A 115,343-nucleotide genomic window follows, 5' to 3' on the forward strand; every position below is an offset into this window, starting at 1 on the left:
GGTAAATTGATTATTTTATTCAACAATAATATTCGGAATAAATTGATTTCGTATAACTATAATATATGGTTTTTTTTCCAATTACAGTTTCACCATCTATCTCTTTTCTTTACTTCATCTCCGTTTTTTTTGAACGTCCATCTTGTTCCGTAAAAGTTGTTGATTCTTTGCTTGAGTCGGGTTTTCATCACCATGGTGATGCCCGGCCCCTTGTTGTTTCAACAGCATACCTCTAGGAATCAGAGCAAACATTCGGCTTGATTCGTCTTGTAAGTATTTTTCAAGAGCTATGTGTTGACTTCGTGTTGGCTAGGGGCATACAAAAAACATCGCCAGGGTGTAAAAACCGCATGGCAATGTAGACAAACCTCACAGACTGTTAAGTGCTTCGCAATTATTCCTCGTTCCCAGTAGAGATCGCATTCCCCTCATACGAAATCCAATCACTCCAACTCCCCGCATACAGCTTCACATCCGTGAAGCCCGCTTCGAGCAACGCCATCACGTTCGGCGTAGCGGTGACACCCGATCCGCAGTAGACAATGACTTCACCGAGGGTCGCGAGGTCGGCAAAGCGCTCGCGCTGGGTGGTTGCAGGCTTCCACTTGCCGTCGGCGTCGCGGCTTTCGCCGAAGGGGCGGTTGATCGCGCCGGGGATGTGCCCGGCCTTGCGGTCGATCGGCTCGACCTCGCCGCGGTAGCGTGCGCTGTCGCGCGAGTCGATCAGCGTGACGGCTGCGGCAGCAGCGTGGTCGGCGTCCGAAGACGCAGAGGCCGCGCTAGTGCTGGCAGCCTCAGCGGCCCCCGCCGCCTTCGCGGCGACGACCTCGCGCACGCGGTCGACGCCGACGAGCAGCTCCGGCCGCGGCGACGGCAAGAACGTTGCCGGCGCGACGCTCGGCGTCTCCGCCGACACGGCGCAGCCCGCGCGCTGCCAGCCCGCGAAGCCGCCGTCGAGCACGCGCACGGCGTCGTGGCCCGCGTACCGCAGCAGCCACCACAGCCGCGACGCCATCGCGCCGCCCTGGTCGTCGTACGCGACGACCGTCGAGCCTGCGCCGATGCCGGCCCGGCCGAGCGCCGCGGCCAGCGCGTCCAGCGCGGGCAGCGGATGCCGCCCGCCGTGCTCCCCGACCGGAGCGGACAGGTCCCGCTCCAGATCCAGATACACGGCGCCCGGAATGTGCGCCTCTTCATAAGCCGCGCGGCCCGCATCGGGCTGCCCGAGCACGAACCGGCAGTCCGCGACGACGAGCCCCGGCTCGCCAAGCCTCGCCGCCAGCTCCTCCGCCGCGATCACGTACTTGCTCATACCCGCTCCCCCTCCGCTTCCTTTTTCCGCTCCGCGGAATTCGCATCGCTCTGTACTGCCGTCCCTGAAGCCCTTTCCCGCTCCACGCTATATCGATTAGTCGGCACGGCCAACCCCAGATGCCCGCGCAGCGTGTCATGCTCGTATTCCTCGCGGAACAGCCCGCGCTGCTGCAGGATCGGCACCACGTGGTCGACGAAGTCGTCGATCCCCTCCGGCAGCACATGACCGAGGATGATGAACCCGTCCACTGCCTCCGCCCGGAAGAACTGCTCGAGCACGTCCGCGATCCGCTCCGGCGTCCCGACGAGCGGCCCCTTCGGCGTCGCGTTACGGAGCGCCGCCTGCCGGAGCGTCAAGCCCTCCTCGCGCGCCTGGCGCTTGATGTTGTCCGTGACGCTCTTGTAGTTCTCGCTGCCGAGATCCCCCAGCTCGGGAAACGGCGCATCCAGCGGATACTGCGTGAAGTCGTGATGGTTGAACCACCGGCCCAGGTAGCGAAGCGCGTGCTCGATGCTGATGAGCCCCGCGATCCGCTCGTACTTGGCCTCGGCCTCCTCCTGCGTCGCGCCGACGACCGGCGCGATGCCGGGCAGGATGAGCAGCTCATCCCGCCGCCGTCCATACCGAGCGAGCCGCCCCTTCACGTCGTCGTAGAACCGCTTGGACGCCTCGACCGTCTGCACCCCGCCCATGCCGGTGAACACCGCGTCCGCGCCTTCGGCCGCAAGCTCCTTGCCCGCCTCCGAGGACCCCGCCTGGAACACCACCGGATACCCCTGCGGCGAACGCCGGATGTTGAGCGGCCCCTGGACCGCGAAGTGCTTGCCCTGATGGTCGAGCCGGTGCATCTTGTCCGGATCGAAGAAGACGCCGCTCTCCTTGTCCCGCGAGAACGCGTCCTCCTCCCACGAATCCCACAGCCCCCGCACCACCTTCAGATGCTCGGACGCTCGCTCGTACCGCTCGCCATGCGCCGGATGGCGCTCTCGGCTATGGTTGAGCGCGGCGCCGTCCAGCGCCGACGTCACCAGATTCCACCCTGCGCGGCCGCCGCTCAGGTGGTCGAGCGAGGCGAACTGCCGCGCCACCGTGAACGGCTCGCTGTACGTCGCCGACACCGTTCCCACCAGCCCGATGCGCGACGAGTAGGCAGACAGCACCGACAGCGTCGTCACCGGCTCGAACCGGTCGAGATACTGCGGCATGCTCACCTCATTGATGAAGAGACCGTCCGCGATGAAGACGAAGTCGAGCTTGCCGGCCTCCGACTTCTCCACCATATGGCGGTAATGCGCGAGGTTCGTCGCCCCGTCCGCCGGCGTGCCGGGATACAGCCAGGAAGCCATCTGCTCCCCCGTGGCGAGCAGCGCAGCCCCGATGCGCATTTTCCGCCCCGTCTGTCCCGCCTGTTCCGCCTGCCCCGTCCGTCCTGCCTGTGCCGTCTTGTCCGTCGTATCCGTCATGCCCTTCACCTCTCGTCGCTCATCGCGAGCGTAATCTGTCTATGCCGGCGTATTCCCCGCCCGTCAGTCCGTCAGTCCGTTAATCCGCAGTCCGTTAGTCCGTTGATCCGTCTCTCCATCAGTCTGTCCGTCTGCCCCTTACTCGCCCGCCCGCTCGTACGCGATATAGGCGTTCACCCGATGCGCCATCGCCGATCCCGCCTTGAGCGCGCCTGCCACTACGATCGTCTCCGCGAGCTCCGCGAGCGACGCGCCCTCCGACTTGGCGAGCTTCGTATAATACTCGATGCTGTAGGCGCAGCCCTCGATATGCGCGATCGCGACCGCGACGAGCGCCTTGTCCTTCGCGCCGAGGCTTCTGGGCGTCAGCACTTCCCGGCCGAAAGACACGAATGCCGTATACAGCTCCTCGTTGACCGCCTCCAGTGCCTCCAGCTTCGTCAGATTCTCGCGCGCGTACAGGTCGTCCGCAGGCGATTCCTCGTACGCATTCAGCGCGTTGATGCCGTGGTACAGCGCCGATCCGCCCTTCACCAGCGCGCTCACGCCGATTGCCTCTACAACTTCCTCCTTGGTCGCCTGCAGCTTGCGGCCCGCCGCGACATGCAGGTCGATGCAGTACGGGCAGCCCGTCGCATGCGCCGACGCGATCGCGATGATCTCCTTCAGCTTGGCGCCGAGCGCGCCTTCCTGCATGGCGACCTTGTTGAACTCGCCGAACGCCTTGAACGCCTCGGGGGCGTGCGGTACGAATTTCGGAGCGTATTTGGGAAAATAAGACCTCGCATAAAGGCTGTCCTGTTCAGCGGATACGGTCATGGGGGTGCCTCCTTCAATGTGGGCGAAAGGTTCTTCGCATTATTTCCGTGTATATTGGTGCGATTAATCGGTAATTAGTGCTATAATAACACGCATATAAGCGCTTGAATAATTGAATTATCGAATGCTTCCGTTTCCTTTTATCGAATCGAGAATCTCACATACGGCCATCCCGGGAGGAACGACCATGGACATTCGCGGCATATCCACCTTTCAGACGATCGTGCGGACGGGGAGCTTCCAGAAGGCGGCGCAGGAGCTGCAGTACGCCCAATCCACCATCACCAAGCAGATCCAGAACCTCGAGGACAGCCTCGGCGTCAAGCTGCTCGAGCGCGGCAAGAAGCTGCGGCTCACGCAGGCGGGCGAGCTGTTCATCGCCAAGAGCGACCGGCTGCTGCGCGACTACTACGAGCTCCAGCAGACGATGACCGATCTGAACGACGGGGAAAAGGGGAGCGTCAACGTCGGCATCATGGAGCCCGCCGCCAGCTACCGCATCCCGGCGCTGCTGAAGCGGTTCGCCGAGGCCTACCCGAGCGTGGACGTCCATCTGCGCATCCACAACAGCCACATGTTCAACCAGCTCGTCAGCGACGGCTCCGTCGACTTCGCCATCTGCGCGACGCCGGACAGCGGGCTCGGCACGACGTTCGAGCCGCTGTACGTCGAGGACATCGTCCTGCTGCTGCCGTCCGCGCATTCGCTCGCGAAGCGCCGGCGCATCCAGCTCAGCGACCTGCGCGGCGAGCAGATCCTGCTCACCAACGCGACTTGCCCGTTCCGCCGCAAGCTCGAGACGGCGCTGCACGAGCGCGGCGGCACGCCGTACCGCAAGATCGAGATCGGCAACATGGCCGCGCTCAAGTATTACGTCCAGGTCGACTACGGCATCGCCGCCGTGCCGCGCATCACTGTGACGCCCCCGCCCGAGGGCACGATCGTCCGCGCCATCGAGGACTTCGACACCGGCCTCACGACCGGCCTCCTCATGAAGAAGGACACCCGCCTGCTCAGCGCCGCCGCGCGCAAGCTGTCCGCCTTCCTGGCGGCCGAGCTCGGCCGGCTGGGCGAACGCGCCGATGCGGCAGTCGCAGCCAAGGCCTCGCTAGCCTAGGCGCCGCGGGTGTCCCCTTCTGCGCTGATCAGCCCTTCGGCTCCCGGCCGCCGCTCCGCCGCCGCGCCTTCCACACCCGGCTGGCCACGGCGTACAGCACGCCGAGCGCCGTCAGTCCGAGCAGGCCGCCGGACAGCGGCCGCGTCGCGAAGATGGCGAAGTCGCCGTTGGACATGATGAGCGACTGGCGGAACGTGCCCTCCAGAATCTTGCCGAGGACGAAGGCGAGCACCATCGGCGCCGGGTCGAAGCCGGCTTTTCGCATCAGATACCCCAGCACTCCGAAGAACAGCACGACGCCCATATTGAAGCTGTCGTTGCCGAGACTGTACACGCCGATCAGCGTCAGCACGACCGCGAACGCCATCAGGATGCTGCTCCGCACCCGCAGCAGCTGGATGAACAAGCCGACGAACGGCAGGTTCAGCAGCAGCAGGAGCGCGTTGCCGATGTACATCGACGAGACGACGCCCCAGAACAAGTCGGGATGCTCGCCGATCAGCTGAGGTCCCGGCGTGATGCCGTTCAGCAGCAGCGTGCCGAAGATCAGCGCCATGACCGCGTCCGACGGGATACCCAGCGTCAGCAGCGGGATGAACGCCGCGCCCGCAGCCGCGTTGTTCGCCGACTCCGGCCCGGCGACGCCCTCGATGGCGCCCTTGCCGAAGCGCTCCGGCGTCTTCGATACCTTCTTCTCCACGCCGTACGAGGCGACCGTGGCGATGATCGATCCCCCGCCCGGCAGGATGCCGACGAAGAACCCGATGACCGAGCCCCGCAGGATCGCCCACTTCGCCTGCGCGAAGTCCTTGACCGTCGGCCATACGCGTCCGACCTTGGTCTGCTTCAGCGTCCCCTTGGACAGATGCTCGAGGTTGTACAAGATCTCGCCGACGCCGAACACGCCCATGGCCATCGCCGCGAAGTCGATGCCGCCGAGCAGATGGTTCGAGCCGAACGTCAGGCGGATCGAGCCGGTGATCGGATCCTGCCCGATCGTCGCGAGCAGCAGGCCGAACGCGGCGCATACCGCGCTTTTCAGGAACGACTTGGTCCCCAGATACGCGACCAATAGAATGCCGAGCGACGTCAGCACCGCATACTCCGGCGCGCCGAACTTCACCGCGAACCCCGCCAGGCCCGGCGCGAGGAAGCTCAGCCCGATGACGGCCAGCGTGCCCGCGACGAAGGAGCCGATCGCCGCGATGCCGAGCGCGATGCCCGCCCGGCCCTGCTTGGTCATCTGATAGCCGTCGAACGTCGTGACGACCGACGCGGCCTCGCCGGGCAGGTCGAGCAGCGTCGAGGTGATGGAGCCGCCGTACATCGCGCCGTAGTAGATGCCCGCCATCATGATGATCGAGCTCTCGGGCGGCAGCGTGAAGGCGAACGGCAGCAGCAGCGAGATCGTGGCGGTCGGGCCGAGGCCGGGGAGCACGCCGACGATATTGCCGACGAGCACGCCGATGAGGCAGTACATGAGATTGTGCCAGGACAGCGCGACTTCGAAGCCTGAGGCCATCGCATTTAACGTATCCATGGGCTACCTCGCGTTGAACAGCAGGATATCATCTGGAAACGGAACGTCGAGACCCCAACCGAAAATGATATAGATGAGCGCGGTGAGCCCTACGGATACGGGCACCGCGACGCGCCAGCGCTCCTTGCCGAGCAGCTTGGTCCAGAAGAGCAGCAGCGCAAGGCACGGCAGCGACAGCCCGAAGCGCTCGAACAGCAGGATAAACGCGGCGAGCCCGAGCACGGCGTAGAGCGGATAGCGGGAATTGCGCGTGAAGCCCTCTTCCTCGGCGCCCTCCGTCCGCTCCCAGGCCGCCTCGAGCGCGGCGTCGTCGGTGCCGGGAACGGGATGGATATGCTCCTGAAGCTGGTGTATCGTCCCGGAGGCGGGCTTCTTGCGCAGCGCCAGCGCGAGCAGCGCCAGCGAGACCAGCGAGATGAGGACCGACAGGCAGGTCGGCCATAGACCGGGCCCGGGATTCTGCCAGCTGCCTAACGTCATCCGCGCGGACAGTACCAGAAAGTAGACGCCGATGCCGAGCGAGACGGCGCCGGGCCATAGGGCGGCTGCGTTGATTCTAGGCGTATTCATCGGATTCGCACCCCTTAGCAGGCAGGAAGGCCGAGCGCTCGCGGTTGGTCCGCTTGGCGCTCGGCATCGTTGCCGTTATGAATGGTTGGAGCAATTAGAGATTAGGACTTCTTGAGGTTCTCCTGGTAGTAGCCGAGCGCGTCGTCGTAGGCTTTGCGGAATTCGGCGGCCGGCGTGAAGATCGGCTCGATAAAGATATTGTCGAAGCTCTTCTTGACGTCCGCGTCGGCGGTCGCTTGCTTGAGGGCGTCCTCGAGCTTGGCGATCACGTCGGCCGGCGTGCCCTTCGGCACGAACAGTCCGCCTGGAGGCGGCGCGAACGTGAGACCGCTGAGGTTCTGCTCGTCGGACGTCTGGACGTCCGGCAGAATGGCGGAGCGCTTCTTGGTGACGATGGCGAGCGGGCGGAACTTGTTGTCCTTCACGTACGACAGAATCTCGGAGTCGACGTTGACGATCGCGTCGACGTTGCCCCCGAGCAGCGCGTTGACCGCATCGACGCCGCCGTTGAACGGCACAAGCTGGAACTTAAGATCCTGCGTCTTGGCGAACTGCTCGAGGCCGATGAAGGAAGGCGACGACGGGCCGGTCGTGCCGATCTTGATCGTGTTCGGCTTGGCCTTGATCGCGTCGACCAGCTCCTGCAGCGTCTTGTAGGCGCTGGAGGCCGATACGGCAAGCGCGTACGGGTTGTCCATGAAGCCGCCTACCGCGTCGAAGTCGGCGGTCGTGTAGCCGACGTCGGACGACAGCGGCGTGATGATGCCCGGACCGACCGTCACGAAGCCGACGGTGTAGCCGTCCGGCTCGGACTTCAGCACTTCGTTCATCGAGAGCGCCCCGGCGCCGCCCGGTTTGTCGATGACTTCGACCTTCTGTCCCAGCACGGACTCGAGCTTCGGCTGGAGCGCCCGGACCGCCAGGTCCGACGCGCCGCCCGCGGAGAACGGTACGTAGATCTGGATCGTCTTGGTCGGGTAGTCGGCGCCGCCGGACGATGCGCTCGGACTTGCGCTCGCGCTGGCCGGCGCCGAAGCGCTGCCCGACGGCGCCGCGCCGCTCGAAGCGCCGCCTGCCGCGTTGTTATTGTTGCTGCCGCAGGCGCCCAGCACCGTCGTCAACAAGAGAGCCGTACCCAGGGCGGCGAATCGGAATTTCTTTCTCATCTAGGTCCCCTCCAATTATCCATGTAAGTTACTCGGATTAATCAGATTATAGGACGCAACCTTCGTTGAAGTAAAGATGAAATAAAGAATAGCAAATATCGAAAAAAGTGAATCGAAGCAGGGATCGGAAACTTGATAGGATGGACTTCCCGCCTCTAGCCGCCATAAAAAACACCCCTTAGCGTTCATCGGTTTAACCGCAGAGGGTTAATCCAATGTCCATGCTAAAGGGTGCATTTAGGGAGCAAGGGACAAAATTCCCTACTCCCATTTAGGTGCGGTCAAACTAACTTTAAAGACGCGAGTACGCGGTAAATCAGTTCGGCGCTTTCCGCGCGGGTCGTATTCTTCTTGGCCTGGATCGGAAAAGCGTCGGACTGTTTCATAATCCCTTGTTGCAGCATCGCGTCGACGGCCTCCGTCGACCAGCTGCTGTACCCGGCCGCCGCGCTGAATTGCTGTGCCGAGCCTGTCGCGTTGCCGCGATAGCCGCCATAGATAAGCGCTTGATACAAGATGGAGACCATTTCTTGCTGGCTGATCATTTGGCTCGGTTTAAACGTTCCGTCCGTATACCCTTTGAACAAGCCCGCCTGAACGGCCGCGGCTACGGAATCGGAATACCAGGCATCCGCTTTAACGTCTTTAAAGCCGGAGGCGCCGGCGTTTGGCACGATTCCCAACGCTTTTACCAGCAAAGACGCGGCTTCGGCGCGAGTGACCGGTCCTTCGGGCTTGAAGGTGCCGTCGGCATATCCGTTGATGACTCTTCTGCCGGCTAATGACCGGATCGACTTCTGCGCGAATGGGCTGGTTTCGACATCGTTGAAGCTCTTTGGATTCGAGACGATGGCGTAAACCGAGTTGCCCTTTTGGTAGATCGTTGCTTTTAATTTGTTCCCGTCCCTCGCAAAGGTCGCGGGCACCGGGAGCACTTTGCCGCTGGCGGAATCGATCATGACGGCGGACAGGTCCTCTACGGATTGAACGAGGGAATCGATCGTCAATGTATGCCCGATATACTGATCGAAATTCGCAACGACGTTCGATGCTTGGCCGGGTGTATCTTTGCGGATCTTGTAATCGAATAACGTTCCGATCGGCTTAAGCCCGTTATTGGATAACGCCTGATAGGCAGGAGCGGCAGAAGCCGCCACCGATTCGATCTGGAACGAATATCGGACGTTTTTATCGTAATTGAAAGAACTTAGCGTATGAAGCGGAATGATCAGCCCTGCTTGTTCGCCTGCGATTTCCATGGAAGAGGATTTGTCCTTGGTAAGAAGTATGCCGATCTGTTCTCCGTTCAACTGCAGATTGATTTTGTCTGTTTTATCTTTTACGGCAATCTGCAATGTATTCGAGCTGCCGGTCCAGTTCGCTACCGTTTTGAATAAATCTTCATTTTCGATCGTTATATTGTTCAGCGTCGTCCCATCCGTCTCTGTCACGATCTGCGATTTGTAGAGGAGGGCCTGATCGCTAGCGCCTGCCGGCGGTTTAACTCCGCCACCAATGCCGCCGCCGATACCACCGCCGATACCACCACCAATGCCGCCACCGCCGCCGCCATTGCTACCGCTACCGCTATTTTCGGCTGCGTATTCCTTCCATACAAGGAAGCTTTCCGCCTTGCCGGGGGCCGTTATGCCGACGAAAATCACTCGAAAGCTCTCGTCCAACTTGATAGCCGACACGGTGGCGCTTGATTGCCCGTTCGCTGCGGAGGCTTGTCCGTACAGCCTTCCTGCCAGATCGTAAACCTTGACGATGTCGCCGGATTGCAAGCCGGACACCGTCACCGAATCCGCCGCGCCCTTGCCGTTTGTGACGGCAATCTGCTCCGGCGTCGGAGCGATCGTCATCCGATCCGGAATCTCCGTCAGCGCGAAGCCCGGCGCGCCGTCGCCGTCGGGATCCTGCAATTGAACGGCCATGATGATGGCATGCTCGGGAATGGCTGTATTCGGCGGAATGTTAAACGCATAGCTTGACTTGCCTGAAGCATTCACGTATCCGATCGGATCACCGATAACGTTGTCTTCCCCGGCGAAATAAACCGCATACCGATCGCCGGCAAGTTCTCCGGTCGCTTGATCGAAGGTCAACGGTCCGCCAATCTCGTCGGCCGAGGTGTCGGTGTCTGACAGCAAGGCATTCGTCGGATAATAGGTATCGCTGTCCCAAAGCCGAATGACGATTTCAGCGCTTGCCAGCGCCTGATTTTCACCGTATTCGGGCCTATACATGGGCGTTATACCGATTTTCTTGACGGCAGAAGGAATGGATCTGTTTAACCGATGAACAAAACTCCCGTCCGTTTGGCGATCGTATGAATAAGAATAATCGTCGTAAGCACTTGGGACAGGTTGATTCGCCGAATCGTAATAACGAATGCGATATTGCGTTACGCCGCCCGCAAGGTTGCCCGGATAGAAGCTAAGATCGCCTTCTATCTTATTCGGATCATCGTTTTCGTCCAGAAAGTACGCGCCGGAGGGTTTAAAGCCTTCGTTAATTTGCTGCTTCATTCCTTCGAAACTATCAAACTTCATCAGCGTAAATTGGGGATTCGTTTGCGCTCCGTTCCCCGTAAAAAGTAAAATGGCACCGTCTTCTTTGATATAACCGTATGTCACCGGGAAAGGAAATGCGTATGTCGGATTAAACGTGTCCCGGTCGTAAAAGCCGTTCGAGGCAAGGACGCGGCTGTCGCGAGCGAAGAGCAGGCGGGCGTTGTAATAAACGTTTTTGTAGCTCCCGTATACCGACTTGAAGTTATCCGCGGATAACCGCGTGGCGGCATAATAGACATAGTCGCCGTCTTGGATCACTTCTTTGGGGGCGGACGAATAGGCATCGGAATCCATCACGCTCTGCAAGGTGGAGGCGTCCAGCTTGTACAGCTTCCCGCCGGAGGAGCCTGTCTCGCCTGCCAGGATATGCGAGGCATCCGGCGTCATGACGATACTTGGCGTACTATAAGTTCTAGAATCAATGCGGTAAACCGAATCGTAGACTCCGATTTTCCCCCAACTGCCGGAGGTAACGAAGTAGGCCTTCCCCGGACCTGCCGCGACGTCGCTTGTTAACGCACCGAGCTCCAGTTCGGTAATAGGCGCCATAAAGTCAGTCTCGTCATGCGTATCGATCTTGGCGATGTGCGTACTCCCGCCCAGCGACACATAGAGGATCCCGTCGCGTACATCGACGTCCGTCGGTCTCGAACCTACATATCGATCCTGGAGCACTTGGAACGTCTCGGTATCGATCTGGAGCAGCCGGTTGGCTTCGGTCGAGATCGCATACAAATAACGCTCGTCTTCGCCCATGGCAAAAGCGGTCAAATCGCGGTCTAACGTGATTCGGTTGGCTTCTTGTTCATATTGAACCGCCGGCCGGGCGTTGGACAGGTCAAACGCTTGTTTGCGAATGGATTTCGAATCGGTTTGAAAAGAATATACACGGCCCTGGGCATCTACTCGTACGAGCGCGTTGTATTCCAACGAATCATAGGTCGCGACCCTTATGCCGTCATCCTTGCGCATGATTCCCGACGTCCCGTATAGATAGCCTGCGCGTTCGGCTTGAATGGTGCCTATCGAACGCGTGGTGGATCGGATCCGTCTGGTAGCGGCGTCGATCTCAACCGCATCGTAATAGATCGTGCCGTCGATGACAAACAAAGAGCTTCCGTACCCGCCGTCCGGCTCAAGGGACCAGAGCTTGCTCCCGTCCATCCCGTAGGCATTAATCTGATATCTGGAAATGCCGGTCTCGGCTGCAAAGAGGATGTGCGACGAATGGTCGATCTCTAATTTGGGTTGGTAAACGATCGTATCGATCGTGGTATCCACGCCCGTCGTCAGGTCCTTACGGTGGATGTCGCACCACTGGTCGCCGTCGGCATAGAACAAAACGTCGCCGTCTACGGCAACCTGTGCGGGTTTTTCGAACGTGTTGATATTGCCGACGACGCTTTGCGTGTCCAGGTCCACGACCGCGATCATCGTCGCGCCGCTTAAGGCGACGTATAACTTGTTGCCTGCTTGATCGATGCCGTATGGGGAAGAACCTACGGCTAATCGCTTCTCGATTTGAAAATTGTCCAGACGGATAAATAACAACTCATTGGTTGGCCCCGCCGTCGCATACAGATAACCTCTTTGATCGTCAATCAGCATATCCTGAACGTAGGACCCTACGCTAAGAGATTCGTCGGACAAGGCCGACGTCTCCGCCGATGCGACCGGCGGGATGTGAGCCAAAGAACCTAGAACAAACAAGCAAATCATGGAAACCAGCAAACGCTTCAGTACAAGCTTTCTCAATGGGTACACCTTCGTAACACGCTCCCGGCATAGGCACTTTTTTATCTGTATTGTAACTTATATCCAGTGGAGCTAAAAGATATATTTTGAGGATAACAGAGGCATGAACTCGAAAATAAAAAGCGCCCCGAGTCCTGCTCGGAGCGCCCTATATAAGCTATTATGCCAATGACTTCGCATCCTGCTCCGCCAGCTTCGCGACGGCGCGAAGCGCAGCCTCGATCTCCCGCTCGACGGCCTGCGCGACGGCATCGGTGTGCGGGTCGTACTCGGCCGCGAGATCGGCGTCCGCGTAGCCGTCCACCGCCAGGATCGCGCCCGCGCGGGCACCGCGCAAGCTTGCGATAACGTACAGCGCGGCGATTTCCATCTCGACGCCGATGGCGCCCGCCTTTTTGTACGTCTTATGCGGCACTTCCAGCGCGCCCTCGAAAAAGACGTCGACCGTCACGGTGATGCCCTTGCCTACGACGCCGCCGAGCGCGAGCGCCGACTCGTACAGCGCCTCGACGATGCGGCTGTCGGCGACGGCCGGGAACCCGTCCGGCACGATCGACCGGGTCAGCCCGTCGGTCCGCAGGGCCGCCGTGCTGACGATCAGGCTGCCGGCCGGCGTCCGGTCCGAGTAGGAGCCGGCGGTGCCGACGCGGATCAGCGTCTTGACGCCCGCGCGGATCAGCTCCTCGAAGCAGATGGCCGCGCCCGCCGAGCCGACGCCATGGCTGACCACCGCGAGGCGCACGCCTTGGTAGTCGCCGACGAACGTGCGGTACTCCCGGGCGAAGGCCAGCTCTCGCGCGCCTTCCAGCTTACGCGAGATCACCTCGGCCCGGCGCGGGTCGCCGCAGACGATCGCATACTCGGGAATGTCTTCGGATTGAATTTGCAAGATCGGCAGGTACATCGTTAATCGAACTCCTTCTTCGTCCATTCGTCTTCGGGAATCGGCAGCGCCATGCCGGAAAACCGCTCTTCCGCGAACGGATCGGCCTCGTTGTGGAACCCGTTGCGCTCCCAGAAGCCCGGCCGGTCCTCGCGCATGAACTCGATGCGGCGAATCCACTTCGCGCTCTTCCAGAAGTAACGATGCGGAACGAGCGTGCGCAGCGGCCAGCCGTGCTTGTCGGAGAGCGGCTCTCCCGCATAGCGGTAAGCGAGCATGACGTCGTCCCGCAGCAGATCCTCGAGCGGCACGTTGGTCTCGTAGTCCGGATCGGCATGGAACATGACGTACTTCGCTTCAGGCTTCACGCCGAGCAGCGGCAGCAAGTCCTTGAACAGCACGCCCTCCCACTCGGTGTCGAACTTCGACCACCGCGTCACGCAGTGAATATCCCGCACGATCTTGGTCGCGGGCAGCCGCAGGATCTCGTCGAACGTGAAGGAGCGCTCCGCTTCCACCTCGCCGCACACCGCGAGCCGCCAAGCGTTCAGATCGTAGACCGGCACATCGCCTTCGTGCAGGATCGGAAACTTCTCCGTGACCGTCTGCCCCGGGGGCACCCGATCGCGCAGCGCCGGATCGACGTTGGCCAAGGCAGGAGCCTTCGCTTTTTTGAGACGGTCCGCTTTGTTGTGCATCTTCGTTGTCAGCCTCCTCTGGCGTCCGGCTTTATCTGGAGCTGGAGCCGGCGTTTTGAGCGTCTTTGAGGAACCCTTTGTCCCGGAAAAAGAACATAGCGATAATCGTCACGACATAAGGAACCATCTGCGTAAAATGAGACGGCCACGACACGCCCTGCAGCCGGATGCTGAACGCGTCCATGAAGCCGAACAGCGCGCTGGCGCCGAGCACGCCGAGCGGCCCGGATTGGCCGAGCATCGTCGCGACGAGCGCGATGAAGCCGCGGCCCGACGTCATCCCTTCGGTGAACATCGTGACTTGCCCGAGCGACAGCTGCGCGCCGGCGAGGGCGCACAGCACGCCGCAGGCGATCATCGCGCCGTATTGGTAGCGGCGAACGTGGATGCCGATCGTCCGGGCGGCGAGCGGGTTGCTGCCCGCGGCGAGGAACCGGAACCCGTTCACCGTGCGATAGAAATAGTACCACAGCAATCCCGCCAGCAGGAACGACAAGTAGACAAGCGGAGAATGCCCGGAGAAAATGTCGCCGACGACCGGAATGTCCTTGATGAGCGGAATGTCCCATTTCGGCAAGCCGACCATTTCCTTATCGTAGTATGCGCCCTTTACATGGAAGATCGTCCGCAAGCTGAACGTCGTCACGCCGAGCGCCAAGAAGTTTATCGCGATGCCGACGACGATCACGTTGGCCTGCAGATGGATGCTGAGGAACGCGAAGAGCAGCGAGAACGCGCATACGCATACGATCGCGAACAGGATGGCCAGCATCGTATTCCCGAAGTAATGGTTGCCGACGATGGCCGTGAACGCGCCGATCAGCATCAGACCTTCGAGTCCGACGTTAAACAGGCCGACGCGCGCGCACAGCGCGCCGCCCAGGGCCGCGAGCAGGATCGGCGTCAGGATGCGAAGCGCCGAATTGAACAAGGCCAGATCAAACAGCTGATCCATCGACGATCGCCCCCTTTTTACGCCGCGCGAAGCTCCAGCTAAATTTAACGGTTATGAACAAGATGAGCACGGCTTGGATCACCGAACCGATCTCAAGCGGCACGTCGGTATTGAGCTCCACGCCCATGCCGCCCGTCTGAAGCGCCGCGAGGAAAAAGGCGCCGACGGCCGCGCCGATCGGATTCCCGTTCGCGAGCAGCGCCGCCATGATGCCCGTCCAGGCATAGTCCGCCGAAGCGAACGAGCCGTCGATGTAGCGATACTGCGAGCCAAGTACCTCGGCCGCGCCCGCAAGCCCGGCGAGTCCGCCGCTCGCGAACATCGTCGTCAGCATGAGCGACGTCCGCCGGACCCCGCCGTAAACGGCGAACAGCGGGTTGCCGCCCAGCATGCGCGCCTCGTAGCCTTTGACCGACTTGGCCAAATAGATGTACAGGATGACGACGGCCGCCAGCGCGAGGACGAATCCGGCGTGCACCGTCATGCCCTTGAACAGCTTCGGCAGCCAGATCGCGTGTTCGAGCATCTGCGTCTGGGCCATCGCGCCCGCGCCCGTCTTGTCTTTGAACGGATAGGTGACCAGATAGCCCGCGAACAATGAGGCGATGTAATTGAGCAGCATCGTCGTGATGAGCAGATTCACCCGGAAGCGGACGTCGAAGTAACCGGCCATCGCCGACCATAGCCCGCCCGCGACAATGCCGCCAAGCATCGCTACGATGCACACGAACCAGCCCGGTCCCGGCACGTGCAAGCCGATGAGCGCCGCGCTCAAGCCGCCGAACGCCATCTGCCCCTCCGCGCCGAGGTTGAAGAAGCCTGAACGGAAAGCGACCGCCGCTCCCATGGCGACGAGAAGGAGCGGCGTCGCGCGCGCGAGCGTGCTCGTGAAAAAGTAAAAGCTGCCGAATGCGCCCTTCCACATTTCCGCATACGTCTCCGCGATCGAGCCGCCGGCCACGAGAATGGCGATCGAGCCCGCGAGCAAGCCGATCACGATGGCGATCAGCGGTCCGCGAAGCGGAAGCAGCCACGTTCCGATTTTACTCATTTCGTATCCCTCCTCCCGCCATCAGCAGGCTGAGCTTGTCCTCGCTCGCCTCGTCGACATGCAGCTCTCCCGCGATGGTTCCTTCGTACATGACGACGATCCGGTCCGACAGCTTCAGTATCTCCGACAGCTCCGACGAGACGAGCAGGATCGCCCCGCCCTCGGCCCGCTTGCGCAGCAGCTCCTCGTGGATCGTCTCCATCGCCCCGATGTCGACGCCGCGCGTCGGCTCAGCCGCGATTAAGAAGGGCGTGTTCTGCGCGAGCTCGCGGGCGACGATCAGCTTCTGCAGGTTGCCGCCGGATAAGTTTTGCGTCTGGTTATCGAGCGAGCCGGCCTTGATCGCATAGCGCTTGACCCAGTCCGATACGAGCGCCTTCGTCCCTCTGCCGCGCAGCATCCCATAACGCCCCAGCCGATTCTGGTGGCCCATGATGCCCGTCTCGGCGACGGTCGCGGCTTTGTTGGCACCCCATATGTACCGGTCCTCGGGAATATGCGCCAGCCCGGCGTCCCGCAGCGCCCGCGCGCTGCTGCCCGTCACGTCCTTGCCGAGCAGCGAGATCGTGCCCGCATCCGGCTTCGCGAGGCCCGCGATCGACTGGATCAGCTCGGATTGACCGTTGCCGGAGATGCCCGCCACGCCGACGATCTCGCCTTCGCGCACGGTCAGGTTAATGCCGTCCAGCAGCGGTCTGGGTCCGTGTCCGGCGAGGGAGACGTCTCTGAGCTCGAGCACGCTCGCCTTGGGATTCGCGGATTTCTTCGTGGAAGGCGCAAGCTCGCGGCCGACCATGAGCCTGGACAGCTCCTCCACGCCCGTCTCGGAGGCGTTCAGCGTGCCCGTCACTTCGCCGTCGCGCAGCACGGTGATCCGGTCGGCGACGCTCATCACTTCGTTCAGTTTATGCGTAATCAAAATAAAGCTCTTGCCCATGCCCGCCAGCTTCTTGATCGCTTCGAGCAGTTCGGTGACCTCCAGCGGGGTCAGCACGCCGGTCGGCTCGTCGAGGATGATGATCTCCGCGCCTTGATGGAGAACCTTCAGGATCTCCACCCGCTGCTGCACGCCGAGCGGGCAGTCGCCGACCCTCGCTCGCGGATCTACGCGGATGCCGTATGTATCGGTGAGCGCCTCCACCTGCGCAACCGCGGTCTTGCGGTCGAACCGGACGGCGCCGGGCTCGCGGCCGATCACGATGTTCTCCGCCACGGTGAAGTCCGGGAACAGCATGAAGTGCTGGTGCACCATGCCGATGCCGCTGGCGATCGCATCCTTCGGATCGGCGAAGCGCACTTCGCGCCCGTTCAGCCTGATTACGCCTGAAGTCGCCTGCTCCATGCCGTACAAAATGCGCATGAGCGTCGTTTTGCCCGCGCCGTTTTCCCCGACGATGGCATGCACTTCCCCGGCCTTCAGGTTATAGTCGATTCCCCTGTTCGCGACGACGCTGCCGTAGCTCTTCGCGATTCGTTCCATCTCGAGCAGCATGCGACCCCTCCTGTCTGCGGTCCTTATAAGCATAGGAAACCGGCTGCTCGGGGCAGCCGGTTATCGATGGTTATTGGTTAAAGCGGCATTTATGGTTGCAAAGGATTTTTGACGACGGTCGTGCCTGCAATGATATCATCGGAAATCTTCTTGAGCTTGTCAACATTTTCTTGGCCGATCGCATCGCTCAGCGGGGACTTGCTGTCTTTGTTGACGTAAGTCAGGCCGACGCCGCCTTCCTTGAGGCCGTAGTCGCGGACGCCGTACGAGAAGTTGCCTTCGACGAAGTCTTTGACCGTCTCGTAGGCTACTGCGTCCGTGCCTTTGAGCTGCGCCAGGATGACTTGTTTGCCGTCGGTGTTGTCCGTATCTTGACCGGACGTGTAGAAGCCCTTGTCGCCTGCGGCTTCGAAGACGCCGAGGTCGCCTGCGGCCGACATGCCGGCGATGAAGTCCGCGCCTTGGGCGTTTTGCTGCAGAGCCAGTTCCTTCGCCTTCGCAGGGTCGGTATATCCGCCTACGAAGCCGACCAGGATCTTAATGTTCGGGTTGATGGATTTGGCGCCTTGCTCGAATCCGCTCGTGTACTTGGAGAGGAGCGGGATGTCCATGGCGACGACGTTGCCGACCGTGCCGGACTTGGAGACGAGAGCGGCCGCGGCGCCGAGCAGGTACGACGCTTCGTACTCGCGGAACGCGATGGAACGAACGTTAGGCAGGTCGACGACCGTATCGATGACGGCGAATGCCTTGTCCGGGTATTCCGGCGCGATCTTTTTCAGGGCGTCTTCGACTTGGTAAGTCGCGGTGATGATCAGGTCGTAGTCGCCTGCCGCCGCCGTACGGATGTTTTGCTCGATGGAGGCCGGATCCGTGGACTCGATCGTATTGACTTCCACGCCAAAATCCTTGCCGGCCTTCTTCAAGCCTTCGTCCATCAGCACGAAAAACGCGTTGACGCCGATCGGCTCGGGCGTGATGAGCGCGACTTTTTTCGGCTTGCCTTCGGAAGCCGCCGGCGCGGACGCGCTTCCGCTTGCCGGCGCGCTGCTGCTGGCGCTGCCGCCTGCGTTGTTGCCGTTGTTGTTCTTATTCGATCCGCACGCCGCGAGCACGCCCGCGATCAGTACGAACATCAGAACGAGCGATAATGTTTTCTTCATCTGTTTCTCTCCCCCGGAATAGGTGCTATATAAGTAGACTCTATGATATCCTAGAAGATCACTGGGTTTTTGTCAAATGTATTTTTGGCGGTTTCGACAAATTTCGCTGTCATTCTTGATTTGAGATGGTATCCAACAGATTCTGCAAACACGCGATACCCCGCACTTGCCGGGCCAATGCTTGATCGATGTATCGAAGAGATTGCAGCGCGATATCCTTAGCCTGCGCCACATTGTGCTTATCGAGCTCCGATAATACTTCGCGGACGGTATCCAAGGAATACACGGCTCGCTGTACGGTTCGGATGACGAGCACTTTTCGGATATCCGAAGCGCTATAAATACGGAATCCGCTCCCTTGCTGCCGCTCGGGCCCGATTAACCCTTCCTTCTCCCAATGCCGGATCGCGGATGCCGATACGTTCGCTTCCTTCGCGACCTCGCCGATCGTATACGAGTTTTTATCGCGGCGTCGCGGCAGATCGCCCAGCTCTCTCAGATCCAGCATGTCGACCGTTCTTTGCACGGTTTCCTTCTCCGCATGCAAGTTAACCTGTGCCTTGTTGATGAGCCATAAGGCATCAAGCGCCTCCCCGCGAATGATGCGCGGCATGACCTCCCGGATCAGCTCCATGCCAAAACCCTCATACATCGCGCGTATGCATTGGAAATAAGCCTCGTGTTCCTTGGTATACATGCGATAGCCATTGGCCGCTCTCTCGACCTCGGGAACAAGGCCCCACGCTTCATAATGCCGCAAAGCGCTCGTACTTATATTTAGCTTTTTTGCGATCTCAATTCCTTTCATCCCGGCCTCCCGATGTAAACCTACAATCGTCAATTAAAGTACATGACGGGTTTACGCCCTTCGCTTATTTTAACACATCATAAATTTCAGTCGCACCTTAGCATTTGCATGAATTTGATACGCTTGACGGGTAAGCTAAATTTACGTAAAAGGGGTGTCCGTCCATCTTTAACATCAAACCGATTTTACCTTGTCCGTCCATTAAGGAGCAGGTGTCCTTTTATGAAAGCTTGGGCTTCAACACCGTTCAGACTTACACGCGGCCCAATCCTTATGCCGTTGTCCGTTACGGCTCGCTCGAGCTGCATTTCTATGGAACCAAACGAATATTGCCGAATGAGAACCCCCAGATGTGCTATATCGAAGTCGACGATGTAGATGGGGTCTACGAACAATTCGCGTCCGGCTTGAAACGACGCCTCGGTAAAATCCCTCGTTCGGGCATCCCCCGAATATCGAAAATAAAACAGCTGGCGGAAGATCGAAGATTTATGGTGACGGATGTAGGCGGGAATACGTTCTACATCGGGATGCGGAATGCCGATCCTGCATTCTTTAGAACCATCGAGAGCGCGGCGTATGCCCAAAATTTCGAGACGCTCTACGATCTCCTATATTCGAAGGAGGACTACCATGCGGCGTTTAAAATGTGGGAAAAATTCTTTCCTGCAGCGGATTTGGATTCGATAGAGGCAGGAGACTTGGATCTGGCGAAAATATGGCTGGTCGCTCTGGACATTCACTTGCAACGAGACCAAGCAGTGAATCCAAGCTTGAACGAGAAACTGCAAACTTTACTTGACGTTTACAGCGCGGCCGACAGCCCGGATTGGGACAAGATCTCGCACCAGTACCGCGAGATGATGGACGGTGAATGAGTGACGGCGGCGGTCGCTAGATTCGAATAGCGGCAAGCAGCCCCGGCGCGAACCCGGTGCATATGCGTCATTTTCCCGAACAGCCGTTACCCGCGTCGCCCGCGCTCATAGATTATAGCGATATCCTCAGATCCATGGGACAAGGAGAGCGATCGAACGTGGGAGCAGGCTCGTTAGACGCGAATGCGCAGAAGGGGGTCACCGTCGTTACCTGCACCAACCGCCGCGATTATCTGGATAACCTGTTCCGGAATTACGGCAGGCAGAAGCATGCGGCTAAAGAACTGATCGTGATCGTCAATCACGACCAAATCCCGCTCGCGCCCTATCGCCGGCTGGCCGGCAAGCACCGGAACGTAAGAATCTATCGCATGCCGGAGCGCCGCTCGCTCGGCGCCTGCCTCAACTTCGCCGTCGGCAAGGCGCGATACCGCTGCGTCGCCAAGTTCGACGACGACGATTATTACGCGCCTTATTATCTGAACGACAGCCTGCAGTCGCTGCGGCGGACGAAGGCGGACGTCGTCGGGAAACGCGCGCATTATATGTACCTGCGAGGGGCGAAGAAGCTGATTCTCCGATTCGCCCGCGACGAGCACCGGCCCGCGGACAGGCTGCCGGGCGCGACGCTCGTATTCAAGAAGCGGGTGTTCGAGCGCGTCCGCTTCCCCGACCGCAGCGTGGGCGAGGACGACCTGTTCTGCGCGCGCAGCAGCCGGAAGGGCTACAGGGTGTACTCGGGCGGAAGGTTCAACTTCGCGGCCGTCCGAAGGAAGAACTCGGCGAGCCACACGTGGATCATCGGCGACAAGGAATTGCTCGCGCACCACCGGACGATCCCGGGCGTGACCGACTACAAGCGCTTCGTGCGGAGAAAGCCGAGGGGGAACCGCTAATGGCGCCCGCGGCGGACGGCAGCGGGACGGGCTCGTTCGCGGTGTCCGTCGTGGCCTGCACCAAGCGGCGGGCGTACATGGATGCGCTGCTGCGCAACTACGGCAGACAGCGCTATGGGGACAAGGAGCTGATCGTGATCCTGAACGGCATGGACTTGCGGATCGTGGAATACGTCAAGGCGGCCGCGCGCTACAAGAACGTAAAGGTGGTTAGCCTGCCGGCGCATCTGTCGCTCGGCCACTGCCTGAACGTCGGCGTACGCCTAGCGCGGCACCCGCTGATCGCCAAGTTCGACGACGACGATTATTACGGGCCCGGGTACCTGACCGAGAGCGTGCGGGTGCTGCGCGGGACCGGCGCCGACATCGTCGGCAAGCGCGCGCACTATATGTACCTGGCCGGCCGGAAGCTGCTCCTGCACCGCTACTACGACAGGGCGAACCGGTATGTCGATCAGGTGCAGGGCGCGACCCTGCTCGCGCGTCGGCAGGTGTTCGACCGCGTGGGGTTCCGCGACCTGAACCGCGGGGAGTGCGTGAAGCTCTGCGCCGACGCGCGGGCGAGCGGCTGCCGGATCTACGCCGGCAGCCCGCACGACTTCATCGCCATGCGCAGGCCCCGGTCGCGGGACCATACCTGGGTCGTCAGCGACCGGGAGCTGATGACCCGGCATGCCCGCGTGCTGCGGGTGAAGGACATTCGAGCGTTCGTCTGCCGAAGCTAACAGAGCAGACTTGGCCGGAATGGCAGTAACCGTGGATCGCTACTTGAACCGGTAAGCGCGCGGCTCCTCGAACCAGAAGCTGCCGTCCTGGGAAAAGTCCTGATAAGGGCTCGGGGAAACCTGGTCGACCAGCCGCAGGTCTTCCTCCGACAACCGGACGTCCAAGGCCTTCAGGTTGTCCGCCAGCTGATCGGCATTGCGGATGCCTACGACGGGAAAAACGTCCGGACGTCGCAGCAGCCACGCCAGCGCGAACTGGCCGAGCTTCGTTCCCTTGGACTCGGCTTGCCTCGCCAGGCGCTCGACCTTCTCCAACTTGGCCCGATTGGCCGGCGATTCCGGATCCATCCGTTCGCCGCGGGAGTCGGCGGGCAGCGGCCTACCCGCTCTGTACTTGCCCGACAGCCAGCCCCCGTCCAGCGGAGAGTAGCACAGCGTGGCGAGCCCATGGCGCTCCGAGGCCGGCAGAATCTCCTGCTCGATGTAGCGGTTGAAGACGCTGTAGGACGGTTGGTTGGTGACGAAGCGCTCCAGGTTCATGCGGTCGCTGACCCAGAGCGACTCGACGATGCGCCAAGCTTCGAAGTTCGAGCAGCCGATATAGCGCACCTTCCCTTGCCTGACCAGATCGTCCAGCGCCCGCAGCGTCTCGTCGAGCGGCGTGTGCGGATCCGGCCGATGGATCTGGTACAGGTCGATATAGTCGGTGCCCAGCCGCTTCAGGCTTGCTTCCACCTGCCGCATGATGCGGTGCCGGCTCGCGCCCTCGCCGTTCGGTCCCTCCGCGGTACGCACCTTGAACTTCGTCGCCACGACGACCCGATCGCGCCGGCCCCGGATCGCCTTGCCGATGATCTCTTCGCTGGTTCCCTTCCCGTAGGTGTCCGCGGTGTCGAGGAAGTTGATGCCGGCATCGAGCACCCGGTCGATGATTCCGAGCGACGTCCGCTCGTCCAAGTCCCAATCTCCGTAAGTCATCGTCCCCAGGCACAGTCGCGACACCTGCAGGCCCGTCCTTCCCAAGTATGCGTATTCCATGCGGTTTCCCTCCGATTGGTTCATACGTAGATGACGCTACCGCCCATTATACCCGATTCCGCGATGCGCATCTTCCGACGCCTCCGCGCTTCCTTCATCTATACGAAATCCACCTATCGGCCGACATCGGATCATAGTATAATTCGCATGGAATCAAAGATGAAGACACGGCCATGGGGGGTTCAGATGAGAATATACACGCAAACGGAGCGGCGCGCGATCCACAAGCGGACGCTCGCGATCGTCGTGATCGCGCAGCTGTTCGGCGGCGCGGGGCTCGCTTCGGGCATTACGGTCGGCGCCCTCCTGACGCAGGACATGACGGGCTCGGACGGCCTGGCCGGTCTGTCGACGACGCTGTTCACGCTAGGTTCGGCGATATCGGCCTTCGCGGTCGGACGCTTGACCCAGCGGCTCGGCCGGCGCGCGGGCCTGACGGCCGGCTTCCTGACGGGCGCGGCAGGCGCGCTGGGCGTTGTCGCGGCGGCCGCTTGGGACAATCTGCCGCTGCTGCTCTTGGCGATGCTGGTCTACGGCGCAGGGACCTCCACCAATCTGCAGGCGCGCTACGCCGGCACGGACCTCGCCGAGCCGCATCAGCGAGCCCGGGCCGTCAGCATCGCGATGGTCACGACCACGTTCGGCGCCGTAGCCGGACCGAACCTGGTCTCGCCCATGGGCAGACTCGCGGCCGATTGGGGGATCCCGCCGCTCGCCGGGCCGTTCATGCTGGCCTCGGCGGCATTCGCCCTGGCGGGCCTTGTATTCGCCATCCTGCTGCGGCCGGATCCGTTCCTCGTCGCCAGGGCGAGCGCAGACGACGCGCCTGCCGCGAGCGCCGTCGGAGGCGCCGGCGCCGATACGCCGGAGCGGTCGGGCAGCCGCGGCATCGTCGTCGGCGCGTCGGTCATGCTGATCACCCAGATCGTCATGACCGCCGTTATGACGATGACACCGCTGCATATGAAGCATCACGGCCACAGTCTGGACATGGTGGGCCTCACGATCGGCGCGCATATCGCCGCCATGTTCCTCCCCTCGCTCGTGACCGGCGTGCTCGTCGACAAGGTCGGGCGGATCGCGATGTCCTGCGTAGCGGCGGGGACGCTGCTCTGCGCGGGCCTCGTCACCGCGTTCGCGCCGGGCGACTCGTCGGCCTGGATGATCTTCGGCCTGGTGCTGCTGGGCCTCGGCTGGAACTTCGGCCTCATCAGCGGCACGGCCGTCATCGTCGACGCGACGAACCTCCGCACGCGCGCCAAGACGCAGGGCTCCGTCGACGTGCTGATCTCGCTCGCGGGCGCCGCCGGCGGCGCCTTGTCCGGCGCGGTCGTCGCTTTCTCGAGCTTCGGCGCGCTCTCGCTCGCGGGCGGCGCGCTCGCCTTGCTGCTGCTCCCCGTGATGCTCTGGTATCGCCGGGGCGGCTCCCGCCCGTCGACAGGCTCGTTCGAGGCGTAGCGGCACTTCGCAGGAATAAGACTCCCCGCTATGGAATAGATCGGGTAGAGTATAATAGAATCGCCGCAACAGAAGGAGGTTAGCCGCATGAAGTCCATTACCGTGCAGAGTCTCGCGGATCAATTCAAGCTGGAGGTACTCGCGGGCGCCGGGCGCCTGGACCGGGTCATCTCCCGTTCGCGGGCGCACCGCCCGGGTCTCGAGTTCGTCGGCTACTTCGAGTTCTTCCCGATGGAACGCGTGCAGGTGCTCGGCCGCAAGGAGATCACGTATCTGCTGCAGCTGAGCGTCGAGGAACGGCTGCTCCATATCGGCAACATCGTCAAATATCACCCGCCCTGCTTCATCGTGACCGCGGGCCAGCAGGAGCTCCCCTACCTGACGAAGTTCTGCGACGAAGAAGGCATCCCGCTGCTGCGGACCGGAGATCCGACGACGGAGTTCATCGCGAAGCTGGACGGCTACCTGGTGAAGGCGCTCGCGCCCGAGCAGTCGATCCACGGCGTCTGCGTGAACGTATCGGGCATCGGCGTGCTCCTGCGGGGCAAGTCCGGCATCGGCAAGAGCGAGACGGCGCATACGCTCATCCGCAGAGGCCACCGGTTCGTGGCGGACGATATCGTCGTGCTCAGGAAGCTCGGCCCCGCGCTGCTGCTCGGGTCGCACAACGAGACGACGCGCGAGTTCCTCGCGCTGCGCAGCGTCGGCCTGATCAACGTCGTCCGCCAGTATGGCCGCAGGGCGTTCCAGGACGAGACGCGCATCGTGCTCGACATCGAGCTGACGACATGGCGCGACGGCGAGCTGAGCAACGCGCTGGAGCTCGAGCCCAAGTTCTCCGAATACATGGGCGTGCAGATTCCGTACTTGGAGATCCAGCTGCAGCCCGGGCGCGACGTCGCCGGCCTCATCGAGGCCGCGGCGAACAACTGGTATCTCAAGCAGCTCGGCTATAGCGCGGTCGAAGAGTTCATGCAGCGCATCCAGAGCAGCATGCAGTGAGCATCTTGCGGTCCGCGGACCGCAGCCGTTTCAATTTAGGAACATTCGCGCGCGCTCAAGGCACCGTGAAGTGCGGACGTTCCTGCTCAGTAACGCTCAAGCGCTCCTCTAGCACACCGCGAGTCTCTAGAAGCCTTCCCCCAATCCAACACGGATTGGCGGGAAGGCTTCTTCGTCGTCGGATCCTCGCCCGGCTCCTCGTATCGATAGATTGAATGCGCCGATTTGATTTTTCTATTACGCAAAAGCGCGATCTACCCTTATATTAACTATTAATCCGACTACACAGACTGGAATTATCAATTTTAAACTCGAGGGGGATTCGAATATGGGAAAGAACAGACAACTTAAGCTGGGCGCGGTACTGCATGGCGTAGGATCGAGCATGTCGGCCTGGAGGCATCCCGACGTCCCGTCGGACGCGAGCATCAGCTGGCCCTTCTATCTGGAGCAGGCGCAGCAGGCCGAGCAGGGTAAGTTCGACTTTATCTTCATCGCGGACGGCCTCACCATCAACGAGCGGTCGATCCCGCACTTCCTGAACCGCTTCGAGCCGCTGACGCTGCTGTCCGCGCTCGGCGCGGTGACCTCGCGCATCGGGCTCGTCGGTACGCTGTCCACCTCTTATAGCGAGCCCTTCACCGTCGCGCGCCAGTTCGCCTCGCTGGATCATATTACGGGCGGACGCGCAGGCTGGAACGTGGTCACCTCGCCTGGCGAAGCGACCGCGGCGAACTTCAACAAAGGCGCGCATCCCGACCATGCCAAGCGTTACCGCCTCGCCGCAGAGTACCTCGAGGTCGCCAAGGGGCTATGGGATTCGTGGGAGGACGACGCCTTCGTCCGCGACAAGGAGAACGGCGTCTTCTTCGATCCGGAAAAGATGCACCGGCTGAACCACAAGGGCGAGTTCTTCTCCGTCGAAGGACCGCTCAACATCGCCCGCTCCAAGCAGGGCAGGCCGATCGTCTTCCAGGCGGGCTCGTCCGAAGCGGGACGCGATCTGGCCGCGAGGACGGCGGACGCGGTCTTCACGGGACACGAGACGATCGAGGAAGCCCAGGCGTTCTATGCCGACGTGAAGCGCAGAGCCGCCGAGTACGGACGCTCGCCGGACGAGATTCTGATCTTCCCCGGCATCGGGCCGATCGTCGGCGCCACGGACGAGGATGCCGAACGCAGATATGAGGAGGTCGCCTCCCTCGCTTCGGTCGAGGACGCGCTGCTGTATCTCGGCCGCTTTTTCGACCACCACGACTTCTCCGCGTATCCGCTCGACGAGCCGTTCCCCGACATCGGGGATCTCGGGACCAACAGCTTCCGCAGCATCACGGACCGGATCAAGCAGAAGGCCCAGGAAAACGGCTGGACGCTCCGCCAGGTCGCGCTCCGCACGATGACGCCCAAGGGGCCGTTCGTCGGCACGCCGGATAAGGTCGCGGATCGTCTCGTTCAATGGTTCGAGGGCGGCGCCGCGGACGGCTTCATCGTCGGCGAGGGCGTGCCCGGCGGATTCGCCGACTTCGTCAGGCTGGTCGTGCCGCTGCTGCAGGAGAGAGGCTTGTACCGGCAGGACTACGAGCAAGACACGCTGCGGGGCAACCTGGGCCTGCCGTTCCCGGTCAACCGCTATGCCGCGCCGGTCGCGGTCCGTTCTTAAATAAACCTTGTGAATATGGGAGGAACATTCAGATGTACAGCAATCATCGCTCGTTCAAATGGACTTCTGCGCTGCTCGCGGTCACGCTCACGCTGGCGCTGGCGCTTGCCGCCTGCGGCAACAACAATAATAACGGCGGCCAGGCCGCTTCCGGCGATGCGAGTCCAAGCGCCGGTTCGCCTGCGGCCTCGCAAGTGGACGGTTCGCCGTCCGCCGCCGCGCAAGGCGGCGAACTGACCTATGCGCTCGCCACTTCGCCAGACACGCTCGATCCCCAGCGCAGCGGCCTCGCGGTCGCCGTGCGCGTCATCCGCACCCTTTACGACAACCTCGTCGTGAAGCTGCCCGACAACACGGTCAAGCCGTGGCTCGCCACCGAGTGGACCGAGTCCGAAGACGGCCTGAGCTATACGTTCAAGCTGCGCCAGGACGTCAAGTTCCAGGACGGCACGCCGTTCAACGCGGAAGCCGTGAAGTTCAACTACGACCGCATCCTCGACCCGAACACGAAGGCCGCCAACGCGAGCGCGCTGCTGAAGCCCTACAAGTCGGCGGAAGTCATCGACGAGTATACGGTCAAGCTGAACCTGGAGACGCCGTCGCGCGCCTTCCTCGGCAACTTGAGCCAGGCGCTTCTCGGCCTCGTCTCCCCGACGGCCGCCAAGAAGTACGGCGATCAGTTCGGCAAAAATCCGGTCGGCACCGGCCCGTTCAAGTTCGTTAAGTGGGAAGAGAACGCCGAGATCACGGTCGAGCGCAATCCCGATTACAACTGGGCACCCGAGATCGTCGACAATAAAGGCGCGCCATATCTCGACCGCTTGACCTTCAAGATCGCGCCGGAGGAAGCGACCCGAATCGGCAGCGTCCAGAGCGGCCAAGTGCTCGCAGCCGAGACCGTGCCTCCGCAGAACATCGTCTCATTCAAGAGCAATCCGGATTTCCAGGTGCTGCAGGCCAACACGATCGGGCTTCCATATACACTGTTCATCAATCAGGAACACGCGCCATGGGGCGAGACCAAGGCCCGCCAGGCGCTGCAATACGGCATCGACGTCGGCGCCATCGTCAAGACGCTGTATCTCGGCACTTACGACCAAGCCTGGTCCGCGCTGACGCCGGGCGTGCTCGGTTACGACGCGTCGCTTGAGAATTCCGTCCAGCCCGACGCAGACAAAGCGAACGCGCTGCTTGACGAGATCGGCTGGAAAAAAGGCGCCGACGGCATCCGCGAGAAGGACGGCAAGAAGCTCACGCTGCGCTACGTCGACGGCTCGCCGAATCGCGAGAAGCGCAACGATATCGCCGCCATTATCCAGCAGCAGCTAAAGAAGATCGGGATCGACACCGAAGTCGTCATCACCAAGGACATCCTCACCGAGGTGTACACCAACTCCAACTACGACCTTTACGGCAACAGCCAGGTCAATGGAGATCCGAACGCGCTGTCGGCCTTCTATCACACGGCGCCGAAGGGCGCGCTCGGCAACCTCTCCAAAGTCTCCGATCCGGAGCTCGATCAGTGGCTCGAGCAGGGCGCGCTGGAAAAGGACGACGCAAAACGCGCCGAGCTGTACAAAAAAGTGCAGCAGCGCATCAAGGATGAGGCGATCATCCTCCCGATCTATGTATTCCCGTATACGGTGGCGGCGTCCAAGTCCGTCCAGGGCTTGAAGTTCGATCTGCTGGGCTACCCGCTGTTCAACGACGTGAGCCTGGCCAAGTAAAGGTAGGGGAGGGGTAACAAGCGATGCTTAAAGCCGTGACCGGACGCATACTCTCCTCCCTCCTCGTCATCGTCGGCTCGTCGGCGCTCGTATTCGTCATCATGTACCTGCTGCCGGGCGACCCGGTGGCGAGCATGATCGACATCTCCAGCGCCTCGCCCGAGACGATCGCGAACCTCCGTCACCAGCTCGGAATCGACCGCCCCTTCCTGCTGCAGCTTGCCGATTACTTCGGCAAGCTGCTTCGCGGCGACTTCGGTCAATCCGTGCTGAACTCGGAGCCCGTACTGCCCAAGATCGCGAAGCACTTCCCCGCGACTCTCGCGCTGGCAGCCGCCAGCGCCGCCGTATCCGTCATCGTCGGCGTAATCTTGGGCGTGCTGTCGGCCATTCACCGCAACAAGCCGATCGACCTGATCGCCCGGATCGTGGGCCTGCTCGGCATCTCGATGCCCGCCTTCTGGACCGGCATCCTGCTGCTGCTGATCTTCTCCATCCGGCTGGGGTGGTTCCCGGCGATGGGCTCGGACGGCTGGCGGACGCTCGTGCTGCCCGCGCTCACGCTCGGCCTCATCGGCGCTGGCTTCATCGTCCGCATGGTCCGCAACAGCATGCTGGAGGTCATCGGGGATGCCTTCGTCGTGACGCTGCGCGCCAAGGGCCTGTCGGAGCGGGCGGTCATGTACCGGCATGCGCTGCGCAACGCGCTGATCCCCGCCGTCACGATGATCGGCGTGCTCGCGGGCGAGATGCTGGCGGGCACCGTCGTCATCGAGACGGTATTCTCCAGGCAGGGCATCGGCCGCATCATCGCGGACGCCATCATGGCGAAGGATCTGCCGGTCGTGCAGGGCGTCATCCTTTTCTCTTCGCTCGTCTACGTCGTCGTCAACCTGCTCGTCGACTTGTCTTATGCGGTCATCGACCCGCGCGTGCGGCGGTCGGCGTGACGGCGTGATGGCGTGATGGCGTAATTCCAATGGCTTAATGGCGAGATGGCATGCGGGCGCGGCGTAGAGGATCTATAGTTGCTAAAAAGCAGCTATTCCGGCGCGCCCCTTCCCGTTTTCAACAAATAGTTGTCGAAAGGCAGTTGGCTTGGTTTGCCACTCTTCGCTGCAAAAAACGGCAAATTAACTGCCTTTTAGACGTTAATTTATTTACTCGGCGGCCAGCCGCCGAATGAGCTGCCTTTTGACCCTATCTCTGCCCGGCCCAAGAAAGGACGTGAATCTATGAGACAATCTACGGCCGCGGAGGCGGTGCTGCAGCGCAGGAAGTGGGAGCTGCCGGCCTACCGCGGACGCGCGAGGCGCATCAGGCCGGCGGACTTGTTCGTCTATGCCGCGGGCGCGCTGATCCTGATCATCGCCATCTGCGCGGCCTTCCCGCAATGGATCGCGCCTTACTCGCCCACGGACATGATGATGGACGCCATCATGCAGGGGCCGAGCGCCGCTCATCCCTTCGGCACGGACTACTACGGGCGCGACATCCTCAGTCTCGTCGTGTATGGCAGCCGGGACTCGCTGTATATCGGCTTCATGTCGGTACTCGTCGGCGGGCTCGCGGGCGGCGCGATCGGCACGCTCTCCGGGTACGTCGGGGGCGCGCTGGACGCCGTGCTGATGCGGATCGTGGACGTGCTGATGACGATACCCGGCATCCTGCTGGCGCTGGCGATCGCGGCCGCGATGGGACCGGGCATGGGCAACATCGTGCTGGCCGTAGCGGCGGCTTCCGTGCCCGGCTATGCCCGCGTCATGCGCGGCCAGACGATCAGCATCAAGAACCGGCCGTTCGTGACGGCTTCCCGCGCCATAGGCGCAACCCCTTTCGCCATCTTCTGGAAGCATGTGCTGCCCAACTCGCTCTCCCCGCTGCTCGTCATGGCGACGCTCGGCATCGGCACCGCCATCCTGACCGGCTCCGGCCTCAGCTTTCTGGGACTTGGCGTGTTAAAAGAAATACCCGACTGGGGCGCGCTGCTGTCGCAGGGTCGAGGTTATCTGACGGTGGCATGGTGGATCTGCACGTATCCCGGCCTCGCCATCACGCTGCTCGTACTCGCCGTCAACATCGTCGGGGACTGGCTGCGCGACCGTCTCGACCCCAAGCGCAAGGAAGCATGAACGGCTTCCGCCCCTATACAGAAAGGAGTCTGCCATGCAAAGCCTGCTAGAGATTGAGCGGCTGTCCGTCGGCTTCCGCACGAAGCGCGGGTTCCTCCAAGCCCTGCACGACGTTTCCTTGACCATCGCCCCGGGAGAGACCGTGTGCCTCGTAGGCGAGTCGGGCAGCGGCAAGACCGTCGCCTCCAAGGCGGTCATGCGGCTCGTCGATTACGAGAACGGGCAGATCGAAGGCGGCCGCATCGCGCTTGGCGGGATCGACCTGACCGCGCTGACGCAGAGCGAGCTGCGCAGCCTGAGAGGCAAACGGATCGCGATGATCTTCCAGGAGCCGATGGCCGCGTTCGATCCCGTCTACACGATCGGCTACCAGCTCGTCGAGACGATCCTGCGGCATGAGCGCAAGACGAAGGCCGAGGCGAAGGCCCATGCCGCGAGCCTGCTCGCGCGCGTCGGCATCCCGGAGCCCGAGCTGCGCATGAAGCAGTACCCGGGCGAGCTGTCGGGCGGCATGCTGCAGCGCGCGATGATCGCGCTGGCGCTGTCCTGCGGACCCGAGCTGCTCATCGCGGACGAGCCGACGACGGCGCTCGACGTGACGATCCAAGCGCAGATCCTCCATCTGCTGCAGGAACTGAAGGCCGAGTTCGGCATGTCGGTCCTGCTGATCACGCACGACCTGGGCATCGCCGCCCAGATCGCGGACCGGATCGTCGTCATGTACGCGGGACGGATCGTCGAGCAGGCGACCGCCGCCGAGCTGTTCGCGCAGCCGCATCATCCGTATACGAGCGGCCTGCTGCGCTCGGTCGCCACGCTCGATACGGAGAAGGGCGACCGGCTGTACGCGATCGCGGGCAGCATCCCGAGCCTCGGCAAGCTGCCGGAAGGCTGCGTGTTCCATCCCCGCTGCCCGCACGCGACCGACCGGTGCCGCGCGGCGCCGCCGCCGCCCGTCCGGCGAGGCGACCGGGAGGCGGCCTGCTGGCATGCGGACGCGCTCATACGGGACGGCGCGCTGATCGCCGGCGCGGCGAGCGAGGATGCGCGGGACTTCGGCGCGTCCGGGGACTCGGCGCGAGCGGAGGTCTCCGCTCGGGTCTTGCGCGAAGGCGCGGCAGGCGGCGGCAGCACGATCGTGCAGCCGGGCCAAGCGGTACTGACGGCGCAGGCATCGACGGCGCAGACGGCAGCGGCGGCGCCTGCCGGAGGAACCGAGCTGTTCCGGGTAGAGGACGTGCGCAAGTACTATCCGATCAAGCGGGGATTCCCCGGACGCTCCCGCGCGTTCGTGCGCGCGGTAGACGGCGTCTCCTTCTCCATCCGGGAGGGAGAGACGCTCGGGCTCGTGGGCGAGTCCGGCAGCGGCAAGTCGACGCTGGGCCGGCTATTGCTCCAGCTGGAGCCCGTCACGTCGGGACGCGTACTGTTCGAGGGGGAGGATCTGACTCGCCTCGGCGCCTCGCGTCTGCGGCAGACGCGCAGGCATATGCAGATGATATTCCAGGATCCGTACGGCTCCCTCGACCCCCGCTGGAACGTGGGCGATCTCGTCGGCGAGCCGCTCGCCGTGCATCACGGTCTCGCGGGCAAGGAAAAGAAGCAGCGCGTCGAGGAGCTGCTCGCCGCCGTCGGTCTCGATCACGGCATTATATCGCGGCATCCGCATGAATTCTCCGGCGGTCAGCGGCAGCGGATCGGCATCGCGCGCGCCATCGCGCTGCATCCCAAGTTCGTGCTCGCCGACGAGGCGGTGTCCGCGTTGGACGTGTCGGTGCAGGCGCAGGTCGTCAACCTGCTGCAGGATCTGCAGCAGAAGCTGGGGCTGACTTATCTGTTCATCGCGCACGGGCTCCACGTCGTCCGTCATATCTCGGACCGGATCGCCGTCATGTACCTGGGCCGGATCGTGGAGATCGCGCCGAGCCGCGAGCTGTTCCGGCGGCCCGCCCATCCCTACACGCGCGCGCTCATCGACTCGATCCCGCATCCCGACCCGCGGCTGCGGACCGAGCCCGCCGCCATTCGCGGCGAGATCCCGTCCCCGGCGCGCCCGCCGGCGGGCTGCAGATTCCATACCCGCTGCCCGCTGGCCACCGACCGGTGCCGGGCGGAGTCGCCGGACTTGCTCCCGCTGGACGGCGATCGCTCGGTCGCCTGCCACTATCCCCTGGCATAAGTTTCAATGATGCAGGTGCCCAAACAAACGAATATCGCTCACGGAGAGGAGAAAGCGGCACGCCCTCGTCGTCGGGAGCCAGGTCGTCGGCGGACTCCACTGCGCGCGAGCGCCGGCGGGATCTGCACGGCCTACGGTGCGGGCTGCGCATCACCATCCCCGCTTCGACTTCGACGAGCGCGCGCTGCTGCACGCCGGCAAGCTATGGCTTGCGCTCGCGCTGGCGGAGCGTCCTGCTTCCTAGCGGCGCGGCTCCGGGGATCGCATACGAACAGGAGGCTTCCCGGTGCCCGATTGGAAACGCAATTTGTACATCCTCTGGATCGGCCTCTTTTTGAACCACCTCTCCTATACGCTCTCGGTTCCCTTCTTCCCGCTCTTCCTCGAGCGCGATCTGGGCGTCGTCCGCGGTCTCGAGGCCTGGTCCGGCATCTCCATCTCGATCAGCTTCCTCGTCAGCGGACTGTGCGCCCCCTTCTGGGGCTCGCTCGCCGACCGGTTCGGCAGCAAGCCGATGCTCGTCCGCTCCGGCATCGGCCTCGGACTCGCGCATCTGGCCAACTACCTCGTCTACGATCTCTTCTCGTTCATCCTCGTACGGATCTTTCAGGGACTGATGGCCGGCTTCGGCCCGGCAGCCCTGACGATGGTCGGGTCGCGCACGCCCGAGCGGCATGCGGGCTATGCGCTCGGCGTGATCTCCACCTCGACCGCGGCAGGCGGCATCCTGGGCCCCCTCGCCGGGGGCGTGCTCGCCCATGCGGTCGGCCTGCGGGGCTGCTTTATCGCTTCGGGCGTCATCACGCTGCTGTCCGCCGTCATCGTGCTGGGCGTCAAGGAAGCCCGCGAGCGCCGGGCGACGGTGCGCCAGAGCGTCCTGTCGGACATCCGCCGCGCCGCCGCCACCCCCGGACTGCCGGCGATCTACGCGCTCATCCTGATAGTATCGACCTCGGTGCTCATTCTGGAGCCGCTTCTAACGCTATACGTGGTGCGGATCGGCGCCTCTGCCGAGGATGCCGCGCTCAGCTCGGGCATCGTCTTCTCGGCGGTCGGCGTGGCGACGGTGATCATGGGGCCTTATTGGGGGAAAAGGGGGGGACGAATCGGTTACGGCAAAACGCTGTTCATCGGACTTTTGGGCGGCGGCATAGGCAGCGCGCTGCAGGCCGCCGTGCAGAACATCGCCGGCTTCGCGCTGCTGCGCTTCGGCTACGGGCTCTTTTTTGCGGCCGTCTACCCCGCCTTGAACGCGCTTGTCGTCCAGTACGCCGACAAAGACTTCCGGGGACGCGCGGTCAGCCTGAGCCAGTCGGCGAGCCAGTTCGGCATCGTCGCGGGGCCGCTGCTCGGCGGCATGCTCGGCGGCTGGACCGGCATCCCGTTCATCTTTGTCCTGACGGGGGCCGTCCTGCTGGGCGCGGCCTGGTATGTGAGAGCCGGGAGGCTGCCGTAGTCGGCGCCGAATCCTCTTTTGGCTATTCATAGAGTAGCGCACAAGCCGTCCCTCGCGAGTTCGCATATCCTATCGTGCAGCTCATTAGCAGAGGAGGAGTGCTTCATGACGCGTCTATTGGATGCCAGAACCTCGCAAAATAAAAGCTATGCCGACCTGGAGTCGACGACGATCCTGCCGGCGAACACGGTGACCCCGATCGGGGTCGTCGGCCTGAACACCGCCGGGGCGGGCAGCAATATCCGGGTGCAGTTCTCGGCAATCGCCGAACTCCGGCTGCCAGAGCCGTTAACGTCCGATACGGTCATCACGATCGCGATCGTACGCGGGACGGACTTGACCGGGACGCCGGTCGCCTATGCGCTCTACGGCACCGGCAACACCGTGTCGCCGATTCAAGTCGTCACGATTACCGCATCCGACTACGACGTGCCCGATCCGTCGCCCGAGGAACTCGTTTATACCTTATTTATATTCTGCACGTCCGAGGCCACGCGGATCGGCATGGAAAGCTTCAACGCGATCGCCTTCTCGGATTAAGGCGCGAGCAGGGCCCTTATGCCTGCCCCGCCTCCCGCAGCGCCTGCTGATGATACAGCCGCAGGACCGCGTCCTCCATCGGCGGATTGGACAGGCCGAAGCGGATATCGCGGAACAGCCGCTGCAGCGGGTGCGTCTGCGCCAGCCCGTGCGCGCCGGCGACGCGCAGCGCCTTGTCGGCGACGGAGAGCGCCGTGCGGATCGCGACGACCTTGACCGCGCCGAGCTCGGCGATGCCGGCGGCCTCGTCGGCGACGGGACGCTCCCACCGGGCGGCGACGCTATACATAAAGTGCCGCGCCGCCGCCAGCTCGATATCGATCTCGCCGATCAGCGTGCCGATATGCGGCAGATGGAGGATCGGCCGGTCGAGCGAATTGGGCTGGTACGAAGCCGCGAAGGCGAGCGCCTCGTCGCGCGCGGCGAGCGCGGCGCCGAGGTAACAAGCGGGCACGTGCAGCAGATGCGGATTGGCCGCCGGGCCGCCGCGCTTGCCGGGCGCGGCACGGTAGACGAGCGCCTCCGCAGGCAGGACGACGTCATCGAGCACGAGATCGTGGCTGCCCGTGCCGCGCATCCCCATCATGTTCCAGACCGGGTCGACGGATACGCCGGGCGCGTCCATGGGGATCAGGAAGTCGGCCGGTCCCTCGGCATCCCCTTCGGTCAGGGTCGTATTGACGAGGACAAGGTCGAGCGCCGGCGCCAGGGACGTGAACGTCTTGCGTCCCCGCACTACATATCCGTCCCCTTTCGGCTCGGCCGTCGTCTGCATCTTACCGCCCCGGGACGGACTGCCCGTCCCTTTCTCCGTCGCCGCCCGGTTCACGAGCTTGCCCTCGGCGACGGCCCGCAGGAACGGCGCCAGCTTGTCCTCGCTCCATGTCTTCTTCGCGGCCAGCTCGGCCACCGAGCTCACATGCCAGCCGATCGCGAGTGCCAGCGCAGGGTCTCCCGCAGCGATCCGTTCCTGATAGAGGACCATCTCGTAGACGGACATGCTTCCGCCGCCATACGCCTGCGGGACCGCCCACTTCGTGTAGCCTGCGGCGCGCAGCTTCTCCACCGATTCGAACGCGAAGCCGCCCTCCTGATCCACGGCTTGCGCCAGGGGCTTGAACGAATCCGCCATCTCGCCGATTAGCGCGAGGCGCTCCCGCTCCGACTCCGTCCTTGCAAAGCTGTCCGTCATCCCATCCGCCTCCGGTTCTCTCTATATTGTTAATGAGACTAGCATGTTCGGACAGGCGGATCAAGGGCGCAGGCGGAGAAGAGCAGCTTCGAGCATCGGCGGGAATGGACCCCGGATCCGCTATGCGTCTCAAAATCCATCCAAACGGCGAGGTGAAGGACACAGCGGCCGTTTATTTTCTCCGCAAACGGTCCGTGGACCCTCTGCAGCTAAGGATAACGGATCCGCGGTCCGCCAACCCCCGATAAACGCTCTATTTTCCCAAAATAACGGATCTACGGTCCGCTTCCCCGCTCGCCAACTCCCCCAGCCTCGCACTCCACCCGCTATCCCGCCCCTCCCCTTGTACGCGCGGCGACCGCGAGACTTGCGCCGTTCTCGCTCCGCCTGCACCCTTCTGAATGTCCGGCACGTTTAGGGGTATGAATGTACTATAGAGGAATAGCGGAATGGGAAGGCGGGTTACCGGCATGGTACGTGTATTGGTGGTGGACGACGAGGCGGGCATCTCGGAGGCGGTAGCGTACGCGCTGCGGCGCGAGGGATACGAGGTCGATACGGCGGCGGACGGCGTGGAGGCGCTGGAAAAGGTAGAGGCGCAGCGGCCCGACGTCATGGTGCTGGACGTGATGATGCCGCGCATGGGCGGATATGAAGTATGCCGCAAGCTGGAGGGCGGGGACCGTCCGGCCATCCTGCTGCTCACGGTGAAGAACGACATCGTGGACAAAGTGCTGGGGCTCGAACTCGGTGCGGATGATTACATGACCAAGCCCTTCGACATCCGCGAACTCATCGCGCGCGTGAAGGCGCTCGCCCGCAGGATGCAGGACCACGTCCCTGCGCCGGCGACGCCTGCCGATGCCGACACGGTGCGCTTGGGCGCGCTCGCGATCGAGCCGCTCTCGCGGACGGCCCGCGTGGACGGGCATGCGCTCGATCTCACGCCCAAGGAGTACGATCTCTTGAAGCTGCTCGCCGCCAATCCGGAGCGGGTCTACACGCGCGAGGCGCTGCTCGACCTCGTGTGGGATATGGACTTCGCGGGAGGCACGCGGACGGTGGACATCCACGTACAGCGTCTGCGGCGCAAGCTCGGCGAGGCGCAGAGCCTCATCCAGACGGTGTTCGGCGTCGGCTACAAGAGCGCCAGGCCGGCCGAATGAGCCGGCGGCGGCGCATACGCATCGGCCTGAAGGGCAAGCTGTCGCTGCTGCTCGCCCTGCTGCTGGCCGCCGTCGTCGCCGCGCTCAGCGCGCAGGCGCTGTCGGGCATCCGGGACGACCAGCAGGAGCGGCTCGAGCGGACCTTCGCTCGCCAAGCCGAGGCGGCGAATCTGCGCGTGCGCGAAGCGTTCCTGACGGGCGAACGCGTCGAGGCGAAGCCCTTCATGGAGAAAAACGGGCAGCGGCTCGCCGTCGATCTCGGGGAATTAAGCGGCATGCCGGTGACGTTATATGATACGGACGGCGTGCTGGCCGGCACGTCGCTGCCGATCCAGCCGCGGACGGACGCCTCGGACGCGCTGGCGTATACCGCCCAGGGCGTGTCCGCTTATATTACGGAAGGCGATGCACTCTTATACCTTGCCCCTCTGTATAACGCCGATCAGCAGCTCGGCACGGTGCAGTTCCACGCGTCGCTCGCCGAGCAGAACGCGTTTTACGAACGAATCCGCGACCTGTTCCTGTATGCGGGGCTCGCCGTGCTGGCGGGCGGCTTCCTGATCGGGTACCTCTACGTTCACCGTCAGGTCAACGTGATCCGCAGGCTCAACCGGGCCGCCCAGCAGATCGGACGCGGCGATTATCTGTCCCGCCCTCCCGTACGGCGCAGGGACGAGCTGGGCGAACTGGCCGACGGCATCTACGATATGAGCGGCAGCATCTCTACGTCGGTATCGCAGTTAAACGCCGAGAAGCGCAAGCTCATGGAGGCCATCGCGAGGCTGAGCGAGCTCGAGCGCCAGCAGAAACAGTTCATCGGCAACATCAGCCACGAGCTGAAGACCCCGCTGACGTCGATCCGCGCCTACGCCGATCTGCTGGAGATGTACGGCGACGATCCGGAGCTGCTCGCCAAGGCGCGAGAGCGGATCGGCATGGAGGCGGCGCGTCTATATGAGCTGGTCGAGAAGGCGCTGCAGCTGTCCGCGATGGACGTATACGACTTCGAGACGAGATCCGAACAGGTAGAGCTCGCCCCGCTGCTGAGCGAAGCCGCCGAGCGCATCCGGGTGAAGGCCGACGCCGCGGGCATTCGCGTAGAATCGCAGCTTCAAGGCGGCATTGTCTGGGCGGACCCGGACAACCTGATGCATATCGTGCTGAACCTGCTCGACAATGCGGTGAAGTACAACGTGCCGGGCGGAAAAGTAACGCTGAGCAATCGGCAGGCTTCAGGAGACGACGGGAGTGCGCGAATGATCGTGGAGGTTGCGGATACGGGCATAGGCATCCCGCCCGAGGCGCAGGCACGCATCTTCGACCCGTTCTTCACGGTGAGCGGGGACCGCTCCCGCGCGACCGGCGGCACCGGACTCGGACTGTCGCTCGTCCGCAGCCTCGCCGAGAAGCAGGGCGGCGCGGTGCGGCTCGCGGAGTCCGGGCCGTCCGGCTCCCGGTTCGCCCTCGAGCTGCCCGTCGCGGCGCCGGCGCGCGAGTCGTAAACGGCGCTCCGAAATGTTTACAACTTCGATACATGCCGGATATGGCTTCGATATATCACGATTCTATACTGATCTCAAGACAGGGACGACGGACGCAGGGCAGCGCGGTATGAGCGCCTCGCTGCAGCTGCTCCCTGGCGAGATCCATCTCAGTCAGGAGGACCTGTCATGCCGAACAAAAAAGGAGAGATTGCCGTTAAGCTGACGCTGTTGCTCACGCTCGCGTTTGAACTGACGGCCTGCAGCGCCAAGAACGGCGAGCCGGTCCCCGTCGCATCCGGCGCGGAAGCCGGCGGGACGGACGGACCGGCGGCGCCGGGCGCCGACGGCGGCAAGCGCAAGCTGACCGTCGTGAGGGAGACGGACGCGCCGAAGCGCACGGAAGTCGCGATCGACCGCATCCACCGTATCGAGGGCGCCTCCATCGACGCGTGGCTGTCCGACGACGCCGTGCGGATCACGACGACGAAGCGGTTGTCGCCCGGCACGGAGACGGAAGAGGCGAAGTACAGCTACACGACAGAGACCGTCAATCTGCTCGACGACGCGCGCAGCGCCGACCGACAGGCCGATGCAGACCGCAGCAAGGCCGCGCTCGTCAAGGAGACGCCGTCGCCGGACGGCAAGTTCGCCTTCGTGCAGCAGTGGAAGGATCACTATACCGCTCGCAACTTCGTCAAGAACGTCGCCTCGGGGGACATGATCGAGATCAAGGCCGCCAATTACATCGAGTCGGGCGGTTGGCTGGACGCCGACACTTACGTGCTCGCCGCAGGCGCCATGGACGGACGCGGCGACGTACTGGTCATCGAGACCGACGGAACCGTGTCGAAAATGGAGCTCGACGACCCGCAGATCGAAATGTTCGCGAAGTTCACGGCGTCCCGCGGCAGCGTCTACTATACGGACCAGGCGCAGAACCTCAAGGCGGTGGCCTACGGGACCGCCACGAAGCCGACGCTGCTGGCCTCCGGCGTCACGGGCTTCGAGATCGCGCCGGACGGCGCCAGAATCGCCGTAACGACGGCGGACGGTACGGACGGCACCGGCGAGAAGCTGCTTCTGTATGGCGCCGATGGCCGCACCCAAGGCTCGGCGGCGATCGGCAAAGGCGATCTGATCCCTTATATGAGCTGGTCCGCGGATGCCTCCAAGCTGGCCTTCGCCGTATACGCGGAGGACCGCAGCGGCATGAACGGCGTCTACCTGTTCGACGCGGCCTCGGGTATCGTAGTACCCGTCGTCCCGAACGCTTTTCCCCAGTATCCGCTCAGCTGGAACCCCTCCGGCACGCGACTTGGCGTGACGGCGGCGGGCAAGGGCGACCTGCCCGCCACGGAGATCATCGATTTTAAAACCCAAACCCAACAAACCCCTTAAGGAGATGGAATAAATGAAAAACAACATGATGAAGAAATCGGTACTCGGCGCAATGGTGCTCGGCATGACGGTCACGGGCGCGGCAGGCGTATACGCAGGCACGAACATGCAGAAGATCACGGCTTATCTGAACGGCGACATCGGCATCAAGGTGAACGGATCCGCTTATGTCCCGACGGATGCGAGCGGCGGCAAGCTCACCCCGATCACGTATCACGACACGACGTACCTCCCGGTGCGCGCGCTGGCCGGCGCCTTGGACGTACAGCTGACCTTCGATCCCAAGACCAATCAGGTCGTGATCACCACCAAGGCGCCTCAAGCGGCCGATCTGGCCAGCATCGGCTACACCTCTGCGCAAATCAAGGAGATTCAGGCGGCATTCGCGGCATTCGACGGCTTCACGACGCCATACATGCCGACGCTGATGGCTTCGAACGATACGTACAAGCAAGCGTCCGCGACCGGCGACGGCGTGAACTTCGTTTTCTCGCATATGATCGTAAACGTGTCTCCTCGCGACTATTCTTTCGATTACGAGGGCACGAACGTGACCTTGTCGAACGGCGTCCAGGCCAAGTGGTATAAGCCGTCCGACACCGACATGCTGACCTTCAAGCTCGACGACCGATTCGTGACGATCAGCTCTATGGACGGCGCGCTGTCGAAGGCGCAGCTCGAGAAAATCGCAGTCGGCGTTGCCAAGCAATCCGACAGCACGGCCGGTCTGGCCATCGTCTCCTATAGCGATTCGCAGTTCAAAGCCATCAAGGACGCCTTCGCGGGCTTCGACGGCTTCACGACGCCTTATGCGCCGACGCTCATGGCCGGCAACGACACCTTCAAGCAAGCCGCGGCAACCGGCGACGGCGTGAACTTCCTCTTCTCTCACATGACCGTCGGCGTGTCGCCGCGCGATTACTCGGACGGCTACGACAGCACCAAGGTGACCCTGTCCAACGGCGTTCAGGCCAAGTGGTACAAACCGGCCAGCACCGCCATGCTCGGCTTTAAGCTAGATGACCGGTTCGTGACGATCAGCTCCGCGGACGGCGCGCTGACGAATGCGCAGATCGAGAAGATCGCGGTCGGCGTAGCGAAACTCAACAAATAAGGAGGAGGCCCCATCATGAGGGTATCGTTTAAAAAGGCATCCTACGGCTTCGCCCTGGCAAGCGTGCTCGTGCTGGCAGCTTGCAACTCGGCCGGCGCGGACGCCTCGTCCGGCAACGGCGCGCCTAGCGCGTCTCCATCGGCTTCGGCTCCCGCTTCCGCTTCGCCATCGGCATCGGCCGGCAGCGGGACCGACGCTTCCGCCTCCCCGTCGGGCGGCGCATCCGCGAGCGCCTCGGCTCCGGCTTCGTCTTCCGCCGCGCCGACCAAGATCTCCGCCGAGGTCGCCGCTCAGATCAAAGAGCTGATGAAGCTCGCCAAGGAGGGCAAGGCGCCCGGCATCCCGTACGTCGTCCACGATTCACTGATCGACGACGTGAAGGACGATTGGGGCAAGCCCGACTCGGACGATATGGCGGGCAAAGGCTTCTACGCCGTCTACGGCAAGCACCACGCCGTGTTCGGCTACAACAAGGGTAGCCAGCTCTTCGACATCCGCTCGAGCGACGCCAAGCTGCAGAAGCTGACGCTGCTGCAGATCGAGCAAGCGCTCGGCAAGCCGTCTTCGACGACCAAGAATGGCGACGACACGATCTATGTCTATGAGACGGGCAAGGAATTTCAGCTGAAGTTCGTCATTCCGAAGTCCACGGGCAAAGTCGATCATATCTCCGTTTTCTCGAAGACGGGCTCGCACAACAATATGGCCGGATAAAGACGCTAGGCGGCGAGTTTTACGAAAGAAAAGAGGCGGCCGATTCTCCGGCTGCCTCTTTTCTACGCGAAGAGAGCTATTTATTGAATTCCCAGTCCGCTGCTTACGTATCCGGACACGGTGTTGACCAGGGATAAACCCGAAGCGGTTGCCGAATAGACCAACAGCAGCCGCGTTTCCTTGGTTACGGGGATCGCTAGCCCTTCCGTAATGCCCGAGCCGACGGTCCCGATGGGGATGATGCCCGTCAGCGGTGGAGACATGGTGACGACGGCGCCGGGTATGGCCGTAAAGACGTTGTCCGGCGTCGTGGATGCATAGAGCTGTGCGGTGACCGTCACGGTCGAGCCCACGAGGTTAAGCGCGTTGGCCGTGCTGAAGTACCCGCTCAGCGATGTGATCGTCCCGTCTCTCGGAACGCTGAACGCATAATTCACGTCTGCGCCGCCGCTGCCTGTCAGATCGATTGTATTGCCTACGGCACCGGGCGTGGCAGCCGACTTGCCGAAGCCGATCATTCCGCCGCTGCCGGATAATCCGCCGGCCGTTGTCGTCAAAGCGACCGGCGTGCCTGAAGAGAAGGGGATGATGGCGCTTGCCCCCGCGGGGCCGGCCGGACCCATCGGACCGGCGGGGCCGACGGGGCCTGCGGGACCGATGGGACCTGCAGGGCCGACTGCACCCGCGGTACCGGCGGGGCCGGCAGGGCCAGCGGGGCCGATTGGACCGGCTGGACCGGCTGGACCCACGGTACCGGCGGGGCCGGCAGGGCCTGCGGGACCGGCAGGGCCGGATGGGCCCGCGGTACCTGCTGGGCCTGCCGCGCCTGCGCTGCCCGTATCGCCTTTATCGCCTTTGGCCGCGAGCAGCTTGTAGTCTGTCGAGACATTCGGCGTTCCAGTCGGCGCGGCCTTTAACGTGATATAAGTCGAGCCCTCGTATAAGACGACTTGGTCTTTAGCATAACCGGATGCGGCCGTTCCGCTGTACGCGACTGCGCCGTTCAGACCGACGCCGTTAGCGCCTGCAGGTCCTGTAGGTCCTGCAGGTCCCGCTGGTCCGGCTGGACCAGAAGAACCGGCAGAGCCTGATGCGCCCGCGGGGCCCGCCGGACCAGCCGGACCTTGTGCGCCCGTTTCTCCCTTTGGTCCTTGCGCGCCCGGCTCACCCTGTGGTCCCGACCCGCTTGACCCGCCCGCCGCGTCGCCGAAGGTCAGCTGTACGGTCTGCGTCTTCTGGTTCCATCCGACCTGCGCGCCGAATGCGCTCGCGAACAACCGGACCGGAATCAGCACGCGGCCGTCCTTCACCTCGGCCGGCGCATCGAGCGCCACCGTCCGGACTTCTGCTCCTTCTTTTATGGTCGCCATGCGCGCACCCGCCACGACGGTCACCTTCACGCCGTCCTTCACGGCGGTTACGGTCCGCGTAGCCTGATCCCAACTAACGCTCGCGCCGAGCGTGTCGTTAATATCCTTCATCGGCACCAGTACGGTATTCTTCACGAGAATAGGCGACACCTGGTACTTCACATTGCTGCCATTCACGTTCAGGGAAATGCCGCCACCCGTGGCGGCGCCCGCAGGAGCGGCTACCAGACTCGCTGCGAGCAAAAGCAGGCTCCCGGCGGTGGCTGACTTCTTTTTTAACACTTGCATTCCTCCTTGAGCAATAGGATGGATGAGGCGACCAGATTTGACACAACCCGGTTAATCTTAACGTAATGGTTGTACCCTGCCCCTCCCAGCGCTCAAACACAAAAATCGACAAAAACACAAAAAGGATCAAGCGCCTATCGTGCTTGGTCCTTTGTTAGAACGGTACGGTGGTTATTTGCCTGCCGCAGCGGCGCTCATCTTCGTTGCCTTCCCCCACCGATCCCCCGGCTTCCGCACGATCTGCGCGTAGATGTAGGGCCATGGAACGGTGGCGGCGACGACCGCGCCCAGCGCGCAGGAGAATACGGTCTCGGAGATCGGGTCGGTCATCTGGCCGGAGGACCATGCCGGGAGTGCCACGATCAGCAGCCAGATGGACTTCCACAGCATCTCCCATAGCAGCACGGGCAGCATGCGCAGCGGGTAACGCAGTCCAAGCAGTGCCAGCAAGCTCAAGGCCGCCTGCATACATGCGACTACGCCATCCATCAGTTCTCTTTGCGGATCCGGATGAATCATCTGCCGGATGAAGTCCGGCCACATAAATACGCCAAGTCCAACGGCAATAAAGAGGTAACCGGCTCTCAGCAGATAAAGGCGAAACAGCGATATCTCGTTCAAGTGGGCAGCTCCTATTCTCTTGGGGGGGGCCGCGAGCCTCTCGGCTCCGGTCACGCTCTAATCGACTTCCTTCAGTACCTTCTCAATCGCGCCGACCCGTATTTTTATCTCGGAGAGCGAGGACTCGATCGATGCGAGCGCGGCCGCAGCCTCCGATTGTCCCGCGACGGCCATTTCCGCTACCTTCCGGTACGCCTCCTCATTGGCATAACGCAGCTTCGCTTGTTTGACGGCCGCGTAGTACCGCATGCCGAAAATGAGCAATAACGCGGCAAACGGCAAGCAAATCGTAAAAACATACATACCTCCGGACATAGTACACCTCTACTGTTCAGAATGGGCGGTCAGTGACTTCGCTGCCTGCGCGATGGTCGCGGGCGTGAGTTCAAGGCCGAAGTCGGTTACTTCGAAATAATTCAGCGCTTTGCCGTCGGGAGAGAGCTCGAGCTGGCTGACGACCAGGCCTGCAGCCTCCAGCTTCTGAAGGTGCAGGTGAAGCAGCGGGCGGCTGATCCCGATCTCGCGGGCAAGCTGACTGACATAGTTGCGTCCGCCGGTCGCCAGCGTGGCGACGATCCGCAGCCTGTGCGGGTTGGCCAGCGCCGCCAGCATTGCGAGTACCTCGTCTCCTCCTGTGTTTTTATAATTGTTTATCATGTGTAAATAATATCTTACAGGTGTAATAACGTCAAGCGGAAATCCGCGAACAACAATAAACAGGACCAAGCAGCGCTTGTCTGCTTGGTCCTGTTCGATGCGGCCGGCCCTGCGTTTCAGTTACAGCACGCCATAATGATGCTGTTTATATTAGATTGGATATCCGCGCGCAAGAAAGCTTTCAATCTCCGCCATGCCGATCCTCCTGGTTTCTAGCTCTCCCCAAATGCTTTTATAATTGGCGCGCTGCTCCTTCGTAAACGCGGAATGGCAGCATGCAACCGGCATAGCCTCGCTTATGTCCTTATCCCCCTTCACTCTGCGCATGTTTGACAGCTGCACCCCGGTTTAAAGCATGCCGATCCGGTTGCCTTCCGCCGCCGATAAATCACGATGGCCGTTACGACAAGTCCAAGGGCCAACACCGCCACGACCGCCGGTCTTACAAAGAAGAATGAAAGACCCATGGCTGCTGCCCCTCCTATTAAGGGTAGCGTACAACATAACGCGCACGCGCTTATGAGTCCGATCCCGGCGAGCCAATCCTTTTTTCTCATTTACTTCACCCTCTCATGCAAGCTATAATTCGATCATAAAACTTAAAGCCAGCTTTAAGTCAAGAGGTGAAATCGGATTGGCAGAGCTAAGCATCGGCGAGATGGCCGCAAAGGCCCACGTGAACGCGTCAACGCTTCGATATTATGAATCCGTTGGGCTGCTGCCTTCTCCGGCGCGGAAAAACGGTCAACGCCGCTATGAGGAAAGCCTGCTTGACCGCATCGATTTTATTAAGATCGCTCAGCAGACCGGGTTCAGCATTGAGGAAATCGCCGTACTGTTGGAGGGATTTGCAACGGGCGACTCTCTGTCCGAGCGATGGGAGCGGATGGCGCTTCAGAAACGCTCGGAGTTAGAGGATCGAAAAAAACAAATTAACGCGATGATACAAATCCTGGATAACGGCTTAAATTGCAGCTGCCTCACTTGGACCGATTGTAAGGAGAAAATAGAAAACAACGGTTGCTGCTAGCGTCTTAGTACTTGCAGGCTGTACTCCCGTCCGAACAGCGGTTCGAGCACGCTCCACAGCGTCCCGTTCGCCGCTTCGACCTTCGCCATCGCGTCCGGACCGCCGACGTCCACCGGGTCCAGCCCGATATCGGCGGCCAGCCCGGCGACGACCGTTACCGCCGACGGGTCATCCCCGCTCACGAAAGCCGTCGCACGGCCCCCTTCATACCGGGGATTCGCGAGCACCTCCCACGGCAGCGTGTGAAACGCGCGGACGACCCGCGCGCCCGGCGCGAGGCGCCGCACCTCGGTATCCGCGGAGGCGCCGTCGTAACGGTTGGTGCAGTTGATTAGGATCCTGCCGCTCAGATCGCCCGCCTCCGCCAGCGCGTGCTCTACGTGCTCCGGGCGCACGGCCAGCAGGATCGCTTCGCCGAATGCGGCCGCCTCGCGCACCGAGCCGGATTGAGCGTTCGGCCCCGCCTCCGCCAGCAAAGCTTGCATATGCCCGCCATGGGGATCTCGCGAGCCGAACATCATTTCATGCCCATGCGCCGCCCACCTCTTGCCCAACGTACCGCCTATTCGTCCCGAACCGATCGACGCGATTTTCATTTCGCCGCAGCCTCCTTCGCTAATAGATCCCGGTAAAAATCCAGCTTCTCCCTCGTCTGCCCCATCACGTCGGCCAGCGCCCGGTACTGCGCCTCCATCCGGGACAGATGCTCCCCGAGTATCCGCGTCCGGCTCTCGATCGCCTCCCGGTCCTCGCCGCTCAGCGGAAACGCGGGATTCGCGAAGCACCGTCCCTCCTGCAGAAAAGCCTTCATCTCCTCCAGCGACAGCCCCGTCCGCTTCAGACAATGCAACGAAGACAGCCGCTTCACGTCGTCCTCGCTGTACGACCGTACGCCTGCCGGGCTCCGCTCCGGTTGCTTCGTTAAGCCGATCTTCTCGTAGTACCTAAGCGTATCGATGCTGAACCCCGTCAGCTCGGCCGCTTGCCCGATCGAGTACATCCGAACGCCTCCTCTCGTCTCGACATTCCTAGTCTAGATGCTGGAGCCGGCTCCAGGTCAACACCTTTAATGCGCTGCGATATCCGGCACTGCCTCTGCTGCTTGGACGAACGCACGAATGAGCGGATGCACGAAGCTCTTGAACGCGGACCGCTCCGGCTGGAACAGCGTGCCGAAGAAGAAAGGATGTCCGTCCAGCTCCATGATTCGCGTTTCCCCCGCCTCGTCGACCCCGGCAATGCGGAAGCCCGCTTGCGAAACTTGTGCCGCGAACGCGGGATTGAGTCCGTAATTGCAGATGCCGTATTGCTCGATCGTCTCCAAGGCACCGTAAGCGGCCGCGGTTCGGGAGCCGGGCGACAACAGGAATCGATGCGTATGCTCCCGGAAAGCGCACGACAGCGGCGTGACGATCAGCATCGCGCTCTCGGGGCGAATCTCGGCGTGATCGGCCTCGGCCAAACCCATGGCGTCGCGAGCAAATTCAATGATCATATGCTGAAATCCGCCGCATGTACCCAGTGCCGGAATCCGGTTCTCGCGAGCATAGCGAATGCCGTTCAGTGCGCCCTGCATGCTGGCGTAGGGACTTGCGGGGGCGATCCATAATGCCTGATAGCTTACGAGCTTCGACTCGTGCGCATCTGCGAGCGCGGTCGTCGGAATCCAATCGCAGTCGACCCTCAGCCCGAGCTCTTCAGCGGTCAGCCGCAGCGCCCGGGGAATGGCGATATGCGCTTTGACCTCCTCCTTGTAATCGCCGATCACTCCGATTCGAATCATCGTTATCCGCTCCTCCGCATTCGCAACCCATCACAAATAAAGGTAAATAGTACGCGATCGCCTGCAGCGCGCCAACGACGATGCATGTCGCCCCAGTGCTGCCGCTTACGCAGCCGTCTTGATGCGCAGCTGTGAGGTTGGCCGAAGCTAAATCTGCTTTCTTATAAGGTGATCTGAAGCCGAGCAGCACAATTTGAGGTTGCAGGGTCGGTGAGCGGGGCGGCAGCGGTTGTACCAGCATATTTTGAGGTTGCAGGGTCGGTGAGCGAGCTGCGGATCATGGGAAAGTTACTTTAGGCCTCTAGCAGCAGCCCGCGCAACCGCGCTTTTCTCGCTTGCAGCACCCTTCGCCGCCGTCCGCGCCGCTCCAACAGCACTTTTCTCGCTTGCAGCAACCCGCTCTTCGCGCAGCCGCGCTTTTCTCGCTTGCAGCACCTTTCGCCGCCGTCCGCGCGGCTCCAACAGCACTTTCCTCGCTTGCAGCAACCCGCTCTTCGCGCAGCCGCGCTTTCCTCGCTTACAGTAACTCGCTCAACGCGCAGCTGCATCCGCCGGCGCTTCCTTATAGATCGCGGCGATCTGCGCCGCCATGTCGCGAATCTTGGCCGCCACGGCTGCCGGCTCCAGCACCTGGACGTCTGCCCCGTAGCCGAGGATCATGCCATACATCCAGTGATTGTCCGGGTAGCTGGCCCTGACCAGCAGGGAGCCGTCCTCCCGCACCTCTACCCGATCCGCGCTGAACGTCTCCTCCACGCGCACGCGCAGCCGCGGGCGAAACAACAGCAGCAGCTCGATCTCCGGCCCCCGCTCCTGGTTGCCCCAGCGCGCATCCAGCTCCTCCATCCGCACGCCGCGATTCGCGAACCGCTCCATATGCACGCGCAGCTCATCTACGCGCGACAGCCGGAACGTCCGGTAATCCCCCCGCAGCCTGCAATACGCGTACAAATACCAGGCATACCCTTTCCACGCCAGGCCGATCGGCTCGACCTCCCGCGGCTCAGCCGCCCCGTCCGTATTCGTATACGCGAACGAAACGACCGTGCGGTTTTTCGACGCCTGCCGCAGCTGCGCCAGAATCGTCCGATCCTTGATCCCGCCGCCGTGCCACAGGTTCGTATCGAAGATAAGCGTCTCGCCCGCTTCCTCCAGCTGCTTCTGCTCCGACCTGGCGACCAGCGCCTTGATCTTCGTCAGCAGCCCGTCCATCTCCTCGTCGTCCAGCGACGCGCGCACGCCCTTCAACGCGGTCAGAATCGACTGCAAGTCGTCCAGCGTGACGATCTGCCGATCGATGCGAAACTGCTCCATAATCTCGTAGCCCCCGTCGCTCCCCGTGAACGACACGATCGGGATGCCCGCGGCGTTGATCGTCTCCAGGTCGCGATAGATCGTCCGGTGCGAGACCTCGAACTTGTCGGCCAGCGTCTGGGCGTTCACCCGGCGCCGGCTTAGCAGCATCATCGTGATGCCGAGCAGCCGTTCCACCTTCAAGACGCCACCTCCTCTGATATCCAGTATTTTACTGAATTCGCGAGGAGCCGTCGAATCTTTTTCCAACAGCTGCGACGGTCTCTGACAGACTGCTGTCAGAATGGGGGCCTTACAATTAGGACATTAGCAGCAACAAGCCAAGGGAGGGAATAAACATGAACACGAGCTTGGGCGGGAAAAGGAACGCGCAAAACGAGGTTACGGGGAGCAGAAACGGTATGGCGAGTAGCGGCGAAGCGGCGGCGAGCGCGATCCGCCCCTTCCGGATCGAGACCTCCGAGGCCGAGCTGGACGACCTGAAGCTTCGCCTCTCCATGACGCGCTGGCCCGACGAGCTGCCGGGCGCCGGCTGGGATTATGGCACCTCCCTCTCCTTCGTGAAGGGGATGGCCGAGTATTGGCGGACCTCGTTCGACTGGCGCCGCCAGGAGGCGCGCCTGAACGAGCTGCCGCAGTTCACGGCGACGGTGGACGGCGCGAACCTTCACTTCTTCCACGTCCGGTCGCCCGAGCCGAACGCCATGCCGCTCTTGCTCGTTCATGGCTGGCCCGGGTCGCCGGTCGAGTTCCTGGACCTGATCGGTCCGCTGACCGATCCAACCTCCTACGGCGGCGACGCGGCGGACGCGTGCCACCTCGTGATCCCTTCCCTGCCGGGCTTCGGCCTGTCCGGCCCGACGACCGACAAAGGCTGGACCCACGGCCGCGCCGCCGCCGCGCTCGCAGCGCTCATGGAATCGCTCGGCTACGCGCGCTACGGCGTCCAGGGCGGCGACATGGGCGCGATCATCGCGCCCGAGATCGGCCGCATCGCGGCGCCGAACGTCATCGGCGTCCACGTCAACGCCGCCACAGTCGGCTTTATCCCCTTCGGTCAGGTCGAAGACGAAGTTTTCGCGACGCTCACGGACGCGGAAAGGGTCCGCCTGGCGCGCCTTGGCCACTTCATGCAGGAGCGCTTCGGCTTCAACAAGATGATGTCGACGCGTCCCCAGACGCTTGCCTACGGCCTGCACGACTCTCCCGTCGGCCTGCTCGCCTGGACGTGCGAGCTGTTCTACGGCTTCGGCGACGCGCCGGACGCCATCGATCGCGATCGCTTCCTGACTAACCTCATGCTGTATTGGCTCACCGGAACGGCCAATTCTTCTGCCCGCATATACTACGAAGGCGCGCACGACCCTGCCGCTTGGGCGCCGAAGGACCCTTCGCCGACTCCCGTGGGCGTCGCCGTCTTTCAGCGGTCCGACGTCGCGATCCGCCGCTACGCCGAATTCGGCAACCGCATCGCCCGCTGGAGCGAATTCGACCGCGGCACCCACTTCCCGGCGATCGACGCGCCGGACCTGATGATCGCGGATATCCGGGCGTTTTTCAGAGCGCTTCAACAGTAGCCAAGTTAATCTATGTAAGCGACTTAAGCTTATCCGGATTGCGCAAAATATACAGGCCGCGGATGAGCCCGCCTTCGACGCGGAACAGAACCGCCGTATGAACGACGCCGTCCTCGGCGCGCAGAATGATGCCGGGTTCCCCGTTGATGCGCTCCATGCGGACGGTCGCTTCGCCTTCGAACGCAGCGGTTTTGCGGATGACGCCCATAAGAAACTTCGCCACGCGCTCGGCGGTATGAATCGGATTAACGGCCGCCTGCACCTTGCCTCCGCCATCGGGCAGCAGCACGACGCCCGGATCGAGCATGGACAGAAGCCGGCTCATGTCCCCCTGTCTGAGGGCCGCCACGAATCCGTCTGCCCATTCCTCGGAGGCGGACGCGGCCGGGAGCGGCGTTTCGGCATCCAGCCCTATTTTCACGCGCGCACGGCTGAACAACTTTCGGCAGTTCACCTCGCTTTTATCCATAAGCCCGGCGATCTCTCCGTAGTCGAACCCTAGCGCCTCCCGCAGCACAAAAACCGCTCGCTCCGACGCCGTCAACCGCTCCAGCAGCACCAGCATGGCATAGGACAGCCGTTCGTCGCGCGCGACCGAATCCGCAGGGTCGTTATCCGCGTCGGCAAGGGGCTCGGGCAGCCACTCTCCAAAGTATTCTTCCCGCTTCTTGCGAGCCGATTTGTACAGATCCCGGCAGCGATTCGTGACCATTTTATACAGGTAGGGTCCGGGCACGGTCAATTTCTCCGGGGGCAGCTGATAGGCTTTCAAAAAAACGTCCTGCACGACATCCTCGGCATCGGCGACGGACCCGGTCAGCTGATAGGCGAGGTTGAACATCCGTCCCTTGTACTGCCTGTACAACTCCTGCATTAGGTCACTCCTCATCCGGCTGCTTTCTTCGTTGTAAATAACATATAACTTGCCCGGCATTTAAATCAACCTTGGCCTTGGCGGCTTCCGTCCCGTGTCACAGAATGTCCGGTTCGGTCGTTATAAGGATGTCGACAAAACGACAGGCTCTATTCAAACCTAATCGCCCGGCGGGGATTCGGGCTAAACCCCAGGAGGAACGCATGAAAATCATAGTGATCGGCGGCAGCGGATTGATCGGCAAAGGACTCGTACAAAACCTGAACAATCTCGGGCATGACGCGGTGGCGGCTTCCCCGTCTCTGGGCGTCAATTCGGTAACGGGCGAAGGGCTGGCTGCGGCGCTGACCGGCGCGCAGGTCGTCGTCGACGTCACCAACTCGCCTTCGTTCGAAGAGCGGGCGGTGCTGTCGTTTTTCGAGACGTCGACCAAAAATCTGCTGGCCGAGGCCGCGAAAGCGGGCGTGCGACACTATGTCGCCCTATCGATCGTCGGCACGGACCGGCCGCCCGGAAACGCCTATTTCAACGCCAAGATCGCCCAGGAAAAGCTAATCCGGGCATCCCATATTCCTTACACGATCGTCCGAGCGACGCAGTTCTTCGAATTTGCCGGCGGCATCGCCTATACGGCGACGGAAGGCCAAACCGTCCGTTTGCCGTCCGCCGCCATGCAGCCGATCGCGGCCGCGGACGTGAGCGCGGCGCTGGCCGACTATGCGCTGGCGGAGCCCGCGAACGGCATTGTCGAAGTGGCCGGCCCCGAGAAGATCGGGATGGACGCGTTCGTCCGCCAATTTTTGAAGGCGACCGGGGATAATCGCGAGGTCGTCACGGACGACGAGGCAGGCTACTTCGGCGGGCAAGTGGACGATAGCTCGCTCGTTCCCGCGGAAGACAGCAAAGCGCGTATCGCGCCGACCCGTTTTGCGGATTGGCTTGCGCGCGCCTGATCGCAGTAATTGAAGCCAATAGATCAAAAAACCGTCAACGCCGCGGCGTTGACGGTTTTTCTTTTTATCGCCTGGACGAGCCTGCAGTCTAATACGCGGCTCTCGCCCTAACCATCGCGGCGACGGATGCGCGGAAGTCCGGACGCCCTTCGGCGTCCCACTTCAGCTCCGCGACGAACGTGTGCCGGTTGGGGTCGTACAGCGGATCGCCCTCGATCTCGCGGTATGTCCTCGCATGGAAGACGAGCAGGCAGGTCTCGCCGTCCTCCGCCACTGCGAAGCTATTGTGTCCCGGCCCGTACAGCCCGATCGACGGATCGGTCTCGAGGACCGGCCGTCCGGACTTGCGCCACGAGGCGGCGTCCAGCAGATCGGCGTCTTCGTCGGCCTCGAGCAGTCCCATGCAGTAGTTGGCGTCTGTCGCGCTCGCCGAGTAGGAGAGGAACACCCGTCCGCCGCGGCGGACGAATGCAGGTCCCTCGTTGACCAGAAATCCGACGGTCTCCCAATCATACTCGGGGATCGTGAGCCGCGCGACCGGGCCTTCGAGCGTCCACGGGTTGCGCATGCGGGACAGATACAGATTGGAGTTGCCCGCGATGTCCGGGTCCTTCTGCGCCCAGGCGTAATACCTGGCGCCGCGGTGCTCGAACGTCGTCGCGTCCAGGGAGAAGCTCTCCCAAGCGGTACGGACCTGCCCTTTTTCCTCCCACTCCCCGACGGTCGGATCTTCCCCTCCGCACGCCAGCACGTACATGCGATGGTCGAACAATCCCTCGTTCGTCTCCGCCGTCCGTGCGGCGGCAAAGTATACGTACCACTTGCCCTCTATATAGTGGAGCTCTGGCGCCCAGATGTTGGCGCTGAGCATGCCCGTCTCGTGCTTGCGCCAGACAACCGACGGTACGGCGTCCGCGAGCCCTTCGAGCGTGCGGGACTTACGAATCTCGATGCGGTCGTATTCCGGCACCGAAGCGACGAAGTAGTAATGGCCGTCCGTATGACGATGGATGAACGGGTCCGCGCGCTGTGCGATTAATGGCCTGACTTGCTTCTGCGAAGTATGAGTTTCCATCCCTGCACCTGCTTTTCTGCGTTGTTTGCTCCGTCAGCCCTTTACGCCGCCGACCGTGAGGCCGGATACGAAGAAGCGTTGGAAAAAGATGAACACGGCCATGATCGGCACGATCGCAAGCACGGAGCCGGCGATGAGAATGTCGTAGTTGTTGCCGTATGGCGTCACGAGGCTGGCAAGGCCGATCGGCAGCGTGAGCTTCTCCCCTGAATTCAGCACGATGAGCGGCCAGACGAAGCTGTTCCAGCTCGCGAGCGACTGCACGATCGCCATCGCCCCGAAGGCGGGCGCCATGAGCGGCACGAAGATCTTGAAGAAGATGCCGTACTCGGTGCATCCGTCGATCCGTCCCGCGTCCAGAAAATCGCGCGGCAAACCCGCCGCGAACTGCCTGAAGAAAAAGATCGGCAGCGGCGACACGACGAACGGCAGAATGACGCCGCCGAACGAATCGATCAGGTTAAAGGCGATCATCTGTTTGTATAACGGCAGCATGATCATCTCGACGGGGATCATCATGACGAGCAGCACGAACACGAACAGGATGTTGCGGCCGACGAACCGGTACATCGCGAGGCCATAGCCGACCATGGAGGACAGCAGCAGGCAGCAGACCGTATACACGATCGTGACGATCGCCGAATTTTTGTACCAGCCCATGTACTTGGCGGCGCCTGCCGAGAATATGAACGAGTAGTTGTGAAACGACAGCAGCTCCGGCTGCAGCTTGATATTCAATCCGTAGCGCAGCAGCTCCTTGGACGGCTTGAAGGAAGCGAGTGCCAGGCAGTAAAACGGGAATAGCGCCAGGACGGCCAGCGCAGCAAACAACGCGAATAGAAGGAAAGTCTGCAAGGTCGTCTTTCTTGCGAGCACGGCTATTCCTCCTTCTTGAACAATCCGAAAAATTGAAGCGCGACGAGATTCAATATCATCATCGTGCCGAGCAGCGCGACGCCGATGGCCGAGCCGAGGCCGAGATTGTTCTGCTCGACGCCGTTGCGGTACAACAAGCCGATCATCGTGAGGCCGATGTCGTTGGGCGAACGGTTCCCGTTCCAGAGCATGAAGCTCTCCGTGAACATCGAGTAGCCGCCGTAGATGCTGATCGTAAGAACGTAGATCGCGACCGGCTTCAGCAGCGGCAGCGTGATGGATTTGAATTTATGCCACGTGTTCGCGCCGTCGATCTCCGCGGATTCGTACAGCTCGCCGGGTATCGTCTGGAGCGCGGACAGGAAGTAGACGATGTTGATGCCGACGAACCGCCAAGTGGCGAGCACGACCAGCACGAGCATGCCCGTCGCAGAGCCGCCCATCCAGTTAATCGTGTGCAAGCCGAACAGATGCCGGATCTGGTTCATGACCGAGTCGTCGAGCGAGCCGAATACGAGGCGGAACACGATGCCCGCCACGACGACCGAAGTCAGCGTCGGGACGAACAGCGCGGAGCGGAAAAAGGAGCTCCACCGCATGCGCGCCGAATTCAGCAGCACCGCCAGCACGAGCGGCAGCGGGATCAGGACGAGGAGCGTCCAGAGCGTATACCTGGTGCTGTTCCACAGCGCGGCGTAGAACGAATCGTCGTCCGCCATGCTCTCGTAATTGCTCCAGCCGACGAAGTGCGTCTGCCCGGGAAGCACCTCCTGGAAGCTCATCAGGAGCGTCGACGCCATCGGATACAGGAAAAAGACGGCGAGCGACAGCACGAAGGGGAGAACGAATACATACGGCGCGATTCGCTGGGAATACAGCCAATTGGACCTCATTCCGTCGTTTCGCTCCTTTCCGTTCCGGATGCCGATGCCGCCGCGAGCTTATCGTGCGCGCGGCGGCTCCGGGCCGGGTAATGGTCATTTTACTTAATGCTTGCGGCTGCCTCGTCCAGCACCTGCTTGGGATCCTTAAGCTCGCTGAGCGCCTGGAACATCGCCTTGGTCTTGACCGCATCGGACACTGCCGGCGTCCGCTCGCCGATATTGGTCGGCGCGATCTCGGACTTCAGGCTCGAGAGGAACGTGAAGATGTCTTTGCCGAAGTAGTCCGTGTACTTGTTCGGCTCCTGCATCGCCGGGTCGGTCCACACGTCGGAACGGATCGGATCGAAGCCGAGCTGCTTCCAGATCTCGATATTGCCTTCCTTCGACAGCTTCGCATAGGCGAGGAACTTCTTCGCGAGATCCTGGTTTTTGGATTGCTTGGTGATCACGGTGCCCGTACCGCCCATGCCGGAGGAGCGCATCTCGCCTTGCTTGAATACCGGCATCGGCTTGATGACCAACTTGCCTTTGAGATCCTGCATGTAGTCCGTGAATCGGCCCATGTACCACATCGGCATCCAGACCGATGCCGCGCCGCCTTTGTTCATGAAGCCGTAGTATTCCTCTGCGTGGTGGATGCCGCCCGGCGCCGGCACGGCGATCTTTTCCTTCACCAGCTTTTGCAGGTACGCGAGCGCTTCCACATTTTCCGCGCTATTGAGCGTGACGTTGCCGCTCTTGTCCAGGAAGTCCGACCCGTGCTGCACGACCATCGGCCAGAAGGTCCATTGGTCCCCGGTTTCCACGGTTGTCATTGGCTTTCCCGTTTTCTCCAGCACCTGCTTGCCGGCCGTTTCATAGTCGTCCCAGGTCACGATATCGTCGGGATTAACCCCTGCCTGATCGAGAATCTCCTTGTTGTAATAAATGACCTGAGCGCCGACATGATAATCGATGCCGTAGTACTGACCGTCCTTCGCATAGTTTTCTAGCCGCGACATGACCAGATTATCCTTCTCCGGCTCCACGATGTCGTTGAGCGGGACGAGCTGCGGGTCGCCTTTCAGATAGTTGCCGACCTTGCTGATCTCGACGTCCGCCAGGTCCGGCCCTCCTTTGCCCGACTGCAGCGAGACCAGCAGCTTGTTGTGACTGTCGTCATACGGAAAGGTCGTCGCTTCCAGCTTGATCTGCTCGTTTGGATTCGCCTTGTTCCAGGATGCGGCCATGCTCTCAAGAAACTTTTGGTGAAGCTCATTAAACGTCCAGAAGACCAGCTTGGTCGCCTTGGCCGAAGTCTGGGCGGACGACGGCTTAGAGGATGCGCCGGCGGAGGCGGACGCGCCGTTATTATCGTTGTTGCCGCATGCGGACATTGCCACTGCAGCCGCCAGCGTCAGCGCGAGCGAACCGTACGATCTTTTTTTCATTTCCATATCCCCTTCGTTCAGTCGGATTGGCCGTGCTCTGACTTGCTCAACGCAGCTTCCATCTCCTGCTAGGTTTTAATGAAAATAGGCTTGTAAGCGCTTTACAATTTGAATTATAATGGGTCTAAATCATAATTTATATATTCAATTGAGTATAAAAACATAATTTTTATGTGGAGTGTGAGAACATGGTGAGCAAAGTCGCGCTGTACAAGCAGATTCAGTCCGACATCAAGCAGAAGATCGCATCGGGCGTCTATCGTCCCAAGGATCGCATACCCTCCGAGCAAGAGCTCATGGACGCGTACAAGGTGAGCAAGATCACGGTCAAAAACGCGCTCGCGGAGTTGGCGGACGACGGACTGGTCGTGCGGATTCAGGGCAAGGGGACGTTCGTCGCCGCCGGCGCGTCGGCCGAGGACGCCTCCCCTGGAGCCGGACCTTCCGCGGAAGCCAGCCCGCTCGTGGGGTTTATCATACCGACGATGAAAACCGGCGTCATCCGCAAAATGGTGGACCATATGGAACGTTATCTCAAAGAAGCCGGCTATCAAATGATCCTGGGAATCACGCGCGAGTCGGCGGCCGAAGAATCCCGGACGATCCATGCCATGCTCGGCGCGGGCGTGCGGGGACTCGTCGTCTTCCCTACGGAGGACGAGAAGTACAACGAGTCGCTGTTGCGGCTCTCTCTCGACAAGTTTCCGTTCGTCTTTATCGACCGCTATCTGCGCAATATCGAGACGAACACGATAACGTCCGACAACCTGGGCGGCGCCAAGACCGCCGTCGCCCACTTGCTGAACAAGGGCCACCGGGACATCGCGCTGCTCTCCCCGGAGAACGCGAATACGACCGTCGAGGATCGGACGGCCGGATGCGAGAAGGCATATATCGAGCATGGCATATCGATAGACAAAAGCCTCTGGTGCCACGTGCCGCTGCACATTCTGCGCAGCGAGGAGGCCCCGGAATACATTACTTCCTTCCTGGAGGACAGGCCTTCGGTGTCGGCGGTCTTCACCCTGACCGAGGAGGTCGCGAACTTGGCGGCGAGCGCCCTGGCCCGCTTGGGGCGATCCGGCGTCGAGCTCGTATCCTTCGACGATCCCGGCTTGCCGGGCGTACCTTATATCGCGCAGAACGAAGAAGAGATCGCGCGCGCCGCCGTCGCGCTCCTGGATGTCCAGATTCGCCGCGAGTACGACCCGCGGCAGATCGTCGTGCCCGTCGAGCTGGTGGTGCCCTGAGCGGCGGGGACCCTGAAAGCCATCGGAGCACCAGGAGACACTCGACGCCCCGTCAGGCTATTGACGCGCAGGCAGCAGCGGACGCAGCGCTTCCGCCCAATGCCTGTACCCCCGCTCCGACAGATGGCAGTAGTCCGGCGCGGTCTCCTGCGACAGCGTGCCATCGGCTTCGAGCAGCTGCGGACCGATGTCCACGTACGTATACCCGCGCTCCTGCGCGATCGCCGCGTATCGGGCGTTGATCTCTGCGATCGCGGCCCGCCTTGGATGATCCGGCTCATGCTCGCGCGGCAGTACCCCCATGATCACGATCTTGGCGCTCGGCGCCTTGGCCTCCACGCGGTCGCAGATCGCCCGCAGACCCTCCGCGATCTCCTCCGGGCCGTTCGCCCGCGCGTTCTCCGTATCGCTCGTATTGTTCGTCCCGATCAGGATGACGACCATCTTGGGCGCGAGCCCGTCCAGCTGACCGTGATCGAGCCGCCAGAGCACGTTCTGCGTGCGGTCCCAGCCGAAGCCCAGGTTCAGGACCCGATAGGGAGCAAACACCGAATTCCACGCCTCCCGATTGCCGTGAACGGCTTCCGTCCCGGGCTCGCCTCCCCAGAAATGAGTGATGGAATCGCCGATCAGAACCACCTCCGGATCGATCGTCCGCTGCAGGCTCAGCACCTGCCCGTGCCGCGCCCACCAATCGTAAGAATCGTCTTCAAGCTTCGATACCGGGATGACTGCCGTGTTGATCGTCTCGCCGCTTCCGTTCGTCATGGACATCTCCTCCTCCGCCGCCGCATGCTTCGCCCCTTAAGCCGAAGCTTATTTATTTACCATTCATCGCGCCGATTGTCGAACCGTCAATCTCCCTGACCGCCGCCAGCAATCCCGCGATCGCCTGTTCGGCCAGCCGCTCCGGCGTTACCTTGCGGCCTTCCTTGTTCCAGCTTTTCGTAATGCCGTATACGCTCCAGCTCAGCATCCCGGACATCGTCCGGGCCGTCTCTTCGTCCAGCCGCTCCTTTTGACCCAGCAGCAGCTCGAATACGCCATGGAGCATCTCGGTGACCTTGCTCTCGATGTAGGGGCTCATGGATTCATAGCTTCGCTGGCACTGCGTACTGAAGCTCATGTGAAAATCGCACAAGGTGACGATGATCGCGGTCAGCGTCTCGCGGTTCAGCTCGGCGTGGCAGGACAGCTTCTGCATGAGGCTCCCCTTGAACATGTGCGCGAAGGCATCGTCCATCAGCTCGTATTTGTCCGCGTAGTGCGCGTAGAAGGTCGCCCGGTTGATCGTCGCGCGTTTCGTGATGTCTCCGACGGTAATGTCCTTCAGATCCTTGTTCGGGACCAGCGAATGGAACGCGTCTAAAATAAGCTGCCTCGTGCGTTGTACCCGCGGATCGGTCTTAATCTTGTCCTCTTGCATGGCTGCCGGCCTCCCTTTTAGCAAGACTTAGCCTACAATTCGGCCCGATTGTCGCTTAAGCGATATTCCGCGCCAACTTGACGGTTGTATGCCGGTCAAAGCTATCTTATCATAGCCTAAGCAACAGGTGTTGCATAAGTTGTACGATATCGAGAGGGGTTCGAAAAAAATGGCACTGGTACTTCAGATCCTCCTGATCGTCGCGTTCGCGGCTTCGGGATTCACCAAGGTGGCGGGCGTCAAAATGCAGGTCGACAGCTTCAGTAAGCTGGGACTGCCGCAGTGGTTCCGCGTCGTGACGGGACTGCTGCAGCTCGTCGGCGTCGCCGCGCTCGTCGCGGGCTTCTGGCGAGACAGCTGGACCGCATGGGGCGCCGTTCTGATCGGCGCCATCATGCTCGGCGCCGTCCTATTCCACGTGCGCGCCAAGGACAAGTTCGGCGCGATCGCGCCGGCGCTGGTGCTGGCCGCGCTCGCCATCGTGCTCGCCGCGCTGCTGGGCTCCGACCTGGGCGACTTCCCGAACTAAGGCACGCGCGAGTGCGTGGGTGATTGAGCTATTGAGCAAGTAAGTGAGAGGGTCAAAAACCGTCAACGCTGTTGGCGGTTTTTTTCGTGTGCGCCGGGGAAGCCCGCGGATGCTGGGCGCGAACGCTCATGCGCTTCCCCTCGACAGCACTTTGGCGGATTTGTCCGCGCCACTCGCTCATGTGCTTTCCCTCGACAGCACTTTGGCAGATTTGTCCGCGCGCTCGCTCATGTGCTTTCCCTCGACAGCACTTTGGTGGATTCATCCCCGCCGCTCGCTCATGTGCTTCCCCTGGACAGCACTTTGGTGGATTCGTCCGCGCCGCTCGCTCATGTGCTTTCCCTCGACAGCACTTTGGCAGATTTGTCCGCGCGCTCGCTCATGTGCTTTCCCTCGACAGCACTTCGGAGGATTCGTCCGTGCCGCTCGCTCATGTGCTTTCCCTCGACAGCACTTTGGCTGATTCGTCCGCGCCGCTCGCTCATGTGCTTTCCCTCGACAGCACTTTGGCCGATACGTCTGCGCGCTTTGTCAAAATTTAAGCCTCCCGCTCGAAAAACGATGGTACCATGAATAGTTGGTACTACCCGGTTCGCGTTCGTTCCGGCACAATGAATGTAAGGAACGAAAGCGCCAAAACCGGAAGGAGATGCGCCACCATGACGCTGCGCAAAGTTAAGATCTGCGGGACCGGCAAGTATCTGCCCGGCCGTCCCGTCACCGATATCGAGATGGACGAGCGGCTCGGCGTCGCTCGCGGATGGACGCGGAAAACCACGGACGTCGCCGTCCGTTACTTCGCGAACGGGGAGACCGCGTCCGAGATGGGCGCGAAGGCCGCGCACGCCGCGCTGGCGGACGCGAACCTGCGCTTCGAGGACATCGACTGCCTCGTCTGCGCCAGCGGCACCCGGGAGCAGGCGCTGCCCTGCACCGCCGTCTATATTCAGCACGCGATGGGCCAGCAGCGCTCGGGCGTCCCCGCCTTCGACGTCGACGCGACCTGCCTCAGCTTCCTGAACGCGCTGGACGTCATGTCCTGCATGATCGCCGCCGGCCGCTACCGACGCGTGTTGATCGTGTCGACCGAGATCGCCTCGCTCGGGCTGGACTGGTCGCACAAGGAGAGCGCAGCCCTGTTCGGAGACGGCGCAGCCGCCGTCGTGCTCGGTCCCGCCGCGGACGGGGAGACGTCCGCCATCGTAGGCGCGTCGCTGCGCACCTACAGCGAAGGCGCCCCGTACTCGGAGATCCGCGCCGGGGGGTCGAAGCGGCACCCGCGCGGGCCGCTGCCCGCAGAACCGGAAGACTACCTGTTCCGCATGGACGGACCCGCGATTTTCAAGATGGCCGCCCGGCTCCTGCCCGCCTTCACCGACGACCTGCTGCGGGACACCGGCACGCGCATGGCAGACTTCAAGGCGGTCGTGCCCCACCAAGGAAGCGCGATGGCGGTGCGCCTGCTGCGCAAGAAGCTGGGCATCTCGGCGTCTCAGCTCGTCTACATCACGCCGGAGCACGGCAACACGATCGCGGCCTCCATCCCGATGGGACTGCACGAGGCGATCCGCGCGGGACGGATCGTCCGCGGCGACCGGGTGCTGCTCATCGGCACGGCCGCAGGGCTGACGCTCGGCGGGCTCGTCCTTGATTACTGAGCCGCGGGCGGGAGGCCGGGGAGACGACGTCGCGTGGAAAAGCGGCAGCACAGGCGGCAGCCAGCGCATCCTGCTCACCGGCGGGAGGGCGCCCGCGGCGCTGGAGCTCGCCCGTCTGCTGCGGTCCGCCGGCCATACGGTGTTCGCGGCGGAGAGCGCGCCCCGCCATCTCTGCCGCGCGTCCCGCGCCGTCGAGCGGAGCTTCGCCGTGCCTGCGCCTGCGTCCGATCCGCGCGGCTTCGCCGACGCGTTGAGCCGGCTCGCGGCCGAGCATCGCATCGACGCGCTCGTCCCGACCTGCGAGGAGATCTTCCATATCTCCCGCGGATTAGACCGGTTCCCGAGCGGTTGCAGCGTACTAGCCTCGCCGCTCGATTCACTCGACCGCCTTCACCATAAGGGCAGCTTCATCCGCGCGGCGGAGCAAGCGGGGCTGCCCGCGCCGCGGACGGTGTCCGTGGCGTCGCCCGATGGATGGCTGCCGCTGCTCGCCGATCCGGACTTCGCCGATGGGCTCGTGCTCAAGCCCGCCTACTCTCGGTTCGCCTCGCGCGTGATCCTGATCGACGCTCGCGGCGGTCGCGATGCCTTGTCCCTTTCGGTCAGGGAAGCGACCGTGCGCAGGCTGGCAGCGTCCGGCATCGCGCCGGAGCGACCCTGGGTCGCCCAAAAGCTGCTACGCGGCGTGGAGTGGTGCACCTATGGCGTCGCGCACGACGGCGCGCTGACGGCGTTCGCCGCCTACCGCAGCCGCTTCCGCGCCGGCCGGGGCGCCAGCATTCACTTCCGCGCCGAGCCCCATCCGGCGCTGATGGACTGGGTGTCGCGGTTCGTGCGCCATGCGCGATTCACCGGCCAGATCGCGTTCGACTTCATGGCGCTGCCGGACGGCGCCGTCTATCCGCTCGAGTGCAATCCGCGGGCGACGAGCGGCATCCATCTGTTCACGCCGGCGGACGGACTCGCCGAGGCGCTGCTCTCGCCGGAGCGGCTGATCGCGGGCGGGACGGTCGCGACGCCCGCGCCCGGCGCCGGCGCCATGCTGTCCGCCGCGATGCTGACATACGGGCTCGCGCAGGCCGCACGCGAGCGCCGCCTATCCGAGTGGCTGCGCGCCTTCGCCGGCAGCCGGGACGCGGTGTACCGGCGCGGGGACGCCGGACCCGCCGCCGAGCAGCTGCGGCTGTATGCCTGGCTGCGGCGGACCGCTGCCAAGCGCGGCGTGACGCTTCAGGAAGCGTCGACAATCGATATCGAATGGAATGGTGAACGATGACCAGAGCGTTAGTCACCGGCGCGACCGGCTCCCTCGGACGGGCGGCCGCGCTGCGTCTTGCCGGGTCGGGTTGGGAAGTGACCGGCGTCGGGCGGAATGCCGAGGCTGGCCGACGGCTGGAAGCTGACGGCATCGCGTTCCGCCGGATCGATATCGGGCGGGAGCCGGAGGAGATCGCCGAGGCCTGCGCGGACCAGGATTATGTCATTCACTGCGCGGCGTTGTCCTCGCCGTGGGGCCGCTACCGCGACTTCGAGGCGGCGAACGTCGCGGGCACCGCGCATGTCGCGGCCGGCTGCCTCCGCCACGGCGTCCGCAGGCTCGTGCACGTATCTACGCCGAGCGTATACTTCGACTACGCCGACCGGCTCCTTATCTCCGAGACGGCCGCGCTGCCCCGCCGGCCGGTCAACGCTTACGCGGCGACCAAGCTGATCGCGGAACGAATCGTACAGGAGGCGTCAGCCCGGGGACTGGACGCGGTCATTCTGCGCCCGAGAGCCATCTTCGGGCCCGAGGACGGCTCGCTTTTCCCCCGTCTCATGCGCGTGAACGAACTGCGCGGCATCCCGCTTATCGGCGGCGGCCAGGCGCTGCTCGACCTCACCTATGCGGACAACGTGGTCGACGCCCTAGTGGCAGCCTGCCTGGCGCCGGCCGAAGCGTCCGGGCGCATCTTCAACATCTCGAACGGCGAGCCCGCCAAGCTTATCGACCTGCTGCGGCGCCTGTTCGGGCTGCTGGAGCAGCCGCTTCGCACGCGGACGGTCCCGCTGCGCGCGGCGCTGGCCGCGGGCGCCTGGATGGAGAGCGCATATCGGATCGCGCCCTTTCTCGGCGCGGAGCCGCCCTTCACCCGTTACACCGTCGGTCTGCTCGCGTACAGCCAGACGCTCGACATCTCGGCGGCGCGCCGGACGCTCGGGTACGAGCCGCGCGTCGGCGTGGACGAGGGCCTGCAGCGATTCGCGGCCTGGTGGAGGACGAACCGATGAGCGCCGGGACGCCGATCGTGCCCGTCGATCTGAAGCTGATGGCGGCAGGCTATTGCGTGCACCCCGAATTCGTGACCATCCGGGGCGGTTCGCTCCGCACGGCAGCGTATCCGGCCGGCTTCGCGCTCATCCGGCATCCGTCGCAGGGCTGGATCCTGTTCGATACCGGCTATTCAGCACGCTTCGAGGCGCTCACGCGGCGGCTCCCCTACTCGTTGTACCGCCGGCTCACCCCCGTGCGCTACCGCGAGGAGGATGCGGCCGTGCGTCAGCTTGCCCGGCTCGGCATCCGAGCGGGCGAGATCGGCACCGTCATCCTCTCGCACTTTCACGCGGACCATATCGGCGGCGCGCGGGATTTTCCCGAGGCGCGTTTCCTGTACCCGGAGGCCGCCTACGCGCCGCTGCGCCGGCTCGGTCCCGTCCGCACGACGCGCGCGGGGTTCCTGCCGGGCTTGCTCCCGGACGGCTTTGCGGACACCGCATCGCCCATCGAGCGGACGGCCGCTTGGACGCAGATTCCAGCCCCCGCGCCGCTGCCCGGCGGCTGGGATCTGCTTGGCGACGGCAGCGTGATCGCCGTCAGCCTCCCGGGGCATGCCGCAGGACAGATCGGCCTGCTGCTCCATGCGTCGGGCTCGCCTACTTCTGCTGCGTCCGCTGCGTCTGCTGCGCCCTCTTCGTCTGCGTCTGCTGCGTACGCTGCGTACGCTGCATCTGCGTCTGCTGCGTCCGCCTCGCCGCCGCCCCAGGATCCCGCGCCGGCGGCGTCAGCGCTTGAGAGCGCCCCGACGCGCTGTCTGCTGTGCGCCGACGCAGCCTGGTCGAGCCGCGCGCTGCGCGAGGACCGGCCGCCGCACCCCGCCGCCGGCTTTGTCATGGACGACCGGCAGGCATACCGCGACAGCTTCGCGCTGCTGCGGCGCTGGCAGGCCGCGGATCCGGCGCTCGTCGTCGTGCCGAGCCATTGCCGCGAATTTTTCCCGATCGACGAGACCGGCAGCCGGGAGGTGCGAACACGATGATCAGAGCCGCCGAATTTATGCTCCGCTACCTGCGCGCCCGGCGCGGCACACGCTGGCCGGATCAGGCCGCGTTCGACCGATGGCGGGAGTCGCGCGTGGTGCGTCATGTCGCGCGCGTTCGGCGCGATTCGCCGTTTTACCGAGAACTGTGGGAGGGCATTCCCGACGCGGATTGGCGCGCATTTCCCGAGATCGACAAGTCCGCCATGATGGCCGGCTTCGGCCGCCTTAACACCGCAGGCATTACCCGTGCCGAAGCCTTCGCCGTCGCGGAGTCGGCGGAGCGGTCGCGGGACTTCAAACCGGCGCTGCGCGGCATCACCGTCGGCCTGTCGTCCGGCACCTCCGGCAACCGCGGCCTGTTCCTGGTGAGTCCCGCGGAGCAGGCGGCCTGGGCCGGGACGATGCTGGGCAAGATGCTCCCGGTCTCGCTGCTCAGCCGCATCAGGATCGCCTTTTTCCTGCGCGCGAACAGCAATCTGTACGAATCCGTCGGGGGCCGGCGGCTCTCGTTCGGGTTCTACGATCTGCTCGACCCGCTCGACGCGCATATCCGGCGCCTGCAGGCCGAGCGGCCGGACCTGATCGCGGCGCCGCCGTCCATGCTGCGCGCGCTGGCGGACGCGTCCCTCTCGGGCAGGCTTGGCGGCATCCGTCCCCGCCGCATCATCGCCGCCGCCGAGGTACTCGATCCGCTCGACCGCGCGATCATGGAGCGGGCCTTCGGTCAGATCGTTCACCAGGTCTACCAGTGCACCGAGGGCTTCCTCGGCTGCACGTGCGCGCACGGGACGCTGCATCTCAACGAGGATCTCGTCTATATCGAAAAGGCGTACGTCTCCGGCAAACCCGGCACATTCGTGCCGATCGTCACCGACTTTTCGCGCCGGACGCAGCCGATCGTGCGATACCGTCTGAACGACTTGCTCGTCGAACGCGCGGCGCCCTGCCCCTGCGGCTCGCCTTTCACGGCCATCGAAAGGATCGAGGGACGCTGCGACGATATTTTCTACGCCTCGTCCAGGCAGCCGGGCGCCCAACCCGTCCCCGTCTATCCGGACTTCGTGACGCGCGCGATCATCGGCGCTTCGAGCGAGATTCAGCAGTACCGGGCCGTGCAAACCGCGCCGGATCGCTGGACGATCGAGCTCGACCTGCGGGACGGCGACCTGCGGCAGGCGGCCGAGACGCGGATACGGCAATCCGTCGGAGCGCTTTGCGAGCGGCTCGGATGCATCGTCCCCGCGCTTTCTTTCGCACCCTTCGCACGCATGCCCGGCGAGCGCAAGCTCCGGCGCGTCGAGCGGAGGTATGTACCGTGAGCGTAGACATCTTTTTCTACGACAGCCTGAATATCGATGATTGCCCCTGGCCCGATACGGCGTACGGACAATATGCGAGACATTATCTGGCCCCGATCGTGACGAGCGGCAGCGAATCGTGGGTCGGCAACGTCCGCGCGCGCCTCGTCGTCATGAGCGTAGACGGCATACCCGTGCCTCTGACCGTCAACGACGCGGAGTACGCCAACTCCTACGTATGCTCGCCCTACACGCACTACGTGAGCTATGCCAGGCAGGAGCTCTCGCTGCTCCGGAGCCGCGCCCTGATCGCCGCGCTGTCCGCGCTGCTAACCGGCATCGGCGGCCTGCTCAAGGCATCGCGGTTCAACCGCGTCGTGCACGTCAACAATTGGCTGCTGTCCACCAACCTCTATCCGTCGCTGTCTGACGAACAATGGTCGGCGGCGCTGGATCGCCTGATTCTCGCGTTTCCCGGCCACGCCATCGCCTTCCGGTCGCTGAACGCCGCGCTCAACGCGCGCGAGCTGCAGCTGCTCCAGGATCGGCGGTGCCGCCTCGTACCCAGCCGACAGATCTATCTGCTGCGGACGGGCGATCCCGACTTCGCGAATGCCAAGGCCCGCTGGCTGCTGAAGCGCGACCGCGCACTGGCGGAGCGGCACGGCTACGCGGTATCGGGGCCTGCTGACATGACGGCTGCCGACATTCCGAGGATCGCGGCGCTGTACAAGATGCTGTACTTGGAAAAATACTCCCTGCACAATCCGCAGTTCACGGCTCGCTTCCTCGAGACGGCGCTCGCGGAGGGAACCCTCGAGCTGCACGGCTATCGCGACGCCGTCACCGGCAGGCTCGACGCCGTCCTCGGCTTCTACGCGCGGGAAGGCGCCATGACGACGCCGTTGTTCGGCTACGACACGTCGCTGCCGCAGGAGATCGGCTTGTACCGCATGCTGTCCGCCCTCCTGATCGGCCTCGCCCGCGATCGCGGCCTGCTGCTCCACGAGAGCTCGGGGGCGGCGCAGTTCAAGCGCAATCGCGGCGCGGTCGCCGACATGGAATATACCGCCGTCTACGACCGGCACCTGCCTGCATGGCGGAGGGCGAGCTGGGCCGCGCTCGAGGGGCTGCTCGGCAGGGTCGGAGTGCCGCTGATGCGCAGATACAAGCTATGAGACGGGAGGGAGATCGGGAATGGGAAATGCGCAGGTTAGCACGGCGCTGGTCACGGGCGCGTCGAGCGGCTTCGGCCTGCTCATCGCGATCGAGTTGGCGAAGCGGGGCTACCGGGTCGTCGCCGCGATGCGGGATCCTGATAAACAAACGGCGCTCATGAAGGAGGCGGAACGGGCCGGCGCGCGCGAACGGATCGAGGTGGTTCGGCTGGACGTGACCGACGCGGACTCGATCGCGGCCGCCCTGTCCGGCATGCTGCGGCGGCACGGCCGGATCGACGTGCTGGTGAACAACGCGGGCATGGCGGTCGGCGGCTTCGCCGAGGAGGTGCCGCTGGCCGCGTGGCGGTCGCAGATGGAGACGAACTTTATCGGCCTGGTCGCAACGACGCAGGCCGTGCTGCCGGCGATGCGGGCGCAGGGCGGAGGGACGATCATTCAGATGAGCAGCGTGAGCGGGCGGTGGGGGTTCCCCGGATACGGCGCGTATGCCGCGTCCAAATACGCGGTCGAGGGCTTCAGCGAGAGCCTGCGCCACGAGGTGGCGCCCTTCGGCATCCGCGTCGCGCTCGTCGAGCCCGGCGCATACCGCACGGCGATCTGGGCAAAGGGGTTCGCGGAGATGCATGCGAAGCCGGATTCGCCTTATGAAGGCGCGCTGGACGCCGTGCTCCGCATGGCCAGGCGCACGGCCGAGACCGCGCCCTACCCGGCCGAGGTCGCCGAGCTCGTGGCCCGTCTCGCCGGGCAGCGGCGCATCTCGCGGCTGCGATACCCGATCGGCCGGGGCTCGCGCCTGCTCCTGCTGGCCGGCAGGCTGCTGCCGTGGCGGGTGATCGAGGCGGCGACGCGGCGCGCCATGCGCAGGAGCGGCGGATTTTCCCCATAGCCGGCATTTTAAATTCAGCTATACGCGTATCATCAGAACCTCCGGACATTCCGAAGGTTCTATTACGCATGCGATTGACGGGCATCGCCAACTTTCTATCGAGGCTCGAAGCAGAATACATAAAACCGTTGACATTTAGTATTGATAACGATTATCATTATCGAGGAAATTCCAACGCGCGGTACCAGGGTTATCCAAATATAGATTAGGGGGAAAATCACTTGTCTTACCTACGCCAATCGTCGCTTTTCGCCATGCTGTCCGTTCTGATCCTGCTCGTCGCCGCTTGCGGCAACGGCAACAACAATAATAGCGCGGCGTCTTCGTCCGCATCCGCGTCTGCGTCCGCCCCTGCCTCCTCGGAAGCTGCCGCTTCGCCTTCGGCATCGTCCTCGCCGTCTGCCGACGCGAGCGGCACGCGCAACATCAAGCACGCGCTCGGCGAGCTGCCGATCACGGGCGTGCCCCAGAAGATCGTCGTCCTCGAATGGACGTACGCGGAAGAGCTGCTGACGCTCGGCGTGCAGCCGGCCGGCATCGCGGATATCGAGAACATGAAGAAATGGATCTCCACGCCGACGGAGCTGTCCGCGGACGTTCAGGACGTGGGCACCCGCCAGGAGCCGAACCTCGAGACGATCGCGGCCCTCGAGCCCGATCTCATCATCGGCGTGAAGTTCCGCCACGAAGCGACGTACGATCAGCTGAACGGCATCGCGCCGACGCTGCTGTTCGATCCATACCCGCCGGAGGGTCAAGGCGACCAATATCAAGAGATGCTGGATACGTTCCATACGATCGCCGACGTCCTGGGCAAGCAGGCCGAAGCCGAAGCGATGCTCGCCGATCTGCAGAAGACGTACGACGACGGCAAGGCGAAGCTCGCGGCGGCCGGCAAGGAAGGCCAGTCGATCGTGCTGACGATGCCGTGGGTCGACCAGAACGCGGTCACGTTCCGCATCTCGACCGACAACGCGCTCGCGATCAAGAATCTGGAGCACCTCGGCCTCAAGAACGCCTTCAAGCCGGCTCAGTTTGAAGTATACGGCTACTCCACCACCGGCGTAGAAGCGCTGCAGTCCGTACAAGACGCCGACTATCTGCATATTACGGCGGAGGACGACGTGCTGCCGATGCTCGAGAAGAATCCCGTCTGGACCGGACTCAACTTCGTCAAGGATAAGCGCGTCTACGCGCTGGGCGGCGACACATGGCCGTACGGCGGTCCTTATGCCGCCAAGCTGATGGCCGAGCGCACCGTGAAGGCGCTGACGGCCGCACAATGATCGACGCGTCGGTCCGGGAGCCCGCTCCCTCTCCTTCGCGCATGGAGCCGGCCCTTCCCGCCAGTGGCGCGAGGGGCTGGCTTCCGTTCGCGATGCTGACAGGAGGCGTTCTGCTGCTCGTCGTGTTGGCGTTCGCCAGCTTGACCCAAGGCCTGTCGCATATCTCGGTCGCGACGGTGTTCGACGCCCTCATCTCTCCCAAAGATACGCCGGATCACCGCGTCATCCACGGCGTGCGCCTTCCGCGCACCGCGATGGCGCTGCTCTCGGGCGCCGCCCTCGCCGTATCCGGCGCGCTCATGCAGTCCGTCACGCGCAACCCGCTCGCCTCGGAGACGACGCTCGGCATCAATGCCGGCGCTTTTCTCGTCGTCGCCGTCGGCACGATCTTCTGGCCGGGGTTGCTGCACCAATATGCGTTCCTGTTCGCTGTCGCGGGAGGCGCGGGCGCCGCGCTGCTCGTGTTCGGCATGGGCGGCGGCCGCAAGGGCACGCCGATCCGCATCGCGCTGTCCGGCATGATCGTCACGCTCGTGCTGTCCTCCGTCACGAGCGCGCTCATGCTGCTGTTCGAACAGAGCACCCAGGGACTGTTCCTGTGGGGCTCGGGCTCCCTGAACCAGAACGACTGGAGCGGCGTCCGCTTCGCGTGGCCCTGGATTGCGGGCGGGCTGGCCGCCGTGCTGCTCGCCGTGCGCCATCTCGACCTGCTCGCGTTCGGCGAGGAGACGGCGCAGTCGCTCGGCCACCGCGTCGCGGGCACGCGCATGTTCGCCATGGGCGCGGGCATCGTACTGGCTTGCGTCAGCGTCAGCATCGTCGGCCCGATCGGCTTCATTGGCCTGCTGGCGCCGCACATCGTCAAGCTGTCCGGCATGTCCCGTCACGCTTGGCTGCTGCCGCTCAGCGCGATCTGGGGCGCGGCTATCCTGCTCGGCGCCGATACCGTGGCCCGCGGGTTCGCCGCCAGCGCGGTCGGCGAGCTGCCTGCCGGCGCCGTGACGGCCTTCATCGGCGCGCCGTGGATCATCTGGCTGGCGCTGCGCGTCTCCAAGCACGCCGGCTCATCGTCGTCCGCGGAGAGCCGGGCGTCCATGCAGGTATCGGTATTCGCCAAACGAATGCCGTATCCGCTGCTCGTCCTGCTGTTCGCCGCGCTGCTGATCATCGTCAGCGTGGCGGCGCTCATGAACGGAACCTTGCATCTATCCGTAGGGCAAGTCCTCTCGACGTTGACCGGGAATGGCACGCCCCTGCACGAAAAAGTGCTGCTCGACCTGCGCCTGCCCCGCTTGCTGACGGCCGCCGTCGTGGGCGTGGCGCTCGCCGCCAGCGGCAGCCTCATGCAGAGCGCGGTGCGCAACCCGCTCGCGGATCCTCAGATCGTCGGCGTCTCCAGCGGCGCGGGCGTGGGCGCCATGCTGCTGCTGATCGCTTTTCCCGCGCTCCCGCCGGGCTGGGTGCCGGTCGGCGCCTTCGCCGGCGGCCTGGCTGCCGCGACGATCGTGTATGCGGCCGCGTGGCGGCGGGGCCTGAGCCCGACCGTGCTGACGCTTGTCGGCATCGCCGTCGCGGCGTCCGGCTCCGCGTTCATCAACATCCTCGTCGTCTATGCCAAGCTGACGCTCGCGCCAGCCCTGGCCTGGATGGCCGGCAGCACCTACGCCCGCGGCTGGGCGGAGCTCGGCCAGACGCTACCGTTCATCGTCCTGCTGCTGCCTCTCGCCTTGTGGCTCGGGCGGCGCGTCGACCTGCTCTCGTTCCACGACGAGAGCTCCACCGGACTCGGCTTGCCCGTGCGGCGGACGCGGCTCCTCGTCGCGCTGCTCGCCGTGCTGCTCGCGTCCGTCGCGGTCGCGGCCGTCGGCGCCGTCGGCTTCATCGGCCTGCTTGCGCCGCATGCCGCGCGCATGCTCGTCGGCTCCAACCATCGCCGCCTGCTCCTGCTGTCGTGCCTTATCGGCGCCGTGCTGCTCGTCGGCGCCGACTGGGTCGGTCGGATCATCCTGTCGCCCAAGGAGATTCCCTCGGGCATCGTAGTCGCCCTCATCGGCGCGCCGTACCTGGTGTTCCTGATGTTCCGGTCGCGGACGGGCAGATGATATCTCGGCGCGGCGGCTTTTCTTTCCCCATCCGCAGCAAAAAAAGCCGGAGAAGCAACGGAACTTCCGCTGCGTCTTCGGCTTTCTTTATTTGACTTACCCTTCGGTCGTCGCCGTCTCCGCCTTCACCGACTCGGAAGCGAGCACGGTATGCGGCTTCTTGAGCTTGGCGACGAACAGGCTTAGCGGCAGGGCGGCGAGCGCGACGAAGGTTGCGATCAGATATACGTCGTTGACGCTCATCGTGAACGCCATCATCTCGATGTGCTCGCGGTTCTGGTCGCCCGCCATCGCCAGGTCGGTGCCGTGGTCGATGGAGCGCGAAGCGAGCAGCGTCGTGAAGATCGCGATCGCGAAGGAACCGAAGACGTTCCGCGTCCAATTCGAGATGGAGGAGGCGTGGCCCGAGTTTTCCCGAGAGATCTCGTCCATGGCCGCATTGCTCGACGGCATGACGACGAACGCGATCCCCAGGTTCCGCACGGTCATCCACCAGATGACATAGGAATGTGAGACATCGATGCTGAGCCAGCTGAGCGCCAGCGTGCCGGCGGTCAGCAGGATGATGCCGATGGACATCAGCACGCGCGGCCCGACGACGTTGTACAGCTTGCCGACGATCGGCATCATGAGCGCCATCGCGAGCGAGGCCGGGAGCAGGATCAGGCCGGTGTCCATCGCGGAAACGTGCTGGATGCGCTGCAGGAAGACGGGCGTCAGCAGCGTGCCGGAGTATAGGCTGATCGTGATGATGTTCGCAATGATCGTATTCAGCGTGAAGCGGCCGTTCTTGAAGACCCGCAGGTTGAGCAGCGGCGATTCGGCCGTCAGCTCCCGCCAGATGAACAGGGCCAGTACGACCAGCCCGCCGGCGAACAGCCCGATGACTTTGGCGGATCCCCAGCCCCAGCTATGGCCTTGACCCAAGGCGAGCAGGAGCGACGTGCTGCTGACTACGACCGTGAGGAAGCCCAGGCCGTCGAACGACTTAGGCACGCTAAGCCGGTAATACGGAATGTACAGGTACACCAGCAATATCGCGATCAGGCCGATCGGCAGATTCATGATAAAAAGCCACTGCCAGTCGAAGTTCTGCAGCAGCCAGCCGCTAATCGTCGGTCCGAAGGCCGGAGCCAGCATGGCGGACAGGCCCCAGAAGGCGATAGCCATCGGTTGTTTGCCGCGCGGGATGATTTGATAGATAATGGACATGGTAGCGGGGATGATCAGGCCGCTGAAGGCGCCCTGCAACACCCGGAACAGGATCAGCGAAGCCTCGCTCCATGCGGCCGCGCACAGCGCGGAGGCTGCGGTGAAGCCGATGAGGGAGAACAGGTACAGCCGTTTGTAGCTGAAGCGTTCGCCCAGGTAGCCGACGATCGGAGCGGTCGTGCCCATCGCGAGCATGAAGCCGGTCAGCGTCCACTGAACCGAGCTCAGCGTCGTGTGAAAGTGCTCCTTAAGCGGCTCGAGCGCGAGGTTAATCGTCGCCGAGGCCAGGACGCACAAGAAGGAACCGATAAAAATGGACATCATAACCGGCCAAAAACGAACCTCCGGCGTCTTTTTTTCCGTATTCATAATAACTCTCTCCATCTCCCAGCTATATGTCTATATTTACATATATAAAACGCCATAATATTACTACGCATGCTCGCGTATGTCAAAGCAATTTTTCCTACAAAGGAGCAACGACGTGAACACCCTCTCCTACGGACTGCTGAGCCTGCTCGCGCAATCTTCCTTTTCCGGCTACGATCTGATGCTGCGCATCCAGCCGTTCTGGCCGGCCAAGCACAGCCAGATCTATCCGCTGCTCGCCAAGCTGGAGAAGGAAGACTATATTAGCTGCGAGCTGGTACCCCAACGCGATAAACCGGATAAAAAGGTGTATTCCCTGACCGCGAAGGGCAAGGAGGCGCTGAAGGCATGGTTCGACCAGCCGGCGGCCGAGCCCGCGCTCCGCGACGAGATGATGCTCAAGGTGTTCTGCCTGTCCTACGCGAAGAACGAATCCGCGCGCAACATGCTCGCCGGCCGCCTCGCCTACCACGAGGAGCGGCACCAGACCTACGAGCTCAAGCTCGCGCAGCTGCGCGAGAAGCCGGAGTGGCCGGAGGAGGGGTTGCCCTCTCCGAAGCACCCGCTGTTCGGCGCCTATCTGCTCACGCGCAAGGCGATCATGACGAACGAGGCCAACCGGGCCTGGTGCGAGTGGGCGCTCAGTCTGCTGCCGGAGGAACATTGAACGGTTAGACGACGCCGGGGGTTAATGCTGGATGGCGCGCTTCGGTACGGTTGCGCGCCGATGTGCTTCCCATCGACAGTACTTTAGCCACGCAACCTCGCATGCGCGCCGATGTGCTTTCCATCGACAACACTTTGCCACGCACCCGCACCATCCCGCACATCGCCTTCACCACAAGAGGCGTTGCGCCACGCACCCGCCCGATCCGGCTAATCGCCTTCACTACAAGAGGCGTTGCGGCCCGCACCCGCCCCATCCGGCCCATCGCCTTCACTACAAGAGGCGTTGCATCTCGCACCGCCCCCAACTGGCTAATCGCCTTCACCACAAGAGGCGTTGCGCCACGCACCCGCCCCATCCGACCCATCGCCTCCACCACAAGAGGCGTTGCGCCGCGCACCCGCCCGATCCGGCTCATCGCCTTCACTACAAGAGGCGTTGCGGTCCGCAGCATCCTCGCACTCGCTCCTACAAGTTGACCTCGACCATCGACTGCGCCGTGACGGGATTGTCGGTGATGATGCCGTCGATCTGGAACTTCAGCACTTCCTTCAGGTCGCGCCTGTCGTTGACCGTCCACACCCACACCTCGCGGCCTCCGGCATGCGCTTGCTTCACGAGCTGCTTGGTCAGCATGACCTGCTCGATCGTGTAGAAGTCGACGTCGAGCGCCGACAGATCCCCGAGCGCGAAGTAGAGGATCCGCCCGATCTTGATGTCGGGATCGAGCGACCGGATGTAGCGGAGCGCATCGCCGTCGAACGACTGAATGTACGCTTCCTGCGCCATGTCCGACTCCTGGATGAGCCGGACGACCTCCCTGGCCAGCGCCTCGCCCGCGCCGTACGGCTTCAAATCGATGAGCAGCTTGATCCGCCCATGCGCCGTGTCCAGCACCTCGCCCAGCGTCGGGATGCGTACGAGCTCCCCGTTCTCGTCTTCCCCGATGTCGAGCGCGCTGACCTGCGCGTAGGTCAACTCGGAGACGCGTGCGTTCACGCCGGCCATCCGGCGGAGGTTGGGATCGTGGTGGAGCACCACGACCCCGTCCTTGGTCAGCTGGACGTCAAGCTCCACGGCCGTCATGCCCTTGTCGATCGCGGAGACGACGGACTGCAGCGAGTTCTCGGGCGCATCCGCCGCATCGCCACGGTGCGCCGCGATGAGCACGCTCCATTTGGCGTACACGAGACTGCCGTTCGCCCTGAATCCGACGAATACCGCCAAGCCGACGTAGGCGACGGCGAGTGACGCATACAGCAGGCGTTTGCGCTTCAACCCCTTGAGATAGCGTCCAAGGCGGCCCTCGAACCGTCCGAGCCCGCTATAGTAGATGCGGAGACGGTCCTGCGGCTTCGCGCCGCTGGCGCGGCCGAAGTTATAGTAGAGACGCGTCAGCAGGATGATGTTGACCGGCAGGAGCAGCAGCGCGAACATGTACGTCAGAATCGTCGACAGCGTCAGGGAATAATGGTTGGATACGACGGTCAGCACGTTCATGTTCAGCCAGGCGGGCAGGTAGGACAGCGAAGAGATCGCAGCCGAGCCGGCCGCGAACACGGTCGCGTTGAACAGGAACAGCGAGAAGAACAGCTGCATCCGCCTGCCCCGCGTCAGCGCCTGGCTGCTGCGGATCGCCTGCGCGGTCGTCTTGTCTTCCAGCACGATGAAGTGCAGCGCGAATATCCACCGCAGCAGCGCGTACAGCGCGGCGACGATGATAAGCGTATACACGATGGCCATCGTATACGAGGCGTCAAGCAGCTGATTGTTCAAAAAGATCGGCACGTTAAACAGGGCATAGAACGAAGCCGACAGCGGCGAGTCGATGAACGGAATCAGGACGAGCAGCAGGACGAGCAGCTGGAAAATACCGAAGCCGAGCAGCCTCGGCGCCCGCCGGATCGTCGTCAGCACCGCGTCCGAGATCGCGATCTCTTTTCCGAAATAATGCTGCTGCACGAGCACGATCAAGACAAACAGCTCGATCAACACCGCTACGGAGGCGACGAGGCCGATGAGGACGAGACCTAGCGCGCCTTTATAGGTAAGCCCGAGCCTGTAGACCTCGCCGTTGAGCAGCGAGCCGGAGCCGACGACCGTCAGAATCCGGTTGAACATGAACGTAATGACCGGCACGATCACGACGCTCGAGATCAGCATGTATAAATATTCGAACAGCAGCAGCTTGGGGTAGGTGGCTCGAAAATCGCGGAAGGCTCTGCCCAGCAGCTTAAACATAGCGATTCATCCCAGTTCTATAAAAGTATGATGGCTTGCCCAGGTGGCGGTCCTCCTATCATAACATGTCCGGGAAGCGGGACCGATAGGCGACGGCGGAACGCCGGACTAGGCATGCGCATACCTTATCCTATGTTCAAATAGACGGAGGTATCGCTATGAGCTTGCAGTACTCTGCCCGCGGCGCTTCGACGCCGCTCTATCAATGCGCGTCCCATGTCCATGACACGCTGAAGTCCGTGAAGGACCACATGCACGGCCTCTGCGGCCAACACGCCGGCAAGATGGCAAGAGTCGAGACGCTCGACGGCGACGTGTTCGAGGGGCACCTCATGCACTGCGACCGAGGCATCCTGTATATGAACATACCGGACAGCCGCGCCTTCTTCCCGGGCCCGCCCGTTCCGTTCGGGAACCCCGGCTTCGTGCTGCCGCTCGTGCTCTTCAACCTGCTCACGATCTCGCTGCTCTAATCGGTAATCGCCCGCTCTTATCCATGACAAGGAGTGAGAAGTAATGGCATTCATGCCCCCTTTCGGACCGCAAGGCACGCAGCAAGCGCCTACCGCGCCGCCGCCGCAATCTCCTCCGCCGAGACCGCTCACCGCATCGGCCCTGGCCGTCGACCCGGGCGCGATCCGCGGCTGTCTGTTCCGCAACACCTATATCTGGCCCCGCAACGGCCAAGGCTTCTGGTTCTATCCGACATTCGTCGGCCGCACGTCGGTCTCGGGGTTCCGGTGGAACGGATTTTTCTGGATGTATTCCGGGATCAGCCTGGATCGGATCGAGTCGTTCACTTGCTTCTAATTCTTATGATCAAAAAAACGAAGCGGGCGCCGGATACCGGTGCCCGCTTCGTTTAGGGTGATCAGACTTTACGAGAGGAGCGCCAGCCCCTCCTTGCCCAGGAGACTCTCCACGATAAATGCCAGCTGCGCCTCGAGCGAGATCGGATCGTTGTAGTAAGACCCCTTGGCGTCGATGAAGTAAGCCCTGCCTTCCTTGACGGCGGGCAAGCCCTTCCACAGCGCGCTTCCGTATACGACCTCCGGATTGCCGTCGTCCCATCCCCAATTGCTGGTGAAAATGTAATCTCCCGCGTAATCGGGCAGCTGCTCGAGCGACAGGTTCGCCCCGAATTCCGGACCGTCGATCAGCTTCTGCTGAATGATCGGGGGCGCCTTGAGGCCGAGATCGCCGTACAGAATCTCCCCGCCGCGGCCGCCCTTATCTCCCCAGGCATAGATACCTTTGGCGTACGGTTGCAGAATCGATACCGTGCGGTCTCCCACCGTCTCGACGATCTGGGGCTTGACGCGCTCGATCTTGCGATTCCACTCGTCGATCCAGGATTGAGCTTGGTCCCCCCTGCCCGTGAAGTCGCCGAATTTTTTCAGCAGCTCCGCAGGCCTGTCCGCGCCGTAGGCGAGCCGCACGACGGGCGCGATCTCGGCCAGCTTGTCGTATTGGGCTGCTTCCAGGTAGTCGAATACAACGATCAGATCAGGCTGAAGGCTGAGGATCTTCTCGAAGTCGGAGCCTTCGCCAAGATTGACGACGCCGGCCAACTGGTCTTTGTGATACGGGCTTTGCATCGATGCGTCGGTGGCGGCTATGGGCTTGATACCCAGCTCTAGCAGATTGCCGATCGCGCTGCCCGTCAGATCGACGATGCGTTCCGGGTGGACCGGTATCGTGACGGAGCCTTGGCTATCGACATAGGTCCGGGTACCGGAGGCTGAGCTCTCCGCGGAGGCCGGCGAACTTGCGGCCGGCGAGGATGCGGTTACGGTTGGAGATGAGGTTGCCAGCGAACTACCCGCGTTTGTAATGCCATTGCCGCATGCGCCCAGCAGCATGGTAATGCCAAGCAGCAACGCGGCTGCGGGCAGGGATGACGTTCTTTTCTTTCTTGACATGGATGACCCTCCGGTTGCTCTATCGTGAGAATGATTATCAACGATAATGTAGCACCGGGGGGAGACCGGGGCAAGGGCATATTCGGTACGTGCGACGGGCAATTCCGGTACGGCGTCAGGCGGCCCTGCGAGATACTTGGACGGGGAGCGACCGAAGCTCTTCTTGAAGCTGCGGCTCAGCGAGTGGGCGTCGGGGTAGCCGACGCGCTCCGCGATCTCCTGCAGGGACGCGCCGGCAAGCCCGAGCATGCGCGCCGCGCGATCCATGCGAACCTGCGTCAGGTAACGGATCGGACTGAGGCCGAGGCGGCGGCGGAACTGCTTGGTCAAGTAGCTCTCGCTGCAGCCGAACAGCTCTGCGATCCGCGACAGCGTCACTTGCTCCGCATAATGCTCGTCCATATACCGGACGACCTGCGCGATCAGGTCCGGACGGCTCGGCTCGACTCCCTGCTCCCGCAGCTGCCGCAGCAGCTCGTGCACGAACTGGCCGAACAGGAGCCGCGCGCGCAGCTGGTTCAGCGGATCCGCGCTCAGCCAATCCTCGCGCATGGCCGCCAGATTGTCCGCCAGCGCCTGCGGATATGAGGGCAGCATGCCGTAGTGGCATCGGAAGGGGTCGCCGGTCGCCGCATGCGAGCGGTACTGTCGAAGATAGTGCGGGAGGGGTTCGGCCTTGTACAGAACCATGTAGTAGGACAGCCGCTCAGCCGGGTACAGCTCGAGCACCGCGCCCCGGCCGCCGTGGAGCACGTGGTGGCTGCCGAGCTCGCGCGGCTCGTCGTCCAGCTTCGCCAACCCGCTGCCTTCGATCGTGTACAGGAACGCATGGGCCGGCAGCCGGTAAGCGCGAAGCGCGTCCCCGCGCGCAAGTGTTCCCAACCGTACGTCCATCAACCTCGCATTCGCATGATTCCACAGCGCGATTTGCTCGTCGACCCTCATGTCCATACTCGTTGCTCCCCGCTTGCTGCCGTTTACCTCAGTATATTGATAATCATTATCATCGTAAAGTACGCCCAGCCGTACAACGCCAAAAGCCGGACGCTTCCGCGCCCGGCTCTTGGCCCACTCCTTATTCGGCGCGGCCTTACTCCCTGGCCGACGCCGCGATGCGGCTCGTCTCGCCGCCCTTGCCTTGGCCGCCCGCCAGGAACCAGCCGCCGACGGCGATCAGCACCAGCACGACGTAGAAAGTCAGCTTCCAGCCCGTCGACTCCGCGAAGTGATGCGGGATGACGTGCAGCGACGGATGCGCCAGCGTGTGTACCGCGAGCTTGACGCCGACCCAGCCGACGATGACGAACGCCGCGATCTCGAGCGACGGCCGGCTCTCCAGCAGCTTCACGAACAGGTTGGCGGCGAAGCGCATGATCAGGAGGCCGAGGAAGCCGCCGAGGAAGATGACGGCGAAGTGTCCGCCGTCCATGCCGCCGATGCGAGGCAGGGTCGTCTCCGGCAGGGCGACGGCGAGCGCGACGGCCGCCAGAATGGAGTCGATCGCAAAGGCGATGTCCGCGATCTCCACCTTGATGACCGTTGGCCAGAATCCGGCCTTGGGCTTCGCGCCCGTATGCGGCTCCGCGTCCCGCTCGCCTTTCTTGACGAGGGCCTTGCGGAAGATGTGGTTAAGCGCGATAAACAGCAGATACAGCGCCCCGATCGCCTGCACCTGCCAGACGTCCACCAGAAACGAGATCGCGAACAATGAGGCGAAGCGGAACACGAACGCGCCCGCGAGGCCGTAGAATAAGGCCTTCTTCCGTTCTTTCTCCGGCAGATGCTTCACCATGATCGCCAGCACGAGCGCATTGTCGGCGGCGAGCAGCCCCTCCAGCGCGACGAGCACGAGCAGCACCCATCCGTATTCCATCAGCAATGCGAAGTCCATGAACATCCTCCTTTTCTCGAATCGTCCGCCTGCCGTCCGTTCTTCCCTTGAACAAAACAAAAGAGACCTCTGCCTTGTTCAAGGACAAAGGTCTCGCTAACAATGCCATCGTCGGCAATGCCAATAAAGCCGGAGAGCGGCGCTCTCGTATTGACGACTTTATTGTGGCAGCTACTCCCCTTCGGAGTCGATACATATATGGTTGCGGCTTGCGGTGTTCATGCTACATACGGAGAAGACGTTAGATGGTTTCAAGCTTTTTAATCCCGTGTGGATGGAATGAATTGACAACGCATCTGTATGGGTGCCATAATACAGTGAGTCATAGGACGGGTGAACAACGCATGCTGAATTTTTACGAGCTCAAGCTCAACCATAAGGACCCCGTGTATCTGCAGGCTGTCCTGTACGTGAAGCGGCAGATCCTGCTGCGCAAGGCAGTGTCCGGCGACAGGCTGCCGTCCAGGCGGGAGATCGCGGCACAGCTCGGCATCAATCCGAATACGGTGCAGAAGGCCTTCAAGCTCATGGAGGAAGAAGGCTTCGTGCGCACGAGCAGTACGCTCGGAAGCGTCGTCTATGTAGACGAGGACGTTTTCCGCCGCATCGAGGACGAGTTGAACCGGGAGCTGGTTCAATCGTTCGTCGAGTCGGCCAAGGAGATCGGTCTATCTTTCAAGTCGGTCGTGGAGTTGGTCAGCGAGCATTGGGAGTAATTTTTTTGCCCCCTCTGTACTATGCTAATCATACAATGGGATGTGAAGAAATGAAGGGCTTGTACCGTTTGCTCAATCTGGAATTCGGCAAGTGGATCGTTTTCGCCGCCTTGCTGTGCGCCGCCGCCATTCTTGCGCCTCTTTTTCTGCTTTACGGACAGCTCGAGAGTTACAGCGCCTACACCGTCAACGAACGGTATGAGAATGTATACGTCTCCGCAGGCGGCGTCCTGCTGTTCGGGATGTTCGTCGCGCTCGCCTGCGCCTATTTTCTCGTTACCGTATACGCCGACTATTGGGGCAGCAAAAGCGTCTATACGTACTTGTCGCTGCCTGTCCGGCGAGAGGCGCTGTACCTGAGCAAGCTCGGCGCCTTCGCCATCTGCCTGCTTCTCCTGCTCGCCGCCCAGCTGATCGGCATCCGGCTCGGCTATGCTCTCTATGCGGCCAAGGTCGGCAGCTACGAGGGCGGGCATTTCCTCATGCACAACGGCTTTTTTCTCGCGATGATCCGCTCCGAATTTTTCCGCCTGCTGCTGCCGCTCGGCCTCGCCCGGATCGTGTCCACGCTCGCCCTGTTCGCCGTGACGACGACAGGCCTCTACTTCGGCGCGCTCAGCGAGCGTAGCCGCGAGTACTTCGGATTCGCCGCGATTGCGTTTGCCGCGTGGATTGCGTTCCGTGTCGTGGCTTACCGCTTAGGAGAGAATGAGCACATATTAGGAGACATAAGCCTGCTGTACAGCAGTTGCTTGCTCTTCGCGCTTAGCGCAGTCTTCGTACGGCAGAGTCTTCGCATCGTCAAAAAGGGTGCGATCGCATGAGTCGGCTCGGGAACGCGAGGGCGCGCATGAATCGTCTGAAAAAGCACGCCGCCATCCCCATCGCGGCGACTGCCGTTTGCATCATTCTGGCCTTCGCGTTTTCTACCTATGGAAGCAAGGAAAAAGCGCGCTTCGAGCTCAAGGACCTCGCCGGCAGTAGGGAAGCGCTCCGCGACGTCGAGATCGGCGGCGAGCTGACGGACGGGTACTACCGGACGGCATTCCGCATCGCGGAGGGCATACTTGGCACCAAGACGAAGATCTTCGAGCAGCCCAAGGATCCGAATCGCTATCCCTTCGGCGGTGCGAATCAAACGGGGGACGAGATCACATACAGCTTCGATAATCGAAGCGTTTCCTACCATATCTTGGCCTGGCAGTGGAAGGACAACGACCCTATCGCGGTCCGGGAGACGGAGCTGAATCCGCCGATCGCCTACCACGGTCCCGAGGCCGATGCCAATGCCGTGAGGATGGCCAACAGCGCAGAGTACGGTCTGGCGAAGATCGGAGACCGCGTCTATTACACGCCGCCCGTCTCCTCCTACTTCACGGGCACCAGCGGAATCTACGAATTAAAGTTTTACGAGTGGGGACTCGGTCCGTTTGTGGATAAACAGGATTATGCCCCTCGCAAGGTCGCGGACATCCCGCTGGGGGCGAACAAGGCGGGCGGTAACGGTATCGAAGTGCTCGGCATGAAAGCCGTGGGCGACAGGCTGGCGCTGCTCACCGTACAGAACCATGCGCTCGTCGTTCAGGGCTACGATTCCGTCAGCGGACGGGTGCTAGGGGAGGTATCCGTGCCGGACTTCTATCCCGTCGGCAGGCCAAGCGACCCTGCTGCCGCGAGCGCTCACTACGAACCCTATGAGTCGTATGCCGACGAGAGCGGCGACAGGCTGATCGTCAGCTTCCGGCGCAGCGCGGCGGGCGAGGAGGCGCGGGCGCCGACGACCGTACTCGTCCTGGACTTCGCCGGCGGCGTAAAGCTCGTGCAGCGGTTCGAGCTCTCGCTGGACGAAGGCGAATCCAGAACCCTGGGCTACGTCTCCGATATGCAATACCTGAACGGCAAGCTATACGTCGTGAAGTCCTGGCAGGGGCAAGCGGCCGGGCCGGAGTCGGATCCGGCGCGGGCCATCCGCCGAGTGCGGAACCAGAATCGTCTGTATCTCTACGTCTTCGAACCCTCGCAGCTCATCTACAAGGGCGAACTAATCACCGACATGAACGAGGACCGGATCCATACGCTCAACGCGCGGGAAGGGCAGCCCGGTTATGGCTACAGCGAGACGGACATGCGAACCTTCGCCAACGTCTCAATTGAACCGGATAATCCCAGTGGCACGGGGGGCAAGTAGATGATCGAGCTCAAGTACGTCGATAAGCGTTATCCGACGAGCAATGCCCTGCTCTACATCCGCGGCTTGACGATCAACAAGGGCGAGGTCGTGGGCATCCTTGGCGTGAACGGCAGCGGAAAAACGACGCTCCTCAAGTCGATCATGGGCATCGGGGAGCTGCAGAACGGCGAGATCACGATCGAGGGGCAGCCGATACAGTCGCAGTACGCGCGCATCGCGTTCATTACGGAGGAAGGCAGCTTTATGCCGGGCATGACGCCGCCGGAGTACGCGCGGTTTCTCGCCTCCTTTTTCCCCCGCTTCGATATGGAGTACTTCGAGCGGCTGATCCGGCTGTACGAGCTGCCGGCGGGCCGGCGGATCCGGACCTTCTCGAGAGGGCAGAAAATGAGGCTGGAAATCAGCGCGGGATTAGCTAAGCGAGCCGACTACCTGTTCATGGACGAACCGTTCACGGGCAGCGACATCTTCGCGCGGCGGGATTCCCTGAAGCAGATGATGTCGGAACTTCGGGGCGGCGAGACGGTGCTCATCTCCACGCATCTGATCGACGAGATCGAGAACGTCATCGACCGCGCCATCATCCTGCACCAGGGACTCATCCGCGCGGATCTCTACGTCGACGAGCTGCGGGAGGCGGGCAAAAGTCTGGCCGACGCGATGCAGGAGGCCCGCAACTCTCAGCCTTGGGGAGGCGGGGTCGAAAAGTGAGCGGACCGGCGCGACCATCGCTTGATCCCCTCTAACGATAGGCGGAATTCCATGTCACCGCGAGAGTCAGCGCCCCGATCTCTATCGCCGGACGCTATGGCGGCGGCGAGACGCGTGCTATTATCGATAGGGTAGCCCAATCGCAGTTCACGAGAGGAAGAGATGCGCGATGAGATTCAGACTAATCCGCCATGCGACGCTCTGGCTGGAATATGCGGGCGCCCGCATACTGGTTGATCCGATGTTCAGCGAAGCTGGGGCCAATCCCCCGATACAAAACTCCGGCGACGAGCGGCGCAATCCGCTGGTGCCGCTGCCCGAGGCCGCCGATGCGTGGCTCGCGCCGGATCTCGTCCTCGTTACGCATCTGCATCGGGATCACTGGGACGAAGCGGCTGCCGCGGCGCTGCCGAAGACGACGCCAGTCTTCTGCCAGCCCGGCGACGGCGAAGCGATCGGCGCGTCCGGCTACAGCGACGTCACGCAGGTCGACGACGCCGCAGCCTGGCGCGGCATCGGGATCCACCGCACCGGCGGGCGGCACGGCACAGGCGAGATCGGCCTCAGGATGGGCCGGGTATCGGGATTCGTGCTGCAGGCGGAGGGCGAGCCGACGCTCTATATCGCGGGAGATACGATCTGGTGCGAGGAGGTCCGCGACGCGCTGGATGCCTATCGTCCGGACATCGCGGTCGTGAACGCGGGCGGGGCGAGATTCGCCGCCGGAGACCCGATTACGATGGACGACGGGGACGTCGTCGCCTTGGCCGGCTATGCGCCGCATGTGCGCATCGTCGCCGTGCACATGGACGCGATCAACCACTGCCGCGTCACCCGGCAGGCGCTGCGGAAGCGGCTGCAGGCGGAGAATCTGCTGCAGCAGGTGCGAATTCCGGAAGACGGCGAATGGCTGGCGCTGAACGCTGCCGATTCCGGCCCGGACGACATCGTGCTGTCGACGGATCGCGACCTGCTGGATCTCGCGTATACTTGCCGCTACCTGCAGGAGCATACCTATTGGGCGAAAAATATGACGCTGGACGTCTTCCGCCGCGCGGTCACGAACTCCGCCCTCGTCGTGGCGGTATACCGCGGCGAGGCCGGCGGACAGCCCATTGGCTTCGCCCGCGTCGTGTCCGACCTCGCGACCTTCGCCTACCTGAGCGACGTATTCGTCGTAGAAGAATACCGCGGCAGAGGCATCTCCAAGCGCATGGTGGACTTTATCGTGAATCACCCCGATCTCCAGGGCCTGCGACGCTTCCTGCTCGTGACCCTGGATGCCCAGGGGCTGTACGCGCAATTCGGCTTCAAGCCGCTGACCGACCGCGCGCATTGGATGCAGATCCGCGGCGAGTAACGTTAGATGCTGGCATCTCGTGCCGCGCGGCAGTCCGCTTTGTCAGAGCAGATGCATCTTCGCCTCCGCCTCCTGCCACGGCACCGTATACCCGCTCCCCTTGGCGCAGAAGATCGAGGAGGAGGTGTAGAGCGGGTCGGCGTCCTTCCGGTAGCCCTTCCGCTCGATCACCTCCTGCGCGTCGTGGCAGACGTCGTACCCGCCGAACACGCAGCGGATGCTGCCCCGGCCGTGCGTGAACGAGGCCAGCTCCGTCGCGTAGTTCATGAAGGTCGCCACGGGTACCCTGCCGGCAATAATCGCATGCGTATCCGTCGTGCGCGGCGGCTCGAACCGTCCGCTGGCGCGCTGGATATCGGACAGCACCCGGCCCATCTCGTCTATTCCCACTTTGATCTTGAAGTCGTAAAAAGGCTCGAGCAGCACGTTGTCCGCCTTCTCCAGGCCCTGCCGAAGCGCCCGGAAGGCCGCCTCGCGGAAGTCTCCCCCGTGCGTATGCTCGTTGTGCCCGGCGCCCCGCAGCAGCGTGATCTTGAGGTCGGTGACCGGCATGCCCGTCAACAAGCCGTGATGCTCCCGCTCGTAGAGATGGCCCTTCACGAGATTCTGGTTGCCTATGCTGAAGTCGTTGGGGTGACAGGCGCTCGCGAACGCAAGCCCGCTGCCCCGCTCCCCCGGCTCGAGCAGCAGATGCACCTCGGCGTAGTGCCGCAGCGGCTCGAAGTGCCCGTACCCGGTGACCGCGGACCGGATCGTTTCCTTGTACAAGATCTCCGGACTGCCGAAGGCGATGTCGAGCCCGAACCGTTCCTTCGCGACCTGCTCCAGAACCTCAAGCTGAATCAAACCCATGACGTGCAAGTGAATCTCCTGCAGACTCTCCTCCCAGACGACGTTCAGCGACGGGTCCTCCGCATTCAGAATCCGGAAGGCCCGCAGCACGTCCTTGACGTTCAGGGACTCGGCGAATATCGCCTTGGACTGCAGCGTCGGCACCATCTCGTAAGCCGGCTTGTCCGTATAGACGCCAAGGCCCTGGCCGGCCTCGGCCGCGGATAGTCCGGTGACCGCGACCAGATCGCCCGCCGCCGCTCGATCGACCGTATGCGACCTGCTCCCGTTGAACGCCAGCAGTCGCGTCGCCTTCTCCGCGTACCCGATGCCGCCGCTCTCGTAGGCGAGCTCGTCCCGCACCTGCAGCGTACCGCTTAGTACCTTAAGGAAGGTCAGCCGGACGCCGTTCGCATCGTGGCGAATCTTGTACACGCGTCCGCCGAACGGGGCGTCCTCGTCATAGTCGACTTCCGTCAGCGCGTGCAGCTGCTCCAGGAACTCGGCCACGCCGGTATCCTGCAGCGCCGAGCCGCTCGCGCACGGGAACAGCCGGCCGCCTTGGATAAGCCCGCGCAGCGCCCTCAGCCAATACGCCGGATCGCCCCCGCCTTCCAGGAACGCCTCCAGCAGCGCTTCGTCCCGCTCCGCCATACGCTCGCGCAGCGGCTCGGAGACGACTCCGTCCGCAAGGCTGCCTGCGATCGGGACCGCGTCGGCCGTCAGATGAAGGCGAATCTCCTGCAGGACGCCCTCCGCGTCGGCGCCGACCCGATCCGTCTTGTTAATAAAAAAGAACGTCGGGACCCCATGCTTGCGCAGCAGCTGCCAGACGGTCTCGGTATGCCCCTGCACGCCCTCCGCCGCGCTGACGATGACGATCGCGTAGTCCATCGCCAGGACGGCCCGCTCCATCTCCGGCGAGAAGTCGACGTGCCCGGGCGTGTCGATCAGATAATAGGTCGAGCCCTTGTACGACAGCACCGCCTGGTCCGCGAACACCGTGATGCCCCGCGCCCGCTCGATCTCGTGGCTGTCCAGATAAGCGTCCTTGTGATCCACCCGGCCCCGCGACCGGATGCTGTTGGTATGATAGAGCAGTTGCTCGGCAAACGTGGTCTTGCCCGCGTCCACGTGGGCGAACAGACCGATGGTCTTCCGCATGATCGTATCCCACTTCCAGATGTCCTCGCGTCGTATCCGCTAGTCCCATTAAAGCACAATCCGCTCCTCTCCGTCACGCCGGTATCCCTGAACCGTCCACCCGCTTCTTCACCCTCGACGCGGCGCGATACGCCTTCAAGTAACAGGCCGACAGCAGGAACAGACCGCGGCTGTTGAGCAGCGCGAAGCCCCGCAGCGGCAGCCAGGTCCCGCTGTCTCCCGCGATCCGCCGCATGCACTCGAAGAAAAACGGATGACGGCTAGCCAGCTTTAGATCTCTGCGCAGCCTGCGGAGCCCCGTGCGGCATTCCAGGTTGTGCAGGCTGTTGTCCAGCACGCGGTCGAACAGGAGGCCGGCCATCATGTTCTCGGTCTTGGCCTGATCCTCGTATGCCGCATAATACGTCCTGAATTTCTCGACGAGCGTCAGCTCCTTCTGCAGATAATCGGGCTTGAAGCTGTGCGTCAGGGAGCCCTGGCGCTGGTAATAGTTGTACAAGGCCATGGGGACGGCGGCCACGATGCGCGTATGCAGCAGGTAGAACAGGTTGAACAGCACGTCCTCGCTGAACACCTCTCCGTGCGCGTCGAACCGGATGGCATGGTCGCGGATGACGCTCCGCTTATACAGCTTATTCCACAGGACGACCGAGAACTTCTTGTCCAGCCAATACCGGTCGATGCCGCGCGCCGCGATATGGACGGTCTCGTCGGTCAGTCCCAGCGCGTTCGGGACGACCCGCCGGTCGTAGACCGTGTTGTAGTCGCACGCGCACAGGTCCGCGCCGGTCTCCAGCGCGCGCTGATACAGCGTCTCGAACATCCCGGGCTCCGCCCAGTCGTCCGCGTCGACGAAGCCGACATAGGTCCCGGCGGCGACGTCGAGCCCCGCGTTGCGCGCGCCGCCCTGTCCCTGGTTAGCCTGTCGAATCACCTTGATCCTGCCGTCCATGCCGGCATAGCGCGACAGGATCTCGGCCGAACGGTCCGTCGAGCCGTCGTCGACCAGAATGATCTCGATATCGCTTAGCGTCTGCCCGATCAGGGAGTCCAGGCATCTGGGCAGATACGACGCGACATTGTATACGGGCACGATAATGCTGACTGCTGGCTTCATGTTCATCCTCCGTATGAGTGGAATGAGAAATAGCCCGCCGCTGGAAATCCGGGGTTTGGGTCGGCGGCATGCGAGCATGTGCGGGTATCGGGACTTCGTCGCTGCCTGTCGGAGGGGGTTATGTATGTATGAGCGTGTAGTACGGAGCCCGGAATTTCGCGCAAAGCAGCGGAACGTTTTTCGAAGAAACAGACGCTACATAATTAAACCTTGAAACGGAGATTAAAACAGGCGCACGTTCGCATCTTCGTCCATGCTTGCGTCTTGAAGCGGTCGTTGCTTTTTGCAAGCGCGGGCGCCGTTATCGTCGAATGCGCCTATGGCCCGCCCCAGCGGGCAGCCACGGCGTCCGCTTGCGGCAAGCCGTGGTACCTGCCCGGCGGAGGACCGGTCTCCCGGGCGGAGTCGTTCGGCTCCGCAGGCCGGCAGGCCGGCCGCACCTCCGTCGTCTTCGAGTAATTCCCGCTGGACTGCTAGAGTCAACGGGCATGAGTAAAATAAACGTTTTCATACGCATAGGCTTCGTCTTCGACGGATCTCCTTGGCGAGCGTCGGAGGTTTCTCTTAAGCGAGTTCAGTAAGGCGGGAGACTGCAGGATACGTTTGAATTGGCGGGCCAGGTCCCCGGCGTTTCCGGCCCGGAAGGTGAGGCCGTTGGTACCGTCGCGAACCTTCTCCGCCATTCCGCCAATGTCGGAGACGACGGCCGGAACGCCCGATGCCAGCGCTTCGATGAGCGCGAACGGGTAATTCTCGTACCAGACGGAAGGGACGACGGCAACGTCGCTTTCCTGATAGATTCGCGGCAGGTCCGCCTCCGAATAAGACCCCTGGAAGGCGATGCGCGGATCCGCGGATGCCATCTCCTGCATGGCCCTCATGTAATCCGGATGGCCCGTACCGTAGAGATTCAGACGTAGCCTGGGCGAACGGACCAACGACATCGCTTGAATTATCACATGTACGCCTTTGTGCTCGGTGATCGAACCGCCGTATACGAACGTAAGGGGCGATCCTTTGCCGTAAACCTTCTTATTGAGGAGCAGCGAAGCGTACCGCAATCCGTGAGGCAGCACTTCGACACGGAGAGCGGGGAAGACGCTCTTGACCATCGAAGCAAGGAAAGCGGAAGGGGACAGCACGAGGCTGGCCGATTCCAGAATAGGAAGCAAACTCGCGAGTCGATCTTGTACGTTCGGGATCCGGCAGCGGGCCAGACATGCGGCACCGCCCTCGGGACCCGAACATGGCTGGAGGTTATCGTAGAGCATGACGGACTTGGGGCATATCGTCCAGTAGTCCGTTAACGTGATCACGTAAGGGATGCCCCGGAGCTGGGACGATCGCGCAAACTCGAGCGCTCTCATCGGATGCCCGATATGAACGATGGACGGTTGTTCGCGTTCGAGGACGTGATCGGCAAAGGCGAGCAGGCTGGGGTCTCCGAACTCAAATCGGGATTCCGGGTCGAACGTCCGATGGCGATATGCCAGCACCGGGACGCCTTCGTACGCGTATTCGCCGTAGAAGACATCTCCCACCGCATTCGCGCCGTCTTCCGCCAATGAGGGGCTGTACGTAACCACCTTAACGCGATGACCCTTGTCTTGCATCGATCTAGCCATGTTAAGCACGAACTTCTCCGTACCCGTGAAGGACTCCGGAAAGAAACTGTGGACCAAGTACAGAATGCTTAGCCTTTCTCCCGACGCTTGGCGCAGATTCGGCTGGGGAATATAGGAATGGGCATCCGATTCCGGATATATAGGTTTGGCGCGGTCGACGCTTCGTTTTCCGACTTTTCGTTTGATTGCGGCTCGGATCGCCTTCCCGCGAGCTTTCCGCCCCGCTCCCGCCTTTTTGCCGCCCTTCCCGAGTCTCTTCGCGCGGGAGTCGCGCAGCATCGCCCGTTTCTTACGGCGCTTCCTTATCCGGGCCACGGCACACCCTCCCTTTTATACGAACGACGGCCTGCGTTCAAACCATCTTATGTGCACCGAGAGGTCATGCTTGGGCAGGCATCCAGACGAAAACGACGAACTTCTCCAGCGCGCCGTTATCTCACTCCTGCGCCGCTTCGTTGCCGGCATCGGCGAGATAAAGGTTGATTCCACCATTGCGCATGATTTAAAATACGGTTAAATCGACCGGATTGGAGCTGAAGAGTAAATGTGATTATTCTTGCCGATACCAAGGAAGACAGCGCTCGTTCGCCTGTATTCTTTGCCGTGCAAGAAAGTTACGTTACTCTTCTCTCGATCGGCGGGCCCTGATCCATTCCTTGGATCGGCGGATTTTTCCTGTACCCATTCGAGCTGCGAGAAGTAACTTTCTTGCGGCTCTTTCTATTTTTCCAAGGGAGGAATCCGCATGTCATTGATCCAAGTGAAAAACCTGACGTTCGCCTACGACGGCAGCTACGATAACGTATTCGAAGACGCGAGCTTCCAGATCGATACCGACTGGAAATTAGGCTTCACCGGACGGAACGGCCGGGGCAAGACCACTTTTCTCAACCTGCTGCTCGGCAAGTACGAATACCGCGGACAGATCTCGGCGTCCGTAAGCTTCGAGTACTTCCCCTTTCCCGTCGCGAATCCCGAGGACCTGACGCTGTTCGTCATGGAAGGCATCGTGCCGGAAGCCGCGGAGTGGGAGATCAAGCGCGAGCTCTCGCTGCTCAAGGTGTCGGAGGACACGCTGTACCGCCCCTTCGAGTCGCTGTCGAACGGCGAGCAGACCAAGGTGCTGCTGGCCGCCCTTTTTCTGAAGGAGAACAGCTTCCTGCTCATCGACGAGCCGACCAACCATCTCGACGTGCACGCCCGCAAGCTGGTCAGCGATTACTTGAGGTCCAAGCGCGGCTTCATCCTCGTGTCCCACGACCGGGCGTTCCTCGACAACTGCGTCGATCACGTGCTGTCCATCAACAAGGCCGATATCGATATACAGAAAGGCAACTTCTCCGACTGGTGGGAGAACAAGCGGCGGGAGGACGAATTCGAGCTGGCGGAGAACGACAAGCTGAAGAAGGACATCAAGCGGCTGTCGGACGCCGCCAAGCGAACGAGCGACTGGTCGGACGCGGTGGAGAAAACAAAGAACGGCACGCGCGTCGGCGGCCTGCGTCCGGATAAAGGCTACATCGGCCACAAGGCCGCGAAGATGATGAAGCGCTCCAAGGCCGCCGAGCACAGACAGCAGGCGGCGATCGAGGAACGCTCCGGGCTGCTGAAGAACATCGAGAGCGCGGAGAGCCTGAAGATCCCGCAGCTCGCGTATCATCAGGACCGGCTCGTCGAGCTGGCGGGCGTGTCGATTCTCTACGGAGAGAAGGCCGTCTGCGAGGATGTCGGATTCGCCGTCGAGCGGGGCGACCGGATCGCGCTGTCGGGGCCGAACGGCTCGGGCAAGTCGAGCGTCCTCAAGCTGATCTGCGGGGAGGCGCTCACTTATACGGGCACACTTCGGCGCGGGAGTCAGCTGAAAATCTCGTTCGTATCCCAGGACACCTCGCACCTGAAGGGCAGTCTGACAGACTACGCGGCCGAGCATGGGATCGACGAGAGCTTGTTCAAGGCTATCCTGCGCAAGTTCGACTTTGCCAGGGTGCAATTCGAAAAGGACATCTCGTCCTACAGCGGCGGCCAGAAAAAGAAGGTATTGATCGCGAGGAGCCTGTGCGAGCAGGCGCATCTGTACGTCTGGGACGAACCGCTTAACTTCGTCGACGTCCTCTCCCGCATGCAGATCGAGGAGCTGCTGCTGGAGCACGCCCCCACGATCCTGTTCGTGGAGCATGACAGCGAGTTCTGCAGGCGCATCGCGACGAAGATCGTCGAGCTGTAAGGTTGGAAAATGATGCGCAAACGCGGATTTTGTCGAAGGAATTCAGGCTCCGTCCATCGAATTAAAGGGGATTAAGATTGCTCGACGTGTCTGAGCAACGGAGGGTCCCCCATTGATCGTACGCACCAAGCTCGCTATCCCGCGACTTCGAAGCGCTCCCGTTCCCAGGCCGAGGCTGATGCAGAAGCTGAACGAGGGGCTGAACGCCAAGCTGACGCTCGTGTCCGGCCAATCCGGCTACGGGAAGACCACGGCGCTATGCCAATGGGCGCGGGAAGCCCGGCTCCCCGTGGCATGGATATCGCTGGACCGGCAAGACAACGATTGGATCGCATTCTGGAGCGGCGTGACGGCGGCCGTCGAAGCCGTCGCGCCGGGCTTCGGCGCTGCGGTCCTATCGCTCGTGAAGGAAGGGCCTTCGTCCGCCCCGGCTTCGGCGTCGGCCCCTGCCTGGTCGTCGGAGCCTGCGATCAAGGCGCTGCTGAACGAGCTGTACGGCCTGGCAGGCGAGCTCGCGATCGTGCTCGACGATTATCAATTCATCGAGCTCCCCGCGATCCACCGTTCTTGGGCCTACTTCGTCGAGCGCTTGCCCGATGCCGTGCATCTCTACGTCGCGAGCCGCATCGATCCGGCGATCCCGACGGCCAGACTGCTCGCCAGACAAGAGCTGCACCGCGTGACGACGGACGATCTGCGGTTCGATGCGGACGAGGGACGCGTCTTCTTCGAGCGTAAAACGGAGCTGTCGCTCACGGGAGAGCAAGCGTCCGTGCTCGTGCGCCAGACGGAAGGGTGGATCAGCGGTTTGCAGCTGGCGGCCATCTCGCTTGGGCGCAGCCCCGATCCGGCCTCATTCATCAGGCAGTTCAGCGGCAGACAACATCAGATCGCGGATTACTTGCTGGAGGAAGTGTTCCGGGATCTCGAGGCGCCGCTTCAGGCTTTTCTGCTCGAGACGTCCGTCCTGGCGCGGATGAATCCGGCGCTATGCGAGGCCGTGACGGGCCGGGCCGACTGCCGCGCGCTGCTCGCGAGACTGGAGCAGCTCAATCTGTTCCTGATCCCGTTGGACGAAGAGCGGCAGTGGTACCGATACCATCACCTGCTCTCCGACTTCCTGCGCGGCCTGTTCGCCGGCAGCGATCCCGAAGGCTGGGCGGCCGCGCATGCGAGAGCCGCGAGGTGGCTCGAGGAGCAAGGCGCTATCGAGGAGGCCGGCGAGCACTATATGGAGGGGCGGCAGTACGCGGATGCCGTGCGTCTGATCGAGCGGCATCTGCCCGAGCTGATCCAGAGCAGGGGCGCGACCCTGAGCCGCTGGGTGCTGCGGCTGCCGGAGGGCAGTCTCGCAGGCAAGCCGATGGCAGAGATGTTCTATCTGCTTCTGCTGACCGGCAGCGGGCAGAAGGAGACGGCCGCGCGCAAGATCGGGGAGGCGCGGGCGCGGTACGAGGCGCTGCAGGGCGCGATGGACGAATCGGCATGGCGGGCGGCGATGGGCAACCTTTATTTTCTGAGCGGGATCTCCTGCTACCTGCTGAAGGACCTGGCGGGCGTATCCGCGTACTTCGAGCTCGCCGAACGGCTCTTTCCCGAGGCGCGGCTGCTGCGCTCGGTCTCGTTCAACAACAATCACGTGCTCGACGAATTCGACGATCACCTGGGCTATCTGAACGATTACCATGCCGCAAGCGACTTCATGGACAAGTGGCTAGCCGCATGGGGCGGCAATCTGGCGCATCCGTTCGTCCTGTCGCTAAACGCCTCGCACAGCAGGCTGCTGTACGAATGGAACCGGCTCGAGGAAGCGGAAGCGTGCGTGCGTCGATTGCTGGGCCGCGGCGATACGCCGCCCGTCGCTCGGACGCTCCTGCACCTCTACGGGAGCGCGTCGCGCATCATGCAGGCCCGGGGGCATCCGGCGGAGGCGGCGGACCTGCTGGTCCAACTGCGGGCGCGGATCGACTCGCCGGACTACGATCTCTACATGCGCAGGATCGAAGCGGAGGAAGCCTGCCTGCTCGTGCGGCAAGGCGACCTGCCGCGGGCGGCGCGGTGGCTCGAGCGATGCGGCATGTCGCACGCGGACGAGGTGTCCGCCGGCAGCGCGGTGGAGCAGCTGTCGCTGGCCCGGGTGCTGGCCGCCTGCGGGCGCGGCGCGGAAGCGCTGGATCTGGCGGAGCGGCTGTATGCGCTGCTGTGCAGGGAGGATCGCCTGCGGGACCGGATCCAGGCGCTGCTCGTGCAGTGCGCGGCGCTGCGCGGACTGGGGCGGACTGACGAAGCGACGGTCAGGCTGGACACGGCCTTGCGGCTCGCGGAGCCGCAGGGCTTCGTCCGCAGCTTCGTCGACGAAGGCGCTGGCATGGCGGATCTCCTGGCCGCGTATGTCGGGATGGAATCGCGCGGAACCGGAGGCGCCTTCGCGTATGCGCTAAGGTTGCTGCGGGCGCTGTCGGCCGACGAGGCTGGCAGAAGGGTGGCGAGCGGGACGGCGAAGGCCGAGGTCGTCGAAGCCGCGAATCGCGGCGCGGCAGAGGGCGGTGTGACGGGGGATCACGGAGCCGCGACGGTTAGCGAGACGGTGGGAAGCGGAGCCGAGAAGGTCAGTGCGATGGCGGGAAGCGGTATAGAAGGCGCGGCGACGGATCGCGGTGCAGCGGAGGGCGGCGTGGCGGCGGAAAGAAAGGCGCCTGCCGTCGGACGGCTGCAGGTCAATTGTTTCGGCAGATTCAAGGTGTGTGGCCCAGACGGCCGGGAAGTCCGGTGGCGTACCTCCAAAGCGGAGGAGCTACTGGCCTACCTGGTGCATCACCGGGGAGAGGCGGTGGACCGGTATCGAATCATGGACGCGTTGTGGGACGACGACTCCGCCAAGACGTCCGCCAATCTGCACACGACGGTGCACTTGCTCCGCAAGACGCTCGGAAGCATCGGCATCGAAGGCGTCATTCAGCACAACCGCGGATTTTATCGCGTCGACGTCGACGTTCTGGACTGCGATTATCTGTCGTTCGAGGCTTGGGCATCCTCCGGCACGCCACCGACCGACGACAATATCGACCGCTGCGAAGCGATAGCCAAGCTCTATAAGGGCGCTTATCTGTCGGACAACGGTTATCCTTGGTCCGATCCGGTCGGCAAGAGTCTTGAAAACGAATATTCGGCACTGCTGTTCCAAATCAATGATTATTATATGGGCGATGGAAATTATCCGGCCGCCATTGCCGTGATGAAAAGGGCGCTCAAGCATGCCGCCTGGCGAGAAGACGTACACGTACGGCTCATCCAAGCGTATCTGGCGTGCAAGGACCGGATCTCCGCGCTCAAGCAATACGACGCGCTCAAGCGAATGCTGCGCACCGAATACCGACTGGAGCCGGGGGACGAGGCCAAGCGGCTGTTGAACCTGCGCTAGAACGACGACAAATTAAGCCAATAATCCAATAAACCCACGATTTCTAAATGCTGGGAATTGCAATCATTTTAAATGAGACCCTTGTTAGCTCAAGCATTTCCAGCTTCGGACACGCATCTGCGTATCATATTTTGTTTAGTCAACTTTGCTACTATAGACTCAGCTTAAACAGAATGCAGAGGGGGCCTATCGGTTCACGATGAAAAAACGCACTGTTGGTTTGTTTCTTGCTTTGTCCCTGTCTCTGCCGAGCGCGGCTGCGTTCGCGAAAACGTCCGCCGACTTTACCGACCTGAAAGATCTGGATGCGGCGACGAAAGCCAAGTTCGACGCACTGATCTCGGCGGGCGTCTTCGATGGCGTATCCGACACCACCTTCGGCTTGAAGGACGAGATGAATCGCGCCCAATTCGCCAAGGTTGCCGCGCTTATTACCGGTCTGCAGGTCGACTCGATGCTGAAGAATTCCAGCTTCAAGGACGTGAAGGCAGATGATGCGGCGAACGGTTATGCGCTGCCGTATATCGAAGCGCTCAAGACGGCCGGCATTACGGACGGCTACGGCTCCGGTGTATACGACCCTGCCGGTAAAGTCACCAAGGAGCAGTTGGCGACGTTTTTGGTGAAGGTGCTGGGTCAAAAAGAAGAAGCGCAAAAAACGCCGGGCGTTAACGATAATACCGTGTCGGATTGGGCCAAAGGATACGTCGCGCTTGCCTTGGAGCTAAAGCTCCTGTCCAACGGCGCGGACGGAAAATTCGGCGGTAAATCGAACGCAACGCGCGACCTGCTCCTCACCGGGGCTTATGAGGCTAAGGCGCAGTACGTACCACCGGGATCGACGCCAACGCCGACTCCGACGCCAACGCCTACACCGACGCCAACGCCGTCGCCATCTCAGGAGCCGACTCCGACACCGTCCCAGGAACCGACGCCGACACCGTCCCAGCAGCCGACGCCGTCGCCATCTCAGGAACCGACTCCGACACCGTCTCAGCAGCCGACGCCGTCGCCATCTCAGGAACCGACGCCTTCGCCGTCCCAGGAACCGACTCCGACACCGTCTCAGGAGCCGACGCCTTCGCCATCACCGACGAATGAACCGCTCTCTCTGATCTTTATTCATAATTATGCTTCGCCTGAACAAGGCTCCCAATCAGGAACCGCGCAGATTCCAGGATTGAATAACATGCCTGATGGTGCGGAGAAGTGGCAGATAATTTCAAGTGTAGAACCTATACAACCGCCTTATGCAGAAGCAGTCTTCGGCGGTATAGACTACGAAGCCGGAAATGATATCGACGTAAGCGATGGCAAAGTTTGGATTGCACTGGCCGCAACGGACGGCGAGGGACGTGTCGTCGGGTTCGCTCAGCTCAAGTACAATGAAACAGTGCCAAATAGTGATATCGTATCTCTTTTACCGATACACCAAGGCGATCTGTTCTTCTCTCTCCAATTTGATGTCGACTTAAGCTCGGAGACGAAAAGTATTAGTACAATCACCGACTTGGTCAACAAAATTGAAATCAATCCGGACGACATCGCGAATTACCGACTATTGAGCATTAGCTCCGAGTCCGTCATATGGGATTCGATGACTTCATCTTTTATGGTGATGATTCCTACGAACGATCTTTCTGATGGCGACGTTGTACGCGTAACCTTCAAGTCAGACGCATTAATCGATGCCGATAACGGACCGATCACGCAAGAGAGCGTTGAGACTACTGTTATAGGATTGGGCTAAGCAGAAGCAGAAACGCAAAAACCGTTAGGGAACCCAACCCTGACGGTTTTTCGTGTTTATGCTACCTGCGACTAATAGTTGCTGAAAGGCAGTTATTTTTGCACCAAGCCCCCGATTCGTCTCGAATAGTTGCTAAAAGGCATTTATTTTCAGCGTGGCGGCCTTTAATGCGCCATACAGGCAGAAATAACTGCCTTTTAACACTTATCTGCCGCACGTCGGACGATTTGCGCAAATTAACTGCTTTTTAACAACTAATAGCAGGCCGCCGCAGCTTGACGTCCTCCCTCGAACCGCTCTGCCAGAAGATCATTATATGCCGGGCAGTATGGATGGATTAGCAAGCAAAATTAATCGCGATCAGTCCTCCCTATACTTCTCCTTCAATATCCCCGATCCGATCCCCCCGCCCACCATCAGAATCAACGAGGCAAAGTTCCAGAAGAAGCGCCCGCCGACCAGGCCCACCTCCAGAGACGTGAGCTTGTTCAGCGCGAGCACGCCCAGTTTAATCGCCAATAGAACGATGCCGATGAGGAACAGCACGTCGAATGCCGCCTTCAACCTTGGGTAAGCCAACTGTTTGCTATCCTTGATCACTTTACGCGTCAACTCCTCGTCGCTTCGCAGCAATTCGTCGATGGTCACCTCGAACAGATCGCTGACCTTGATGATGATCTCGATCCCCGGATAGTTCTGGCCATTCTCCCACTTGGACACCGACTGCCGGCTGACATACAGCTTTTCGGCCAGCTCCTCCTGGGACCAGCCTTTCCGTTTCCGTTCCGTTTTCAGCTTTTCTCCGAATACCATTCAGCAGCTACCCTTTCCGCGGCGGATATGCCCCCATTATCGAGTCCGATCGCGCCAAAAGTAAAGAACCTTCTGGTTGCGCCGCCCCGCAACGCCAGGTTGCCATGCATTTCTACGCAAAAAGGAGCAGCCAGCGCCGACTCGCGCCCTGCTGCTCCGTATCGTTTTGATGCCGACTATGCTCGGACCCGGCGATCGCGCGGGATTACTGCCCGTTTTTCCGCACGAACGCCAGCACCTCGTCGATCTGCTGTTCATCGCGATGCGCCTCCGATGAGACGCCCTTGAACAGATCTCCCTTCGTCCGCAACCGCTGCGGCATCGTGGCGATCGTAAAGTCCGCCGGCTCGAAGCCCGCCGACACTTCGTCCCAGGTCACCGGCGTCGACACGGTCGCCTGCGGCGTCGCCCGCACCGCGTAGACGGCGGCCATCGTGCGTCCCCGCCACAGCTGCAGATAGTCGAAGTAGAGCTTGCCTCCACGTTTCTCCACGACGCGCTCGAGCGTGATGCGGTCCGGCAGCTGCTCCAGCATGTACCGGGCGACGAACGTATTGATAAGCCGCGCTTCCTCGAACGTATATCTAGGCGCGATGGGCACGAATATCTGCAGCCCCGTGGCCCCGGAAGTCTTGGGGAAGCTCGCGAGAGACAGCCCGTCCAGCGTCTCCTTCAACTTCAGCGCAACCTCGCGCACCGCTTCGAAGGGCATGCCTGCCGCCGGATCCAGGTCGAATACGAGCTCGGTCGGCACATCCTTGCGATTGTATCGGTCGAACGGCACGTGGAACTCGACCGCGCCCCGGTTCGCGAGCCAGGCCAGCGTCGCGGCGTCGTTCAGCAGGATACGCTCCTTGCCGCCGTACGCGACCCGCGGGACCCACTCCGGCGCCGCGCCGTGAATCGAACGCTCCTCGATCCGCTTCCCGCCGATCCCGTCGGGATATCGCCACACCATCAGCATGCGATCCCGCGTATACGGCAGCATATATGGCGCGACCTCCATCAGATACCGGATCAGGTCCAGCTTGGCGATGCCGGCTTCGGGCCAGACGACGCGATCGGGATGCGTGATCTCGATTTCCCTTCCTTCGATCGCGTACAGCTGCTTTTCCATCCGTAAAACTCCTTTTTGGTGCAAGCTGATCATAATTTACGCCCGGCGGTCCAGAATATGTAAGGAGGCGTGGCCAAGTAGCGGGGCCCCGCGTTTATCGTTACTTACCTTGATCAAGGCGCCGCCAAACTGCACAGCATAAAAAAGCCGCAAGCTGCGCGGCTTTTCAGGTATGTCTGCATACGGCTGCAAGATGGGGATTAGACCGAATCGGCGCGAGGAAGGCTTTGATCGGCCACGTCTGTCGCTTCATGTTTCGCGGTTGAAGAAAAAGATCTTTTAAAATGGGCGATGTTGGAAGGACGGCGTTGATGAATGACGTCGCGCCAGTGGAAGTCCCCGCGTTCCAATGAATGAACGAGCAGCTCGGCGGTGGCCATATTCGTCGCTACGGGGATGCCGTATACGTCGCATAGTCGAAGCAAGGCGGTGATATCCGGTTCATGGGGCTGCGCGACGAGCGGATCGCGGAAGAAGACGAGCAGATCCAGTTCGTTCTGCGACACCATGGCGCCGATCTGTTGGTCGCCGCCCAGCGGTCCCGATTTGAAGGTCATGATGTCCAGATCCGTATTTTCCATAATGAGCCGTCCCGTCGTGCCCGTAGCGAACAACGTATGCGGTTTGAACAAGGCCTGGTAAGCGATCGTGAACGCAATCATCTCTTCCTTCTTGTGATCGTGCGCGACAAAAGCGACATTCACCTCAATCACCTCTGCATTCATTTTTATGTTATATATTATTACATAATACTATCATTAATTTGATTTATCGACAACAAAAATCGTCATATCCGTTTTTTGCGTTATATATCATGACACATAAACAAGAGTGCAGGAGGACAGTCATGGAGCCCATCTATCCGTTCGAGCCGGTCATCAGCGAGACCATCCCGACCGAATCCCATTGGCGATACGAGATCAAGTGGGACGGCACGCGTATCGTTACCTATCATGATCAAGGCGCTACCAGCCTGTTCAATCGCAAGCTAAACGAGCGGACAAGCCACTACCCGGAGCTGCTGGACGTCTCCTCGTACTGCTCGGCTTCCTCCGTCATCCTGGACGGCGAGGTGATCGCGCTGGCGCAGGACGGCAAGCCTTCATTTCACGAAGTCATGCGTCGCGATCTCATTCAGAAGCTGGACCGCGTGGAGGAGATGCAGCGCCTCGTGCCGATCACGTATATGGTCTTCGATATTCTGTATTGGAACGGCGAATGGGTGAACCGCCGGCCGCTAGCCGACAGGCTCGAGCTGCTGCGCAGCATCGTCACGCCGAACGAAAGGGTTCAATTGGTGTTGGGCCACGAGGGCGAGCAGCTGTTCGAGGTGATCCGGCAGCAAGACATGGAAGGGATCGTATGCAAGGATCTGCGCAGCGCGTATGCGATCGGCGGGAAGGACGCGCGCTGGCGAAAGGTGAAAAACTACGGGGACATCGTGGCGGTCATCGGCGGATTCACGCTAAGCGACGGGATCGTGAATGCCGTGCTGCTCGGCCAGTACGACCAAGCCGGCAAGCTGTGGTACATCGGCCACACCGGCACGGGCAAGCTGACGAAGGCCGAATGGCGGGATCTGACGGCTGCGCTCGTGCCCATGGCGGCAAAGCGCTCTCCGTTCGCCAACCGGCCCGACCGGCACAAGGACGCGTATTGGGTGACGCCGAAGCTGACGGCCAAGGTGCAGTACAGCGAGTGGAGATGGCGGGAAGGCCGCGCGCTGCGCCAGCCCTCCATTCAGGCGTTCGTGAATGCGGCGCCGGAGCAATGCAAGCTGCCTTGGGTTGAATGAAGAAACGGCGATTTGCGCTTGGCGCGCGAATCGCCGTTCTTCAGCTTAAATTACTTGTCTCTCGACGACGACAAATGGACTAGCGCCGTGACTGCTTCGGCCCGCGTAACGCGATCTTGCGGGGCAAAGCGATTAAGGCCCTTCCCTTGCATGAGCGCGGCTTGCTTCACCACGGCAACGCTGCCCTTGGCCCAGACCGGGATGTCCTTGTCGTCCGCGAAGCCAGTGCTCGCAATCGCTTCGACAGGTTGCCCCAGCGCGTTCGCCAACATGACGGCCATCTCCGCGCGCGTCACTCCTGCATTCGGGCGGAAGCGGCCGTCCGGGCCGCCTTTTAATATACCCGCTTGCACGCCTTGAGCGATCGCCGCCTTCGCCCATTCGCCGATCTCCGCGTTGTCCGAGAATGTCAGCTCCGCTCCCGCCGCCGAAAGCTTCAGCGTGTTCATCAGCATCGCCGCGAATTCTGCGCGGGTGACGATGCCCCCCGGCTTAAACGTTCCGTCGGCATAGCCTTGAACGATGCCCTGACTTGCCGCAAGCTTAATGTCCGCCTCGGCCCAGTGTCCGGAGATGTCGCTAAATGCTGTAGCTGCCGCCGGCACGCTCGGGGACGCATCGACCGCGAACACCGCGAATTTCGTAAAATGGTCGACTTCTACGACGATTCGGTCGCCGGTCGTCTTGCTGCCGATGACTTCGACCCATACCTTCTTCGCTTCGTCATAATAGAAGATCGCCGCTCTTTGATCCTGGCGGAGGCTTGTAGGATCAATAGCGAAAGTCAACGTAACCGGCTTAATGAAGTTCTCCGGGATATCCTTCAGCATCTCGTAGATCGAGCTCGCCAGAATCTGCTTGTCCGTGATCAAGCCTTGCGTGTCCGACACTTTGCTTATCGTTAGGTTGAGCTCTCGCTTGGTCGCATTTGCCGGAATGAAGATCGACACCGCGTCTCCCAAGTTCACTCGCCCGGATTGGCCTGCCGCCAGCGACAACCTTCCGTTCGTAGAGGTCTTAAAGCCGATATTGTCCAAATCCCAAGGGGGCATCGCCGTCCTCGTCACCGTGACGTTGTAGATCTTCGTCGTATGATCCGGCGTGTCGACCTTCACCGCGATGTTATTCGCGCCGACGTCCAGATGGACGGGCCCGCTGGATTCCCCGCTTGTCGTCGGGACGCCGTTCACCGTGATCGCAGCACGCGCATCCGCAGCAACCGCGGTTAAGGATATCTCGGTAACCCAGAAAGGAACTTCTGATGTATAGGCTGCCGTACCCGGTGCGAAGACTGGGCTTAGCGTACCGTTCGAAAGGGTCAGACTGCTCAAATCCGCCGAAGCCGGCACCGTGGAGACCGAGTAGCGGTTAGAGTCGGTCGTACCGACGCCTGCATTGCCTGCGAGGTCGGCCACGCCCGCGTTGTCGAGCGTAATGAAATTGCTCTCGCTATTCACGTTGGCCGATGGCGTAAGCGTCGCCGTCCACGTGACGCCGTGGTCCGGCGATTCGACCGTGCTGAGCATACCGTTCGCGACCGTGAGATCTGCGTTCGTGAAGCCGGTGACCGCTTCAGAGAAGGTGAACGTGACGAGCGAGGTGTCGCCGATGGCAAGCGACGTGTCTGCCACGACGATCGTGGCCGTCGGCCGAACCGTATCGATCGCGTATTGGTTTGAATCGGTGGTGCCTGCTCCTGCGTTGCCTGCGGCATTTACTAAGCCGCTGTTATCGAGGGTGATGACATTGGTCGCATCCGCCACGCCCGCATTCGGCGTGAGCTCCGCCGACCAGGTGACGCCGCCGTCCGTCGACTTGACGTCGTCGAGCGTCCCGTTCGCGACTGACAGGTCTTCTTTCGAGAATCCGCTCACCGCTTCCGAGAAGGTGACCGTGACGAGTGAGGTCTCGCCGATGGCGAGCGACGTGTCTTCGACGACGATCGCGGCCGTTGGCCGAACCGTATGGATCACGTAGTTGTTGGAGGTGGCGGTGCCTGTCCCTGCGTTGCCCGCGGCATTTACTACGCCACTGTTATCGAGGGTGATGACATTGGTCGCATCCGCCACGCCCGCATTCGGCGTGAGCTTCACCGTCCACGTGACGCCCCCGTCCTCCGAACGGAAGTCGCTCACCGTTCCGTTCTCGACGCCCAGGTCCGCAGCCGTTAGGCCGCTCACCGCCTCCGAGAACTGGATGGTGACGGTTGAAGTCCCTCCGGCTTTCAGCAGTGTGTCGGCAACTACGATCGTAGCGGTCGGTCGCACCGAATTGATTGCATAGTTGTTGGAGCTCGCGCCTCCCTTGATCAAGTTGCCAGCGAGATCGACCACGGCGCCGTCGTTCAGCGTAATGACGTTCGTCGCATCCACAATGCTCGCATTCGGCGTAAGCGTCGCGGTCCACGTGATGCCGTGATCCTGCGTACTAACTTCGCTGAGCGTGCCGTTCGCGACCGACAAGTCTGCTTTGGTAAAGCTGTTGTTCACCGCCTCCAAAAAGGTGAACGTGACGGTCGAAGTCTCTCCGGCTAACAGCATGTCGTCGGCGACTGCGATCGTGGCCGTCGGCCGGGCCGTATCGATCGTGAAGGCGTTCGAGACGGAAGTTCCCGACCCTGCGGTGCTTCCAACATTTGTAACGCCCGTATTGTCCAACTGTATGACATTGTCCGCTTGCGTAATATCAGGTGTAGGCGTGAACGTCGTCGTATACTTTATGTTGTCCTGCGTATATAAGCCGCTCAATGTACCGCCCGTGCTCGTCATGTCACTCAGGGTGAAGCCCGTCACCGCCTCCGAGAAGGTAATCGTAACCTTGGAGGTCTGGCCGGCGGTCAGCGTTGTGTCGGCGACGACGATCGTAGCCGTAGGACCCGCGGCATAAGCAGTACCCATGGGTTTCAGAACGAGCAGCCCGGCTAGCAGCGATATCGCGACGAGGCATACGCCTATTCTTTTCGCAAAATACATAAAGTCCTCCTTGTCCTGCCATCAGGAAATCATGATATCTCTGATTCTACCATTTTCTCTGCCATTCGCATGGATTACTATACAAAAAAGAGCATTGGAGATCACGTCTCCAATGCTCGCCGGTCGCGTGGCGTATCCGGCCGAAGGCTTCCCGGCCCTCAATCTTGCACCGTCAGATCGCCGATGTAGTACGCGAATATCAGCTCGACCTGCTTGAAGTACAAGTAACCGTCATCTTCCCAAGGTTGAAAATGCAGGTCCATTCGCGCGTCGCTCCAAGGCTCGGGCGTGCCCTTGGCGTGAAGGCGTCCCGGCACGGCGGGCGGCTCCCGCACGGCCGGAAACTCCTGATACCCGAACAGCAGATTCTCGTGCATCGCGATGATCTCGTATTTGGGTCCCTGGAATGCACGCTCCTCCTGGAGCCGATAGAGATAATAAATGTAGCTGGCGACCATCTCCGGCTTCAGATGCGCGCGAGCCTCCCCGCCCGCCTTTCGACCGGGTCCTTGCGCAGCCCATGCTCGGCTCTCGCCGGCCGTCCTCAGAAGCGCCCGACGGCCACGAATACGGCGAGCGCCAGAAACAAGACGTTAATGCCGATCTCCCGGTACTCTTGGCGGAAAATATGAAAAAGTGCGCCAAAAAGAACGACGGCTGCCAGGGCGATTGCGGCGATCGGCGTCCATATCGGCGCGATCCCAGTCCCCTCGGGCAGCAGCAAACCCAGCGCGCCGAGCAGCTCCATGACGCCGATCGAGACGACGAGGCTTTTCGGCACTTCTTTGACCCAGCCCCATGCGGCCGCCCCCTTTTCATACCGGACCGCCTTCATCCATCCCGAGTAGAGAAACCCAAGCGCGAGCAATCCCTGCGCAATCCATAACACGATATTCATCGTCCTCCCCCTTTCTCGTATGTCGTCAACCTACGCCTATCGCCTATAATAGGGGGTAGGACGACGCGCCGGAAGAAGGCACTTTAACGATACAAGGTATGGAAAAGAAAACCGTGGACAACGGCTGGGGGGCGGCAGCATGACGGCTTATTGCAAGTTCGAGACGACGCTGGAGATTCTCATCGGCAAATGGAAGCCCGTGATCCTGCTTCGCCTGCTCGCGGGCGGGACGATGCGGTTCAGCGAGCTGCAGAAGTCGATTCCCGACATCACCAAAAAGATGCTCGCCCAGCAATTGAGGGAGCTCGAGTATCACGATATCGTGCGCAGGGAGGTATATCCCCTGGTTCCGCCCAAGGTGGAGTATTCCATGTCCGATTACGGCCTGCGGTTAACGCCCATCCTGCAAGCCATGAACGATTGGGGCGCCTCGCATATCGCGCATCTGGACGAGCTGTACGGGGAGGATCGCACGGCTGATTGACGATTGTCAGTCAGCCCCTGCCGTCACGTTCGCGCGGCCTGAGCGTCTTGACGAGCGGATCTGAACCGTGTTTCATGATGGTCTATTTTGTGGTAATTTATTCCTCGTATAAGACCACTCTACTGAAGGATGGGATATAAATGAACAACGGCGCTTGGGCAAAAATGAAAAAGCTCGCTTCCGACGCTCGCATGAAAGTCGTATACGGCGGCTTTGCGATGGCTTACCTTTTTCCGATCATCTACGGAAGCGACTGGCCCGAGAACGGCTGGTGCTAAGCGTCTAACCGCCGAACGGCGACAGGCCGAACCTTCCCCGAGGAGGTTCGGCCTTTTTAGGCGTATCATGGACGCTCGGGCGGACGCGATTGCTCCACCAACCTGCGCGCTTCATGCCGGTCGAGCACCTGGAGCTTGCTCAGGATCGTCGACACGTGGTTCGCGACCGTCTTGGCGCTGATGAACAGCCGCTCGGCGATCCGGGCGTTGGTGTCGCCGCTCGCGATCCGCGCCAGGATCTCCGTCTCGCGCCGCGTCAGGCCGGAGAAGGCGCCGCTCGCCGCCAGCAGCCGCCAATCCGCGTCCGCTTCGCGGTCAGCGGCGCCGTCGGAGGCGAAGTCAGCGCCCGGAGCGGTACGCTCGGCGAAGTACTGCATCATCCGCTCCGCGATCCCGGTGCCGAAGACGGCGCGGCCGCTGCCCACCATGCGGATGGACTGCAGCAGCTCGTCCCCGTCCGCGTCCTTGAGGACGTAGCCCTTGGCGCCCGCCCGCATCGCGGCGAACACCGACCGGTCGTCGCTGTGCATCGACAGGACGAGCACCTCCGTCCCCGGATGCCGCTCGCGGATCAGGCGCGTCGCCTCGATCCCGTTCAAGCCCGGCATCCGGATATCCATGAGCACGAGCGCCGGCAGCAGCTCGCCCGCGACGCGCACCGCCTCTTCCCCGTCGGCGGCTTCGCCCACGACCTCGAGATCGTCGGTCGTGGCGAGCAGTCCCCGCATGCCGCTGCGGAACATCGGATGATCCTCGGCGATGACGATCCTCACCGGCATTCACAGTCCTCTCTTGTAGAAATGCTTGAAACGCCGCTACTGGAGCGGCAGCGCGGCCCTTACCCGCGTGCCGCCTTCTTCCCTGCGCCCGATGGCGAACTCCCCGCCGATCTCGGCGGCTCTCTCCCGCATCGAGACGAGACCGATGCCGCCGCCCGCCTGTCCCGACCAGCCAGGCAGCCTGGAAGCGCCGACGCCGACCCCGTCGTCCGCCACTTCGATGAGCAGCCGTCCCTCCGTCTCGGTCCCCTCGATGCCGAGCTTCACCTGACAGACGGCGGCCTCCGCATGCTTCCATGCATTGACCACGGATTCGGTCACGATCCGGTAAGCGGCCACCTCGACGGCAGCCCGCAGCGGCGGCAGCTCGGGCGGCGCGTCGACCCGGAAGGTCAGGCGCGCGCCGCCGCCCTCCGCGGCCGCGCGGGCCGTCTTTGCTAGCTCTTCGACGCGCATCCGGATCGCGCCGACGAGCCCGAATTCGTCCAGCGCCGGCGGACGCAGGTCGTTCACGAGCGCGCGGATGTCGCCTACAGACGCGCGGATGTCCCGGCTCAGGTCGTCGAGGAGGGCGGCCGCGGCGGCCGGCTCGCGCTCGACGACCTTGCGCGCCGTCGCGGACTTCAGGGCGAGGGCGGCCAGCCGAGGCGCCAGCTCGTCGTGCAGATTGTTGCGGATGCGGCGGCGCTCCTCCTCCCGGGCGAGCACAAGCTTCTCCCGCGACTCCCGCAGATCCTCGGTCAGCCGCCGCATGCCCTGCAGCATATCGGCGTTGTTCACGAGCGGACCCGCATGGCGGAGCAGCACCTCCAGGAAGCGCTCGTCGTCCGCCGTGAACGACTCGCCCGGCGAACGGCCGAGCGCGTACAACGTGCCCAGCGCAGGCCCCCGATAGACGATGGGGAACGCGTGGACGTCATAGCCCTCCCTGCGCTCGCCGGCTTCGGCGATGAAGGTCTCCTCGCCCTCGATCTCGATCGCGATTCCTACGTACGGAAGCCGCAGCGCGCCCTGCACCTGGACGGCCAGCGCCTTCAGCATGGCGTCCGGCGCCAGCGGTTCGAGCAGGCGGCTGCCGAGCTCGAGGAGCACGGCGTACGGATCGTCATGGCGGCCCTTCATGAGCCGGTTCACTCTGCGCTGCAGCCATTCCTTGAGCGGCGCGAAGACGGCCGCGATCAGGCCCGTCGCGATCAGGGAGACGACGAAGGGGTTCCACTCCCGGAGCAGCCGCCCCAGATAGAGCACGGCTCCCGCATAGAGGAGCGCCACGCTGAGCGTCAACGCGCCATAGACCAGCGTGCGATTGACGAGCGGATTGATGTCCCATAGCCGCCGCCGGAGGACGGCGATCGTTAGCGTGGCGGGGAGCGCGGCCAGGCTGAGGTGCAACCCGGCGTTCAGGTACATGAAGTTGCTCGCCTTGCCGTCGTAGAACGCCGGGTCGAACAGGATGCTGATGCCCGCGAACCCGACGAACGCGATCGCGACGCCGTACACGACCCACTTGGTCTGCTGCCGCTCGGCCGGGGAGGAGTAGCCGCGGAACCGGCGAATCTGCGCATAGATGAGCAGCAGCGTGAACGACAAGAACCACGCGAGCGACAAGAGCTCCGACGCGGGCAGCCCGTTCCAGATCTGGCCGCCGTGCACGAAGCCCGCCACGTTGACCGCAACGATGATCAGCATGACGTACTTGGACCACGCGGGGACGAATCGGCCGTTCGGGAACAGCAGGCAGAACAGCGAGATCGACATCCAGCCGATCGCCGACAGGCCCTGGAACCAATAATAAGAGAATGAGCCGTACGTCGATGCGACGTTGACGAGCGACGGAAACGTCGTCCCGAATGCCAGCATGGCGAGCGCGGCGAGCAGTCCGACCCGCTCGCGCGGACTTTTCCATAGGAGGATCAGCGCGGACGCATAGAAGACAAGCGTAAAGACCGCGTCGATCGCCACGAGCAGTACCGCGATCTCTTCCCGGGACAGCCCTGCCATGTCGAGCGTCAGCGCGGGCACGGACATGCCGCACCCTTGCACGAGACACTGGTCCAGCAGCCTGTCATAATACGCGGGTATGCAGTTGAGGTACAGCGCCGACGTCACGGCGAAAAGGAGGCCGACGATCCACGCCGGCCTGCGAATCCAGCGAATATTTTCCATGCATTCATTATATCGGGCCGGATAGCCGTTGAATACGAATACCCGCCAAACTCCCGGATCATCGCCGCGAATTCCCGAATCCGGGAAAGACGGTTCCCGTGGAATTGAGTCGCCGCTGCCCTGTCGATCCCGGCGCCGCCGCTTGTATGATAGAACTCGCAGTTCCATACAATCGACGAGCGAAGGATGGTTGATTCCTCATGACGGAAGCAAAAGTATTGCGGTGGCTCGGCATGATCTGCCTGCTGGCCGGGATCGCCCGCATCGGCATGACGCCGACGGCGATCGCCTGGGGGACGGACAGCCCGCAGGAGCTGACGTTCGGCTATATCGCCTGCGTGCTGATGTCGGTCGGCACGATCGCGCTGTATCTCGCGCAGTCCCGGGAGACGGGGGTGCTTGGCTTCATCGGCGCGCTCGGGATGATCGTCGGGAATATCCTGACGACGGCGCTCGTATTCACGACCTTTATCCTCGATACGTCGCAGGACCCGCCCGAAGGTCTCGCCGTCGCGATCACCGGCATGGGCAGCATGATCGGCATGATGGGTGGCACGCTGCTCCTCACGATCCTGACGTTCCGCGCCAAGGTGTTCCCGATATGGGTGCCGATTCTGTTCGTCGTCATGATGGCCAGCATGTTCCTGCCGGTCGCGGACAACAAGTACTTCGCCTTCTTCTGGGGACTCGCCTACGTCGGCGCCGGATTCTGCATATGGACCGGACGGCTGAAGCCGCGCGAGCAGAGCTTGTATACGGCGGAAGCCGCCGGGGCGCAAGTACGCGCGTAAGCTTAGATCGGGCGGGACGATCGGCATGGCGCCAAAAGCGAAAGGCGGCCTCGCGAGAGGTCGCCTTTTTTACGTCCATTTTGTTTTTCGCCGCTTAAATCGCCCCGGCGTCTCTTGCCGTATAGAAAGACGGGTAGATCGGGCGAAAATTCAGCTCTTCCCGAATCCGAGTCGTATCGACGATCATATCCCATGGATCAAAAGACGGCTGCTGCGCTTCTGGCGCGCTCTCGCTGCCATGCAGCTGCCGAAGCTCCGCGGCGGTGATCGGCGCATCGTCGCCCACATTGTAGATTCGGCCATCGATCCCTGGCGTCGAAGCGGCGAGCAGCAGGGCTTGGGCGACATCCGCGTGATGCGCCATGTGCATACGTTTGGCCGGATGCCAGCTGCGCAAGTGCGGCAGTATCTCCGCGATGTGCGGATCGCCGTCGCCATAGACGAATGGCAGCCGAACGATGCGCACGCCCAAGCCCCGCTCGCGATGGAGCCGCAGCAGTACCGCCTCGGCCTCCGCTTTGCTTTTCGGATAAGCATGAACGGGGCTGAGCTCGTCATCCTCGCGACCCGGTCCCGTACGTACGACCGAACCATACACGTTGTTGGTGCTGGTAAAAACAAACCTCGTCACATTCGCCTCCAACGCAGCGTTAGCCAGCGCGATCGTGCCGTCCAAGTTTGCCGTTCTGGTGGTCTCCTCGTCTACGCCGCGAAACTGCGCCGCCAAGTGAATGACCGCATCCTTGCCCCGCATCGCGTCGACATACCCCTCCGGCTGCAGCAGATCGCCTTCTACGATTTCAGCCCCTTGCAGGCGGAGCGCTCCCGCTTTTTCAGCGTTCCTCACCAGTAAGGCGACGCGATGACCGCGCTGCAGCATACGCATGGCGAACCGACTCCCGACTTTACCTGTAGCGCCCGTTATAAAAACATCCATGCTCCGAACCTCCTACGTTTTTTACAAGCTCTACGAGCAGTATAATAGAGGAGACAATCGGCTTCCTTCCTGCGTTTATCGTACGATCGGGAGTGTCAGGATAAGGAGGATCCGCGCATGGAACAGACATCTTCGAGAAGGTCGTTGGGCGAATTTTTGCGCATACGCCGGGAACGCCTGACGCCGGAAGAGGTAGGATTGGCTTCCTATGGACGGCGACGCACTTCGGGCCTTCGGAGAGAAGAGGTCGCGCAGCTTGCCCATATCGGCACGTCCTGGTACACCTCGCTGGAGCAGGGTCGAAGCGTCAACCCGTCCGAGGACGTACTGAACAATATCGCCAAGGCGCTGCGATTGACCGAGGATGAGCGCCGCCATCTTCACCTGCTTGCCAGATCGGATCAGCAGGAACCGGAGGAAGAAGACCGGGATATCACCACGGGTTTAAAACGAATGGTAAAGGCGATGGACCCGCACCCGGCGTTCGTGCTCGGCAGATGTTGGGATTTGCTGCTGTGGAACAAAGCGGCCGAGCTCGTTTTTCATGTGCCGTCCTTCTCCGAAGACGCGACGCCAAACTTCAATTGGATGCGGCATCTGTTGACGAGTGACCGGTTGGGGCCCGATGTGATGGACGGAGCGTCCAGAACGCGCGTCTTGATCGCGCAATTTCGCGCGGATTACGCACGCTTCCCGAACGATGCGAGGTTCAAAGCGCTGATCGAAGAATTTATGGAAATAAGCCCGCTATTCCGCGAGCTCTGGCCGATGCACGATGTCGAGACAGCGACCGATCACCGCAAGCAGAAGTACGATCCCCGAATCGGCGAGATGGCGTTCGAGCATTTAACCCTGCAGCCGCCGACCCATCCGGATTTGAAGGTCATCCTTTTTACGGCGTCGGCGGACACGGCTGCGCGGTTGCTACGTTTAATCGAGGCATGATGCGCCGGATTAGAATAAAAGACTAAATGATTCTTCGAACGCGTGCTACCGGCTCTATATAATCACCAGGCAAATACGCCCTTCTCATCCAAAAACTCGCCATTATGCCGCTGCCCGTCCGTCGCATAGCCTACAATAATCGCAGCCGCAGCTTCCTTCGATTTCCCGCCTGCGGCATTGCCGTTCAGATCGGTTGTCGTGAATCCCGGCGTCACCGCAAACACCTGCGCGCCGCTGTTTCTGACCTCATAGGCCATCGACAGCGTCATGGCGTTGTTGGCCGTTTTGGACGAGTTGTAGTCGAACGCGTTTAACGTGAACTCGGCATTTTGCATATGGTCCAGGGAAGCCATGTCGGTCGATACATTGACGACGGTGCCTTCGTTCGCTTGGATGAGCGGGAACAGGCGCTGGTTCAGACGGAAGGTACCGAAGAAGTTGACTTCAAAGGCGTTGCGCAGGTCTTCCTCCTTGGTATCGGTAAACGAGCGGGAGAACGCGCCCGGCATGCCGGCGTTGTTGATCAGCAGCTTCAGCTCGGTATGGTTCTTGTTGATCGTGTCGGCTGCCTGTTCGATCGACTTCAAGTCGCTCATGTCGATCGCGACCAATTCGACGTCCAACCCCTTGGACGCCAACTCTGCGACGGCCGCTTCGCCCAGCTGGGCGTTGCGCGCGCCGAGGAGGACTTTCCAGCCTGCCTCGCCCAACCGCTTCACGATCTCATACCCGATTCCTTTATTCGCGCCGGTGACGAAGGCTGTCTTTTTCATGCGAATCCCTCTTTCCGTTATTGGATTGCCTTAACGATTTATAAGTTACTATGCTACACTTAGTGTAGGTCAACTATGAATTTTATATAAGCGAGGGCGCGTATGCTAACGATTGGGGAAGTCGCGAAGGAAGTCGGGATCAACGTAGGCGCCATCCGCTTTTACGAGAGAAAGGGACTGCTGGAGCCTGCCGCCCGCAGCGAGCAAAATAACCGCCTTTACACGGAGTATGATCGGAACTGGCTGCTCTTCATCAAGTGCCTCCGCGAGACGGGGATGAGCGTGGAGGACATCAAGACTTATTACGACAAGGTGAAGGAAGGCACCTCCACCCTGCCGGAGCGGATCGATATGATTCAAGCGCAAAAGCTAAAGCTGCTGCACGATATCGAGGAGAAGCACGCGCAGCTCGTTCGTCTGGAGGAAAAGCTGGAGCGTTATTACCGCGGGGAAAATTATTAAAAACCTCCGGCGCCGCGACTGGAGCGGTACCGGAGGTTCGGTTGCGCGAAAAATGTTATCTCGTCTCGATGCGCTCTTCCGCCGCAATGTCGGCAAAATACCGTGCGCTGTCCACCATGGGCGTGCAGTCGTAATGATCTCCGCTAAGCGTGATCTCGAAGATAAAGTCCTTGTCCTGCACAAGCGGCTTCACCATTCGCCAATCGATCTTGCCCAAGCCGAGCTGCAGCGAGTCGTGCGTCAGCCCCATGCTGTCGACGAGGTGGTAGTACTGCGCATATGGCGCCGTCCGTATGAGGATGTCGCGGAGCCGCTCATTGTCTCCCCCAAAAGAGATAAACGCGTGGCTCACGTCAACCGTCAGCGGGAGCGCCAGCGGCGCGATCAGTTCGTCTATTAAATAGGGATTGCAGCCGTAGGAGAACAGCCCTTCGGTCGAATCCTCCCATACGAATACGTCGCGCGAGTAAGCCATGACCTTGCGAATCTCCTCGCGCAGGAGAACGGTCCGCTCCCTGGTCACGTCCTCGCAGCTATGCGTATCGACGTAGTGGGCGTGCACCACGCATTTGGCCCGCTCCTCGATGCAGATCCGCGCGAGAAGCTCGCAGGAAGCATGATAGAACCGAAGAACCTGCGGGTTGCCGCTTAGAATGTCCAGATACGTCCCTTGGTACATCGGCGGGTGATGCAAATACGGCTTGACGCCCCGTTCATGGAGCTGGCGGATCCGGTCCCGGATGAGATCCGGATCTTCGAGGTCGGCTTCGCTCAAGTAGAATTCGATAATATCCGGATCGTAAGCCAGGCGATTGTCCAGGTTGCGCTGCTCGAGATTTCCCTTCAAGCGTATGAAGTTCATCAGGGTATCACCTCCGATGCTATCTTACCACGCCTATGTTAAAGGGACATTATCGCCCGCCATGTACGGTCGTTCAACGTATCGCGATATAGATCTCCGCCTGTCCATCGTTTGGATCGACATGCTGGCCATAATACTCAAAGTCGCCGGTAAATGTCCGCTCATTGCCGGCTTGCTCCGACCACTGCCAGATTTCCCCCCAAGTCCGCTGCACCATTTCTACGATCGGCCCTCGCTCCGTGACGAATACGGCGTATCTTGAAGCGGGTACGACAAAGGTCTTAACGGATTCTATAGGTATATCCTGCGAAGTCTCCCCCACATGCACGCCGACCATGACTTCATATAAGCCGAGATGACCCTGCTCATAATTAAAATAGCAGTTATAGACACCCGGGGATTGAATATGGGCAGCCAATCGATCCTCCATCCGGTTCGAATAAAACTGTTCAAACAGATGGCCGATCTTGCCTGCGCCGCTTAGTTCGGCTGCATTAGTCGTCATGGCGCTGATCCCGGCCAACGTGAAGGAAGGCCGCTCTTCGATACGATCAGGTTCTCGATTCATCGTCGATCACTCCTTTATTTGCATATGCCCAGTATAAATAAACCAACCTGACAGCTTTCTGTCAGGTTGGCGTGCGGCTGCTATATATTTTTGCGATATGCGCAGCGCGACTGGCGACGATCTCACGGAGATGGGCAGGCGCCATCACCTCTACCTGATGACCCAAGCCAAGAATGAACCGGTACAGCCATTCATCTTCCGGGTATGCCTTGCTCACCTGCCATCTGCCGTCCTCCGCCAGCGAGAGCTCCTCGACGCCGAATAGTTCCTCTGCCAAATGACGGGCCTCGCCCTGGAAGCGCAGGACGATCTCTTGCACCTGAGGCAGCTTGCCCGAGCTCCGGCTTGTGTCCGGTGCCGGCGCCGGGAGCGTCCGCCGGATGAACGTTCTCCCCGGTACGATCTCCAGGTTCTTCATCCTGTGCAGCTTGAACAGCCGGAACTGCTCCTTGTCCATGCAGTAAGCTTGCAGGTACCATTGTCTTCCCTTTAGCACGAGCGTATGCGGCTCTATGCGCCGATGCGACAGCGCGCCGTCTGCGTTGGAATAGGTCAGCTCCACGATGAGGAGGCGATCGATCGCTTCCTTGAGAAGCTTCAGCTTGGGCTGGAGCCGCTCGTTGCCGTCCCAAGGCGCGTAATCGATCAGCACGCCGTTTGTCTTCTGCTGGAATTCCTCGGCGTGATCGGGCGGGACAACGCTATTGATCTTCTCCATTAAACTATGATGCAGCTCGTTGCCGTATGACGTTGAGATGCTTCGGAGAGCGGTGACGATGGCGGCAAGCTCGTCGTCGGTCATCACATTGCGATCCAAGCGGTAGCCTTCCGATAAACCGATGCCGCCGTTCGTTCCTTGGTAGGTGACAACGGGGATGCCCGCGGCATTGATGGCTTCGACATCCCGGTATATCGTCCGAATCGACACCTCGAACCGTTCCGCGAGCTCCTTCGCTTGCACGATACGACGGTTGAGCAGAAGGATGATGATGGACAACAGTCTTTCCAGCTTCACTTGATCTCCTCCTGAAGTGATTCGCCAAGAACACATTAACCCGGCTTAATCGCCATGACCCTCAACCGTTTATAATCCGCGTACCATGAACCGTCACGGAACAGTTCATTCCGGGCTTTAACGGCGATTTTCTCGCAAGCGGCCTGACGCTGTGCCTGGGTGAGCGCGATGAAGAAATGGCCGGCGAAGCCATTCAGCCAGTGATGCAAGCCTTGCTCATGGTCCTGGATCTGGGTCGGTCGGTCAAAATGAGCGGCATAGGCGACGCGGAAGCCCTGCTGCTCCAACAATGCGCTGTATTCGGCAATGCTGGGGAAATACCAGGGATTCAACTTGTCCGCATCCGTGTCGAAGTCCTCTCGCAGCACTTCGCCGATGGCCTGAACGATCGTTTCCACATTTCCTTTTCCGCCAAACTCCGCAACGAATCTGCCGCCGGGTTTTAAATGATTCCAAACGCCGGCAATGACTGCACGCGGCTTCTTCATCCAATGCAGCG

The 115,343-nt window shown here is 62.0% G+C and carries 102 protein-coding genes and 2 pseudogenes (1 of these 104 running past the window's edge); 51 read left to right on the forward strand and 53 right to left on the reverse strand.

Features of this window, described 5'->3' with window-relative positions; translation table 11 throughout:
- Positions 1 to 394: 394 nt before the first annotated feature.
- The 3 genes from PQG80_RS18485 to PQG80_RS18495 form a co-directional block, all read right to left on the reverse strand.
- Entirely contained in the window at positions 395 to 1,312 is a 918-nt protein-coding gene (locus tag PQG80_RS18485; protein ID WP_271752919.1) for a sulfurtransferase, read from the reverse strand.
- Positions 1,309 to 2,700, reverse strand: a complete 1,392-nt coding sequence (locus PQG80_RS18490; protein WP_271753111.1) for an LLM class flavin-dependent oxidoreductase — start codon at positions 2,698 to 2,700, stop codon at positions 1,309 to 1,311. The genes PQG80_RS18485 and PQG80_RS18490 overlap by 4 nt, the downstream gene beginning before the upstream one ends.
- A gap of 216 nt (positions 2,701 to 2,916) precedes the next feature.
- Complete coding sequence (locus PQG80_RS18495; protein ID WP_271752920.1) at positions 2,917 to 3,597, reverse strand: carboxymuconolactone decarboxylase family protein; 681 nt, start codon at positions 3,595 to 3,597, stop codon at positions 2,917 to 2,919.
- A 187-nt stretch (positions 3,598 to 3,784) separates the two neighbouring features.
- On the opposite strand from PQG80_RS18495, the gene PQG80_RS18500 reads away from it, so the two are divergent.
- Positions 3,785 to 4,714 carry a LysR family transcriptional regulator gene (locus tag PQG80_RS18500; protein WP_271752921.1) on the forward strand — a complete coding sequence of 310 codons (930 nt, stop codon included), beginning with the start codon at positions 3,785 to 3,787 and terminating at the stop codon, positions 4,712 to 4,714.
- Positions 4,715 to 4,742: 28 nt separating this feature from the next.
- Here the strand turns inward: PQG80_RS18500 and PQG80_RS18505 are convergent, their stop codons facing one another.
- The 11 genes from PQG80_RS18505 to PQG80_RS18555 form a co-directional block, all read right to left on the reverse strand.
- Positions 4,743 to 6,254: a tripartite tricarboxylate transporter permease gene (locus PQG80_RS18505; RefSeq protein WP_271752922.1), complete on the reverse strand. Its 1,512-nt coding sequence runs from the start codon at positions 6,252 to 6,254 to the stop codon at positions 4,743 to 4,745.
- Between the two features lie 3 nt (positions 6,255 to 6,257).
- Positions 6,258 to 6,824, reverse strand: a complete 567-nt coding sequence (locus PQG80_RS18510) for a tripartite tricarboxylate transporter TctB family protein (RefSeq protein WP_271752923.1) — start codon at positions 6,822 to 6,824, stop codon at positions 6,258 to 6,260.
- Positions 6,825 to 6,925: 101 nt separating this feature from the next.
- Positions 6,926 to 7,990, reverse strand: a complete 1,065-nt coding sequence (locus PQG80_RS18515) for a tripartite tricarboxylate transporter substrate binding protein (protein WP_271752924.1) — start codon at positions 7,988 to 7,990, stop codon at positions 6,926 to 6,928.
- A 281-nt stretch (positions 7,991 to 8,271) separates the two neighbouring features.
- On the reverse strand, positions 8,272 to 12,321 hold the full coding sequence (locus PQG80_RS18520; protein WP_271752925.1) for an S-layer homology domain-containing protein: 4,050 nt from the start codon (positions 12,319 to 12,321) through the stop codon (positions 8,272 to 8,274).
- A gap of 160 nt (positions 12,322 to 12,481) precedes the next feature.
- A complete protein-coding gene (locus PQG80_RS18525) occupies positions 12,482 to 13,225 on the reverse strand; it encodes a nucleoside phosphorylase (protein ID WP_271752926.1) in 744 nt (247 codons plus the stop codon).
- Between the two features lie 2 nt (positions 13,226 to 13,227).
- On the reverse strand, positions 13,228 to 13,902 hold the full coding sequence (locus tag PQG80_RS18530) for a sulfite oxidase-like oxidoreductase (RefSeq protein ID WP_271752927.1): 675 nt from the start codon (positions 13,900 to 13,902) through the stop codon (positions 13,228 to 13,230).
- Positions 13,903 to 13,933: 31 nt separating this feature from the next.
- The gene (locus PQG80_RS18535) at positions 13,934 to 14,857 is read right to left on the reverse strand and encodes an ABC transporter permease (RefSeq protein WP_271752928.1); all 924 of its coding nucleotides are present in this window, start codon (positions 14,855 to 14,857) and stop codon (positions 13,934 to 13,936) included.
- Entirely contained in the window at positions 14,841 to 15,908 is a 1,068-nt protein-coding gene (locus PQG80_RS18540; RefSeq protein WP_271752929.1) for an ABC transporter permease, read from the reverse strand. The genes PQG80_RS18535 and PQG80_RS18540 overlap by 17 nt, the downstream gene beginning before the upstream one ends.
- Positions 15,901 to 17,400 carry an ABC transporter ATP-binding protein gene (locus PQG80_RS18545; RefSeq protein ID WP_271752930.1) on the reverse strand — a complete coding sequence of 500 codons (1,500 nt, stop codon included), beginning with the start codon at positions 17,398 to 17,400 and terminating at the stop codon, positions 15,901 to 15,903. Before PQG80_RS18545 ends, PQG80_RS18540 begins: the two co-directional genes overlap by 8 nt.
- A gap of 89 nt (positions 17,401 to 17,489) precedes the next feature.
- Positions 17,490 to 18,563, reverse strand: coding sequence for a BMP family lipoprotein (locus PQG80_RS18550; RefSeq protein ID WP_271752931.1), 1,074 nt, complete (start codon positions 18,561 to 18,563; stop codon positions 17,490 to 17,492).
- A 109-nt stretch (positions 18,564 to 18,672) separates the two neighbouring features.
- Entirely contained in the window at positions 18,673 to 19,371 is a 699-nt protein-coding gene (locus PQG80_RS18555; protein ID WP_271752932.1) for a MerR family transcriptional regulator, read from the reverse strand.
- Between the two features lie 182 nt (positions 19,372 to 19,553).
- Here PQG80_RS18555 and PQG80_RS18560 point away from each other — a divergent pair, with 182 nt between their 5' ends.
- The 3 genes from PQG80_RS18560 (at position 19,554) to PQG80_RS18570 (ending at position 21,870) form a co-directional block, all read left to right on the forward strand.
- Positions 19,554 to 20,249, forward strand: coding sequence for a DUF8817 family protein (locus tag PQG80_RS18560; RefSeq protein WP_490036335.1), 696 nt, complete (start codon positions 19,554 to 19,556; stop codon positions 20,247 to 20,249).
- Positions 20,250 to 20,407: 158 nt separating this feature from the next.
- On the forward strand, positions 20,408 to 21,145 hold the full coding sequence (locus tag PQG80_RS18565) for a glycosyltransferase family 2 protein (protein WP_271752934.1): 738 nt from the start codon (positions 20,408 to 20,410) through the stop codon (positions 21,143 to 21,145).
- The gene (locus PQG80_RS18570) at positions 21,145 to 21,870 is read left to right on the forward strand and encodes a glycosyltransferase family 2 protein (protein ID WP_271752935.1); all 726 of its coding nucleotides are present in this window, start codon (positions 21,145 to 21,147) and stop codon (positions 21,868 to 21,870) included. Before PQG80_RS18565 ends, PQG80_RS18570 begins: the two co-directional genes overlap by 1 nt.
- A 39-nt stretch (positions 21,871 to 21,909) precedes the next feature.
- On the opposite strand, the gene PQG80_RS18575 is transcribed toward PQG80_RS18570, so the two are convergent.
- A complete protein-coding gene (locus tag PQG80_RS18575; RefSeq protein ID WP_271752936.1) occupies positions 21,910 to 22,908 on the reverse strand; it encodes an aldo/keto reductase in 999 nt (332 codons plus the stop codon).
- Between the two features lie 159 nt (positions 22,909 to 23,067).
- Between PQG80_RS18575 and PQG80_RS18580 the strand changes: the two genes are divergently transcribed.
- From PQG80_RS18580 to PQG80_RS18620, 9 genes are all read left to right on the forward strand, one after another.
- Positions 23,068 to 24,366: an MFS transporter gene (locus tag PQG80_RS18580; RefSeq protein ID WP_271752937.1), complete on the forward strand. Its 1,299-nt coding sequence runs from the start codon at positions 23,068 to 23,070 to the stop codon at positions 24,364 to 24,366.
- Between the two features lie 87 nt (positions 24,367 to 24,453).
- Complete coding sequence (gene hprK / locus PQG80_RS18585; protein ID WP_271752938.1) at positions 24,454 to 25,368, forward strand: HPr(Ser) kinase/phosphatase; 915 nt, start codon at positions 24,454 to 24,456, stop codon at positions 25,366 to 25,368.
- 328 nt (positions 25,369 to 25,696) lie between these two features.
- Entirely contained in the window at positions 25,697 to 27,028 is a 1,332-nt protein-coding gene (locus PQG80_RS18590; RefSeq protein WP_271752939.1) for an LLM class flavin-dependent oxidoreductase, read from the forward strand.
- A gap of 32 nt (positions 27,029 to 27,060) precedes the next feature.
- On the forward strand, positions 27,061 to 28,755 hold the full coding sequence (locus PQG80_RS18595; RefSeq protein ID WP_271752940.1) for an ABC transporter substrate-binding protein: 1,695 nt from the start codon (positions 27,061 to 27,063) through the stop codon (positions 28,753 to 28,755).
- A 23-nt stretch (positions 28,756 to 28,778) separates the two neighbouring features.
- A complete protein-coding gene (locus PQG80_RS18600; RefSeq protein ID WP_271752941.1) occupies positions 28,779 to 29,705 on the forward strand; it encodes an ABC transporter permease in 927 nt (308 codons plus the stop codon).
- Positions 29,706 to 29,990: 285 nt separating this feature from the next.
- Positions 29,991 to 30,887: an ABC transporter permease gene (locus tag PQG80_RS18605; protein WP_271752942.1), complete on the forward strand. Its 897-nt coding sequence runs from the start codon at positions 29,991 to 29,993 to the stop codon at positions 30,885 to 30,887.
- Between the two features lie 34 nt (positions 30,888 to 30,921).
- Complete coding sequence (locus PQG80_RS18610) at positions 30,922 to 33,066, forward strand: ABC transporter ATP-binding protein (RefSeq protein ID WP_271752943.1); 2,145 nt, start codon at positions 30,922 to 30,924, stop codon at positions 33,064 to 33,066.
- 286 nt (positions 33,067 to 33,352) lie between these two features.
- The gene (locus PQG80_RS18615; RefSeq protein WP_271752944.1) at positions 33,353 to 34,522 is read left to right on the forward strand and encodes an MFS transporter; all 1,170 of its coding nucleotides are present in this window, start codon (positions 33,353 to 33,355) and stop codon (positions 34,520 to 34,522) included.
- A 105-nt stretch (positions 34,523 to 34,627) separates the two neighbouring features.
- On the forward strand, positions 34,628 to 35,062 hold the full coding sequence (locus PQG80_RS18620; RefSeq protein WP_271752945.1) for a hypothetical protein: 435 nt from the start codon (positions 34,628 to 34,630) through the stop codon (positions 35,060 to 35,062).
- 16 nt (positions 35,063 to 35,078) lie between these two features.
- Here PQG80_RS18620 and PQG80_RS18625 read toward each other — a convergent pair whose 3' ends face one another.
- Positions 35,079 to 36,254, reverse strand: a complete 1,176-nt coding sequence (locus PQG80_RS18625; protein WP_271752946.1) for an acyl-CoA dehydrogenase family protein — start codon at positions 36,252 to 36,254, stop codon at positions 35,079 to 35,081.
- A 470-nt stretch (positions 36,255 to 36,724) separates the two neighbouring features.
- Between PQG80_RS18625 and PQG80_RS18630 the strand changes: the two genes are divergently transcribed.
- From PQG80_RS18630 to PQG80_RS18650, 5 genes are all read left to right on the forward strand, one after another.
- Positions 36,725 to 37,420: a response regulator transcription factor gene (locus tag PQG80_RS18630; RefSeq protein ID WP_271752947.1), complete on the forward strand. Its 696-nt coding sequence runs from the start codon at positions 36,725 to 36,727 to the stop codon at positions 37,418 to 37,420.
- Positions 37,417 to 38,922: a sensor histidine kinase gene (locus PQG80_RS18635; RefSeq protein WP_271752948.1), complete on the forward strand. Its 1,506-nt coding sequence runs from the start codon at positions 37,417 to 37,419 to the stop codon at positions 38,920 to 38,922. Before PQG80_RS18630 ends, PQG80_RS18635 begins: the two co-directional genes overlap by 4 nt.
- 168 nt (positions 38,923 to 39,090) lie before the next feature.
- Positions 39,091 to 40,302, forward strand: coding sequence for a TolB family protein (locus tag PQG80_RS18640; protein WP_271752949.1), 1,212 nt, complete (start codon positions 39,091 to 39,093; stop codon positions 40,300 to 40,302).
- Positions 40,303 to 40,315: 13 nt separating this feature from the next.
- Entirely contained in the window at positions 40,316 to 41,416 is a 1,101-nt protein-coding gene (locus PQG80_RS18645) for a stalk domain-containing protein (protein WP_271752950.1), read from the forward strand.
- Between the two features lie 15 nt (positions 41,417 to 41,431).
- Positions 41,432 to 42,130, forward strand: a complete 699-nt coding sequence (locus tag PQG80_RS18650; protein ID WP_271752951.1) for a YjgB family protein — start codon at positions 41,432 to 41,434, stop codon at positions 42,128 to 42,130.
- Positions 42,131 to 42,210: 80 nt separating this feature from the next.
- Here PQG80_RS18650 and PQG80_RS18655 read toward each other — a convergent pair whose 3' ends face one another.
- The 4 genes from PQG80_RS18655 to PQG80_RS18670 form a co-directional block, all read right to left on the reverse strand.
- Positions 42,211 to 43,782, reverse strand: coding sequence for an exosporium glycoprotein BclB-related protein (locus tag PQG80_RS18655; RefSeq protein WP_271752952.1), 1,572 nt, complete (start codon positions 43,780 to 43,782; stop codon positions 42,211 to 42,213).
- Between the two features lie 177 nt (positions 43,783 to 43,959).
- Positions 43,960 to 44,409, reverse strand: coding sequence for a hypothetical protein (locus tag PQG80_RS18660; protein WP_271752953.1), 450 nt, complete (start codon positions 44,407 to 44,409; stop codon positions 43,960 to 43,962).
- A 57-nt stretch (positions 44,410 to 44,466) separates the two neighbouring features.
- Positions 44,467 to 44,712: a hypothetical protein gene (locus PQG80_RS18665; protein ID WP_271752954.1), complete on the reverse strand. Its 246-nt coding sequence runs from the start codon at positions 44,710 to 44,712 to the stop codon at positions 44,467 to 44,469.
- A gap of 21 nt (positions 44,713 to 44,733) precedes the next feature.
- Complete coding sequence (locus PQG80_RS18670; RefSeq protein WP_271752955.1) at positions 44,734 to 45,066, reverse strand: ArsR/SmtB family transcription factor; 333 nt, start codon at positions 45,064 to 45,066, stop codon at positions 44,734 to 44,736.
- A gap of 634 nt (positions 45,067 to 45,700) precedes the next feature.
- Between PQG80_RS18670 and PQG80_RS18675 the strand changes: the two genes are divergently transcribed.
- Positions 45,701 to 46,096 (forward strand): MerR family transcriptional regulator, encoded by a 396-nt coding sequence (locus tag PQG80_RS18675; RefSeq protein ID WP_271752956.1) that lies wholly within the window; start codon positions 45,701 to 45,703, stop codon positions 46,094 to 46,096.
- Here PQG80_RS18675 and PQG80_RS18680 read toward each other — a convergent pair.
- The 4 genes from PQG80_RS18680 to PQG80_RS18695 form a co-directional block, all read right to left on the reverse strand.
- Positions 46,093 to 46,692, reverse strand: coding sequence for an NADPH-dependent F420 reductase (locus PQG80_RS18680; protein WP_271752957.1), 600 nt, complete (start codon positions 46,690 to 46,692; stop codon positions 46,093 to 46,095). The genes PQG80_RS18675 and PQG80_RS18680 overlap by 4 nt on opposite strands.
- A complete protein-coding gene (locus PQG80_RS18685) occupies positions 46,689 to 47,096 on the reverse strand; it encodes a MerR family transcriptional regulator (RefSeq protein ID WP_271752958.1) in 408 nt (135 codons plus the stop codon). The genes PQG80_RS18680 and PQG80_RS18685 overlap by 4 nt, the downstream gene beginning before the upstream one ends.
- A gap of 66 nt (positions 47,097 to 47,162) precedes the next feature.
- Positions 47,163 to 47,879, reverse strand: a complete 717-nt coding sequence (locus PQG80_RS18690) for a CTP synthase C-terminal region-related (seleno)protein (protein WP_271752959.1) — start codon at positions 47,877 to 47,879, stop codon at positions 47,163 to 47,165.
- Positions 47,880 to 48,410: 531 nt separating this feature from the next.
- Positions 48,411 to 49,370, reverse strand: coding sequence for a helix-turn-helix transcriptional regulator (locus PQG80_RS18695; protein ID WP_271753113.1), 960 nt, complete (start codon positions 49,368 to 49,370; stop codon positions 48,411 to 48,413).
- 161 nt (positions 49,371 to 49,531) lie between these two features.
- Between PQG80_RS18695 and PQG80_RS18700 the strand changes: the two genes are divergently transcribed.
- Positions 49,532 to 50,770 (forward strand): epoxide hydrolase family protein, encoded by a 1,239-nt coding sequence (locus PQG80_RS18700; protein ID WP_271752960.1) that lies wholly within the window; start codon positions 49,532 to 49,534, stop codon positions 50,768 to 50,770.
- Between the two features lie 10 nt (positions 50,771 to 50,780).
- Here the strand turns inward: PQG80_RS18700 and sigJ are convergent, their stop codons facing one another.
- On the reverse strand, positions 50,781 to 51,644 hold the full coding sequence (gene sigJ / locus PQG80_RS18705; protein ID WP_271752961.1) for an RNA polymerase sigma factor SigJ: 864 nt from the start codon (positions 51,642 to 51,644) through the stop codon (positions 50,781 to 50,783).
- 203 nt (positions 51,645 to 51,847) lie between these two features.
- Between sigJ and PQG80_RS18710 the strand changes: the two genes are divergently transcribed.
- Positions 51,848 to 52,597: an SDR family oxidoreductase gene (locus PQG80_RS18710; RefSeq protein ID WP_271752962.1), complete on the forward strand. Its 750-nt coding sequence runs from the start codon at positions 51,848 to 51,850 to the stop codon at positions 52,595 to 52,597.
- Between the two features lie 88 nt (positions 52,598 to 52,685).
- Here PQG80_RS18710 and PQG80_RS18715 read toward each other — a convergent pair whose 3' ends face one another.
- The 4 genes from PQG80_RS18715 to PQG80_RS18730 all read right to left on the reverse strand — a co-directional run bounded on the left by PQG80_RS18715 (position 52,686) and on the right by PQG80_RS18730 (position 56,862).
- Positions 52,686 to 53,672 (reverse strand): glycoside hydrolase family 43 protein, encoded by a 987-nt coding sequence (locus PQG80_RS18715; protein ID WP_271752963.1) that lies wholly within the window; start codon positions 53,670 to 53,672, stop codon positions 52,686 to 52,688.
- Between the two features lie 33 nt (positions 53,673 to 53,705).
- Positions 53,706 to 54,548 (reverse strand): carbohydrate ABC transporter permease, encoded by an 843-nt coding sequence (locus PQG80_RS18720; RefSeq protein WP_432432768.1) that lies wholly within the window; start codon positions 54,546 to 54,548, stop codon positions 53,706 to 53,708.
- A gap of 2 nt (positions 54,549 to 54,550) precedes the next feature.
- Positions 54,551 to 55,441 carry a carbohydrate ABC transporter permease gene (locus PQG80_RS18725; RefSeq protein ID WP_271752964.1) on the reverse strand — a complete coding sequence of 297 codons (891 nt, stop codon included), beginning with the start codon at positions 55,439 to 55,441 and terminating at the stop codon, positions 54,551 to 54,553.
- A gap of 89 nt (positions 55,442 to 55,530) precedes the next feature.
- Entirely contained in the window at positions 55,531 to 56,862 is a 1,332-nt protein-coding gene (locus PQG80_RS18730; RefSeq protein WP_271752965.1) for an ABC transporter substrate-binding protein, read from the reverse strand.
- Between the two features lie 188 nt (positions 56,863 to 57,050).
- Between PQG80_RS18730 and PQG80_RS18735 the strand changes: the two genes are divergently transcribed.
- Positions 57,051 to 58,112: a GntR family transcriptional regulator gene (locus tag PQG80_RS18735; protein ID WP_271752966.1), complete on the forward strand. Its 1,062-nt coding sequence runs from the start codon at positions 57,051 to 57,053 to the stop codon at positions 58,110 to 58,112.
- A gap of 57 nt (positions 58,113 to 58,169) precedes the next feature.
- Here the strand turns inward: PQG80_RS18735 and PQG80_RS18740 are convergent, their stop codons facing one another.
- Positions 58,170 to 58,880, reverse strand: a complete 711-nt coding sequence (locus PQG80_RS18740) for a GDSL-type esterase/lipase family protein (RefSeq protein ID WP_271752967.1) — start codon at positions 58,878 to 58,880, stop codon at positions 58,170 to 58,172.
- A 52-nt stretch (positions 58,881 to 58,932) separates the two neighbouring features.
- Positions 58,933 to 59,538: a TetR/AcrR family transcriptional regulator gene (locus tag PQG80_RS18745; protein ID WP_271752968.1), complete on the reverse strand. Its 606-nt coding sequence runs from the start codon at positions 59,536 to 59,538 to the stop codon at positions 58,933 to 58,935.
- A 169-nt stretch (positions 59,539 to 59,707) separates the two neighbouring features.
- Here PQG80_RS18745 and PQG80_RS18750 point away from each other — a divergent pair, with 169 nt between their 5' ends.
- The 10 genes from PQG80_RS18750 (at position 59,708) to fhuB (ending at position 71,777) form a co-directional block, all read left to right on the forward strand.
- On the forward strand, positions 59,708 to 60,067 hold the full coding sequence (locus PQG80_RS18750; protein WP_271752969.1) for a DoxX family protein: 360 nt from the start codon (positions 59,708 to 59,710) through the stop codon (positions 60,065 to 60,067).
- Positions 60,068 to 60,726: 659 nt separating this feature from the next.
- Positions 60,727 to 61,725 carry a beta-ketoacyl-ACP synthase III gene (locus PQG80_RS18755; RefSeq protein ID WP_271752970.1) on the forward strand — a complete coding sequence of 333 codons (999 nt, stop codon included), beginning with the start codon at positions 60,727 to 60,729 and terminating at the stop codon, positions 61,723 to 61,725.
- A complete protein-coding gene (locus tag PQG80_RS18760) occupies positions 61,715 to 63,001 on the forward strand; it encodes an ATP-grasp domain-containing protein (RefSeq protein WP_271752971.1) in 1,287 nt (428 codons plus the stop codon). Before PQG80_RS18755 ends, PQG80_RS18760 begins: the two co-directional genes overlap by 11 nt.
- Entirely contained in the window at positions 62,998 to 63,996 is a 999-nt protein-coding gene (locus PQG80_RS18765) for an NAD-dependent epimerase/dehydratase family protein (protein ID WP_271752972.1), read from the forward strand. Before PQG80_RS18760 ends, PQG80_RS18765 begins: the two co-directional genes overlap by 4 nt.
- Positions 63,993 to 65,021 carry an MBL fold metallo-hydrolase gene (locus tag PQG80_RS18770; protein ID WP_271752973.1) on the forward strand — a complete coding sequence of 343 codons (1,029 nt, stop codon included), beginning with the start codon at positions 63,993 to 63,995 and terminating at the stop codon, positions 65,019 to 65,021. Before PQG80_RS18765 ends, PQG80_RS18770 begins: the two co-directional genes overlap by 4 nt.
- Positions 65,018 to 66,343, forward strand: coding sequence for a F390 synthetase-related protein (locus PQG80_RS18775; protein ID WP_271752974.1), 1,326 nt, complete (start codon positions 65,018 to 65,020; stop codon positions 66,341 to 66,343). The genes PQG80_RS18770 and PQG80_RS18775 overlap by 4 nt, the downstream gene beginning before the upstream one ends.
- The gene (locus PQG80_RS18780) at positions 66,340 to 67,500 is read left to right on the forward strand and encodes a GNAT family N-acetyltransferase (protein WP_271752975.1); all 1,161 of its coding nucleotides are present in this window, start codon (positions 66,340 to 66,342) and stop codon (positions 67,498 to 67,500) included. The genes PQG80_RS18775 and PQG80_RS18780 overlap by 4 nt, the downstream gene beginning before the upstream one ends.
- A 19-nt stretch (positions 67,501 to 67,519) precedes the next feature.
- Positions 67,520 to 68,389: an SDR family oxidoreductase gene (locus PQG80_RS18785; protein WP_271752976.1), complete on the forward strand. Its 870-nt coding sequence runs from the start codon at positions 67,520 to 67,522 to the stop codon at positions 68,387 to 68,389.
- A gap of 221 nt (positions 68,390 to 68,610) precedes the next feature.
- Positions 68,611 to 69,675, forward strand: coding sequence for an ABC transporter substrate-binding protein (locus PQG80_RS18790; protein WP_271752977.1), 1,065 nt, complete (start codon positions 68,611 to 68,613; stop codon positions 69,673 to 69,675).
- Positions 69,672 to 71,777, forward strand: coding sequence for a Fe(3+)-hydroxamate ABC transporter permease FhuB (gene fhuB / locus PQG80_RS18795; RefSeq protein WP_432432770.1), 2,106 nt, complete (start codon positions 69,672 to 69,674; stop codon positions 71,775 to 71,777). The genes PQG80_RS18790 and fhuB overlap by 4 nt, the downstream gene beginning before the upstream one ends.
- A 96-nt stretch (positions 71,778 to 71,873) precedes the next feature.
- On the opposite strand, the gene PQG80_RS18800 is transcribed toward fhuB, so the two are convergent.
- Positions 71,874 to 73,358 carry a DHA2 family efflux MFS transporter permease subunit gene (locus tag PQG80_RS18800; protein ID WP_271752978.1) on the reverse strand — a complete coding sequence of 495 codons (1,485 nt, stop codon included), beginning with the start codon at positions 73,356 to 73,358 and terminating at the stop codon, positions 71,874 to 71,876.
- A gap of 115 nt (positions 73,359 to 73,473) precedes the next feature.
- On the opposite strand from PQG80_RS18800, the gene PQG80_RS18805 reads away from it, so the two are divergent.
- The gene (locus PQG80_RS18805) at positions 73,474 to 74,025 is read left to right on the forward strand and encodes a PadR family transcriptional regulator (protein ID WP_271752979.1); all 552 of its coding nucleotides are present in this window, start codon (positions 73,474 to 73,476) and stop codon (positions 74,023 to 74,025) included.
- A gap of 4 nt (positions 74,026 to 74,029) precedes the next feature.
- On the opposite strand, the gene PQG80_RS18810 is transcribed toward PQG80_RS18805, so the two are convergent.
- Both PQG80_RS18810 and PQG80_RS18815 read right to left on the reverse strand, forming a co-directional pair.
- On the reverse strand, positions 74,030 to 74,479 hold the full coding sequence (locus tag PQG80_RS18810) for a hypothetical protein (protein WP_271752980.1): 450 nt from the start codon (positions 74,477 to 74,479) through the stop codon (positions 74,030 to 74,032).
- 14 nt (positions 74,480 to 74,493) lie between these two features.
- A complete protein-coding gene (locus PQG80_RS18815) occupies positions 74,494 to 76,266 on the reverse strand; it encodes a glycerophosphodiester phosphodiesterase (RefSeq protein WP_271752981.1) in 1,773 nt (590 codons plus the stop codon).
- Between the two features lie 158 nt (positions 76,267 to 76,424).
- Here PQG80_RS18815 and PQG80_RS18820 point away from each other — a divergent pair, with 158 nt between their 5' ends.
- A complete protein-coding gene (locus tag PQG80_RS18820) occupies positions 76,425 to 76,739 on the forward strand; it encodes a hypothetical protein (RefSeq protein WP_271752982.1) in 315 nt (104 codons plus the stop codon).
- Positions 76,740 to 76,782: 43 nt separating this feature from the next.
- Positions 76,783 to 77,076 carry a transporter gene (locus PQG80_RS18825; RefSeq protein WP_271752983.1) on the forward strand — a complete coding sequence of 98 codons (294 nt, stop codon included), beginning with the start codon at positions 76,783 to 76,785 and terminating at the stop codon, positions 77,074 to 77,076.
- A 68-nt stretch (positions 77,077 to 77,144) separates the two neighbouring features.
- Here the strand turns inward: PQG80_RS18825 and PQG80_RS18830 are convergent, their stop codons facing one another.
- Positions 77,145 to 79,139 (reverse strand): AraC family transcriptional regulator, encoded by a 1,995-nt coding sequence (locus tag PQG80_RS18830; protein WP_271752984.1) that lies wholly within the window; start codon positions 79,137 to 79,139, stop codon positions 77,145 to 77,147.
- Positions 79,140 to 79,278: 139 nt separating this feature from the next.
- Positions 79,279 to 80,079 carry a TerC family protein gene (locus PQG80_RS18835; protein WP_271752985.1) on the reverse strand — a complete coding sequence of 267 codons (801 nt, stop codon included), beginning with the start codon at positions 80,077 to 80,079 and terminating at the stop codon, positions 79,279 to 79,281.
- A 344-nt stretch (positions 80,080 to 80,423) separates the two neighbouring features.
- Here PQG80_RS18835 and PQG80_RS18840 point away from each other — a divergent pair, with 344 nt between their 5' ends.
- From PQG80_RS18840 to PQG80_RS18865, 6 genes and pseudogenes are all read left to right on the forward strand, one after another.
- The gene (locus tag PQG80_RS18840) at positions 80,424 to 80,795 is read left to right on the forward strand and encodes a GntR family transcriptional regulator (protein ID WP_271752986.1); all 372 of its coding nucleotides are present in this window, start codon (positions 80,424 to 80,426) and stop codon (positions 80,793 to 80,795) included.
- 50 nt (positions 80,796 to 80,845) lie between these two features.
- The gene (locus PQG80_RS18845) at positions 80,846 to 81,619 is read left to right on the forward strand and encodes a hypothetical protein (protein ID WP_271752987.1); all 774 of its coding nucleotides are present in this window, start codon (positions 80,846 to 80,848) and stop codon (positions 81,617 to 81,619) included.
- A gap of 26 nt (positions 81,620 to 81,645) precedes the next feature.
- Positions 81,646 to 82,983 carry a hypothetical protein gene (locus tag PQG80_RS18850; protein WP_271752988.1) on the forward strand — a complete coding sequence of 446 codons (1,338 nt, stop codon included), beginning with the start codon at positions 81,646 to 81,648 and terminating at the stop codon, positions 82,981 to 82,983.
- Complete coding sequence (locus tag PQG80_RS18855) at positions 82,984 to 83,697, forward strand: ABC transporter ATP-binding protein (protein ID WP_271752989.1); 714 nt, start codon at positions 82,984 to 82,986, stop codon at positions 83,695 to 83,697. It abuts the gene before it with no gap.
- 169 nt (positions 83,698 to 83,866) lie between these two features.
- Positions 83,867 to 84,604 (forward strand): annotated as a pseudogene (locus tag PQG80_RS18860) (MBL fold metallo-hydrolase); the annotation flags it as partial.
- A 123-nt stretch (positions 84,605 to 84,727) separates the two neighbouring features.
- Positions 84,728 to 85,057, forward strand: a complete 330-nt coding sequence (locus PQG80_RS18865) for a GNAT family N-acetyltransferase (protein ID WP_432432774.1) — start codon at positions 84,728 to 84,730, stop codon at positions 85,055 to 85,057.
- 42 nt (positions 85,058 to 85,099) lie between these two features.
- Here PQG80_RS18865 and PQG80_RS18870 read toward each other — a convergent pair whose 3' ends face one another.
- A complete protein-coding gene (locus PQG80_RS18870) occupies positions 85,100 to 87,055 on the reverse strand; it encodes an elongation factor G (RefSeq protein WP_271753119.1) in 1,956 nt (651 codons plus the stop codon).
- A gap of 70 nt (positions 87,056 to 87,125) precedes the next feature.
- Positions 87,126 to 88,169 carry a glycosyltransferase gene (locus tag PQG80_RS18875; RefSeq protein ID WP_271752990.1) on the reverse strand — a complete coding sequence of 348 codons (1,044 nt, stop codon included), beginning with the start codon at positions 88,167 to 88,169 and terminating at the stop codon, positions 87,126 to 87,128.
- A 276-nt stretch (positions 88,170 to 88,445) separates the two neighbouring features.
- Between PQG80_RS18875 and PQG80_RS18880 the strand changes: the two genes are divergently transcribed.
- Positions 88,446 to 88,628 (forward strand): hypothetical protein, encoded by a 183-nt coding sequence (locus PQG80_RS18880; RefSeq protein ID WP_271752991.1) that lies wholly within the window; start codon positions 88,446 to 88,448, stop codon positions 88,626 to 88,628.
- A gap of 20 nt (positions 88,629 to 88,648) precedes the next feature.
- Here PQG80_RS18880 and PQG80_RS18885 read toward each other — a convergent pair whose 3' ends face one another.
- Entirely contained in the window at positions 88,649 to 90,073 is a 1,425-nt protein-coding gene (locus PQG80_RS18885; protein WP_271753122.1) for a glycosyltransferase family 4 protein, read from the reverse strand.
- 466 nt (positions 90,074 to 90,539) lie between these two features.
- Between PQG80_RS18885 and PQG80_RS18890 the strand changes: the two genes are divergently transcribed.
- The 3 genes from PQG80_RS18890 to PQG80_RS18900 all read left to right on the forward strand — a co-directional run bounded on the left by PQG80_RS18890 (position 90,540) and on the right by PQG80_RS18900 (position 97,189).
- The gene (locus PQG80_RS18890) at positions 90,540 to 92,018 is read left to right on the forward strand and encodes an Lsa family ABC-F type ribosomal protection protein (RefSeq protein ID WP_271752992.1); all 1,479 of its coding nucleotides are present in this window, start codon (positions 90,540 to 90,542) and stop codon (positions 92,016 to 92,018) included.
- Positions 92,019 to 92,130: 112 nt separating this feature from the next.
- The gene (locus PQG80_RS18895; protein ID WP_271752993.1) at positions 92,131 to 95,439 is read left to right on the forward strand and encodes an AfsR/SARP family transcriptional regulator; all 3,309 of its coding nucleotides are present in this window, start codon (positions 92,131 to 92,133) and stop codon (positions 95,437 to 95,439) included.
- A gap of 199 nt (positions 95,440 to 95,638) precedes the next feature.
- Positions 95,639 to 97,189, forward strand: coding sequence for an S-layer homology domain-containing protein (locus tag PQG80_RS18900; protein ID WP_271752994.1), 1,551 nt, complete (start codon positions 95,639 to 95,641; stop codon positions 97,187 to 97,189).
- Positions 97,190 to 97,549: 360 nt separating this feature from the next.
- Here PQG80_RS18900 and PQG80_RS18905 read toward each other — a convergent pair whose 3' ends face one another.
- The 3 genes and pseudogenes from PQG80_RS18905 to mgsA form a co-directional block, all read right to left on the reverse strand.
- Entirely contained in the window at positions 97,550 to 98,002 is a 453-nt protein-coding gene (locus PQG80_RS18905; protein ID WP_271752995.1) for a helix-turn-helix domain-containing protein, read from the reverse strand.
- A 205-nt stretch (positions 98,003 to 98,207) separates the two neighbouring features.
- Positions 98,208 to 99,119, reverse strand: a complete 912-nt coding sequence (gene ligD, locus PQG80_RS18910; protein ID WP_271752996.1) for a non-homologous end-joining DNA ligase — start codon at positions 99,117 to 99,119, stop codon at positions 98,208 to 98,210.
- A gap of 299 nt (positions 99,120 to 99,418) precedes the next feature.
- Positions 99,419 to 99,844, reverse strand: a pseudogene (gene mgsA / locus PQG80_RS18915) (methylglyoxal synthase); the annotation flags it as partial.
- 122 nt (positions 99,845 to 99,966) lie between these two features.
- On the opposite strand from mgsA, the gene PQG80_RS18920 reads away from it, so the two are divergent.
- Positions 99,967 to 100,914 carry an ATP-dependent DNA ligase gene (locus PQG80_RS18920; RefSeq protein ID WP_271752997.1) on the forward strand — a complete coding sequence of 316 codons (948 nt, stop codon included), beginning with the start codon at positions 99,967 to 99,969 and terminating at the stop codon, positions 100,912 to 100,914.
- A gap of 50 nt (positions 100,915 to 100,964) precedes the next feature.
- Here PQG80_RS18920 and PQG80_RS18925 read toward each other — a convergent pair whose 3' ends face one another.
- From PQG80_RS18925 to PQG80_RS18935, 3 genes are all read right to left on the reverse strand, one after another.
- Positions 100,965 to 103,886, reverse strand: a complete 2,922-nt coding sequence (locus PQG80_RS18925; RefSeq protein WP_271752998.1) for an Ig-like domain-containing protein — start codon at positions 103,884 to 103,886, stop codon at positions 100,965 to 100,967.
- 158 nt (positions 103,887 to 104,044) lie between these two features.
- Entirely contained in the window at positions 104,045 to 104,344 is a 300-nt protein-coding gene (locus PQG80_RS18930) for a hypothetical protein (RefSeq protein WP_271752999.1), read from the reverse strand.
- An 86-nt stretch (positions 104,345 to 104,430) separates the two neighbouring features.
- Positions 104,431 to 104,784 (reverse strand): DoxX family protein, encoded by a 354-nt coding sequence (locus PQG80_RS18935; protein ID WP_271753000.1) that lies wholly within the window; start codon positions 104,782 to 104,784, stop codon positions 104,431 to 104,433.
- A gap of 139 nt (positions 104,785 to 104,923) precedes the next feature.
- Between PQG80_RS18935 and PQG80_RS18940 the strand changes: the two genes are divergently transcribed.
- Together PQG80_RS18940 and PQG80_RS18945 are read left to right on the forward strand one after the other, a co-directional pair.
- Positions 104,924 to 105,268 (forward strand): winged helix-turn-helix transcriptional regulator, encoded by a 345-nt coding sequence (locus PQG80_RS18940; protein WP_271753001.1) that lies wholly within the window; start codon positions 104,924 to 104,926, stop codon positions 105,266 to 105,268.
- Positions 105,269 to 105,408: 140 nt separating this feature from the next.
- Positions 105,409 to 105,546, forward strand: a complete 138-nt coding sequence (locus tag PQG80_RS18945; protein WP_271753002.1) for a hypothetical protein — start codon at positions 105,409 to 105,411, stop codon at positions 105,544 to 105,546.
- 65 nt (positions 105,547 to 105,611) lie between these two features.
- Here PQG80_RS18945 and PQG80_RS18950 read toward each other — a convergent pair whose 3' ends face one another.
- Both PQG80_RS18950 and PQG80_RS18955 read right to left on the reverse strand, forming a co-directional pair.
- Positions 105,612 to 106,325: a response regulator transcription factor gene (locus PQG80_RS18950; protein ID WP_271753003.1), complete on the reverse strand. Its 714-nt coding sequence runs from the start codon at positions 106,323 to 106,325 to the stop codon at positions 105,612 to 105,614.
- Between the two features lie 36 nt (positions 106,326 to 106,361).
- Positions 106,362 to 108,491 (reverse strand): GAF domain-containing sensor histidine kinase, encoded by a 2,130-nt coding sequence (locus PQG80_RS18955; protein WP_271753004.1) that lies wholly within the window; start codon positions 108,489 to 108,491, stop codon positions 106,362 to 106,364.
- A gap of 200 nt (positions 108,492 to 108,691) precedes the next feature.
- Between PQG80_RS18955 and PQG80_RS18960 the strand changes: the two genes are divergently transcribed.
- Positions 108,692 to 109,282 carry a hypothetical protein gene (locus PQG80_RS18960; RefSeq protein WP_271753005.1) on the forward strand — a complete coding sequence of 197 codons (591 nt, stop codon included), beginning with the start codon at positions 108,692 to 108,694 and terminating at the stop codon, positions 109,280 to 109,282.
- Positions 109,283 to 109,376: 94 nt separating this feature from the next.
- Here the strand turns inward: PQG80_RS18960 and PQG80_RS18965 are convergent, their stop codons facing one another.
- A complete protein-coding gene (locus tag PQG80_RS18965; protein WP_271753006.1) occupies positions 109,377 to 110,219 on the reverse strand; it encodes an NAD-dependent epimerase/dehydratase family protein in 843 nt (280 codons plus the stop codon).
- Positions 110,220 to 110,336: 117 nt separating this feature from the next.
- On the opposite strand from PQG80_RS18965, the gene PQG80_RS18970 reads away from it, so the two are divergent.
- On the forward strand, positions 110,337 to 111,164 hold the full coding sequence (locus PQG80_RS18970; protein ID WP_271753007.1) for a helix-turn-helix transcriptional regulator: 828 nt from the start codon (positions 110,337 to 110,339) through the stop codon (positions 111,162 to 111,164).
- Positions 111,165 to 111,226: 62 nt separating this feature from the next.
- On the opposite strand, the gene PQG80_RS18975 is transcribed toward PQG80_RS18970, so the two are convergent.
- On the reverse strand, positions 111,227 to 111,937 hold the full coding sequence (locus tag PQG80_RS18975) for an SDR family NAD(P)-dependent oxidoreductase (RefSeq protein WP_271753008.1): 711 nt from the start codon (positions 111,935 to 111,937) through the stop codon (positions 111,227 to 111,229).
- Positions 111,938 to 112,039: 102 nt separating this feature from the next.
- Between PQG80_RS18975 and PQG80_RS18980 the strand changes: the two genes are divergently transcribed.
- Entirely contained in the window at positions 112,040 to 112,399 is a 360-nt protein-coding gene (locus tag PQG80_RS18980) for a MerR family transcriptional regulator (RefSeq protein WP_271753009.1), read from the forward strand.
- Between the two features lie 55 nt (positions 112,400 to 112,454).
- On the opposite strand, the gene PQG80_RS18985 is transcribed toward PQG80_RS18980, so the two are convergent.
- From PQG80_RS18985 to PQG80_RS19000, 4 genes are all read right to left on the reverse strand, one after another.
- Entirely contained in the window at positions 112,455 to 113,261 is an 807-nt protein-coding gene (locus PQG80_RS18985) for a TIM barrel protein (RefSeq protein ID WP_271753010.1), read from the reverse strand.
- A 73-nt stretch (positions 113,262 to 113,334) separates the two neighbouring features.
- Positions 113,335 to 113,829 carry a GyrI-like domain-containing protein gene (locus PQG80_RS18990; RefSeq protein ID WP_271753011.1) on the reverse strand — a complete coding sequence of 165 codons (495 nt, stop codon included), beginning with the start codon at positions 113,827 to 113,829 and terminating at the stop codon, positions 113,335 to 113,337.
- A 61-nt stretch (positions 113,830 to 113,890) separates the two neighbouring features.
- Positions 113,891 to 114,844 carry a helix-turn-helix transcriptional regulator gene (locus PQG80_RS18995; RefSeq protein ID WP_271753012.1) on the reverse strand — a complete coding sequence of 318 codons (954 nt, stop codon included), beginning with the start codon at positions 114,842 to 114,844 and terminating at the stop codon, positions 113,891 to 113,893.
- 35 nt (positions 114,845 to 114,879) lie between these two features.
- A protein-coding gene (locus PQG80_RS19000) for a class I SAM-dependent methyltransferase (RefSeq protein WP_271753013.1) crosses the window boundary here: on the reverse strand, positions 114,880 to 115,343 show its 3' portion. The gene runs 307 nt beyond the window's last position; only the last 464 of its 771 coding nucleotides appear in the window; its start codon lies off the right edge, out of view; its stop codon occupies positions 114,880 to 114,882.

This window comes from Cohnella rhizoplanae (genome assembly GCF_948329515.1).
In the GTDB taxonomy this organism is placed as follows: domain Bacteria; phylum Bacillota; class Bacilli; order Paenibacillales; family Paenibacillaceae; genus Cohnella; species Cohnella rhizoplanae.

Coding starts and splice junctions, on each gene's coding strand:
- PQG80_RS18485 (WP_271752919.1), bottom strand. CDS start 1,312: ATGAGCAAGTACGTGATCGCGGCGGAGGAGCTGGCGGCGAGGCTTGGC.
- PQG80_RS18490 (WP_271753111.1), bottom strand. CDS start 2,700: ATGCGCATCGGGGCTGCGCTGCTCGCCACGGGGGAGCAGATGGCTTCC.
- PQG80_RS18495 (WP_271752920.1), bottom strand. CDS start 3,597: ATGACCGTATCCGCTGAACAGGACAGCCTTTATGCGAGGTCTTATTTT.
- PQG80_RS18500 (WP_271752921.1), top strand. CDS start 3,785: ATGGACATTCGCGGCATATCCACCTTTCAGACGATCGTGCGGACGGGG.
- PQG80_RS18505 (WP_271752922.1), bottom strand. CDS start 6,254: ATGGATACGTTAAATGCGATGGCCTCAGGCTTCGAAGTCGCGCTGTCC.
- PQG80_RS18510 (WP_271752923.1), bottom strand. CDS start 6,824: ATGAATACGCCTAGAATCAACGCAGCCGCCCTATGGCCCGGCGCCGTC.
- PQG80_RS18515 (WP_271752924.1), bottom strand. CDS start 7,990: ATGAGAAAGAAATTCCGATTCGCCGCCCTGGGTACGGCTCTCTTGTTG.
- PQG80_RS18525 (WP_271752926.1), bottom strand. CDS start 13,225: ATGTACCTGCCGATCTTGCAAATTCAATCCGAAGACATTCCCGAGTAT.
- PQG80_RS18530 (WP_271752927.1), bottom strand. CDS start 13,902: ATGCACAACAAAGCGGACCGTCTCAAAAAAGCGAAGGCTCCTGCCTTG.
- PQG80_RS18535 (WP_271752928.1), bottom strand. CDS start 14,857: ATGGATCAGCTGTTTGATCTGGCCTTGTTCAATTCGGCGCTTCGCATC.
- PQG80_RS18540 (WP_271752929.1), bottom strand. CDS start 15,908: ATGAGTAAAATCGGAACGTGGCTGCTTCCGCTTCGCGGACCGCTGATC.
- PQG80_RS18545 (WP_271752930.1), bottom strand. CDS start 17,400: ATGCTGCTCGAGATGGAACGAATCGCGAAGAGCTACGGCAGCGTCGTC.
- PQG80_RS18550 (WP_271752931.1), bottom strand. CDS start 18,563: ATGAAGAAAACATTATCGCTCGTTCTGATGTTCGTACTGATCGCGGGC.
- PQG80_RS18555 (WP_271752932.1), bottom strand. CDS start 19,371: ATGAAAGGAATTGAGATCGCAAAAAAGCTAAATATAAGTACGAGCGCT.
- PQG80_RS18570 (WP_271752935.1), top strand. CDS start 21,145: ATGGCGCCCGCGGCGGACGGCAGCGGGACGGGCTCGTTCGCGGTGTCC.
- PQG80_RS18575 (WP_271752936.1), bottom strand. CDS start 22,908: ATGGAATACGCATACTTGGGAAGGACGGGCCTGCAGGTGTCGCGACTG.
- PQG80_RS18580 (WP_271752937.1), top strand. CDS start 23,068: ATGAAGACACGGCCATGGGGGGTTCAGATGAGAATATACACGCAAACG.
- hprK (WP_271752938.1), top strand. CDS start 24,454: ATGAAGTCCATTACCGTGCAGAGTCTCGCGGATCAATTCAAGCTGGAG.
- PQG80_RS18590 (WP_271752939.1), top strand. CDS start 25,697: ATGGGAAAGAACAGACAACTTAAGCTGGGCGCGGTACTGCATGGCGTA.
- PQG80_RS18595 (WP_271752940.1), top strand. CDS start 27,061: ATGTACAGCAATCATCGCTCGTTCAAATGGACTTCTGCGCTGCTCGCG.
- PQG80_RS18600 (WP_271752941.1), top strand. CDS start 28,779: ATGCTTAAAGCCGTGACCGGACGCATACTCTCCTCCCTCCTCGTCATC.
- PQG80_RS18605 (WP_271752942.1), top strand. CDS start 29,991: ATGAGACAATCTACGGCCGCGGAGGCGGTGCTGCAGCGCAGGAAGTGG.
- PQG80_RS18610 (WP_271752943.1), top strand. CDS start 30,922: ATGCAAAGCCTGCTAGAGATTGAGCGGCTGTCCGTCGGCTTCCGCACG.
- PQG80_RS18620 (WP_271752945.1), top strand. CDS start 34,628: ATGACGCGTCTATTGGATGCCAGAACCTCGCAAAATAAAAGCTATGCC.
- PQG80_RS18625 (WP_271752946.1), bottom strand. CDS start 36,254: ATGACGGACAGCTTTGCAAGGACGGAGTCGGAGCGGGAGCGCCTCGCG.
- PQG80_RS18630 (WP_271752947.1), top strand. CDS start 36,725: ATGGTACGTGTATTGGTGGTGGACGACGAGGCGGGCATCTCGGAGGCG.
- PQG80_RS18635 (WP_271752948.1), top strand. CDS start 37,417: ATGAGCCGGCGGCGGCGCATACGCATCGGCCTGAAGGGCAAGCTGTCG.
- PQG80_RS18640 (WP_271752949.1), top strand. CDS start 39,091: ATGCCGAACAAAAAAGGAGAGATTGCCGTTAAGCTGACGCTGTTGCTC.
- PQG80_RS18645 (WP_271752950.1), top strand. CDS start 40,316: ATGAAAAACAACATGATGAAGAAATCGGTACTCGGCGCAATGGTGCTC.
- PQG80_RS18650 (WP_271752951.1), top strand. CDS start 41,432: ATGAGGGTATCGTTTAAAAAGGCATCCTACGGCTTCGCCCTGGCAAGC.
- PQG80_RS18665 (WP_271752954.1), bottom strand. CDS start 44,712: ATGTATGTTTTTACGATTTGCTTGCCGTTTGCCGCGTTATTGCTCATT.
- PQG80_RS18670 (WP_271752955.1), bottom strand. CDS start 45,066: ATGATAAACAATTATAAAAACACAGGAGGAGACGAGGTACTCGCAATG.
- PQG80_RS18680 (WP_271752957.1), bottom strand. CDS start 46,692: ATGAAAATCGCGTCGATCGGTTCGGGACGAATAGGCGGTACGTTGGGC.
- PQG80_RS18685 (WP_271752958.1), bottom strand. CDS start 47,096: ATGTACTCGATCGGGCAAGCGGCCGAGCTGACGGGGTTCAGCATCGAT.
- PQG80_RS18690 (WP_271752959.1), bottom strand. CDS start 47,879: ATGATTCGAATCGGAGTGATCGGCGATTACAAGGAGGAGGTCAAAGCG.
- PQG80_RS18700 (WP_271752960.1), top strand. CDS start 49,532: ATGAACACGAGCTTGGGCGGGAAAAGGAACGCGCAAAACGAGGTTACG.
- sigJ (WP_271752961.1), bottom strand. CDS start 51,644: ATGCAGGAGTTGTACAGGCAGTACAAGGGACGGATGTTCAACCTCGCC.
- PQG80_RS18710 (WP_271752962.1), top strand. CDS start 51,848: ATGAAAATCATAGTGATCGGCGGCAGCGGATTGATCGGCAAAGGACTC.
- PQG80_RS18715 (WP_271752963.1), bottom strand. CDS start 53,672: ATGGAAACTCATACTTCGCAGAAGCAAGTCAGGCCATTAATCGCACAG.
- PQG80_RS18725 (WP_271752964.1), bottom strand. CDS start 55,441: ATGAGGTCCAATTGGCTGTATTCCCAGCGAATCGCGCCGTATGTATTC.
- PQG80_RS18730 (WP_271752965.1), bottom strand. CDS start 56,862: ATGAAAAAAAGATCGTACGGTTCGCTCGCGCTGACGCTGGCGGCTGCA.
- PQG80_RS18735 (WP_271752966.1), top strand. CDS start 57,051: ATGGTGAGCAAAGTCGCGCTGTACAAGCAGATTCAGTCCGACATCAAG.
- PQG80_RS18740 (WP_271752967.1), bottom strand. CDS start 58,880: ATGACGAACGGAAGCGGCGAGACGATCAACACGGCAGTCATCCCGGTA.
- PQG80_RS18745 (WP_271752968.1), bottom strand. CDS start 59,538: ATGCAAGAGGACAAGATTAAGACCGATCCGCGGGTACAACGCACGAGG.
- PQG80_RS18750 (WP_271752969.1), top strand. CDS start 59,708: ATGGCACTGGTACTTCAGATCCTCCTGATCGTCGCGTTCGCGGCTTCG.
- PQG80_RS18755 (WP_271752970.1), top strand. CDS start 60,727: ATGACGCTGCGCAAAGTTAAGATCTGCGGGACCGGCAAGTATCTGCCC.
- PQG80_RS18765 (WP_271752972.1), top strand. CDS start 62,998: ATGACCAGAGCGTTAGTCACCGGCGCGACCGGCTCCCTCGGACGGGCG.
- PQG80_RS18770 (WP_271752973.1), top strand. CDS start 63,993: ATGAGCGCCGGGACGCCGATCGTGCCCGTCGATCTGAAGCTGATGGCG.
- PQG80_RS18775 (WP_271752974.1), top strand. CDS start 65,018: ATGATCAGAGCCGCCGAATTTATGCTCCGCTACCTGCGCGCCCGGCGC.
- PQG80_RS18785 (WP_271752976.1), top strand. CDS start 67,520: ATGGGAAATGCGCAGGTTAGCACGGCGCTGGTCACGGGCGCGTCGAGC.
- fhuB (WP_432432770.1), top strand. CDS start 69,672: ATGATCGACGCGTCGGTCCGGGAGCCCGCTCCCTCTCCTTCGCGCATG.
- PQG80_RS18800 (WP_271752978.1), bottom strand. CDS start 73,358: ATGAATACGGAAAAAAAGACGCCGGAGGTTCGTTTTTGGCCGGTTATG.
- PQG80_RS18810 (WP_271752980.1), bottom strand. CDS start 74,479: ATGCTGCGGACCGCAACGCCTCTTGTAGTGAAGGCGATGAGCCGGATC.
- PQG80_RS18815 (WP_271752981.1), bottom strand. CDS start 76,266: ATGTTTAAGCTGCTGGGCAGAGCCTTCCGCGATTTTCGAGCCACCTAC.
- PQG80_RS18820 (WP_271752982.1), top strand. CDS start 76,425: ATGAGCTTGCAGTACTCTGCCCGCGGCGCTTCGACGCCGCTCTATCAA.
- PQG80_RS18825 (WP_271752983.1), top strand. CDS start 76,783: ATGGCATTCATGCCCCCTTTCGGACCGCAAGGCACGCAGCAAGCGCCT.
- PQG80_RS18830 (WP_271752984.1), bottom strand. CDS start 79,139: ATGGACATGAGGGTCGACGAGCAAATCGCGCTGTGGAATCATGCGAAT.
- PQG80_RS18835 (WP_271752985.1), bottom strand. CDS start 80,079: ATGGACTTCGCATTGCTGATGGAATACGGATGGGTGCTGCTCGTGCTC.
- PQG80_RS18840 (WP_271752986.1), top strand. CDS start 80,424: ATGCTGAATTTTTACGAGCTCAAGCTCAACCATAAGGACCCCGTGTAT.
- PQG80_RS18845 (WP_271752987.1), top strand. CDS start 80,846: ATGAAGGGCTTGTACCGTTTGCTCAATCTGGAATTCGGCAAGTGGATC.
- PQG80_RS18850 (WP_271752988.1), top strand. CDS start 81,646: ATGAATCGTCTGAAAAAGCACGCCGCCATCCCCATCGCGGCGACTGCC.
- PQG80_RS18855 (WP_271752989.1), top strand. CDS start 82,984: ATGATCGAGCTCAAGTACGTCGATAAGCGTTATCCGACGAGCAATGCC.
- PQG80_RS18865 (WP_432432774.1), top strand. CDS start 84,728: ATGACGCTGGACGTCTTCCGCCGCGCGGTCACGAACTCCGCCCTCGTC.
- PQG80_RS18875 (WP_271752990.1), bottom strand. CDS start 88,169: ATGAAGCCAGCAGTCAGCATTATCGTGCCCGTATACAATGTCGCGTCG.
- PQG80_RS18885 (WP_271753122.1), bottom strand. CDS start 90,073: ATGCTGCGCGACTCCCGCGCGAAGAGACTCGGGAAGGGCGGCAAAAAG.
- PQG80_RS18890 (WP_271752992.1), top strand. CDS start 90,540: ATGTCATTGATCCAAGTGAAAAACCTGACGTTCGCCTACGACGGCAGC.
- PQG80_RS18900 (WP_271752994.1), top strand. CDS start 95,639: ATGAAAAAACGCACTGTTGGTTTGTTTCTTGCTTTGTCCCTGTCTCTG.
- PQG80_RS18905 (WP_271752995.1), bottom strand. CDS start 98,002: ATGGTATTCGGAGAAAAGCTGAAAACGGAACGGAAACGGAAAGGCTGG.
- ligD (WP_271752996.1), bottom strand. CDS start 99,119: ATGGAAAAGCAGCTGTACGCGATCGAAGGAAGGGAAATCGAGATCACG.
- PQG80_RS18920 (WP_271752997.1), top strand. CDS start 99,967: ATGGAGCCCATCTATCCGTTCGAGCCGGTCATCAGCGAGACCATCCCG.
- PQG80_RS18925 (WP_271752998.1), bottom strand. CDS start 103,886: ATGTATTTTGCGAAAAGAATAGGCGTATGCCTCGTCGCGATATCGCTG.
- PQG80_RS18930 (WP_271752999.1), bottom strand. CDS start 104,344: ATGGTCGCCAGCTACATTTATTATCTCTATCGGCTCCAGGAGGAGCGT.
- PQG80_RS18935 (WP_271753000.1), bottom strand. CDS start 104,784: ATGAATATCGTGTTATGGATTGCGCAGGGATTGCTCGCGCTTGGGTTT.
- PQG80_RS18940 (WP_271753001.1), top strand. CDS start 104,924: ATGACGGCTTATTGCAAGTTCGAGACGACGCTGGAGATTCTCATCGGC.
- PQG80_RS18945 (WP_271753002.1), top strand. CDS start 105,409: ATGAACAACGGCGCTTGGGCAAAAATGAAAAAGCTCGCTTCCGACGCT.
- PQG80_RS18950 (WP_271753003.1), bottom strand. CDS start 106,325: ATGCCGGTGAGGATCGTCATCGCCGAGGATCATCCGATGTTCCGCAGC.
- PQG80_RS18955 (WP_271753004.1), bottom strand. CDS start 108,491: ATGGAAAATATTCGCTGGATTCGCAGGCCGGCGTGGATCGTCGGCCTC.
- PQG80_RS18960 (WP_271753005.1), top strand. CDS start 108,692: ATGACGGAAGCAAAAGTATTGCGGTGGCTCGGCATGATCTGCCTGCTG.
- PQG80_RS18965 (WP_271753006.1), bottom strand. CDS start 110,219: ATGGATGTTTTTATAACGGGCGCTACAGGTAAAGTCGGGAGTCGGTTC.
- PQG80_RS18970 (WP_271753007.1), top strand. CDS start 110,337: ATGGAACAGACATCTTCGAGAAGGTCGTTGGGCGAATTTTTGCGCATA.
- PQG80_RS18975 (WP_271753008.1), bottom strand. CDS start 111,937: ATGAAAAAGACAGCCTTCGTCACCGGCGCGAATAAAGGAATCGGGTAT.
- PQG80_RS18980 (WP_271753009.1), top strand. CDS start 112,040: ATGCTAACGATTGGGGAAGTCGCGAAGGAAGTCGGGATCAACGTAGGC.
- PQG80_RS18985 (WP_271753010.1), bottom strand. CDS start 113,261: ATGAACTTCATACGCTTGAAGGGAAATCTCGAGCAGCGCAACCTGGAC.
- PQG80_RS18990 (WP_271753011.1), bottom strand. CDS start 113,829: ATGAATCGAGAACCTGATCGTATCGAAGAGCGGCCTTCCTTCACGTTG.